Origin of the sequence: Klenkia taihuensis (genome assembly GCF_900112525.1) — a bacterium.
Classification (GTDB): domain Bacteria; phylum Actinomycetota; class Actinomycetes; order Mycobacteriales; family Geodermatophilaceae; genus Klenkia; species Klenkia taihuensis.
Genome location: NZ_FOMD01000001.1, coordinates 1,129,734 through 1,245,076, shown reverse-complemented (window position 1 = coordinate 1,245,076; position 115,343 = coordinate 1,129,734). Strand labels below are relative to the sequence as shown.

Annotated in this window: 106 protein-coding genes and 1 pseudogene (2 of these 107 cut by a window edge); 33 read left to right on the top strand and 74 right to left on the bottom strand. The window is 73.6% G+C overall.

Annotated elements, in window-relative coordinates; all coding sequences use genetic code 11:
• The 7 genes from ahcY to BM158_RS06175 all read right to left on the bottom strand — a co-directional run.
• On the bottom strand, window positions 1-1,239 hold the 5' portion of the coding sequence (gene ahcY / locus BM158_RS06205) for an adenosylhomocysteinase (protein WP_091555557.1). 249 nt of this gene lie to the left of the window's left edge; only the first 1,239 of its 1,488 coding nucleotides appear in the window; its start codon is at window positions 1,237-1,239; its stop codon lies off the left edge, out of view.
• 137 nt (window positions 1,240-1,376) lie between these two features.
• On the bottom strand, window positions 1,377-2,549 hold the full coding sequence (manA, locus tag BM158_RS06200) for a mannose-6-phosphate isomerase, class I (protein ID WP_091555555.1): 1,173 nt from the start codon (window positions 2,547-2,549) through the stop codon (window positions 1,377-1,379).
• A 26-nt stretch (window positions 2,550-2,575) separates the two neighbouring features.
• Window positions 2,576-3,580 (bottom strand): cation diffusion facilitator family transporter, encoded by a 1,005-nt coding sequence (locus tag BM158_RS06195; RefSeq protein WP_091555553.1) that lies wholly within the window; start codon window positions 3,578-3,580, stop codon window positions 2,576-2,578.
• A complete protein-coding gene (locus BM158_RS06190) occupies window positions 3,577-4,734 on the bottom strand; it encodes an SIS domain-containing protein (RefSeq protein ID WP_091555549.1) in 1,158 nt (385 codons plus the stop codon). Before BM158_RS06190 ends, BM158_RS06195 begins: the two co-directional genes overlap by 4 nt.
• A complete protein-coding gene (locus BM158_RS06185; RefSeq protein WP_229827616.1) occupies window positions 4,731-4,934 on the bottom strand; it encodes a Trm112 family protein in 204 nt (67 codons plus the stop codon). Before BM158_RS06185 ends, BM158_RS06190 begins: the two co-directional genes overlap by 4 nt.
• Entirely contained in the window at window positions 4,931-6,310 is a 1,380-nt protein-coding gene (locus BM158_RS06180; RefSeq protein WP_091555547.1) for a phosphomannomutase/phosphoglucomutase, read from the bottom strand. Before BM158_RS06180 ends, BM158_RS06185 begins: the two co-directional genes overlap by 4 nt.
• 82 nt (window positions 6,311-6,392) lie before the next feature.
• A complete protein-coding gene (locus BM158_RS06175) occupies window positions 6,393-6,743 on the bottom strand; it encodes a DUF3499 domain-containing protein (protein ID WP_091065328.1) in 351 nt (116 codons plus the stop codon).
• Window positions 6,744-6,853: 110 nt separating this feature from the next.
• On the opposite strand from BM158_RS06175, the gene BM158_RS06170 reads away from it, so the two are divergent.
• Window positions 6,854-7,309 carry a metallopeptidase family protein gene (locus BM158_RS06170; protein ID WP_091555545.1) on the top strand — a complete coding sequence of 152 codons (456 nt, stop codon included), beginning with the start codon at window positions 6,854-6,856 and terminating at the stop codon, window positions 7,307-7,309.
• 298 nt (window positions 7,310-7,607) lie between these two features.
• Entirely contained in the window at window positions 7,608-8,234 is a 627-nt protein-coding gene (locus tag BM158_RS21710; RefSeq protein WP_165628843.1) for a hypothetical protein, read from the top strand.
• 7 nt (window positions 8,235-8,241) lie between these two features.
• On the opposite strand, the gene BM158_RS06160 is transcribed toward BM158_RS21710, so the two are convergent.
• The gene (locus BM158_RS06160) at window positions 8,242-9,057 is read right to left on the bottom strand and encodes a hypothetical protein (protein WP_131801983.1); all 816 of its coding nucleotides are present in this window, start codon (window positions 9,055-9,057) and stop codon (window positions 8,242-8,244) included.
• Between the two features lie 32 nt (window positions 9,058-9,089).
• Complete coding sequence (locus BM158_RS06155) at window positions 9,090-9,401, bottom strand: WhiB family transcriptional regulator (protein ID WP_229827617.1); 312 nt, start codon at window positions 9,399-9,401, stop codon at window positions 9,090-9,092.
• Window positions 9,402-9,722: 321 nt separating this feature from the next.
• On the opposite strand from BM158_RS06155, the gene cofD reads away from it, so the two are divergent.
• Both cofD and BM158_RS06145 read left to right on the top strand, forming a co-directional pair.
• A complete protein-coding gene (gene cofD / locus BM158_RS06150) occupies window positions 9,723-10,673 on the top strand; it encodes a 2-phospho-L-lactate transferase (RefSeq protein ID WP_091555540.1) in 951 nt (316 codons plus the stop codon).
• Window positions 10,657-11,730: a coenzyme F420-0:L-glutamate ligase gene (locus BM158_RS06145; RefSeq protein WP_091555538.1), complete on the top strand. Its 1,074-nt coding sequence runs from the start codon at window positions 10,657-10,659 to the stop codon at window positions 11,728-11,730. Before cofD ends, BM158_RS06145 begins: the two co-directional genes overlap by 17 nt.
• Here the strand turns inward: BM158_RS06145 and rfbD are convergent.
• Both rfbD and rfbB read right to left on the bottom strand, forming a co-directional pair.
• Window positions 11,718-12,596 carry a dTDP-4-dehydrorhamnose reductase gene (gene rfbD / locus BM158_RS06140; RefSeq protein WP_091555536.1) on the bottom strand — a complete coding sequence of 293 codons (879 nt, stop codon included), beginning with the start codon at window positions 12,594-12,596 and terminating at the stop codon, window positions 11,718-11,720. The two genes, BM158_RS06145 and rfbD, sit on opposite strands and share 13 nt — an antisense overlap.
• Window positions 12,593-13,588, bottom strand: coding sequence for a dTDP-glucose 4,6-dehydratase (gene rfbB, locus BM158_RS06135; protein ID WP_091555534.1), 996 nt, complete (start codon window positions 13,586-13,588; stop codon window positions 12,593-12,595). Before rfbB ends, rfbD begins: the two co-directional genes overlap by 4 nt.
• 103 nt (window positions 13,589-13,691) lie before the next feature.
• Between rfbB and rfbA the strand changes: the two genes are divergently transcribed.
• Both rfbA and BM158_RS06125 read left to right on the top strand, forming a co-directional pair.
• Window positions 13,692-14,552 (top strand): glucose-1-phosphate thymidylyltransferase RfbA, encoded by an 861-nt coding sequence (gene rfbA, locus BM158_RS06130; RefSeq protein ID WP_091555532.1) that lies wholly within the window; start codon window positions 13,692-13,694, stop codon window positions 14,550-14,552.
• Window positions 14,549-15,160: a dTDP-4-dehydrorhamnose 3,5-epimerase family protein gene (locus BM158_RS06125; protein ID WP_091555530.1), complete on the top strand. Its 612-nt coding sequence runs from the start codon at window positions 14,549-14,551 to the stop codon at window positions 15,158-15,160. The genes rfbA and BM158_RS06125 overlap by 4 nt, the downstream gene beginning before the upstream one ends.
• Here BM158_RS06125 and BM158_RS06120 read toward each other — a convergent pair.
• Genes BM158_RS06120 through BM158_RS06110 form a run of 3 tightly spaced genes read right to left on the bottom strand, consistent with a single transcriptional unit; the run spans window position 15,145 to window position 18,093 of the window.
• The gene (locus tag BM158_RS06120) at window positions 15,145-16,071 is read right to left on the bottom strand and encodes a DNA-3-methyladenine glycosylase family protein (RefSeq protein ID WP_091555528.1); all 927 of its coding nucleotides are present in this window, start codon (window positions 16,069-16,071) and stop codon (window positions 15,145-15,147) included. The genes BM158_RS06125 and BM158_RS06120 overlap by 16 nt on opposite strands.
• A gap of 19 nt (window positions 16,072-16,090) precedes the next feature.
• Entirely contained in the window at window positions 16,091-17,182 is a 1,092-nt protein-coding gene (locus BM158_RS06115; protein WP_091555526.1) for a mannose-1-phosphate guanylyltransferase, read from the bottom strand.
• The gene (locus BM158_RS06110) at window positions 17,179-18,093 is read right to left on the bottom strand and encodes a glycosyltransferase family 2 protein (protein WP_091555524.1); all 915 of its coding nucleotides are present in this window, start codon (window positions 18,091-18,093) and stop codon (window positions 17,179-17,181) included. Before BM158_RS06110 ends, BM158_RS06115 begins: the two co-directional genes overlap by 4 nt.
• A gap of 62 nt (window positions 18,094-18,155) precedes the next feature.
• On the opposite strand from BM158_RS06110, the gene glf reads away from it, so the two are divergent.
• Genes glf through BM158_RS06095 form a run of 3 tightly spaced genes read left to right on the top strand, consistent with a single transcriptional unit; the run spans window position 18,156 to window position 21,864 of the window.
• Window positions 18,156-19,349, top strand: a complete 1,194-nt coding sequence (gene glf / locus BM158_RS06105; protein WP_091555522.1) for a UDP-galactopyranose mutase — start codon at window positions 18,156-18,158, stop codon at window positions 19,347-19,349.
• The gene (locus BM158_RS06100; protein ID WP_091555520.1) at window positions 19,346-20,965 is read left to right on the top strand and encodes a glycosyltransferase; all 1,620 of its coding nucleotides are present in this window, start codon (window positions 19,346-19,348) and stop codon (window positions 20,963-20,965) included. The genes glf and BM158_RS06100 overlap by 4 nt, the downstream gene beginning before the upstream one ends.
• Window positions 20,962-21,864, top strand: a complete 903-nt coding sequence (locus BM158_RS06095) for a glycosyltransferase (protein WP_091555518.1) — start codon at window positions 20,962-20,964, stop codon at window positions 21,862-21,864. The genes BM158_RS06100 and BM158_RS06095 overlap by 4 nt, the downstream gene beginning before the upstream one ends.
• A 29-nt stretch (window positions 21,865-21,893) precedes the next feature.
• On the opposite strand, the gene glfT1 is transcribed toward BM158_RS06095, so the two are convergent.
• The 14 genes from glfT1 to BM158_RS21705 form a co-directional block, all read right to left on the bottom strand.
• The gene (gene glfT1, locus BM158_RS06090) at window positions 21,894-22,796 is read right to left on the bottom strand and encodes a galactofuranosyltransferase GlfT1 (RefSeq protein ID WP_091555516.1); all 903 of its coding nucleotides are present in this window, start codon (window positions 22,794-22,796) and stop codon (window positions 21,894-21,896) included.
• Window positions 22,793-23,554 (bottom strand): galactan export ABC transporter ATP-binding subunit Wzt/RfbE, encoded by a 762-nt coding sequence (gene wzt, locus BM158_RS06085; protein ID WP_091555514.1) that lies wholly within the window; start codon window positions 23,552-23,554, stop codon window positions 22,793-22,795. The genes glfT1 and wzt overlap by 4 nt, the downstream gene beginning before the upstream one ends.
• A 15-nt stretch (window positions 23,555-23,569) precedes the next feature.
• Window positions 23,570-24,406, bottom strand: coding sequence for a galactan export ABC transporter permease subunit Wzm/RfbD (gene wzm, locus BM158_RS06080; protein ID WP_207506197.1), 837 nt, complete (start codon window positions 24,404-24,406; stop codon window positions 23,570-23,572).
• A 42-nt stretch (window positions 24,407-24,448) separates the two neighbouring features.
• Window positions 24,449-27,505 carry an N-acetylmuramoyl-L-alanine amidase gene (locus BM158_RS06075; protein WP_131801982.1) on the bottom strand — a complete coding sequence of 1,019 codons (3,057 nt, stop codon included), beginning with the start codon at window positions 27,503-27,505 and terminating at the stop codon, window positions 24,449-24,451.
• A 262-nt stretch (window positions 27,506-27,767) separates the two neighbouring features.
• The gene (locus tag BM158_RS06070; protein ID WP_165628842.1) at window positions 27,768-28,157 is read right to left on the bottom strand and encodes a GtrA family protein; all 390 of its coding nucleotides are present in this window, start codon (window positions 28,155-28,157) and stop codon (window positions 27,768-27,770) included.
• A gap of 20 nt (window positions 28,158-28,177) precedes the next feature.
• The gene (locus BM158_RS06065; RefSeq protein WP_091555501.1) at window positions 28,178-28,996 is read right to left on the bottom strand and encodes a glycosyltransferase family 2 protein; all 819 of its coding nucleotides are present in this window, start codon (window positions 28,994-28,996) and stop codon (window positions 28,178-28,180) included.
• Window positions 28,993-29,808: a sugar phosphate isomerase/epimerase family protein gene (locus BM158_RS06060; RefSeq protein WP_091555499.1), complete on the bottom strand. Its 816-nt coding sequence runs from the start codon at window positions 29,806-29,808 to the stop codon at window positions 28,993-28,995. Before BM158_RS06060 ends, BM158_RS06065 begins: the two co-directional genes overlap by 4 nt.
• Window positions 29,805-30,581 (bottom strand): NAD-dependent epimerase/dehydratase family protein, encoded by a 777-nt coding sequence (locus BM158_RS06055; RefSeq protein WP_091555497.1) that lies wholly within the window; start codon window positions 30,579-30,581, stop codon window positions 29,805-29,807. Before BM158_RS06055 ends, BM158_RS06060 begins: the two co-directional genes overlap by 4 nt.
• On the bottom strand, window positions 30,578-31,660 hold the full coding sequence (locus BM158_RS06050; protein ID WP_131801981.1) for a glycosyltransferase family protein: 1,083 nt from the start codon (window positions 31,658-31,660) through the stop codon (window positions 30,578-30,580). Before BM158_RS06050 ends, BM158_RS06055 begins: the two co-directional genes overlap by 4 nt.
• Entirely contained in the window at window positions 31,657-32,730 is a 1,074-nt protein-coding gene (locus BM158_RS06045) for an FAD-dependent oxidoreductase (RefSeq protein WP_165628841.1), read from the bottom strand. The genes BM158_RS06050 and BM158_RS06045 overlap by 4 nt, the downstream gene beginning before the upstream one ends.
• Complete coding sequence (locus BM158_RS06040; protein ID WP_131801980.1) at window positions 32,727-34,013, bottom strand: hypothetical protein; 1,287 nt, start codon at window positions 34,011-34,013, stop codon at window positions 32,727-32,729. The genes BM158_RS06045 and BM158_RS06040 overlap by 4 nt, the downstream gene beginning before the upstream one ends.
• A gap of 204 nt (window positions 34,014-34,217) precedes the next feature.
• Complete coding sequence (locus BM158_RS06035) at window positions 34,218-36,401, bottom strand: hypothetical protein (RefSeq protein ID WP_131801979.1); 2,184 nt, start codon at window positions 36,399-36,401, stop codon at window positions 34,218-34,220.
• 193 nt (window positions 36,402-36,594) lie between these two features.
• Window positions 36,595-39,306 carry an LGFP repeat-containing protein gene (locus BM158_RS06030; protein WP_091555486.1) on the bottom strand — a complete coding sequence of 904 codons (2,712 nt, stop codon included), beginning with the start codon at window positions 39,304-39,306 and terminating at the stop codon, window positions 36,595-36,597.
• Window positions 39,303-39,590 (bottom strand): hypothetical protein, encoded by a 288-nt coding sequence (locus BM158_RS21705; protein ID WP_091555484.1) that lies wholly within the window; start codon window positions 39,588-39,590, stop codon window positions 39,303-39,305. The genes BM158_RS06030 and BM158_RS21705 overlap by 4 nt, the downstream gene beginning before the upstream one ends.
• 725 nt (window positions 39,591-40,315) lie before the next feature.
• Here BM158_RS21705 and BM158_RS06020 point away from each other — a divergent pair.
• The 4 genes from BM158_RS06020 to BM158_RS06005 are packed head-to-tail and all read left to right on the top strand — an operon-like array spanning window position 40,316 to window position 43,968.
• On the top strand, window positions 40,316-41,695 hold the full coding sequence (locus BM158_RS06020) for an LCP family protein (RefSeq protein WP_229827619.1): 1,380 nt from the start codon (window positions 40,316-40,318) through the stop codon (window positions 41,693-41,695).
• Complete coding sequence (locus BM158_RS06015; protein ID WP_091555480.1) at window positions 41,695-42,489, top strand: TIGR03089 family protein; 795 nt, start codon at window positions 41,695-41,697, stop codon at window positions 42,487-42,489. The genes BM158_RS06020 and BM158_RS06015 overlap by 1 nt, the downstream gene beginning before the upstream one ends.
• Before the next feature lie 34 nt (window positions 42,490-42,523).
• A complete protein-coding gene (locus BM158_RS06010; RefSeq protein ID WP_091555478.1) occupies window positions 42,524-43,294 on the top strand; it encodes a CoA transferase subunit A in 771 nt (256 codons plus the stop codon).
• Window positions 43,295-43,296: 2 nt separating this feature from the next.
• Window positions 43,297-43,968: a CoA transferase subunit B gene (locus BM158_RS06005; RefSeq protein ID WP_091555476.1), complete on the top strand. Its 672-nt coding sequence runs from the start codon at window positions 43,297-43,299 to the stop codon at window positions 43,966-43,968.
• Window positions 43,969-44,004: 36 nt separating this feature from the next.
• On the opposite strand, the gene BM158_RS06000 is transcribed toward BM158_RS06005, so the two are convergent.
• The 8 genes from BM158_RS06000 to BM158_RS05965 form a co-directional block, all read right to left on the bottom strand.
• Window positions 44,005-45,162, bottom strand: coding sequence for an acyl-CoA dehydrogenase family protein (locus BM158_RS06000; RefSeq protein ID WP_278247551.1), 1,158 nt, complete (start codon window positions 45,160-45,162; stop codon window positions 44,005-44,007).
• Window positions 45,163-45,171: 9 nt separating this feature from the next.
• Window positions 45,172-46,335: a polysaccharide pyruvyl transferase family protein gene (locus BM158_RS05995; protein WP_165628840.1), complete on the bottom strand. Its 1,164-nt coding sequence runs from the start codon at window positions 46,333-46,335 to the stop codon at window positions 45,172-45,174.
• A gap of 47 nt (window positions 46,336-46,382) precedes the next feature.
• Window positions 46,383-46,895 carry a 5-(carboxyamino)imidazole ribonucleotide mutase gene (gene purE / locus BM158_RS05990; protein ID WP_322789654.1) on the bottom strand — a complete coding sequence of 171 codons (513 nt, stop codon included), beginning with the start codon at window positions 46,893-46,895 and terminating at the stop codon, window positions 46,383-46,385.
• A gap of 118 nt (window positions 46,896-47,013) precedes the next feature.
• Entirely contained in the window at window positions 47,014-48,216 is a 1,203-nt protein-coding gene (locus BM158_RS05985) for a 5-(carboxyamino)imidazole ribonucleotide synthase (RefSeq protein ID WP_091555471.1), read from the bottom strand.
• Between the two features lie 41 nt (window positions 48,217-48,257).
• Window positions 48,258-51,206 (bottom strand): AAA family ATPase, encoded by a 2,949-nt coding sequence (locus BM158_RS05980; protein ID WP_091555469.1) that lies wholly within the window; start codon window positions 51,204-51,206, stop codon window positions 48,258-48,260.
• Complete coding sequence (locus tag BM158_RS05975; protein WP_091556386.1) at window positions 51,203-52,354, bottom strand: exonuclease SbcCD subunit D; 1,152 nt, start codon at window positions 52,352-52,354, stop codon at window positions 51,203-51,205. The genes BM158_RS05980 and BM158_RS05975 overlap by 4 nt, the downstream gene beginning before the upstream one ends.
• Window positions 52,355-52,422: 68 nt before the next feature.
• Window positions 52,423-52,989, bottom strand: a complete 567-nt coding sequence (locus BM158_RS05970; protein WP_091555467.1) for a PH domain-containing protein — start codon at window positions 52,987-52,989, stop codon at window positions 52,423-52,425.
• Between the two features lie 31 nt (window positions 52,990-53,020).
• A complete protein-coding gene (locus BM158_RS05965; protein WP_091555465.1) occupies window positions 53,021-53,854 on the bottom strand; it encodes a biotin--[acetyl-CoA-carboxylase] ligase in 834 nt (277 codons plus the stop codon).
• Window positions 53,855-53,940: 86 nt separating this feature from the next.
• On the opposite strand from BM158_RS05965, the gene BM158_RS05960 reads away from it, so the two are divergent.
• The 4 genes from BM158_RS05960 to BM158_RS05945 are packed head-to-tail and all read left to right on the top strand — an operon-like array spanning window position 53,941 to window position 58,180.
• On the top strand, window positions 53,941-55,566 hold the full coding sequence (locus BM158_RS05960) for an acyl-CoA carboxylase subunit beta (RefSeq protein ID WP_091555463.1): 1,626 nt from the start codon (window positions 53,941-53,943) through the stop codon (window positions 55,564-55,566).
• The gene (locus BM158_RS05955) at window positions 55,563-55,778 is read left to right on the top strand and encodes an acyl-CoA carboxylase subunit epsilon (protein WP_091555461.1); all 216 of its coding nucleotides are present in this window, start codon (window positions 55,563-55,565) and stop codon (window positions 55,776-55,778) included. Before BM158_RS05960 ends, BM158_RS05955 begins: the two co-directional genes overlap by 4 nt.
• Window positions 55,775-56,377 carry a Maf family protein gene (locus BM158_RS05950; RefSeq protein ID WP_207506190.1) on the top strand — a complete coding sequence of 201 codons (603 nt, stop codon included), beginning with the start codon at window positions 55,775-55,777 and terminating at the stop codon, window positions 56,375-56,377. Before BM158_RS05955 ends, BM158_RS05950 begins: the two co-directional genes overlap by 4 nt.
• Window positions 56,378-56,425: 48 nt before the next feature.
• Complete coding sequence (locus BM158_RS05945) at window positions 56,426-58,180, top strand: acetyl/propionyl/methylcrotonyl-CoA carboxylase subunit alpha (RefSeq protein WP_091555458.1); 1,755 nt, start codon at window positions 56,426-56,428, stop codon at window positions 58,178-58,180.
• 39 nt (window positions 58,181-58,219) lie between these two features.
• Here BM158_RS05945 and BM158_RS05940 read toward each other — a convergent pair whose 3' ends face one another.
• From BM158_RS05940 to BM158_RS05895, 10 genes are all read right to left on the bottom strand, one after another.
• Entirely contained in the window at window positions 58,220-60,607 is a 2,388-nt protein-coding gene (locus BM158_RS05940; RefSeq protein WP_091555456.1) for a M12 family metallo-peptidase, read from the bottom strand.
• A 74-nt stretch (window positions 60,608-60,681) separates the two neighbouring features.
• Window positions 60,682-61,479 (bottom strand): fructosamine kinase family protein, encoded by a 798-nt coding sequence (locus tag BM158_RS05935; protein WP_091555454.1) that lies wholly within the window; start codon window positions 61,477-61,479, stop codon window positions 60,682-60,684.
• Entirely contained in the window at window positions 61,476-62,879 is a 1,404-nt protein-coding gene (locus tag BM158_RS05930; RefSeq protein ID WP_091555453.1) for an NAD(P)H-quinone dehydrogenase, read from the bottom strand. Before BM158_RS05930 ends, BM158_RS05935 begins: the two co-directional genes overlap by 4 nt.
• 72 nt (window positions 62,880-62,951) lie before the next feature.
• Window positions 62,952-63,923, bottom strand: a complete 972-nt coding sequence (gene meaB, locus BM158_RS05925; protein WP_229827621.1) for a methylmalonyl Co-A mutase-associated GTPase MeaB — start codon at window positions 63,921-63,923, stop codon at window positions 62,952-62,954.
• A gap of 5 nt (window positions 63,924-63,928) precedes the next feature.
• On the bottom strand, window positions 63,929-66,136 hold the full coding sequence (gene scpA, locus BM158_RS05920) for a methylmalonyl-CoA mutase (RefSeq protein WP_091555451.1): 2,208 nt from the start codon (window positions 66,134-66,136) through the stop codon (window positions 63,929-63,931).
• Window positions 66,133-68,019: a methylmalonyl-CoA mutase subunit beta gene (locus BM158_RS05915; RefSeq protein WP_091555449.1), complete on the bottom strand. Its 1,887-nt coding sequence runs from the start codon at window positions 68,017-68,019 to the stop codon at window positions 66,133-66,135. Before BM158_RS05915 ends, scpA begins: the two co-directional genes overlap by 4 nt.
• Before the next feature lie 88 nt (window positions 68,020-68,107).
• Complete coding sequence (locus BM158_RS05910; protein WP_091555447.1) at window positions 68,108-69,325, bottom strand: amidohydrolase; 1,218 nt, start codon at window positions 69,323-69,325, stop codon at window positions 68,108-68,110.
• On the bottom strand, window positions 69,322-70,458 hold the full coding sequence (locus tag BM158_RS05905; RefSeq protein ID WP_091555446.1) for a glutamate--cysteine ligase: 1,137 nt from the start codon (window positions 70,456-70,458) through the stop codon (window positions 69,322-69,324). The genes BM158_RS05910 and BM158_RS05905 overlap by 4 nt, the downstream gene beginning before the upstream one ends.
• A gap of 39 nt (window positions 70,459-70,497) precedes the next feature.
• The gene (locus BM158_RS05900) at window positions 70,498-70,923 is read right to left on the bottom strand and encodes a PIN domain-containing protein (protein WP_091555444.1); all 426 of its coding nucleotides are present in this window, start codon (window positions 70,921-70,923) and stop codon (window positions 70,498-70,500) included.
• Window positions 70,916-71,122, bottom strand: a complete 207-nt coding sequence (locus BM158_RS05895) for a DUF2191 domain-containing protein (RefSeq protein ID WP_131801978.1) — start codon at window positions 71,120-71,122, stop codon at window positions 70,916-70,918. The genes BM158_RS05900 and BM158_RS05895 overlap by 8 nt, the downstream gene beginning before the upstream one ends.
• 87 nt (window positions 71,123-71,209) lie before the next feature.
• On the opposite strand from BM158_RS05895, the gene BM158_RS05890 reads away from it, so the two are divergent.
• The 4 genes from BM158_RS05890 to BM158_RS05875 are packed head-to-tail and all read left to right on the top strand — an operon-like array spanning window position 71,210 to window position 75,085.
• A complete protein-coding gene (locus BM158_RS05890) occupies window positions 71,210-72,028 on the top strand; it encodes a purine-nucleoside phosphorylase (protein ID WP_091555440.1) in 819 nt (272 codons plus the stop codon).
• A complete protein-coding gene (locus tag BM158_RS05885; RefSeq protein ID WP_091555438.1) occupies window positions 72,025-72,855 on the top strand; it encodes an NAD-dependent epimerase/dehydratase family protein in 831 nt (276 codons plus the stop codon). The genes BM158_RS05890 and BM158_RS05885 overlap by 4 nt, the downstream gene beginning before the upstream one ends.
• The gene (locus tag BM158_RS05880; protein WP_091555436.1) at window positions 72,852-74,474 is read left to right on the top strand and encodes a phospho-sugar mutase; all 1,623 of its coding nucleotides are present in this window, start codon (window positions 72,852-72,854) and stop codon (window positions 74,472-74,474) included. The genes BM158_RS05885 and BM158_RS05880 overlap by 4 nt, the downstream gene beginning before the upstream one ends.
• The gene (locus BM158_RS05875) at window positions 74,471-75,085 is read left to right on the top strand and encodes a DedA family protein (RefSeq protein WP_191328642.1); all 615 of its coding nucleotides are present in this window, start codon (window positions 74,471-74,473) and stop codon (window positions 75,083-75,085) included. Before BM158_RS05880 ends, BM158_RS05875 begins: the two co-directional genes overlap by 4 nt.
• Here the strand turns inward: BM158_RS05875 and BM158_RS05870 are convergent.
• The 3 genes from BM158_RS05870 to upp are packed head-to-tail and all read right to left on the bottom strand — an operon-like array spanning window position 75,061 to window position 77,058.
• Window positions 75,061-75,522: a DUF805 domain-containing protein gene (locus BM158_RS05870; RefSeq protein ID WP_165628839.1), complete on the bottom strand. Its 462-nt coding sequence runs from the start codon at window positions 75,520-75,522 to the stop codon at window positions 75,061-75,063. The genes BM158_RS05875 and BM158_RS05870 overlap by 25 nt on opposite strands.
• A 16-nt stretch (window positions 75,523-75,538) precedes the next feature.
• On the bottom strand, window positions 75,539-76,435 hold the full coding sequence (locus BM158_RS05865; RefSeq protein WP_091555432.1) for a Gfo/Idh/MocA family protein: 897 nt from the start codon (window positions 76,433-76,435) through the stop codon (window positions 75,539-75,541).
• Complete coding sequence (gene upp, locus BM158_RS05860; protein WP_091555430.1) at window positions 76,435-77,058, bottom strand: uracil phosphoribosyltransferase; 624 nt, start codon at window positions 77,056-77,058, stop codon at window positions 76,435-76,437. The genes BM158_RS05865 and upp overlap by 1 nt, the downstream gene beginning before the upstream one ends.
• Before the next feature lie 165 nt (window positions 77,059-77,223).
• Here upp and BM158_RS05855 point away from each other — a divergent pair, with 165 nt between their 5' ends.
• The 6 genes from BM158_RS05855 to BM158_RS05830 are packed head-to-tail and all read left to right on the top strand — an operon-like array spanning window position 77,224 to window position 82,282.
• Window positions 77,224-77,850: a hypothetical protein gene (locus BM158_RS05855; RefSeq protein WP_109504825.1), complete on the top strand. Its 627-nt coding sequence runs from the start codon at window positions 77,224-77,226 to the stop codon at window positions 77,848-77,850.
• Window positions 77,851-77,855: 5 nt separating this feature from the next.
• Complete coding sequence (locus BM158_RS05850) at window positions 77,856-78,425, top strand: hypothetical protein (RefSeq protein ID WP_091555426.1); 570 nt, start codon at window positions 77,856-77,858, stop codon at window positions 78,423-78,425.
• A gap of 8 nt (window positions 78,426-78,433) precedes the next feature.
• Window positions 78,434-78,955, top strand: coding sequence for a signal peptidase I (locus BM158_RS05845; RefSeq protein ID WP_091555424.1), 522 nt, complete (start codon window positions 78,434-78,436; stop codon window positions 78,953-78,955).
• A 38-nt stretch (window positions 78,956-78,993) separates the two neighbouring features.
• Window positions 78,994-79,983: a deoxyribose-phosphate aldolase gene (gene deoC, locus BM158_RS05840; protein WP_091556379.1), complete on the top strand. Its 990-nt coding sequence runs from the start codon at window positions 78,994-78,996 to the stop codon at window positions 79,981-79,983.
• Window positions 79,983-81,419 (top strand): aldehyde dehydrogenase family protein, encoded by a 1,437-nt coding sequence (locus BM158_RS05835; protein ID WP_091555422.1) that lies wholly within the window; start codon window positions 79,983-79,985, stop codon window positions 81,417-81,419. Before deoC ends, BM158_RS05835 begins: the two co-directional genes overlap by 1 nt.
• Window positions 81,419-82,282 (top strand): aldehyde dehydrogenase family protein, encoded by an 864-nt coding sequence (locus tag BM158_RS05830; protein WP_091555420.1) that lies wholly within the window; start codon window positions 81,419-81,421, stop codon window positions 82,280-82,282. Before BM158_RS05835 ends, BM158_RS05830 begins: the two co-directional genes overlap by 1 nt.
• A gap of 91 nt (window positions 82,283-82,373) precedes the next feature.
• Here BM158_RS05830 and BM158_RS22655 read toward each other — a convergent pair whose 3' ends face one another.
• Complete coding sequence (locus BM158_RS22655) at window positions 82,374-82,907, bottom strand: TetR/AcrR family transcriptional regulator (RefSeq protein WP_091555419.1); 534 nt, start codon at window positions 82,905-82,907, stop codon at window positions 82,374-82,376.
• 51 nt (window positions 82,908-82,958) lie between these two features.
• Between BM158_RS22655 and BM158_RS05820 the strand changes: the two genes are divergently transcribed.
• Complete coding sequence (locus tag BM158_RS05820) at window positions 82,959-84,479, top strand: MFS transporter (RefSeq protein WP_091555417.1); 1,521 nt, start codon at window positions 82,959-82,961, stop codon at window positions 84,477-84,479.
• Between the two features lie 41 nt (window positions 84,480-84,520).
• Window positions 84,521-85,894: a hypothetical protein gene (locus tag BM158_RS05815; RefSeq protein WP_091555415.1), complete on the top strand. Its 1,374-nt coding sequence runs from the start codon at window positions 84,521-84,523 to the stop codon at window positions 85,892-85,894.
• 94 nt (window positions 85,895-85,988) lie between these two features.
• Here the strand turns inward: BM158_RS05815 and BM158_RS05810 are convergent, their stop codons facing one another.
• The 10 genes from BM158_RS05810 to BM158_RS05765 form a co-directional block, all read right to left on the bottom strand.
• Entirely contained in the window at window positions 85,989-87,560 is a 1,572-nt protein-coding gene (locus BM158_RS05810) for a DEAD/DEAH box helicase (protein ID WP_091555413.1), read from the bottom strand.
• A gap of 228 nt (window positions 87,561-87,788) precedes the next feature.
• Entirely contained in the window at window positions 87,789-88,844 is a 1,056-nt protein-coding gene (locus tag BM158_RS05805) for an adenosine deaminase (RefSeq protein WP_091555411.1), read from the bottom strand.
• A gap of 10 nt (window positions 88,845-88,854) precedes the next feature.
• Window positions 88,855-89,661, bottom strand: coding sequence for an ABC transporter permease (locus tag BM158_RS05800; RefSeq protein ID WP_091555409.1), 807 nt, complete (start codon window positions 89,659-89,661; stop codon window positions 88,855-88,857).
• A complete protein-coding gene (locus tag BM158_RS05795; protein ID WP_091555407.1) occupies window positions 89,658-90,518 on the bottom strand; it encodes an ABC transporter ATP-binding protein in 861 nt (286 codons plus the stop codon). The genes BM158_RS05800 and BM158_RS05795 overlap by 4 nt, the downstream gene beginning before the upstream one ends.
• Before the next feature lie 36 nt (window positions 90,519-90,554).
• Window positions 90,555-91,835: a thymidine phosphorylase gene (locus tag BM158_RS05790; RefSeq protein WP_091555406.1), complete on the bottom strand. Its 1,281-nt coding sequence runs from the start codon at window positions 91,833-91,835 to the stop codon at window positions 90,555-90,557.
• On the bottom strand, window positions 91,832-92,233 hold the full coding sequence (locus BM158_RS05785) for a cytidine deaminase (protein ID WP_091555404.1): 402 nt from the start codon (window positions 92,231-92,233) through the stop codon (window positions 91,832-91,834). Before BM158_RS05785 ends, BM158_RS05790 begins: the two co-directional genes overlap by 4 nt.
• On the bottom strand, window positions 92,230-93,504 hold the full coding sequence (locus tag BM158_RS05780; protein ID WP_091555402.1) for an ABC transporter permease: 1,275 nt from the start codon (window positions 93,502-93,504) through the stop codon (window positions 92,230-92,232). Before BM158_RS05780 ends, BM158_RS05785 begins: the two co-directional genes overlap by 4 nt.
• On the bottom strand, window positions 93,501-94,742 hold the full coding sequence (locus BM158_RS05775; protein ID WP_091555400.1) for an ABC transporter permease: 1,242 nt from the start codon (window positions 94,740-94,742) through the stop codon (window positions 93,501-93,503). The genes BM158_RS05780 and BM158_RS05775 overlap by 4 nt, the downstream gene beginning before the upstream one ends.
• On the bottom strand, window positions 94,739-96,271 hold the full coding sequence (locus BM158_RS05770) for an ABC transporter ATP-binding protein (protein ID WP_091555398.1): 1,533 nt from the start codon (window positions 96,269-96,271) through the stop codon (window positions 94,739-94,741). The genes BM158_RS05775 and BM158_RS05770 overlap by 4 nt, the downstream gene beginning before the upstream one ends.
• 125 nt (window positions 96,272-96,396) lie before the next feature.
• Window positions 96,397-97,461 carry a BMP family lipoprotein gene (locus BM158_RS05765; protein WP_229827622.1) on the bottom strand — a complete coding sequence of 355 codons (1,065 nt, stop codon included), beginning with the start codon at window positions 97,459-97,461 and terminating at the stop codon, window positions 96,397-96,399.
• Window positions 97,462-97,767: 306 nt separating this feature from the next.
• On the opposite strand from BM158_RS05765, the gene BM158_RS05760 reads away from it, so the two are divergent.
• The gene (locus BM158_RS05760) at window positions 97,768-99,306 is read left to right on the top strand and encodes a D-alanyl-D-alanine carboxypeptidase family protein (RefSeq protein ID WP_091555394.1); all 1,539 of its coding nucleotides are present in this window, start codon (window positions 97,768-97,770) and stop codon (window positions 99,304-99,306) included.
• Between the two features lie 31 nt (window positions 99,307-99,337).
• On the opposite strand, the pseudogene BM158_RS22290 reads toward BM158_RS05760, so the two are convergent.
• The 4 genes and pseudogenes from BM158_RS22290 to hisC form a co-directional block, all read right to left on the bottom strand.
• A pseudogene (locus tag BM158_RS22290) lies at window positions 99,338-100,069 on the bottom strand (YihY/virulence factor BrkB family protein); the annotation flags it as partial.
• Window positions 100,070-100,218: 149 nt separating this feature from the next.
• Entirely contained in the window at window positions 100,219-100,824 is a 606-nt protein-coding gene (locus BM158_RS05750; RefSeq protein ID WP_091555392.1) for a 2'-5' RNA ligase family protein, read from the bottom strand.
• A 7-nt stretch (window positions 100,825-100,831) separates the two neighbouring features.
• Window positions 100,832-101,848, bottom strand: a complete 1,017-nt coding sequence (gene trpS, locus BM158_RS05745) for a tryptophan--tRNA ligase (protein WP_091555390.1) — start codon at window positions 101,846-101,848, stop codon at window positions 100,832-100,834.
• A 37-nt stretch (window positions 101,849-101,885) separates the two neighbouring features.
• A complete protein-coding gene (hisC, locus tag BM158_RS05740; RefSeq protein WP_242657454.1) occupies window positions 101,886-103,028 on the bottom strand; it encodes a histidinol-phosphate transaminase in 1,143 nt (380 codons plus the stop codon).
• Here hisC and galE point away from each other — a divergent pair.
• Window positions 103,027-103,986, top strand: a complete 960-nt coding sequence (gene galE, locus BM158_RS05735; RefSeq protein WP_091555386.1) for a UDP-glucose 4-epimerase GalE — start codon at window positions 103,027-103,029, stop codon at window positions 103,984-103,986. The two genes, hisC and galE, sit on opposite strands and share 2 nt — an antisense overlap.
• On the opposite strand, the gene BM158_RS05730 is transcribed toward galE, so the two are convergent.
• Window positions 103,964-105,277, bottom strand: coding sequence for a hemolysin family protein (locus BM158_RS05730; RefSeq protein ID WP_091555384.1), 1,314 nt, complete (start codon window positions 105,275-105,277; stop codon window positions 103,964-103,966). The two genes, galE and BM158_RS05730, sit on opposite strands and share 23 nt — an antisense overlap.
• 137 nt (window positions 105,278-105,414) lie before the next feature.
• Between BM158_RS05730 and BM158_RS05725 the strand changes: the two genes are divergently transcribed.
• On the top strand, window positions 105,415-106,131 hold the full coding sequence (locus BM158_RS05725) for a CAP domain-containing protein (protein ID WP_091555381.1): 717 nt from the start codon (window positions 105,415-105,417) through the stop codon (window positions 106,129-106,131).
• Between the two features lie 84 nt (window positions 106,132-106,215).
• Here BM158_RS05725 and BM158_RS05720 read toward each other — a convergent pair whose 3' ends face one another.
• The 5 genes from BM158_RS05720 to BM158_RS05700 all read right to left on the bottom strand — a co-directional run bounded on the left by BM158_RS05720 (window position 106,216) and on the right by BM158_RS05700 (window position 110,726).
• Window positions 106,216-107,097 carry an endonuclease domain-containing protein gene (locus tag BM158_RS05720; protein ID WP_131801976.1) on the bottom strand — a complete coding sequence of 294 codons (882 nt, stop codon included), beginning with the start codon at window positions 107,095-107,097 and terminating at the stop codon, window positions 106,216-106,218.
• 204 nt (window positions 107,098-107,301) lie between these two features.
• Entirely contained in the window at window positions 107,302-108,519 is a 1,218-nt protein-coding gene (locus BM158_RS05715) for an NADP-dependent isocitrate dehydrogenase (RefSeq protein WP_091555378.1), read from the bottom strand.
• 32 nt (window positions 108,520-108,551) lie between these two features.
• Complete coding sequence (locus tag BM158_RS05710; RefSeq protein WP_091555375.1) at window positions 108,552-109,499, bottom strand: malate dehydrogenase; 948 nt, start codon at window positions 109,497-109,499, stop codon at window positions 108,552-108,554.
• A 48-nt stretch (window positions 109,500-109,547) separates the two neighbouring features.
• Window positions 109,548-109,847: a DUF3017 domain-containing protein gene (locus tag BM158_RS05705; protein WP_091555373.1), complete on the bottom strand. Its 300-nt coding sequence runs from the start codon at window positions 109,845-109,847 to the stop codon at window positions 109,548-109,550.
• 15 nt (window positions 109,848-109,862) lie between these two features.
• Window positions 109,863-110,726 carry a bifunctional methylenetetrahydrofolate dehydrogenase/methenyltetrahydrofolate cyclohydrolase gene (locus BM158_RS05700; protein WP_091555371.1) on the bottom strand — a complete coding sequence of 288 codons (864 nt, stop codon included), beginning with the start codon at window positions 110,724-110,726 and terminating at the stop codon, window positions 109,863-109,865.
• A gap of 162 nt (window positions 110,727-110,888) precedes the next feature.
• Between BM158_RS05700 and BM158_RS05695 the strand changes: the two genes are divergently transcribed.
• Entirely contained in the window at window positions 110,889-111,593 is a 705-nt protein-coding gene (locus BM158_RS05695) for a hypothetical protein (protein WP_229827624.1), read from the top strand.
• Here the strand turns inward: BM158_RS05695 and purH are convergent.
• The 4 genes from purH to BM158_RS21995 form a co-directional block, all read right to left on the bottom strand.
• Window positions 111,590-113,140: a bifunctional phosphoribosylaminoimidazolecarboxamide formyltransferase/IMP cyclohydrolase gene (gene purH, locus BM158_RS05690; protein WP_091555369.1), complete on the bottom strand. Its 1,551-nt coding sequence runs from the start codon at window positions 113,138-113,140 to the stop codon at window positions 111,590-111,592. The genes BM158_RS05695 and purH overlap by 4 nt on opposite strands.
• Complete coding sequence (purN, locus tag BM158_RS05685; RefSeq protein WP_229827625.1) at window positions 113,137-113,730, bottom strand: phosphoribosylglycinamide formyltransferase; 594 nt, start codon at window positions 113,728-113,730, stop codon at window positions 113,137-113,139. Before purN ends, purH begins: the two co-directional genes overlap by 4 nt.
• Window positions 113,731-113,764: 34 nt before the next feature.
• Window positions 113,765-114,940 (bottom strand): cell division protein PerM, encoded by a 1,176-nt coding sequence (locus BM158_RS05680; protein WP_091555367.1) that lies wholly within the window; start codon window positions 114,938-114,940, stop codon window positions 113,765-113,767.
• Window positions 114,941-115,053: 113 nt separating this feature from the next.
• Window positions 115,054-115,343, bottom strand: partial view of a hypothetical protein gene (locus BM158_RS21995; protein WP_191328644.1) — the 3' end only. It continues 1,117 nt past the right edge of the window; only the last 290 of its 1,407 coding nucleotides appear in the window; the start codon falls outside the window, past its right edge — the gene reads right to left on this strand; the stop codon is at window positions 115,054-115,056.

Sequence of the window (115,343 nt, the reverse complement as noted above, 5' to 3'; positions counted from 1 at the left end):
GTGCCCGGTGGCGTTGCCCAGGTTCAGCAGCCGGCCCTCGGAGAGCACGATGATCGTGTGGCCGTCGGGGAACCGCCACTCGTCGACCTGCGGCTTGATGTTGGTCTTCACGATGCCCGGGGTGCGGGCCAGACCGGCCATGTCGATCTCGTTGTCGAAGTGGCCGATGTTGCCGATGATCGCCTGGTGCTTGGTGGCGGCCAGCTGCTCGGCGGAGATGATGTCCTTGTTGCCGGTCGTGGTGACCACGATGTCGGCGATGCCGATGACGTCGTCCAGGGTGGTGACCTGGTAGCCCTCCATCGCCGCCTGCAGCGCGCAGATCGGGTCGATCTCGGTGACGATCACCCGGGCGCCCTGCCCGCGCAGCGCCTCGGCGCAGCCCTTGCCGACGTCGCCGAAGCCGCAGACCACGGCGACCTTGCCGCCGATCATCACGTCGGTGGCCCGGTTGATGCCGTCGATGAGGGAGTGCCGGCAGCCGTAGAGGTTGTCGAACTTGCTCTTGGTCACCGAGTCGTTGACGTTGATCGCCGGGAACAGCAGCCGGCCGTCGCGGGCGAGCTCGTACAGGCGCAGGACGCCGGTGGTGGTCTCCTCGGTGACGCCCTTGATGTTCTCCCCGATGCGGGTCCAGACCTGCTGGTCGGCCGCGAGGGTGTCGCGCAGCACCTGCAGGACGACGCCGAACTCCTCGCTGTCGGCCTCGGTGGTGTCCGGGACCGCGCCGTCGGCGGCGAACCGGGTGCCGAGGTGGACGAGCATGGTGGCGTCGCCGCCGTCGTCCAGGATCATGTTCGGGCCGATGACCGTCCCGGACTCGTCACGGAACTCGAACAGGCGCTGGGTGCACCACCAGTACTCCTCCAGCGTCTCGCCCTTCCAGGCGAAGACCGGGACGCCGGCGGGCGCCTCGGGGGTGCCCTCGGGGCCGACGGCGATGGCCGCGGCGGCGTGGTCCTGGGTGGAGAAGATGTTGCAGGAGACCCAGCGGACGTCGGCGCCCAGCGCGGTCAGGGTCTCGATGAGGACGGCGGTCTGCACGGTCATGTGCAGCGAGCCGGCGATGCGGGCGCCGGCCAGCGGCTGCTCCTCGCCGTACTCGGCACGGAGGGCCATGAGGCCGGGCATCTCGTGCTCGGCGAGGGTGATCTCCTTGCGGCCGAAGCCGGCGAGGGAGAGGTCGGCGACCTTGAAGTCGCCGTCGGTCAGGGTGCGCGCGCCAGTGCTGGCGGTCATGTCGCTCCAGAGTGGGTCCCGGCCGCGCCCGGTGGCTGCGGCTGCGTCGGATCTGTTCGTGAGCGAGCATGCCGAGGCTTCGGCGGGGCTCGTGCCGTGGTCCAGGGTAACGCCTCGGCACGGCCCGCGCCGGGACCTCAGAGCAGGGCGGTGGTGGCCCGGAAGAGCACGGCCGGGCCGCTGACGTGCACGGTCCGGCCCGCGGGGACGAACGCCGCACCGCCCGGCTGCAGGGTGACCTGTTCCCCGCCGGACTCCAGGACCGCGGTCCGCTCGACGCAGAGGAGGATCTGCGGGCCCGGGGTGGTGAGCTCCCCCGGCTGCGCGTCCAGCTGCACCCGGGTCAGGTCGAAGTCGTCGATCGGGACGGGGTAGCGCAGCCCGCCGGGGCCGAGGACCGGCCGCAGCACGGGGACCTTGCCGTCGGTGAAGTCGAGCACCTCGACCAGGGCGGCGAGGTCGATGTGCTTGGGCGTGAGCCCGCCGCGCAGCACGTTGTCGGAGTTGGCCATCAGCTCGACGCCGCTGCCGGCCAGGTAGGCGTGCAGGTTCCCGGCGGGCAGGAACACCGCCTCGCCCGGCTGCAGGGTGAGGTGGTTGCACATCAGCGAGATGACGACGCCGGGGTCGCCCGGGTACTTCTCCGCGAGCCGGGCGGCCCACCGGTACGTGTTGATGAACTCGGGGTCGCTCGCGGCCACCGACGCGGCCGCGCGCTCGGCGACGGCCGCCACCAGGGACTGGCGCCGCCGGCCGGACAGCGCGAGCAGCTGGGGGACGGCGACCTTCAGCCCGCCCCGGGCGAGCGCGGCGATGGTGGGCTTGAGCTCGGGCAGCTGCAGCTTGGCCAGGCAGTGCAGCGACTCCTCGACCGGCCGGAAGCCGCACAGCGCCTCGACCGGGGTGAGCGCGCAGAGGATCTCGGGCTTGTGGTTGGCGTCCTTGTAGGTGCGGGTGGGGTCCTCCCGCGGCACCCCCGCCTCCTCCTCGGCGGCGAAGCCGGCCTCGGCCTGCGCCTTGGTGGGGTGGGCCTGCAGCGACAGCGGCGACCCGGCGGCGAGCACCTTCATGAGGAAGGGCAGCCGGTCCCCGAAGCGGCGGCGCACCGGCTCACCGAGCAGGCCGTCGGGGTCGGCGGCGATGGCGGCGTCCAGGCCGCGGCCGTCGGGCAGCAGGCTGGGCTCGTCGGGGTGGGCGCCCAGCCAGAGCTCGGCCCAGGGCGTGCCGTCGGCCTCCAGCCCGAGCAGCTCGGGGATGATCGACTCGTGACCCCAGTCGTAGTGCCGGACGCTGCTCCGTAGCTGCCACATCGCGGGGGACGCTACCGGGGTCGTGGTCACCCCTGGGTGGTCGGCACCCCCGGCTCCCGGCTTGAGCCCGTGGCCCGGCGGATGTCCGGTTCGAGGTAGATGAGCGTGGCGATCGGGACCTCGGCGCGGATCCGGGACTCGGCCTCGTCGATGGCCCGGGCCACCGCCTGCGCGGTGTCGTCGTGCCGGACGGCGATCTTGGCGGCGACCAGCAGCTCCTCGGGCGCCAGGTGCTGGGTGCGCAGGTGGATGACCGAGTCGACGTGCTCACCGCCCACGAGCGCCTGCTCGATGCGCCGCAGCACGTCGGGGGTGGCGGCCTCGCCGAGCAGCAGGCTCTTGGTCTCGACGGCCAGCACGGAAGCCACCGCGACCAGCAGCAGGCCGATGGCCACGGTGCCCAGGCCGTCCCAGACGCCGTTGCCGGTCGCGGCGGTGAGTCCGACCCCGGCCAGAGCGAGCAGCAGACCCGACAGCGCGGCGGTGTCCTCGAGCAGGACCACGGGGAGCTCCGGTGCGCGGGCGCGGCGGATGAAGGCCCAGTAGCTGTCCCCCGGCTGCTTGACCGCGTCGGTCTCCTTCTTGGCGGTGCGCAGGGAGAACGACTCCAGCACGATGGCCACGCCGAGGACGCCGAACGCCCAGCCGGGGCTGGTGAGCTCCTCGGGTTCGATGATCTTGTGCACGCCCTCGTAGACGGCGAAGCAGCCACCGACGCTGAACAGCACCACCGCGACCAGGAAGCCGTAGACGTAGCGGTCCCGGCCGAAGCCGAAGGGGTGCTCGGCGTCGGCTGCCCGCCGCGAGGTGCGACCGCCGACCAGCAGCAGCACCTGGTTGCCGGAGTCGGCGACCGAGTGGATGGCCTCGGCGAGCATCGACGACGCGCCGGTCACCAGGAAGGCGACGAACTTCGCCACGGCGATGCCGAGGTTGGCCAGCAGCGCGGCGACGACGGCCTTGGCTCCCCCGCCGTGGCCACCGCCCTCCGCCTCGGGTGCGTCGGCGGCCGGCCGTGCTGGTTGCGTCACGGGAGGAGTCTGCCCCCGCCTCCCCGTGCCCGCTCGGCGTCCAGGGCCAGGGCCAGGTAGACCGCGGCGAGGTCGCCGGCGACCAGCTGCCGGGCGACGGTGACCAGCCGGCCGGCGCCCTCGGCGGCGCCCTGGTCGGCGAGGCCGGTGACGGGCACGGTCCGCTCGGCGGCGGTGCGCAGCACCTGCTGCAGCGCCTCGGACGCCGACCGGGGGTCGCGCTCGCCGCGGCCGTCCTCGGGGGCGCCGCTGTCGCGCACGGTGATCAGCCGCAGCCGCCGGGCGTCGTGCTCGGCGCGGTCGCGGAAGAAGTCCTCGGCGGCGTCGGGCGCCAGCGGACCGCCCAGCACGGCGCAGGCGGCCACCCGCTGGTCGGGCAGCCGGAAGGTGGGGGCGGGCAGGCCGGCCAGGGTGGCCAGCTGGTCGGCGACCCGGCCGGCCGCGGCTGCGGCCAGCGGGCCCTCGGCGACGAGCACCGGCAGTGCGTCCAGCAGGTCCAGGGCGAGCGTCTTGGCCGGGTTGGCGTAGGTGGGCGTGACCGGCCCGCAGTCGGCGGCGACGGCGTCCAGGGCGTCGGCGACGGCCCCGGTGTCGGCCAGGTCGGGCGCGAGCAGGCCGAGGTCGGCGGCCAGCAGCAGCATCGGGGTGAGCAGCGACCACAGCGTGGTGTGCTGCACCCGGCTGGGCGGCAGCGGGACGTAGGGGGCGCGGCTGCCCGCGCAGGTGGCGTGCAGCGGGGCGCCCTCGGCGCCGATGCCGACCACCGCCACCCCTCGCCGGGCGGCCTCGTGCGCCGGGGTCACGGCGTAGGTGCCGGCCCCGGTCCGGGTGGCCACCACGGCCACGTCGGAGGCCCCCATCCACACCGGCAGCTGCGGGCCGGGGACGACGTCGACGGTGACCGGGCTGGCGGGGCCCAGCAGCGCACGCAGCACGGCCGCGGCGACCGCACCCTCCCGACGGGCGACCACGACCAGCCCGCGCGGCCGGCCGGCCGCGGTCACGCGCTCCAGGCCCGCCTCCCGGGTCAGCGCGGCGGTCTCCCGGACCTGCGCGCCGGCGCCGGCCACCGCCGGCAGCAGGCCGCGCGGGTCGCGGGCGCGGAGCAGCTCCGGGTCGTCGAGGACCTCCTCGGCCAGCTCCGGCGAGGTCATGACGACCGGTGCCGGGCCTCGTCCAGCAGCAGCACGGGGATGCCGTCGCGGACCGGGAAGGCCCGGTCGCAGGTGGAGCACAGCAGTTCGCCGGCCTCCGCGTCGGGGGTCAGCGGGCTGTGGTGGGTGTCCGGGCAGGCCAGGATGGCCAGCAGGGCCGGGTCGATGCCCAGGGTCCCGGGGAACGGGTCGGTCGTCATGCGCGCACCATCCTCAGCACGTCGTCGCGGATCTGGGCCATCCGCTGCTCGTCGGGGGCCTCGACGTTGAGCCGGAGCAGCGGCTCGGTGTTGCTGGCGCGCAGGTTGAACCAGGCGCCGTCGGGCAGCGTGACGGTCAGCCCGTCGAGCTCGTCCACGACGCCGCCCCCCTCGCCGGTGTACGCGTCGCGCACGGCGGCGGTGCGGCCGGCCGCGTCGTCCACGGTCGAGTTGATCTCGCCCGACGCGCTGTACCGGCTGTAGGCGGCGGCCAGGTCGGACAGCGGCCGGGGCTGCTCCCCGAGGGCGGCCAGCACGTGCAGGGCGGCCAGCATGCCGGTGTCGGCCCGCCAGAAGTCGCGGAAGTAGTAGTGCGCGGAGTGCTCTCCGCCGAACACGGCGTCGGTGCGGGCCATCTCGGCCTTGATGAAGCTGTGCCCGACCCGGGTGCGCACGGGCTCGCCGCCGTGCTCGCGGACGATCTCGGGCACTGCCGACGAGGTGATGAGGTTGTGGATGATCGTCGTCCCGACCCCGCGGGCGAGCTCGCGCACCGCGACGAGCGCGGTGATGGCCGACGGGCTCACGGGGTCCCCGTGCTCGTCGACGACGAACACCCGGTCGGCGTCGCCGTCGAAGGCCAGGCCGATGTCGGCGCCGTGCTCGGGGACCGCGCGCTGCAGGTCGACCAGGTTGGCCGGGTCCAGCGGGTTGGCCTCGTGGTTGGGGAAGGAGCCGTCGAGCTCGAAGTACATCGGCACCACCTCGAGCGGCAGCCCGGAGAGCACGACCGGGACGGTGTGCCCGCCCATGCCGTTGCCGGCGTCGACGACGACCTTGAGCGGGCGGATGCCGGTCAGGTCGACCAGCCCGCGCAGGTAGGCCGAGTACTCGGCGAGCACGTCGCGGCTGGTCGCCGTGCCCGGCGCGGCGACCTCGCGCCGGAACACCGTGGCGCCGTCGAGCAGCTGCTCGGTCCAGGACCGGATCTCCGCGAGGCCGGAGTCCTGCCCGATGGGGGCTGCCCCTGCGCGGCACATCTTGATGCCGTTGTACCGCGCCGGGTTGTGGCTGGCGGTGAACATCGCGCCCGGCAGGTCGAGGCTGCCGGCCGCGAAGTAGAGCATGTCGGTGGAGCCCAGGCCGGCCTCCACGACGTCGACCCCCCGGCTGAGCACGCCCTCGGCGAAGGCGCGGGACAGCGGGACGGAGGTCTCGCGCATGTCGTGGGCGGTGACGACGGCGGTCGCCCCGCTCTCGGCGTGCACGAACTCCGCGAACGCCGCACCGATGGCCCGGGCGACGGTCTCGTCCCACTGGTCGGGCACGACCCCGCGGACGTCGTAGGCCTTGATGAGCGAGGACAGGTCGGGCACCGCGGGTCCACCTCGGGTCGGTCGTCGTCGCCCCGGGCGGGCCGACGTCTGCGACCCTAGCGACGGGGTCCGACGAACCGGGTCAGGGCAGGTTGGGCAGCACCCGGAGGTGGCCGCGCCGGGTCCCCGAGCCGTCGTCGGCGGGGTCGCGCTCGGGCTCGGGCCGGGCCGCCTCGCGGACGGCGTCGGCCAGCGCGAGGAGGTCGTCACCGGTGGGACCGGAGTCCTCGGTGTCGACCTCGTGGCGGACGACCTCCCAGCCCCGCGGCACGGTCAGCCGCTCGGCGTGGAACTCGCACAGGTCGTAGCTGTGCGGCTCGGAGTAGGTCGCCAACGGCCCGACGACGGCCGTGGACTCCGCGTACACGTAGGTCAGCGTGGCCGCCGCCGGCTGCGCGCACCCACTGCGCGAGCAGCGACGTGACTGCCTCACCACCGGTTCCTCACGGCTGGCACCCTAGCCCCGCTGCCGGAGTTGCGTCAGGAGGCGCACCGCGGCCGTGTCACCGGGGTCACCCGGTGGCCCCGTAGGCTCGCCCCGCCATGCCTCGACCTCCCGCCCGCCGCCGCGACCGGCACGGCCGTGGCCTGCGGGGCCGGTTGGTCCCGCCCGGGGTCCCGCTGTCGCGCAGCCGGTCCGAGCAGTTCGACGACCTCGTGCTGGACGCCGTCGAGGACATCGAGCGGCACTGGGAGAAGGAGCTCGCCGGCGTCGAGTTCGCCGTCGAGGACGTGCCCTGGGTCGACCACTCCAGCCCGGACGAGGTGGTGCTGGACGCCGACGTGCTCGACGACGGCAGCGTGCCGCTGGCCCGGGTGCTGCCCGGCCGGCGCGAGGACGGCGTCGACCACCCGCCGCGGATCGTGGTCTACCGGCGCCCGCTGGAGATCCGGGCGCACGACCCCGAGGACCTCGCCGACCTGGTGCGCGACGTGGTGGTCGACCAGGTCGCGGTGCTGCTCGGGCGCGACCCGGAGGAGATCGACCCGACCGGCTGACATGCTGTCGTGCGTGACGGACGGGGCACGGGGGCGCCGGTGGCGGCGGTCGAGGACGGCACCACCGGCGGCGGCGGACCCGGCTGCGTCCGCGGCCCGGCCCGGCCCGCCGCCCCGTGAGGTCGACGACCTGCCCGGCTTCTTCGCCGCACCGCCCGGTTCACCGCGCGAACTGCCCGCCGACCCGGCGACGGCCCCCGCCGACGACACCGACCGGGGCACAGCCACCGCCGCCGATCCGACCGCGAGCCGCAGGGCACTCCTCGCGGGCGGTGCCGTCCTGGCGGTCGTCGCCGCGGTGGCCGCGACCGCCCTGCTCGTCGGGAAGGACACCGGCGACGACGCGGCACCCTCGGCCGGGGCCACCGCAGCCACCACCACCTCGACCGGGGGGTCCACCGGCGCGCCGAGCACCACGGCCCCCGCGCCGCTGACCGCCGCGGCCCCCGGTGACCTGGCCGCCACCGACCTCGCCCCCGGCCCCGACGGCTTCACCGCGACGGCGTCCTTCGGCGGCGTCGTCCTCGAGCCGCGGGCCGTCGGGGTGACCGTGGCCTACCCCGTCGTGCGGGTGAGCAGCGACGGCGACCGCACCCTGGCCCACGTCGAGTTCGCGGTGTGGAACTGCCTGGCCGACGCACCGCCCGCCGACCCGGCCACGGCCGACTGCCGCCGCGGGCTGACCGAGTACGCGGACCTGCCCTCACCGGACCTGGAGGCGACCCGCACGGGCGACGACGGGGTGCGGCTGCGCGGGTCCTTCCCGACCTACACCCGCCCGAACGGGTCGCCGCCGGCCGCCACCGGCCGCAGCTACGCGCTCGAGGTCGAGCTGCAGGACCGCCGGGGCACGGTCTCGGGCACCCTGCGGCTGGGTGACGGCGAGGCCTCGGCCGCCGCCGGCGGGACCTTCACCGGGCAGTGACCCGGGGTCAGCGGCCGCGCGAGTCCGCGACCAGGGACACCCAGGGCTGACCCGGGGCGTCCCGCAGCCCGGGGCCGAAGCCGAACCAGGGGCGACGCACGCCGCTGTCGAGCAGGGTCAGCAGCCCCGCCCGCGCGCCGTCGTCCCCCAGCACGACGGCGTGCTCGAGGACCCCGGCCGCGGCGTGCACCCGGGCCAGGGCGCGCACGTCCGCGCGGCGGGAACCGGCCGGCCGGTGCGCGAGCAGGACCGGCAGCCAGCGCTCGAGACCGGCCGGGTCGGTGGACCGCTGCACCGGGCCGACCTCGTCCAGCGCGTCGACCAGCGCCCTGCTGCGGGCGGTCCGGAACGACGCCCCGGTGCCCAGCCGGGCACCGAGCGCCGCGAGGACGGGGTCGCCCATCGGCAGCCCGGTCAGCGAGAGCTCCCACGGGCCACGGGTGCGCGCGAGGAGGTCGGCCACGCCGTCGGCGAGCTGCGCCGCCACGGCGGGGTCGGCGGCGGGCATCCGGCGGGGGGCCGCACCCGGCGGCCCGGGCGGCCCGCCGTCCCCGAGCAGGCGGACCAGGGTGACCCGTCGCCCGCCGCGCAGCACGGTCCGCGACGACAGCAGGGCCGCCCCCGCGGGACGGCCCTGCCGGTGCGCCTCGACGACCACGGCCCGGTGGCGCACCCGGGGGACGGGGGCCGGCGCCGCGTGCAGCGCGGCGGCCAGCCAGGGCCCGCGGGCGGTGGTCGGTGTGCCTGGTCCTGCCAGGAGCGGGGCCACGGCGCGGATCTCCCGCACCACCCTGCTCCGTCCTTCGGCCACCCGGGTGATCACCCGTCCATGGTGGCCCATGCGGAGGTGGGGCCTCAGACCGCCCGACGGCGCAGCCGGCGCCGCTCGCGCTCGGAGAGGCCGCCCCAGATGCCGAAGCGCTCGTCGTTGCCCAGCGCGTACTCCAGGCACTCGACCTTGACCTCGCACCCGGTGCAGATCTTCTTGGCCTCGCGGGTGGAGCCGCCCTTCTCCGGGAAGAACGCCTCGGGGTCGGTCTCGGCGCACAGTGCGCGCTCCTGCCACCCCTGGTCCTCGTCCTCCAGCCCGGAGGACCAGTCCAGCGCGCTGAACCCGGCCACCCCGCCGGCGACGCCGGCCTGCTGCTGCTGCTTGTACTCGCTCAACCACGACACCTCGGCCATGACGATGCGTCCCCTCTCGCCTTCGTCACAGTGCGTGATCATCGGGCCACTCCCGACGGCACCCACTTGGTGACACCGGAGGAATTACAGCCGTGTCAGTTGGGTGGGGTCAAGTCGAGCTGTTCGCCCCACCCGTCACACCCGTCACAGCGGTCACGGAGGGTTCCGGAAGCGTCACGAAACCCGGTGACACGCCGCCCTCGTGTACAACTATTGCCTGCACAACCGGGGCAATTGGTCCAGATCATTCCGACACGGATCCGACCACGAGAACGGGTCTTGCCATCGGGCACCATGGTGTGCATGCGGATCGTGATCGTGGCCGGCGGCGTCGGCGGCGCCCGGTTCCTGCTCGGGGTGCGCGCAGCGGCCCCGGACGCCGACATCACGGCCGTGGTGAACACCGGCGACGACGTCACCCTGCACGGCCTGCGCATCTGCCCGGACCTCGACTCGGTGATGTATACGCTCGGTGACGGAATCGACCCCGTCCGGGGATGGGGCCGGCGGGACGAGAGCTGGGTCGTCAAGGACGAACTGGCTGCCTACGGGGCCGAGCCGACCTGGTTCGGGTTGGGCGACCGCGACCTCGCCACCCACCTCGTGCGCACCCGGATGCTCGATGCCGGTTACCCGCTGTCGGAGGTCACGCTGGCCCTCGCCCAGCGGTGGGACCCGGGGGTCACCCTGCTGCCGATGAGCGACCAGCGCGTCGAGACGCACGTCGTGGTCTCCGACCCCGACACCGGCCGGCAGCGGGCGGTCCACTTCCAGGAGTGGTGGGTGCGCCACCGCGCGGCGCTGGATGCCCACGCCTTCGTGCAGGTGGGTGTGGACGACGCCCGCCCGGCGCCCGGCGTGGTCGAGGCCTTCGCCGCCGCCGACGCGGTGCTCGTCGCGCCGTCCAACCCGGTGGTGTCGGTCGGCACCGTCCTCGGCGTCCCCGGCCTGCGCGAGGCACTGCTCGCCTCCCCGGCCCGCGTGGTGGGCCTGTCCCCCGTCGTCGACGGTGCGCCGCTGCGCGGCATGGCCGACCGGTGCCTGTCCGCGATCGGGGTCGAGGTCAGCGCGGAGGGTGTCGGCCGGCACTACGGCGCCCGGTCCGACGGCGGGCTGCTGGACGCCTGGCTGGTGCACGAGACCGACACCGCCGACGTCCCCGGCGTCGACGTCCGGCGGGTCCCGCTGCTCATGAGCGACCCCCCGGCCACGCAGGCCATGGCGCAGGCGGCGTTGGATGCCGCACGTGGGTGACCTTCCTCCGGGCCTGACGATCACGCCGGTCACCGGCCTGCCCGAGTTCGGGCCGGACGACGACCTGGCGGGCGCCCTCGCCGCCGCCGCCCCCTGGTTGACCGACGGCGACGTCGTGGTGGTGACCAGCAAGGTGGTCTCCAAGGTCGAGGGCAACCTGGTCGCCGTCCCCCCGGGCGCCGACCGCGAGGCCGTGCGGCAGCGCGCGATCGACGCGGAGACGGTGCGGGTGGTCGCCCGCCGCGGACCCCTGAAGATCGTGGAGACGCGGCACGGGTGGGTGGTGGCGGCGGCCGGGATCGATGCCTCCAACACCGCCGGCGACACGCTGGTGCTGCTCCCCGAGGACGCCGACGCCTCGGCGCGCCGGTTGCGGGACGCGCTGCGGCGGCTGCTCGGGGTGACCGTCGCGGTCGTGGTCAGCGACACCTTCGGCCGCACGTGGCGGGAGGGGCTCACCGACGTCGCGGTCGGCTCGGCCGGCATCCCGGCGCTCCTGGACCACCGCGGCGACGTCGACGCGCACGGCAACCGGCTGGAGACCACCCAGGTGGCGCTGGTCGACGAGCTCGCCGCCGCGGCGGACCTCGTCAAGGGCAAGCTCGGCGGCGTGCCGGTCGCCGTCGTCCGCGGGCTGGCGGTCACCCCACCGGAGGACGACACCGGCACCCGCCCCCTGGTGCGGCTCGGGCCCGGCGACCTGTTCGCGCTGGGCACCCGCGACCTGGTGCCCGCCCGCACCGCGGCGGCCGCCGTCGTCCCCCGGCCGGGGGCGCTGGAGGCGGTGGCGGCGGCGTTCCGGGTGGCGGTGGCCGCGCTGCCGGAGTTCCCGGTGGTGTTCTCCTACGGCAGCGAGGAGGACGACGTCGTCGACGTGCACCTCACCGACGCCCCGAGCCAGGTCACCGCCCTCGCGCTGGGCGCCCTGCTGGCAGCAGCGCTGGTGCAGCTGCACGCCGAGGGCTGGGCGACGCGGTGGGAGCCGGTCGGCACCCCGGGCGGGTCATCGCTGGTCGGGCGCATCCGGCTGGGTGCACCGGCCGGTCAGTCCCGGTAGCCCTCGGCCATCGCCTCGTGCAGGGCCACCCGCCAGTCCCGGCGGGCCGGGAGGCCCGCGGCGTCCCACGCGCTGCCGTCCAGCACCGAGTAGGCCGGACGCGGGGCCGGGCGGACGAACGCCGCCGACGTGGTGGGCAGCACCCGCGCGGGGTCGGCGCCCAGCTCGGTGAACACCGCCCGGGCCAGGCCGAACCAGCTGACCTGCCCCGCGCCGGTGCAGTGCAGCACCGGCGGCACCGGCCCGTCGACCCGGCCCAGCGCGACCAGGCCGGCGGCGAGGTCGGCCGACCAGGTCGGCGAGCCCACCTGGTCGTCCACCACCGAGACCGTGTCCCGCGCCTGCTCGAGGGCGACCATGGTGCGCACGAAGTTGCCGCCGTGCCGGCCGTGCACCCAGGCGGTGCGGACGACCGACGCGTCCCCGCCGACGGCGGCGACCGCCTGCTCCCCCGCCAGCTTGGTCCGGCCGTAGGCCGAGCGCGGCGCGGTCGGGGCGTCGACCGGGTAGGGAGCGGTGGCCGTGCCGTCGAAGACGTAGTCGGTGGAGACGTGGACCAGCCGGCCGCGGCCGGCCAGCTCCTCCGCCAGCCAGCCGGGGGCGTGCCCGTTGACCACCAGCGCGGTGTACTCGTCGTCCTCGGCGGCGTCGACGGCGGTGTAGGCCGCCGCGTTGACCACCACGGCCCGGTCGGCGGTGACGCCGGACAGCCAGGACCGCACGGCGCCGCGCACCGACGCCTCGTCGGTCAGGTCGACCTCGGCCCGCCCGACGGCGGTGAGGTGGTCGCCGGACCCGGCGAGGGCGAGCTGCAGGTCGTTCCCGAGCTGGCCGTGGGCCCCGGTGACCAGCCAGGCGGTGCTCACGCCCGGGCGGTGGCCGCGGCGGCCTTGAGCGGCTCCCACCAGGCGCGGTTGTCGCGGAACCACTGCACGGTCAGCGCGAGGCCGTCCTCGAAGGTCATCCGCGGGGCGTAGCCGAGCCCGGCGGTCTTGGAGTAGTCGACGGAGTAGCGCTTGTCGTGGCCGCCGCCGCGGGGGTCGACGATCTCCTCGACGTAGGACCAGTCACGGCCGGTGGCGGCCAGCAGCTGCTCGGTGAGCTCGCGGTTGGACAGCTCGCGGCCGCCGCCGATGTTGTAGAACTCGCCCGGCGCGCCCTTCTCCACGACCAGCTGGATGCCTCGGCAGTGGTCGTCGACGAACAGCCAGTCGCGCACGTTCGCCCCGACCCCGTAGAGCGGCACCTTCTGCCCGTCGAGCAGGTTGGTCACGAACAGCGGGATGACCTTCTCGGGGAAGTGGTACGGGCCGTAGTTGTTGCTGCACCGCGTGATGGAGATGTCCATCCCGTAGGTCTGCGCGTAGGCCCGGGCGATCAGGTCGCTGCCGGCCTTGGCCGCCGAGTAGGGCGAGTTGGGCTCCAGCAGGTGGTCCTCGGTCCAGGAGCCCTCGTCGATGGAGCCGTAGACCTCGTCGGTGGACACGTGCACGACCCGGCGGACGCCGTGCCGCAGCGCGGCCTCGAAGACCTGCTGGGCGCCGAGCACGTTGGTCAGCACGAACCCGGCGGCGCCGGTGATCGAGCGGTCCACGTGGGACTCGGCGGCGAAGTTGACGACGACGTCGTGGCCGGGCAGCGCCGCGTCGAGGTCGGCGGGCGAGCAGATGTCGCCCTGCACGAACCGGTACCGCGGGCTGTCGGCGACCGGGGCCAGGTTGGCCAGGTTGCCGGCGTAGGTCAGCTTGTCGAAGACCGTCACCTCGGCGTCCTCGTAGCCCGGGTAGCCGCCGGAGAGCATCGTCCGGACGTAGTGGGAGCCGATGAAGCCGGCACCGCCGGTGACGAGGACGCGCATGTCCGCAGACGTTAACGGGACGGCGGCCCCGGTCCGAGGACATCTCACCCGGACGGGCCAGGGGTCGGTCACAGCCGGTCACCGGTGCCCTAGCGTCTGGCCAATGCGCGGCATCATCCTCGCCGGGGGCACCGGCAGCCGGCTCTTCCCCATCACGCAGGCGGTCAGCAAGCAGCTGATGCCGGTCTACGACAAGCCGATGGTCTACTACCCGCTCTCGACGCTGATGATGGCCGGCGTCCGCGAGGTGCTGGTGATCACCACCCCCGCCGACCAGGCCGCCTTCGAGCACCTGCTCGGCGACGGGTCGCGGCTGGGCATGCGGATCGAGTACGCGGTGCAACCCCGGCCCGAGGGCCTGGCGCAGGCGTTCCTCATCGGGGCGGAGTTCATCGGCGACCAGTCGGTGGCCCTGGTGCTGGGCGACAACATCTTCTACGGCGCGGGCCTGGGCACCGCGCTCTCGCGGCTGCCGGACCCCGACGGCGGGCACGTGTTCGCCTACCACGTCGCCGACCCGGCGGCCTACGGCGTCGTCGAGTTCGACGAGGGGGGCCGGGTGATCTCCATCGAGGAGAAGCCGGCGGTCCCGAAGAGCTCCTACGCCGTCCCCGGGTTGTACTTCTACGCCGCGGACGTGGTCGACGTCGCCCGCTCCACCACCCCCAGCGCGCGCGGCGAGCTGGAGATCACCGCGGTCAACGAGCACTACCTGCGCGAGGGCCGCCTCACGGTCACCGCGCTGGACCGCGGCACCGCCTGGCTGGACACCGGGACCTTCGCCTCGCTGCGCCAGGCCACCGAGTTCGTGTCGGTGGTCGAGGAGCGGCAGGGCCTGAAGATCGGCTGCATCGAGGAGGTCGCCTGGCGCAACGGCTGGCTGGACGACGACGGCCTGCGGCGGGCGGCCGAGCCCCTGGCCAAGAGCGGCTACGGCGACTACCTGATGGGGCTGCTGGCGTGAACGTCCGCGAACTGGCCGTGCCCGACGCCTACGTGCTGGACCTGGTGCCCCACGGCGACAGCCGGGGACGGTTCACCGAGTGGTACCGGGCCGACGTGCTCGCCGAGGCGGTCGGCCACCCGCTCACCCTGGCCCAGGCCAACCACTCCGTGTCCGCCCGCGGCGTGCTGCGCGGCGTGCACTTCGCCCTCGTGCCCCCCGGCCAGGCGAAGTACGTCTACTGCCCGAGCGGGCGGATCCTCGACGTCGTCGTGGACGTCCGGGTCGACTCGCCCACCTTCGGCGTCGTCGACGCCGTGGAGCTGGACAGCGAGCAGCCCCGCGCGGTGTACCTGGCCGAGGGCCTCGGGCACGCGTTCGTGGCACTGGAGGACCGCACGTCCGTGACCTACCTGGTCTCGTCCGGCTACTCCCCCGGCCGCGAGTTCGGCGTCCACCCGATGGACCCCGACCTCGCGCTCCCCTGGCCGACCGACGTCGAGTTCGAGCTGTCGGCCAAGGACACCGCCGCCCCCACCCTGGCCGAGGCCCGGGACCAGGGTCTGCTGCCGACCATGGCGCAGTGCACCGCCCGGTACGCCGAGCTGCGGGCTCAGAACCGCCGGTAGTCGGTCGGGGCCATCCGCGGGCCCCGCTTGGGCGGGCGGGACCCGCCCACCTCCAGCAGCCGGACGACCCGCTGCCGGTGGCCGCGGAAAGGCTCCAGCAGCTCGAGCATGCCGGCGTCGTCGGTCTTGCGGCCGGCCAGCGACCACCCGACCAGGTTCTTGAGGTGGTAGTCGCCGACGCTCACCTGGTCCGGGCAGCCGATCGCCCGCTGCGCGACCTCGGCCGCGGTCCAGACGCCGATGCCGGGGACCGAGCGCAGCCGGCGACGCAGGCCCTCGCAGTCGGTGTGGTCGTCGCACTCGAGCCGGGACGCCACCGAGGCGACGGCGAGCAGGGCCCGGCGGCGGGCGCCGTCCAGGCCGCAGCGGTGCCACTCCCAGTCGGTCACCGCGCGCACCCGCTCGGCCGACGGCACGACCCGCATCCCGGCCGGCGCGGGGCCCGGGGCGGGTTCCCCGGCCAGCCGCAGCAGCTGCACGAAGGTGCGGTGCGCCTCGATGCCGGTCACCTTCTGCTCGAGGACGGCGGGGACCAGGGCGTCCCAGACCCGTCCGGTGCCGCCGATGCGCAGCCACGGGGAGGCCCGGTGCAGCTGCTCCACCAACGGGTGCCGGTCGGCGGGGAAGTCCTCGGGCCGGTCGTCGGCACCCAGCCACCGCGGGACGGCGTCCAGGGCCCACGCCGCGCCCGGGCCCCAGGCCTGCGCCCGCACGAGCGCTGCGCGGGCGGTCAACCGGACGGTGGCCGCACCGTCGGGGGTGGTGGTGGTCCGCCAGGCCGCGCCGTCGTCCGCGTACTGCAGGGTGGGGTCGCTGTGGCCGTGCCGGTGCGGCGAGAGCGCGCGGCGCACGTCGAGCGGCCAGTCGGCTTGCCAGGTCCGCTCCCGGGGGAGGACGGTCGCGGCGGTCACGGACCCGAGGGTAGGCGCCTCAGGCGTAGCGGCCGGGGAAGCGTTCCTCGGCCGCGGCGAGGAGCTGCTTGACCCGCTCGGCGTCCCCCACCGGGCAGACCATGGTCACGTCGGCGGTGTGCACCACGACGCTGTCCCGGACGCCGACGAGGGCGACCAGGTGGTCCGGGTCGTCGGAGAGGACGACGTTGCCGCTGCTGTCGAGGGCGACCACGGGTCCGCGGACGGCGTTGCCGGCGTCGTCGGTGTCCAGGGTGTGCGCCAGGGCGGGCCAGGAGCCGACGTCGAGCCAGTCGACGTCGAGGTCGACGACGAGCACCCGGCCGGGCTCGGTGGCCGCGGGCTCCAGGACGGCGTAGTCGACGCTGATCTTCGGCAGCGTCGGGAACACCTCGGCGAGCGTCGCGGCCCGGTCCTCGGCGGCGACGACGCGGGCCAGCCCGTCCGCGGACTCGGGCAGGTGCTCGCGCAGCGCGTCCAGCACGGTCTGCGCCCGCCAGACGAACATGCCGGAGTTCCAGAGGTACTCCCCCGAGTCCAGGTAGCCCTGGGCGGTGGCGAGGTCGGGCTTCTCCCGGAAGGACGCCGCCTCGGCCGCGCCGTCGACCTCGGTGGGCGCGCCCTTCTGCACGTAGCCGAAGCCGGTGGCCGGCGAGGTCGGCGTGATGCCCAGGGTGACCAGCGACCGCGGCCGGACGGCGAGGCAGTCGTAGGCGGTGCGCAGCGCGTCGGCGAACCGCTCGACCGGCCGGATGACGTGGTCGGCCGACACCACGGCGAGCTCGGCGTCGGGGTCGGCGTCGACGACCAGGGCGGCGGCCAGGCCCACGGCGTTGGCGGTGTCGCGGGCGACCGGCTCCAGGATCAGCCGCTCGGCGCCGAGCTCCGGCAGCGCCGCGCGGACGGCGTCGCCGTAGCGGGCCGCGGTGCACACCCAGATCTGCTCGGTGGGGAGGACGGCCTGCAGCCGGGTGAACGCCTCCGCGAGCAGGCTGTGGGCTCCCCCGCCCTCCTCGGCGACGACGTCGAGGAGCTGCTTGGGCCGGGCGGACCGGGACAGCGGCCACAACCGGGTGCCGGACCCGCCGGCCATGATCACTGCGTGCCTCACGAGGCACCATCCTGCTGCAGCTCCGCCGCGCCGCGCTGGAAGCGTGCCCCGGCGGCCACCTGGCCGCTGACGTAGGACAGCAGCATCCGGCTGCCCAACCCGGCCCGCAGCGCCAGCCGCAGGGGGGCGTGGGGCGGCCCGGGGTAGCGGCGGGAGAGGTAGCGCAGCGCGCTGGTGTGGTGCACCCGGGCCATCCGGTGCGGCTGGCGCCGCGTGGCGTGGCCGCCCTCGTGGACCACCACCGCCGAGGGCGCGTAGACGTTGAGGTAACCGGCGCGGCCGAGCCGCTCGCCCAGGTCGACGTCCTCGAAGTACATGAAGTAGCCGGGGTCGAACCCGCCGACGGCCCGGAACGCCTCGAGGTCGACCAGGAAGCAGGACCCGGACAGCCAGCCCGCGGCCCGCTCGCGCGGCGCCTCGCGCTCGCGGCGGTAGCGCGCCGTCCACGGGTTGGCCGGCCAGACCCAGCCCAGTGCGGCATGCCCGGCGCCGGTGGACAGCCGGGGCAGGTCTCGGGCGGAGGGGTACAGCTCGCCGTCGGGGGTGCGGATGGCCGGGCCGACGGCGCCGGCCCGGGGCCAGCGGGCGGCGACGGCCAGCAGCTCGTCGACCGAGCCGGGCTCCAGCACCACGTCGGGGTTGGCGACCAGGGCCCACCGCCCCGGCGCGCCGGCGAGCCCGGCGTCGACCGCGGCGCCGTACCCGACGTTGCCGCCGGTGCGGAGCACCCGGACGTGCTCGTGCGCCGCGGCGGCGGCCTCCGGGGCGCCGTCGGTGGACCCGTTGTCGGCCAGCACGACGTCCAGCGGCCGGGTGGTCGCCCGGCCGAGGGACCTGACGAAGGCGTGCACCGATGCCCCGGGCGAGTAGGTGACGGCGACGACGCGGAGCCGGTCAGCGGTTGGTTCCACGGGTCGACCCTAGGGCTGGGTTGGACCACCTGTTCAACTGTGCGACGGTATCGTCGCCAACCGTGACCTCAGGAAGCCCAGACCTCGTCATCGTCGGCTCCGGCTTCTTCGGCCTCACGGTGGCCGAGCGGGTGGCCACCCAGCTGGACAAGAAGGTGCTCGTCCTCGACCGCCGCGACCACATCGGTGGCAACGCCTACTCCGAGGCCGAGCCCGAGACCGGCATCGAGGTGCACCGCTACGGTGCGCACCTGTTCCACACCTCGAACAAGCGGGTCTGGGACTACGTCAACCAGTTCACCGACTTCACCGGCTACGTGCACCGGGTCTTCTCGATCCACGACGGCAAGACCTACTCGCTGCCGATGAACCTGGCCACGCTGGGCGAGTTCTTCGGCCGGAGCTTCACCCCGAGCGAGGCCCGCGAGCTGGTGGCCGAGCAGTCGGGCGAGATCGACACGGCGGAGGCGGCCAACCTCGAGGAGAAGGCGATCTCGCTGATCGGGCGCCCGCTCTACGAGGCCTTCATCAAGGGCTACACGAAGAAGCAGTGGCAGACCGACCCCACCGAGCTGCCGGCCGCCGTCATCGCCCGGCTCCCGGTCCGCTACACCTTCGACAACCGGTACTTCAACGACACCTACGAGGGCCTCCCGGTCGACGGGTACACCGCCTGGCTGCAGAAGATGGCCGACCACCCCAACATCGAGGTGCGGCTGTCCACCGACTACTTCGACGTGCGGGACAGCCTGCCCACCGACGTGCCCACGGTGTTCACCGGCCCGATCGACAGGTACTTCGACTACGCCGCCGGTGAGCTCGGCTGGCGCACGCTGGACTTCGAGACCGAGGTCCTGCCCATCGGTGACTTCCAGGGCACCTCGGTGATGAACTACGCCGACGAGGACGTGCCCTACACCCGGATCCACGAGTTCCGGCACTTCCACCCGGAGCGGGACTACCCGACCGACAAGACCGTCGTCGTCCGGGAGTACTCGCGCAACGCCGTTGCCGGGGACGAGCCGTACTACCCGGTCAACACGCCCGAGGACCGGGCCAAGCTCGAGACCTACCGCGAGCTGGCCAAGAAGGAGGCCGCAGAGAAGCGGGTCCTCTTCGGCGGGCGCCTGGGCACCTACAAGTACCTGGACATGCACATGGCCATCGGTTCCGCGCTGAGCATGTTCGACAACCGCATCCGGCCCTTCTTCGAGGGCGGCGGCGAGCTGGACGGCCGCCTGGAGGACACCCCGTGAGCGCCCTGGACCTGCCCACCCCGCAGCACGGCGGACCGCTGTTCACGGTCACCACCGAGCCGCGGCTGTTCTCCCCGCTGGACGAACGGGAGACCCGCCTGCTCGCCGGTGCCCTGACCTATCAGACGCTGGTCCACCCGGGCGTCGACGTCCGGGTGACGGTGACGCGCGCCAACGGCCCGACGCCCCCCTCGCTGACCGACCAGGCCACCCAGCGGGTGGAGTGGCCCGACCACCGGGAGGTCGTGGGCACACTCGGGGTCCGGTCCACCGGACAGGACCCCACGACGACGACCACCAAGGACGTCGTCGTCGACCTCGGCGGACCGGTGGACCAGCTCTCCGGCCTCGTGCGCCTGCCCGGCCGGCTCAACGACGTGCGCAACGCCATCCGCGCCCGGGCCCCGGTCGCCTTCGACGCGCTCCGCCAACGTCAAACCGACAGGCTGGAGAACCGCCGGCTGTCCCGGCCGCTTCCCCGCATCGGCGCCTTCGAGCGCCCCGAGCACACCGGCGCCAGCGGTCAGCCGCCCGCCGTGCTGTTCGGCATGCACTGGCTCGAGCTCGGCGGCGCGGAGCGGTGGGCCGCCGAGACCGTGCGGATGGCCCGCGACGCCGGCCTACAGCCCATCGTGGTGACCGACCGCGAGTCCGCACACCCCGACATCGTCAGCGACGTCTTCGACGGCGCGCTGGTCATCCCGCTCACCCACCCGATGACCAGCGACGACGAGTCCACCCTCCTCCGCACGCTGTTCGACCGCTACGACATCCGCGGCGTGCACGTGCACCACTGCACCTGGCTGTACCAGCGCCTGCCCTGGATCCGCGCCCAGTTCCCCGGAACGCAGCTGGTGGACTCCCTGCACGTGCTCGAGTGGCGCACCGGCGGCTTCGTGGACATCGCGCTGCGGCTGTCCAACGTCATCGACGAGCACCACGTGATCAGCCCTCAGCTGCGGGACTACCTGGTCGACCGGCAGAACTTGAGCAAGACCAAGGTCACCCTCGCGACCCTGGCCGACCTCACCGTGCCGGCCGCAGAGGAACCGCCGGCCGCCGACCACGTCGACGGTCCCCTCACCGTCGCGTTCGTCGGCCGGTTCACCCAGCAGAAGCGGCCCTACCTGTTCCTCCGGCTGGCCCGGACGCTGCACCGCCGCCTGGGCAACCGGGTCCGCTTCGTCATGCACGGAGACGGCGAGCTCGGAGACGAGATCCGCCGTGACCACGCCCGGCTCGGCCTGCAATCCGTCGTCGAGATGCGAACCCCGGCCACGCCGGTGTCCCAGACGCTGGAGGAGGCCGACGTCCTGGTCATCTGCTCCGACAACGAGGGCGTCACGCTGACCTCCTTCGAGGCCGACGCTCACGGCGTCCTGGTGGTCAGCGCCGACGTCGGTTCCCAGGCCTCGGTGGTCGTCGACGACCTGCTCGTCCCCCGGCACCCCGGTCCCCTGCTGGCCCGGACCGCCGACCTGGTGGCCGGTCTGGTCGAGGACCCTGCCCGGCTGGCCTCACTGCGGTCCGCCCAGCACGCCAAGGTGGCGGCCTTCGCCGCGCTCCCGCGGGCGCGGGACTGGACCCGCGACCTCTACGAAAGGTGGAACTCGTGACCCTCGACGTGGCCGCGGTCGTCGTGACCTTCAACCGCGCCGACAAGCTCGGCCGGGTGCTCGACGACGTCCTGGCCCAGGAGCGGCCCGTGGACCGGGTGGTGGTCGTCGACAACGCCTCGACCGACCACACGCCGGAGGTCCTGGCCCGCTACGCCGACCACCCGAAGGTCGAGATCATGGTGCTGCCGGAGAACACCGGCGGCGCCGGCGGGTTCGCCACCGGCATGGCCCGGGCCTACGAGCAGGGCGCCGACGCCATCTGGATCATGGACGACGACTGCTACCCGCACCCCGGGGCCGTCGGGGCCCTGCTGGACGGGCACGCGGCCGCCGAGGACCGGATGGGCATGCGGCTACCCTTCGCCTGCTCGGTGGTGCAGTGGTCCAACGGCGACATCTGCGAGATGAACAACGCCGAGCCCACCTGGGACTGGGCCAAGCTGCTCGTGCACGGCCAGCAGAACGTGCTGGTCAACTCGTGCTCGTTCGTCTCGGTGCTCTTCCCCCGATGGGCGATCACCCAGTTCGGGTTGCCGCTGCGCGAGTACTTCATCTGGTTCGACGACCAGGAGTACACCCGCCGGCTGATCGCGGCCGGTCCCGGAGTTCAGGTCCTGGACAGCACGGTCACCCACGACCTGGGCGTCAACCGGGGCGTGAACTTCGGCGACGTCAACGACGGCAACATGTGGAAGTTCGAGTACGGCGTCCGCAACGAGGCCTCCTACCGGTGGCACCGGGAGGACCCCTTCGCCGCGGCCCGCTTCGCTCAACGGCTCTGGCGGGGCCTGGCCGGGGGCAATGTGCCGTGGCGGCTGCGCAAGCGGCTGGCGAAGAAGTTCGTCGAGGGCATCCGGTTCGACCCGAAGCCGACCTTCCCGCGCACGGTCCTCTGACCGCTCGCCGTCCTGGTCGGCCCGCAGGGTCAGCCAGGACGGCGGAAGCGCTCGCGGCGCCCGTCCCCCGTCAGCTGCAACCAGGACCGCAGGCCCGCCCAGTCGCGGCGCGAGGCGAAGAACCACCCGAACCGGACCACCTCGAGCGGGTACAGCCAGCGCATACCCGGCTGAGACATCAGGTAGCCGCGGTTGCGGTAGACGAAGAACCGTTTGGTGGCGTCGTCCGGGAACTGGGCGGACAGCCGTCCACCGAGGATGGGCCGGAACTCGTCCGAGCCCTGCGGGTGGTGGTACGCCGCGCGGAGCGTCGTCCCGAACGGCACCCCGGCCCGGGTGAGCCGCCGGTGCATCTCCGTCTCGTCGCCGCGCAGGAACAGGCGCAGGTCCGGCACCCCCACCGAGTGCAGTGCCGTGCGGGCGAACAGCGCCCCGTTGAACAGCGACGCGTACCCAGGCAGGAAGTCCCGGCCCCGCATCTCCGAGACGCGGTGGGACCACCGCAGCCCCGTGCGCACCGGGAAGGCGAACCGGTCGGGGTCGGCGATGTCGACGACGGCCGGCGACAGCTCGCCCAGCTGCCGGTCGGCGGCCTCGCGCAGCAGGACCTCGAGGGTGTCCGGAGCACCGGGGCGACCGTCGTCGTCGGCACACCAGACCCAATCGGCGCCAAGCCGCAGGGCGGTGAGCATGCCGAGGGCGAATCCCCCGGCGCCGCCCAGGTTGTCCTTCGAAGGCAAGTACTCGACCGGGCCGGGCCAGTCCGCGACGACCTGCCGGGTCTCCTCGTCATCGCCGTTGTCGACCACGACGAGGTGGTCGGGCAGCCGGGTCTGGCCAGCCAGGACCGCAAGGCCCTCGCGCAGCAGGCCGGCACGCCGGCAGGTGACGATGACCGCAACGACTCGTCCTGCCTCAACCGCCCGGCTCACGGGGCCGGCTCGGCGGGCTCGGGGATGCCCTTGTAGTGGCGCAGCACGGCGTCCAGCGGGCCCTGCTCCTTGATGCGGCCGTGCTCCATCCAGATGGCTGTGGTGCACAGCTGCTCAAGGAACTCGTCGGAGTGCGACGCGAAGACCAATAGCCCGGCCCGGTCGACCAGGTCGCTGAGCCGGCCACGGGCCTTCTCCAGGAACGCAGCATCGACCGCACCGATGCCCTCGTCCAGGAGCAGGATCTCGGGGTCGATGCTGGTGACTACGCCGAGGGCCAGGCGCACCCGCATGCCCGTGGAGTAGGTGCGCAACGGCATCCGCAGGAAGTCACCGAGCTCGGTGAAGTCGGCGATATCGTCGATGCGGGCAACCATCTGCTTGCGGGTCATGCCGAGGAACAGGCCGCGGATGATGATGTTCTCCAGCCCGGAGATCTCCGGGTCCATGCCGACACCCAGATCGAAGACAGGCGCGACGCGCCCTCGGACCTCGCTGATGCCCCGGGTGGGCTCGTAGATGCCCGACAGCAGCCGGAGGAGGGTGGACTTGCCGGCGCCGTTGTGCCCCACCAGTCCGACCCGGTCGCCGTGGTTGATGTCCACGGTGATGTCCCGCAGCGCGTTGATGACGGGCACCTTCGCGTCGCTGTCGATGTTGCCGCCGACGAGACCGAGGACGGTCTTCTTCAGGGACCGGCTCTTCGCGTCGAAGATGGGGAAATCGACCGTCGCGTCGACCGTGCGGATGCTGACCATGTCCGTTCCTCCCTGCTAGACCCAGTACGCCACGCGCGCGCGGTAACGACGCATGGCGACCAGGGTCAACGCCCAGCCGACCACCGTGATCGCCAGCACCACCGCCCAGTGCCGCCAGTGCTGGTCCTGGCCCAGCAGCGGCGCCCGGATGATCTCCAGGAAGTGCAGGAACGGGTTGAACTCAGCGATGCGCGCACGTTCGGCGACCGTCGGGTTCGAGCTGTTGAGCAGGTCCCCGTAGATCCACACGATCGGCGTCATGAAGAACATCAACTGGACGATGCTCTGGCTGATCGGCACGAGGTCCCTGAACCGGGTGCTCACGATACCGAACAGCAGCGCCACCCACACCCCGTTCACCATGAGCAGCGCCAGTGCCGGGACTGCGGCCAGCGATCGCCAAGTCAGCGGCTGCGGGAAGATCGCGAGCATCACCACGTAGACGACCAGGTTGTGCAGGAAGAACAGCGTCTGCCGCCAGACCAGACGGTAGACGTGAACACTCAAGGGGGCGGGCAACTGCTTGATCAGGCCCTCGTTGGCGACGAAGACCTCCGAGCCCTCGTTGATGCAGCCGGAGATGAAGCCCCACACGATGAAGCCCACGAGGATGTAGGGCAATTGCGTCTCGAGCGGGTTGCCGAACAACCCGGCGTAGAGGATGCCCAGCGCGACGGCGGTGACCGCCATGCTGATGGTGATCCACAACGGACCGAGGACGGAGCGCCGATAGCGCTGGCGGATGTCCTGCCATCCCAGGTGTGCCCACAACTGCCGCTGTCCCCAGCCCCCGGCCAGGTCGTGGGCGGCGCGCGCCCACGCCGTCTCGCGTGGGGACGTCGATGCACTCACGCTGGGCACGCTACCCGGGGCAGACGCCGGGGCTTGTCAGCCTCAGCGGACGGTCGTCATTACTGAGCCGTCGTTCCGTCGCAGCACATGTCCCCCTGCGAAGTCCATGCGGCTGCCACCGGCGACCGCGTACACGTCGGACGTCGGGTAGCCGAGCTGCCCGGTCTCGTAGCCGCGGCGGGCCCACTCGTCGTAGAAGGCGCCGCTGAGCACGTGCGCGCCGTGCCCCGTCGACCAGTAGACGGCACCGCCCTGGAAACCCGTGAACCCACCGCCGTTGAGCACTACGGGATCCGTGGTCGGGAAGCCGAGTGCGCCGTACTCGTAACCGGAGGCCGCCCAGGCGGACAGCACGGCTCCGCGCAGCGGATGCCCGCCGGTCATCGGGGACCAGTAGACGGACCCGCCCTGGAAGTGCTGGTACCAGCCCCCGCCGCGGGCAGCCGTGGTCCGAGCCGGCGTGCCGGGAAGCCCGAGCGGGCCCTCCGCACCACCCGCCCTGGCGTAGGCCTGCGCCAGGCCACCGGTGACCGAGAAGGTACCCAGGGCCGAGCTGAACACCTCACCGCGCTGGAACCGCTGCCGCAATCCGCCCGCGACCTGCTCGGCATCCCCCAGCGGGTAGCCCAAGGGCCCGTATTCGTACCCCTGCTGTGCGAAGAGCTGGTAGATGCGGCCGGAGACGTTGGCCGCCTGGGTGGACGGCGACCAGTACAGGTTGCCACCCTCGGTGTGCAGCCCACGCCCTGCGCCACCGGCGGTGAACACATCCGTCGTGGGGAAACCGAGCGGTCCGGTGACCCCCCCTCGGGCGTCGTAGGCGGCGGAGAAGGTCTCGTCCAGCACTCGCGCGCCGGTCCGGGGGCTCCAGGCAATCGACCCACGCTGGAAGGTGGAGAGGAGGCCCCCCGACCGGGCCTGCGGGTCGGACACGGGGAATCCAAGTGCCCCCGCGGGTCCGCCCTGCCGCACGTACGCGGCCAGCAGGTCCCCCTGGACCGGGTGCCCACCCGTCGACGGGGACCAGAAGATGGACCCACCCTGGAACGTGCTCACGAAACCACCGGCCACCGGCACCTCGTCCGCGGTCGGGAAACCCAGCACCCCGCTCACGCCGCCCAGTCGCACCCAGGCCTGCTGGATCCCGCCCCGCACGAAACGCCCACCGGTCGACGGGGACCAGAAGATGGACCCACCCTGGAACGTGCTCACGAAACCACCGGCCACCGGCACCTCGTCCGCGGTCGGGAAACCCAGCACCCCGCTCACGCCGCCCAGTCGCACCCAGGCCTGCTGGATCCCGCCCCGCACGAAACGCCCACCGGTCGACGGGGACCAGAAGATGGACCCACCCTGGAACGTGCTCACGAAACCACCGGCCACCGGCACCTCGTCCGCGGTGGGGAAACCCAGTACCCCGGTCTCGTAGCCCAGCCGGGCCCACGCCTCGTAGATCCCACCCCTCACGGCGTGTGCACCCGTTCCCGGGGAGCGGTAGACCGACCCTCCCTCGAACGCGGTGAATCCGCCGCCCGCCAGCACCGCTTCTGCCGAGCTCGGGTACCCCAGCCAGCCGTTCTCGGCGCCCAGGGCGATCCAGCGCTCGTACGTCTGCCCCGCGACCACCCGCAGCGGCCCGGTGGGGGTTCGGGTGATCGCCCCTCGCACGAGCAGGAGCACCTGCCCGGAGCGCACGGAGGTCTGCACATCCGAGCGAGGCGCGCCGAGAGCGGTGTGGCCCCCCGCGTCCAGGAAGGTCTGCAACCAGGTGCCGGTCAGCGCGTGGGCACCGTTGCCGGGCGCCCAGTACACCCGCCCGTTGTCGTACGCCTGCCACGACACCGGACCGTCGGTGACCAGCGCCCCGCGGATCGCCCCGAGGACGGCAGCACCACCTGCCCGGTTGACGGCCGCCTGCATCTCGTACTCGCGACTGGTCAGCCTCGCCGCGACCGCGGCCCGGATCTCCCCCAACCGGGCATATCCGTACCGGCCAGGGCAGGACGTGTTGCCGACGTCGCGGTGGCCGAAGATGGTCGGCAGCGAGACGCGCTCACCCGCTGCGTAGCGGGACGTCCCGCCCCCACCAGAGGTCAACGTCACCATCCCGGCCGGGTCCACGCCGTACAGCGAGAACTTCCAGGCGATGATGGCGGCGACGGCGTCCACCATCGCCTGGGGCGCCGGAGCCACGTCGAAGTTCCCCAGCATGGACACTCCGAACGTGCCTGAGTTGAAGCCGCCGGCGTGCGCACCGACGACTGTGCTGGCCAACCCGCCCGAGCGGCCCTCCCACAGCCGGCCGAACCGGTCGACGACCACGTTGTAGCCGATGTCGCCCCACCCGCGGCTCACCGCGTGGTAGCGGTAGATCGAACGCATCATGGCCGGGACGTCGGCCACCGTGTAGCCGTTGTTGTCCGCCGTGTGGTGGACCGTCGCCGCCCGAATGGTCGGCGCGTACTGCGGAGCCCAGGTGCGCAGCGCCTCGTCTGCGCCCCACTGCGCTCGGGAAAAGACGTCGGGCATGTCGGTCGCGGCGTCTGCGGTGTCCTGGATGGCGGGGCTGCTGAGGCCCGCATCGGCGTTGGACTCGCCGGGGTCGACCAGGTCGAGCTGCACGTCGGCGGGGGCGGCGCCGGATCTGGTGACCAGCTCGACCTCGACACCTGTGCTGGGTCCCGTCCACAGCGGCGCGGTCCCTCCGCGACCGGCGGCACCGTCCTGCTCGGCGTCCTCGACACCGACCTCTGCCCAGGATCCCCAACCTCCACCGGCTCGCTGCACCCGGACACGCGCGACGGTGTCGGTGACCGCGTCCGACTCGGCCCAAGTCACGCCGACCAGCGAGAACGACGGCACATCCACCTGGCGCACGGTCAGTACCGGCGTGCTCACCGGGACGCTGACCGACGGCGAGCTGGTGCCCAAGCGCACCTCGGCCTCACCCTCCGGCTGCGCCACCGAGCCCAGCGCGACCGTCTCGGTCGACGTCTGCACCGGCTCGGGATCCGGTGTCGGCGCCGCGTAGACGGGCAGCACGAGGAGGGAAGCGGTCATCGCCATGAAGGCGGCGAGGCACGCGATGAGACGGCGCACGGTGGATAGCTCCCTGGGGCGGCTCGACGCGGCACCGGGCGGCGCCACCATCCAGGTATCGACCACAGGCGACCCGGGCTTGAGCCGCCATCCCCCCGCAAGAACGGGCCACGGAGTGGACACCGCAGCGCTTTCGTGTCCAACTATCAGCCGCGGGTCTGGCCACTGCTGCGCGCCCGGGTCCAGCTGGCTGCGAGCCGTGGACGTCCGATGCAGGCGCCGACCAGTCAGGCCCGACTCCGATTTGACGGCTGCGACCCGCTCAGCCGACCGGTCGCGGTGCGGGTGCAGCCGTCCGGGGTGGCCCCAGGGCCCACCGCGTGAGCACGAAGGCCAGCGGGGTGGTGATCGCCACGGCAATGGGCGGGACGAGCCCTTCGCGCACCCTGAGCAGGTCGACGAGCACGAAGGCCACGCCGGTACGGGCAACGATGGTGGTCCCGTTGGCGATGAGGTAGCGGACGAGCGACCGACGGCTGGTGGGGACGTCGAAGGCGAAACGGGCGTTCGCCACGTAGGCCGCCAGCACGGCCAGGACGAGCGCTGCGGTGTTGGCCCACAGGTAGGGCATGAACTGCAGGAAGAGCAAGTACAGCAGCCAGTAGAGGCCGGTGTTGAGCACGTTGATGACCACGAACTTCGCGAAGACCACCGTTGACGAGCGGGTCGGCCTCATCGTCGGGGCGGGGAGTAGCGGCCGGTCGCGGCACGCAGGAGGATCTTGACCAGGTCCAACTGCGCCCTCCGGCCGTGGATCTTGGTCGGGACGGCTTGGCCAGGCGGGGGGTACTCGCGGGTGACCGGGAGTTCGATGCAGCGGTAGCCGAGGCGCGCCGCACGGACCGGCAGGTAGGCCAACAACTCGTAGGTGTCGAACACCTTCCGCAGCGGCGCCACCCGATCGTCGGACAGCAGCGCTGTCGAGTGACCGCGGAACCCGTTGGTCGTGTCGGTGTACCGGCGACGCGCCCCGATGGACATGACGGGCGCATGGAGGAACTTGATGGCCAGGTGCCGTTCCCTGGGCGTGTTGATGGCCCGACCGCCGGGGACGTACCGGGAGCCCTGAATGAAGTCGACGCCGGAACGCAGCGCCTCGGCGAAGGACGGGATGGCCGCGACGTCGTCCTTGCCGTTGCCGTCGACGGTGATGACTCCCTCGTAGCCCTGGCTCAGCGCGTAGGCGAAGCCCAGCCGCAACTGGGCGCTCAGTTTGCCGGGACCCCGCTTCACCAGCAACGTGCGCACACCGAGCTCCCGCAACCGGTCGTGGTCAGTGGAGCCGTCGGTGCTGCCACCGTCGACGAGGACCACGTCGAGCCCGAACCCGGCATCCCTGATCCGCCGGAGCTGGCCGAGAATTCGTTCGCCTTCGTTGATCACCGGGATGAGAACGCACAGGTCCGAAGATCGGGGGGCGAACTCGTGCGTGTCCCCTGCGGGGACGTCCCACCCCGCGGGGAGTTCCCCCCGCGGCCCGTGCTCGCTCACGAGTAGGTCTCCTTCACGAAGTCGGCGGTGCGCCACAGCACTTCTTCGGGGTCGTCCGTCTTCGGCGTCAGCATCTCCACCGAGACGTGGTGCGGGTACCCGACCTCGCGAAGCGCCGCAGCGAACTCGGTGTGGTCGACCGGCCCCCCGGGTCCGACCGGCCCCAGCTGAGGCGCGCTCAGGTGGACATGAGCAAGGACGTCGACGCCGGCGTGGACCCGCTCGACGGCGTCGTCACCGGCCAGCGCCATGCACGCGGTGTCGAGATGAAGGCGCACCCCGGGCGAGTCCACCGCGCGGACGAACGCGGTCGAGGCCACCGCGTCGGTGAGGTAGTCGCACTTGTACGCCTCGGGATTGGCCTCGATGCAGAAGCACACGCCCAGGTCCTCCGCACGTCGTGCGAGCCCGGTGAAGAAGGGCACCGCCACCGCGTCCGCCTCCTCCACTGTGAGCTCCCCGCGGCGCCGATTCCCTGGTGACCCGAACACCAGGCGTTCGGCTCCTACGGCTGCAGCGAACCGTGCCATTCCCGTCAGGTGATCTGCCAGGCCGTCGCGTGCGGCGTCGTCGCCGAAGAGCTGGAGCTCCGGATGGCCGAACAGCAGCGACTGCAACGCGACGACCCGAAGCCCATGGTGCTCGACCTTCGACCGGAACGCTCGCAGCTCCGGCTGCGGCACGGCGAGCGGGTCCGCCCAGATCCTGGTCGGGGCGATCTCCAGGTGTTCGAACCCGTGACGCGGCATCTCCGGCAGGACGGCGTCGTCTCGGTCGGCGGCCCAAGCCAGGTTCGAGAATGCCAGCTTCACGACGTCTCCACCTTCTCGCCGGCAGCCCAGGCGCTGATGCCCGCGACCACCTCCTCCTCTGTTCTCAAGTAGGGACCGCTTCGACCAGCCAGCACATCTGCGTGCCTGGTGCGCAGGTCGTACTGCGCCACCGGCCGGTCGGTGCAGTGGTAGTCCACCCCGAACGCATCCGCGGCGACACGCTTCGCCGACACCGGCGCCGTCGCCAGGTTGACGACCCGCAGCCCCGCGTCGCGAGCCAGCAGCGTGTGCCCCCACAGGTCTCGGACGTCGTAGAACTGGAACGCGGAGTCCTCGTTCGCGAAGCGCGCATCTGGCTGGTGGATGAGGTCGAACACCAAGTTCTTCTTCAACCCCGGCCCGTACATGCCAGGCAGCCTGATGATCAGCGCGTCGTCGAAGCGGTCGGTCACGAACTTCTCCAGCAGCGCCCGGTGTCGGCCGTAGGCCTGCTCCTGCTCGACGTCGGGGGACGCACCCTCGTCGACGCCGCAGGAGTCGGCGAAGACATCGACGGTCGAGACCAGGATGCAGGAGGACGCGGTGCTCTTGTCCAGCGCGGCCATCAGCGGGACCAGCCGCTCCCAGTCAGCCTCCGGTTCGGCATTGGCTCGCCACTTCTCGGCCGGGGCGCCAGCACAGACCACTTGGTCGACCTCGTGCTCGGGCAGGGTCTGGATGTCCGTGCTACGCAGCTGCACCGCCGGACGGACCCGCGACAGCAGGGCTCCGCCGACGAAACCGCTCCAGCCGATCAGAGCGCGCTTCGTCACCGGGTCACCGTCCCGGACCGGGCCTGGGCCGGGTCGGCCTCAGCGTCGACGTTGAGCATGTCCCGAGCCGACAGAACCCGGCTCGTCGTCTCGAAAGCCACGCGGTAGATCGGCCGCTCGTTGGCCGTCTCGTTCGACTGGAACATGAACTCCGCCATGATGGCGATGACCACGCTGAGCAGGAAGAACATCGCGCTCATCTGCAGGCTCATGGAGGTCCACCCCTCGACGGCGCCGCGTGCGAGCCCGACGATCACCACGTAGAGCGCGTAGAGCAGGTTGGCTACGCTCGCCAACAGGGCGAGTCCAACCGCGGCACGCAGCGGACGACCGCTCGCGTAGAAGATCGACCGCACCACCTGACGGAAGCTGCTGGCCGGCCGCGGCTTGAACAGCTCCCCGGTCTCGTAGGGCATGACGGCGGTCGAGTAGCCGGAGATGGAAGGGAGCATCCGTAGCACACGATCGCGGTCCCGACGCGGCAGCCAGGTGTCCAACGCCGAACGGCTGTAGGCGCGGAGGCCGAGCGTGACGGACGCGATGTCGTCGCCCATGCTGCGTGCGGCGACGGCCCGGGTCGCACGGAGCGCCAGACGCCGGCTAGCAGTCGATCGTGCCTCCACCCCCACGACGATGGCGGTCTCCTCGTTCACCATGTCAGCGCACCGGGTGATGTCCTCGACGGCCTCCACGCCCAGCCGGGCCGTGACGACGACGTCGCCCAGTGCGCCGTCGAGACCGGCTGTGAATGCCACCTCGTCCCGCACGCCCTGCACGAGCCCGATCACCTGGAGGTTCGGCTGCCGCTCGGCGAGGTCGCGCGCCCAGCCCAGCCGTCCCCGCGCACCCTGCAGGACGAGGACGATCTCGTGGACGGGGTGGGATGCGGCCAGGTGCGCCTCGAGTTCCTGCAGCCGCTGCTCGATCTTGGCGTCGACCGGGTCACCGAGGACCACCACGCTGAGGAACACCGACGACTGAGCCGCAGGAGCGGGGACTCGGACGACGACGTCGGAACGTGCACCCCCGTTGCCACCGGGTCCTGAGCCGGGCTCGGCGGACTGCTCGAACAGCGTCATGAGAAATGCTCCTCTGCCACTCGCAAGGCGTCTCCGATGTTGTCGATCTTGCTTCCCAAGAACGATAGGACGCGCCCCCGCTCCGACTGCCGGAGGACGATGGGTCGGGCATCGTCGCGGTCCCTGCGTGCCGGCACCGTCTTGATGCCCCAGAGGGACTCCCGGTGGACAGCGTGACCTAGTTCTGGAACGTACCGCTGGGCGTCCCGGATCATCCAGTCGGCCCGTGAAGCAAGGCCACTGCGCAGCGCCTGGAGAGCTTGCCCGAAGGTCGGGAAGGATCCGTGCGGGGTGTACCTGACGTGGCTCAGGGTGTGGTACGGCGTGGATGGGAAAGGCATCAGCGAGAAGTACGGGCCGTCCATCACCGTGATCCCGACCGATCGCAGGCTGCCGGGTAGGTCGACCAGGGCCATCTCGCACGGCTCGCACTGGAGACCCGAGTAGCCCACCCCCTCCGGCAACTGCTCAACCGCCTCACCGTAGGTGCAGATGACCACCCCGTCGGCGACGAGCACCTCACCGCTCTCGAGCTCCACCTCTGCCAGGTCGTCGCGTTCCCGGACCGCCCGTACCGGAGCAGCGGTGCGGACCTCGACCTGCTCGTCCTCCAACTCCTGGAGCATCTGCTCGCGCAGCAGCACGGAGTCGAACACAGCCTCTCGAGTGACCCATGACGCCTCGATCAGGGTGCGGTTGAACAACCGGGTGAGCGACGGGGGGGCATCGGTCAGGGGAGCACCGATGTAGTCGCACATCCGGCGGAACTTGCGGGCGTTGACCAGCCCGCCTCGGGCGACCGCGTAGAGGCACTGGAAGTCGTCACGGACGCATGACCGGTACCGGTCCATGAAGGACAAGTACGACGCCTGGCTCCGCCCGGCCGTCCGCAGTGACCGCGGGTAGTGGTAGCCCCCGTGCACGCGCGCCTGGTTGAAGTAGCTCGCTCCCCCCAAGAGCTGATCTCGAGCCTCCAGCACCGTCACGGCGGCACCCTGGCGCGACAGGTGACCAGCCAGCGACGTGCCGTAGAAACCGCCACCGACGACGGCGATCTGCCGTTTCGTCACGATGCAGCTCCTGCGTCGGCCGGGCGATGCGTACCGGTTCCCTCTCGGAACACGGCACCCCCGGCGTGCTCCTCACCGCCACGACGGTGGGACGGCCACGCGCGGTAGCTGATCGTCGCCAGTCGCACGCTGATCATCGCGAACACGAAGGGGAGGAACGGCAGGTAGAAGACGATGGTGTCCAGGTGCGGGTGGTCGAGCATGTGGCCCACCGCCAACACCATCCATGAAAATGCACCTAGCAGACCCAACCCGGCCGCGACGGCGAGCCGACGCTGAAGGGGCGCATCAACCTGCCGGCCCCGCCACGCGTGGATCGCCAGAACGAAGAAGACAAAGACGAACAGGTAGACGGGAAGGCCGAAGGAGGAGAACCCGAAGCCCGCCTCACGGTATGCCGGGAAGGAGACCGCGGGATTGAGCAGGTAGTGGACCATCCTGAACAACCACAGCCCGACGACGCCGTCACCGTCGAGCAACCAGCCCCATACCGGGTCACCCTGGGCCCGAGCCGAATCGAGGATCCTCGCGACGTCCGACGGATCGAAGGTCCGTTCCTCGAGCCGCTGCTCGATGATGGATGCGTCGCCGAACCTGGCCAGCAGTTGAAGGACGTGCACGCCGACGGCCATGCCGAACCCGACCACCCCCGCCGCCATGGCCGCGACGAGTCCAGCGAGGAATCTGCGGTCCACGCGACCCCTGAACTCGTGGAACGCCACCGCGGCCGCCGTCCCCAGCAGGACCGTCGAGATGAACTCGTATCCGTTCAGGCAGCGCAGGAACACCAGGAACGCGATTAGAAGCCCACCCTTGACCCACTTGCGTCGCCCTGCGCCGAGCCGCGGCCACACCAGCAACGGGACGAGGGTAGGGAGCAGGAACGTCCACAGCTGCCAGTAGGTGCTGGCGCCGAAGACGTTGGTCCAGAACGAGAGAGTGAGCAGCACAGCCAGGACGACCGCGGCCCTGCGGCCCCACACCCTCCCCGCGGCGACGACCGCCGTGGCGAACACCGCTGCCGTCAAGAAGCAGGTCACGAGCCTGAGCTGCTCGTAGAACAGATCACCCGGACTGGCCCAGTTCATCACGATGCCCTGCAGCCCGAACTGGCTGGGGTACTCGCGCCCAACGCCACCCAACAACGGGAAGATGCCCGGCCCGGGGTCGAGCATGAGGTCTCGCACCAACGAGTCGGAGTCCTCCTGGAACCCCATCTTGAAGGTCGGGTCCATGATGCCGAGGAAGTCGTGCCGGATCTGCAGACCGAAGAAGACGGTCAACGCAAGCCACGTCAACCGCTCGCGTGCGCGCCGGGACATGGGATGGCCTCCTCGTTGCTGGGGCTCCGGCGATCGAAACCGGGCCGCGATCGAGAGTACGTGCGAGGCGGTTGCCGAAGAGCCCCTGCTGGCGGGTCGGGACGTGTCCCGGACCACCGGGACGTCCCAGGAATCGCGGTCGTCCCATGCACCACAGGGGTCCGTCTACGGGAGGTAGCTGATCTGATTTGGCGCACCGGTGGTGGCAGGGTCCAGAGGTGCACCCGACAGCGCCACGTTGATGTAGTCACCAGCTTGTTGGACGTCAACTATCCGTCGGACTTGACCATCAGCGAACCGGACACTCCTGGCAGTCGACAGGTCCTCCCAGTTCATCGGGGTGTAGTAGACGAAGAAGCCAGCGGCAAGCCTGCTGATGCCCCTGTCCCAGTTCGCGTCAGTCAGGTCGACTGGACCAGAGAAGAACGAGCCGTACACGGCGCGGGCGTCTGACTCGGTTGGGAACAGGACGCGAGACGCTGTGCAAGAGACCAACCGCGTCACCGGGTTGGTCGTGTTGCTGACGTCTTTCAGGGCCAGGGTCCGGTTTCCGGCACCTGTGTCCCGGACGATGACCGGGAAGCGCTGGCGGTCTGCGCCTGGGTCCAGTGCCTGGAACCCCTGAGCCGAAGAAGCCACCGACAGGTTGTTCTCGACCATCGTGAATGACCTCGACCCTCGACCGGGCCCCTCATACCGCAGGTCAACCTCGTACATGCCAAGCTCCGGAGTGCTCAGCCGTATCGCCCCCCCGTCCACCTCACAGGGGACACCCGGCCATGCCCGCGGGGTTGCCGGTCGCCAGTTCACCGTCAACGGTGAGGACGTCTCCGGTGCATAAGCCCGGAAGAGTTCGCGGTAGAACCACCAATTTGCGCCTATCCCCCACGTGGTCCAAATGATGGATGGCGAGGCGGTCACAACAAGCTCGTGTGGCCTCTGCATGAAATCTGCGAAGGCCGTGCGCTCGTCCCCCAGCGCGGCGATGACCGAGTCAACGCTCAGGGCCTCTGTCGGCCCATTCAATGCACCCGCAAGCCCGGAGTACTCCTCGACGACGTCGTCGACCCCGTCGACTTCCTCGACCTGGTCGAGAAAGTCGGGAGGTACAAGACCCCCCAGCTCGGGTATGTACACCCCACCTGCACGGGCCAGGTCACCGCCTGTGGCACGCGCCTCGTACACCGCCGCTGCACCGGACGCCGCGAGGGTGGCGACCGCCACGGCCGCCACCGCCCGCCGCGCTGCACGTGGGGGGGCCACCTGCCGATCCAGCCTGCGGACACCCCAGATGGCCAGCCTCGCCACGAGGAGGGCACCGACGAGCCAGCCCCACAGCACGAAGGACCAGTAGTAGCCCCCCGTGTGGCCCCCGATGGTCGCCGCCACACCGCCGGCCAGTACTGCCCCGCCGAGGAACAGGACCAGCGCCCGTTCCACCGTGGGCCGCAGCACGGCGAGCACGAGCACCACCACCAGGACCAGCAGGGCCGGCAGCGCGCCCTCGTTCGCCATCGACCGATAGAGGTCACCGATGGAGTAGATGCGGTCGGCCGGCGACCACGGTCCGAAGTACCAGAACTGATCACCCCGGACGTCGACCAGGTTGTACCGCAGCAGCGGGACAAATCCCCCTGCCGTGGCCAGGAACCCGGCGCCGATGAAGCCACCCGCCGCCCCGGCCCACAGCGCGACCAACCCTTGCCACCGAGGCGTCCACCCGCGGACCAGGACCAGGATGGAGGTGAGGACGAGGATCAACCCACCCGATGCCAGGCCGTAGTCGTTCGACCACACGGCCATAACCAGGCCCGCGGCCCCGCCCAGCACAGCTGCTCTGCGGATCGTCCACCCACCCCGCAGCAGCAGGAACGCCACCATTGTCAGCAGGTAGGGCGCAGCTGCTCGGATGGGTCGCAGGCTGTTCCCCGGGATCGCCGCAATGCCGATCAGCCCGTCGAACCAGGTGTAGACCTCGGGGCGGAACATGCCCAGCGCCGCCACGACGGCTGCGATCCCCGCACCCACCAGGAACGCCCGACCCGAACGCCGGGGGAAGAACAACATGGCGAGTACCCCGACGACCGTCTGGAACACCAGTTGAGTGACCGCGTAAGACGAGAAGACCGAAGCGGTCAGATCCGCACCCGCGGCGAGGAAGAGCGGGAACAGCAGGAAGACCGGCCCGATGCCCAGGTACGGGAAGAAGTCCCGGCCCGGCAATTCCCCGTCGGCCAATCGGAAGAGGCCGCTGGCGGTTTGGAACGCGCCGTCGAGTTGGTAGACCGGCACTCCGTGCATGGCCTGGCGGCCGACCGCGAACGGTACGACGAGGAACAGCACGACCACGCCGGCACGGCGCGCCCAGGTCACCCACCGGGGACCGCGGTCGGGCTGCGTCCTCGCGTCTCCCCCACCGGTAGACGTGTCCAGGTCGCTCTCGGACCTCATCTGTGCACATCCCCGTTCCTCGCCGCGGCCCGCTCTGAGCAACCGCCCGGCTGACGGCCCTACGACTCAGCGGCGAACCGGTCCGGGTGTCTCACCGCACGGTCACCGTCGTCTGACCGTTGGACGCAAGGGTGATGGTTCCGCCCTGGAAGTCCATGCGTACGCCACCGGACACCGCGTACTGGTCTGACGTCGGGAATCCGAGCCGGCCCGCCTCGTAACCGTTCGACGCCCATGCACTGTAGATGGCTCCGCGGATGGCGTGTGCCCCACCCCCAGGGCTCCAGTACACCGCTCCCCCCTGGAACGGCGCGTAGGTGCCGCCCGCAAGTGCAACCTCGTCACCGGTGGGCATCCCGAGCGGTCCGTACTCGTACCCTGTCCGACCCCAGGCGGCGAGGGTCTCGCCCCGCACGCCGTAACCGCCCGTGGCCGCGCCGGCGTAGATGGTCCCACCCTGGAAGTACTGGACGATCCCCCCGCCACCGGACGTCGTCTCGAACGAGTTCGCCGCCGGCAGCCCGAACGGGCCGGACGCACCTCCGGACCGCTGCCATGCTGCGTCAACGGCCTTGGGCACCGCGTAGGCGGGTCCAGCGGCCGGGACCACGACCGATCCTCCCTGGAAGGCCACGACTTGGCCGAGCCCCTGCGGCAGGGCGACCGCATCCGCGGTCGGGTAGCCCAAGACGCCGTTCTCGTACTCCAGTGCGGCGTAGGCCGCGAAGGCCCGAGAGGGCACGTTGACCGCCCCCGTGGCGGCAGACCAGTACAAGTTGCCGTTCGTCAGGTGCACCACCCGACCGCCGGTCGCCGTCGTGAACTCATCGGTCGTCGGGAAGCCCAGGCCAGCGCTGCCGCCCCGGGCGTCGTAGGCGGCCGTCATGACCGGCCCCATTCGGTGGGCACCGGTCGCGGACGACCAGAGGATGCTTCCGCCGGTGAAGTCCGAGCGCTGCCCACCGGGAAGGTCTTGTACATCGGTGACCGGGTAGCCCAGCGGGCCACCTTCGTACCCCTGCCGGGCCCAGGCCCCGTAGATCTCACCCCGCAGGATTCTCGATCCCGTCGACGGGGACGTGTAGACCGCACCGCCGGTGAACATCTGGAATGAGCCCGCCCGGAGGGTGCCGACGTCGGAGACGGGGAAACCGAGTACTCCTGCTGGACCACCGGCAGCCTGCCAGGTGGCGAGGGTTCCGCCTCGCACCGCGTGCGCACCGCCGGCAGTGGAGGCCCAGATGGACCCCCCGGTGAAGTCCTGCCTGGTCCCACCGCCGACGGCCTGCAGCCCGGACGTCGGCCAGCCGAGCCCTCCAGTCTCGTAACCCTGCCTGGCCCACGCCGAATACGTGCTGCCACGGAGTGCGTGGGCGCCACCCGTCGGCGACCAGTAGATGGCGCCGCCCTGGAACATGCTGAAGGCCCCGGCGCCCAACGGCGTCACAGAACTGGTCGGGAATCCCAGAGCTCCCGATTCGTACCCCAGTCGACCCCATGCGGTGTAGATGTCGCCGCCGATGGCGTTCGCACCGGTGGCGGGCGACCAGTAGATGCTGCCGTTCTGGAAGGCGGAGAAGTAGCCACCTGGGACCGGCGTCTCGTCGCCGGTCGGCCAACCGAGCGCGCCGGCTTCGTAGCCGCGAGCGGCCCACGCGGCGTAGATGCCGCCCCGCACGAAGTGGGCTCCGGTGGACGGCGACCAGTAGATCGCGCCGCCCTGGAAAGAGGAGAAGTAACCACCCGGGATGGCCGCTTCGTCCCCCACCGGGTATCCGAGCAGGCTGTACTCGTAGCCCAGCCCCCCCCACGCCTGCAGGATCGCGCCGCGCACGACCCGCGCTCCTGATGCGGGAGACCAGTAGATCGCTCCGCCCGCGTACCGTTGGTAGCAACCGCCGTTGGCCGCGCGGCAGTCGACGTCACCTGTAGCCAGACCCAGGTAGCTGGATGCGCCACCGAAGTCCAGGTACTTCTGCGCCACCGCGGACCCCCCGCTGGACTGCGTGGACCCGAACCAGTCCGTGAAGTAGTTGAAGAAGTTGCGGTTGCCGTAGGCCGAGCAGCCGTCTCCCCGCCCGTACCCAGCAGCCAGTGCAGGACCGTTGGGGGTGTACGGCGTGTAGTTGTAGAGGCCCGCAGTGGCCTGGTTCTCGATGTAGACCGACTGTCCACCGCAGGCAGCATTCGGGTTGTACTGGACGAAATTGGTCCGGCCGGCCACGTAGCCGTAGCGGCTGGGCGTTGCCTGGTAGTTCTTGAACTGGCGTGCAGCCGAGTAGAGCTGGTTGAACAACCCGTTGTAGGTGGTGTCGCACGCGGCCGTGTCGGGGCAACCGAAACCGACGGCCTTCGCATACTGGCCGGTAGTCGGGTTCGAGGCGGTGACGAGCCCCTGCTCCTTCTGCAGAGTCACGAGCAGGACTTGTGGGTTGACCCCACACGCCCGCGCCACCTTGGCGATGATGCTGGCAGCGGTCTCTTGCGTGGCGCCCGCATACGGCAACGGGCATCGAGTGTCCGCCGGACGGGTGTAGGTGTCCATGCGGTAGTTGTCCATGCACAGGGAATTGGACGCCGCGCAGGACGATCCCCGCGCGGCCAGGAACGCCTGGATGTCGGACGCACTCATGGTCGAGGTGTCGTAGAAGACACCATCGGAGATGATGTTGCCCGGGTTGAACCTGCTGAGATCCGCCGACTCGGTCCAGCGCCCGGCAGAGAATGCCCCGAACGCAAGGCCGCCCAGGAGCACGAAACCCAACGCCCAGGTGGTCCAGCGCTGAGCCCGGTGGCCGGTCACGGGATCACCACCACGAAGTCGTCGGAACGGCCGTTGGACGTTGCGGACTCGTACGAGATGAACCCGTCCCAGGCCCCAGTCCCGAGATCCGCCGCCGGGATGCTCAACGCTCCGCACGAAGTGGAACTCGCATCAGGGACGGCGGCAGAACGCGCCTGGGCGGACACCTCTCCAAGGTTGAGCACCAAGGTGCAGGTCCCGCCCGTCTCTATGACCTCTGGGATGAACGCTCCGGCCTCCACCTGGGCACCGGATACGTCGTACGAGGCGTAGGTGTAGGACACACGGCGGTCGACCCTGTCCGCGCTCAGGGGGGTCGAGGACTCGGCGCTCGTCCCCGTTGGTGCCGAGGTGGTTGCAGCCGACCCTGACCCCGTACCGGACCCTGACGGGTACCCGTCCTGCGCTCCGGTGGACATCGCAGCGGCACCGGACCCGTCTTCGCTGAAGGAGGTCGAGACGTCTGGTCCACCGACGAGGTAGCCGACCCCAGCCGCCCCACTGACGAGCACGAGCGCGCCTCCGGCGACGAGCGCGGCTCTACGCCGTCTCCTTCGAGTAGTCGACGTCAACATCTGCGTCCCTCCGTGGACCGAGGCGCCAGCTCGACGCGTGGTGCTCGCGACGGCGACGCTGAGGAGCGACACAGCGCGAGGGCTTCGCAACTGTACGTGTTCAAAGGTGGGGGATTACGTCACCGACACGCCCTAGGGGCGGGTTGCCGTGCCGTCGTTAGATCCACATTCACCCAGCTGCGGCGCCGTACTATCGCGGTTCGCTACCGCCGAGCCAGGTCGCAGGCTCCCTACCGGAACGTCCCTGCCCGCCGGACGCGAGGAAGTCGATGATGGACGAGAACCCGCATGACCCCGCGTCCCGGCAGTTGCCCGCGCGGTTGGACCCCCGCGCGGGGCGAGGCAGGCATACCCGCCGGTCGAACGGGGCACCACCTGGACCTGACGCAACTCCGCACGCCCACCGAACGCGGCGTCCCGTTGCGCTGGCCAGATTGATCGCGGCTGTCCTGTCCGTCGTGCTCGTGTGCAGCAGCGGGTGGGGCTGGTACCTCGGCAAGGTCGCCGAGGCCGCGGTGAACCGCACCGACGCCATCCCGGCCGACGGCAACGCCGACACCTCGGGCAGCGGCGAGGCGATGAACCTGCTCCTGGTGGGCAACGACAGCCGGGTCAGCCTGAGCGAGGAGCAGCTCGCCGAGCTCAACGCCGGCGAGGACTCCGGCACCAACACCGACACGATGATCCTGGTGCACATCCCGGCCGACGGGTCCAAGGCCTCCTTCGTCTCCTTCCCGCGCGACAGCTACGTGGACATCCCCGGCCACGGGCAGGACAAGCTGAACTCCGCCTACGCGTACGGCGAGCGCGACGCCCCCGCCGACGCCACCGACGCGGAGCGCCAGAGCGCCGGCGCTCAGTTGCTGGTGCAGACCATCAGCCAGCTCACCGGCCTGCAGATCGACCACTACGCCGAGGTCGACCTGCTGGGTTTCTTCCAGCTCAGCAGCATCGTCGGCGGCGTCGAGGTCAACCTCTGCCAGGCCGTCGACGACTCCTACTACTCCGGCGCGGTGTTCCCGGCCGGGGTGCAGACCATCAGCGGCGCCGACGCGCTGAAGTTCGTCCGCCAGCGGCACGGGCTCCCTCGCGGCGACTTCGACCGGATCATCCGCCAGCAGGTCTACATCGCCGGCGTGCTGCGCAACATCCTCAGCGAGAACGTCCTGTTCGACCTTGGCAAGCAGCGCGAGCTGGCCGACGCAGCCGGCGGGGCGCTCACCGTCGACCAGGGGCTGAACCTCTTCGACCTGGCTGCGCAGATGCAGTCGATCACGGCCGGCGCGATCGACTTCCAGACCATCCCCTACGTCGGCGACGCCGAGGACCCGCAGGGCCGCTACATCCTGCAGCTGCAGGACGAGGACACCCTGCACGCCTTCTTCGCCGACCTCTCCGCCGACCCGCAGGCGCCTGCCCCGTCCACCGCCGAGGCCCCGGACACCGTGGCCCCCGCGGACGTCACGGTCGACGTGTACAACGGCTCGGGCACGTCGGGGCTCGCGGCGAGCGCGGCCGAGCAGCTGACGGCGGCCGGCTTCGCCGTCAGCAGCACCGGCAACGCCGACAGCGATGCCTACACCCTCACCGAGATCCGCTACGCCGAGGGGGACGCCGCACTGGCCAACACGCTGGCCGCGGCCATTCCGGGTGCCAGCACCGCGCAGAGCGACGACGCCGCCCCCGGCACCGTGCAGCTCGTCCTCGGCTCCGACTTCGCGGGCGTCGGCCAGGCGGTCGAGGCGCCCGCCTCCACCACGGCGGCCTCGGGCGAGGACCCGCGCACCGCCGACGACACCAGCTGCATCAACTGATGACCACCCCCGCCGACCTGCTCGGTCGCGCCCTCCGTCGGGACGCCGCCGCTCCCCTGGTCACCCAGTACGACGACGCCACCGGCGAGCGGGTGGAGCTCTCGGGCACCACCCTGGCCAACTGGGTGGCCAAGACCGCGAACCTGCTGCAGGACGAGTTCGACGTCGGCCCGGGCAGCAGGGTGGCGGTCGCCCTCCCCGTGCACTGGCAGACCGCCGCCGTCCTGCTGGCCGTGTGGTCGTGCGGCGCGACGGTGGTCGACACCGCGGCGGAGGACGACGGCGGCCTGGACGACGTCGACGTCGTGCTCGCCGCGCAGGACCGGGTGCCCGCGATCGAGGAGCAGGGCGTCGACGACCTGCTGGGGCTGTCCCTGCACCCCCTCGGCCTGGGCATGACCGGCTACGCCGGGTCGGCCCGGGACTTCGCCCTCGAGGTCCGCGTGCACGGTGACCACTTCGCCCCGTACGCGCCGGTCGAGCCGGACGCCCTGGGACTGCGGGTGGCCGGACTCGAGCTGACCCTCACCGGCCTGGTCGCGGCCGCCGAGCAGCTGGCCGACCGGTTGGGCGTCCGGGACGGGGACCGGGTGCTCATCACCGAGGACAGCGCCGCCGAGGCCGGCCCGGTCGTCTGGTTGCTCGCCCCGCTCGCCGTCGGCGCGTCGCTGGTCGTGTGCCGGCACCCCGCTTCCGACCAGTTGAAGCGGCGGGCCGACGCCGAAGGGGTCACCGCTACCCTCGGCGTCGGGCTCGACGGGATCCGCGAGCTGGGCCGCCCCGCGACGAGCTGATCCGCCCAGCGATCCGACGGATGGTGGTCGCTGCATGGACAAGGTCGTCGCCAGTGCTGCCGAGGCGGTGGCCGACATCGGCTCCGGCTCGTCGCTGGCCGTGGGCGGGTTCGGGTTGTGCGGGGTGCCGATCAAGCTGATCGACGCGTTGCTGGCGCAGGGCGCGGACCGGCTGACCACGATCAGCAACAACTGCGGCGTGGACGACGCCGCGCTGGGGGTCCTGCTCTACGCCGGTCGGATCACCCGCACCATCTCCTCCTTCGTCGGGGGCAACAAGGAGCTGGCGCGGCTGTACCTGTCCGGGCAGCTGGAGGTCGAGCTCACCCCGCAGGGCACGCTGGCCGAGCGGCTGCGCGCCGGGGGCTGCGGCATCCCGGCCTTCTACACCCCGACCGGCGTCGGGACGATGGTCGCCGACGGCGGCATCCCGGTCCGCTACGACGCCGACGGCAACGTCACCGTCACCTCCCCGCCCAAGGAGATCCGCGAGTTCGACGGCCGCCAGTACGTGCTGGAGACCGCGCTGACCGCCGACTTCGGCCTCGTCCGCGCCGCGAAGGGCGACCGGCACGGCAACCTCGTCTTCCACGAGTCCGCCCGCAACTTCAACCCCCTGGCCGGCATGGCCGGGCGCATCACCATCGCCGAGGTCGAGGAGCTGGTCGAGCCCGGTGAGATCCTGCCCGAGGCCGTGCACCTGCCCGGGGTCTTCGTGCAGCGGGTGGTCGAGGTCGGCACCGAGGGCAAGGAGATCGAGAAGCGCACCACCCGCCCCCGCCCCGCACAGACCGAGGAGGCCTGACGATGGCGCTCACCCGCAACCAGCTCGCCGCCCGCGTCGCCGCCGACCTGGAGGACGGCTCCTACGTCAACCTGGGCATCGGCATGCCCACCCTGGTGCCCAACTTCATCCCCGACGGCGTGCACGTGGTGCTGCAGTCGGAGAACGGCATCCTCGGCGTCGGTCCCTACCCCTTCGAGGGCGAGGAGGACCCGGACCTGATCAACGCCGGGAAGGAGACCGTCACCCTGCAGCCCGGGGCGTCCTTCTTCGACTCCTCGCTGTCGTTCGGGATGATCCGCGGCCACCACATCGACGTCGCCGTCCTGGGCGCCATGCAGGTCAACCCCCGCGGCGACCTGGCCAACTGGCTCATCCCCGGCAAGATGGTCAACGGCATGGGCGGGGCCATGGACCTCGTCCACGGCGCCCGCCGGGTCGTGCTCATGATGGAGCACACCGCCCGCGACGGATCGCACAAGCTCGTCGCCGAGTGCACCCTGCCCCTGACCGGCAAGGCCTGCGTCGACCGCATCGTCACCGACCTCGCCGTCGTCGACGTCGTCCCCGGCACCGGCTTCGTCCTCCGCGAGACCGCCCCCGGAGTCACCACCGACGACGTCGCCGCCGCCACCGGCGCACCCCTCACCGTCGCCGACGACGTCCACGAGATGCGCTTTCCGGTGACCGCCTGATCGCGGTGGGGGCCGCCGGTCGCGGCCCTCACCGGCTCAGCGCAGCAGGTTGCGGGCGATGACCATCCGCTGGATCTGGTTGGTGCCCTCGTAGATCTGGGTGATCTTGGCGTCGCGCATCATCCGCTCGACCGGGAAGTCCTGGGTGTACCCGGCCCCGCCGAACAGCTGCACGGCGTCGGTGGTCACCTGCATCGCGACGTCGGAGGCGAACGCCTTCGACGACGCGGAGATCATCGTCAGGTCCGGGCCGCCGGTCTCCCCGCGGGCGGCGGCGACGTAGACCAGGTGCCGGGCAGCCTCGATCTTCATGGCCATGTCGGCAAGCATGAATTGCACGCCCTGGAAGTCCGAGGTGGCCTTGCCGAACTGCTTGCGGTCCTTGGTGTAGGCGATCGCTGCGTCCAGGGCGCCCTGCGCGACGCCGACGGCCTGCGCGCCGATGGTGGGGCGGGTGAAGTCCAGCGTGCGCAGCGCGGTCTTGAAGCCGGTGCCGGGCTCGCCGACGATCCGGTCGGCCGGGATGGTGCAGTCGGTGAAGTGCAGCTCGCAGGTGGGTGAGCCCTTGATGCCCATCTTGCGCTCCTTGGCGCCGACCTCGAAGCCGGGGTCGTCGCGGTGCACGACGAACGCGGAGATGCCGTTGGCGCCCTTGTCCGGGTCGGTGACGGCCATGACCGTGTACCACTCGCTGATCCCGGCGTTGGTGATCCAGGCCTTCGCGCCGTTGAGCACCCAGGAGTCGCCGTGCAGGCGGGCGCGGGTCTTCATCGCGGCAGCGTCGGAGCCGGCCTCGCGCTCGGACAGGCCGTAGCTGATCATCGCGTCGCCGGCGGCGATCGAGGGCAGCACCTTCTGCTTGAGCTCCTCGGACGCCGACAGGATGACCGGCACCGACCCGAGCTTGTTCACCGCCGGGATCAGCGAGGCCGAGACGTCGACCCGCGCGACCTCCTCGATGACGATGCAGGTGGCGACGGCGTCGGCGCCCTCGCCACCGTACTGCTCCTCGATGTGGGTCGCGTGGAACCCGGCAGCCGTCAGCGCCTTCTGCGCCTCGATCGGGTAGCGCGACTGCGCGTCGCACTCGGCGGCCCAGGGGGCGATCTCGCGCTCGGCGATCTCGCGGACCGCCTCCCGGATCGCGTCGTGCTCCTCGGTCAGCGCGTACATACCGGCAGATTTGTTACCCACGGGTACACCCTAAGCTCCCGGACCAGGACCGTAGACCCCACGCGCGATCTCAACCTTGCGGCGGTGCACCTCGACGCCGTGCAGACGGAACGCGTCGGGGTCCGCCGACCCCGGTTCCACGACGACACCGTCCCTCTCCACGGCCCAGGTACTGCCAGCCGCGGTCAACGACAGGTGCTTGGGCCCGTAGTAATCGGGTCGGACGTCGAGCGCCGTTCCGCGAGCCCCTGCCCACGCCGCGACGAGGTGCGGGTGGAAACGGGTCGACAACCACCGCTGACCCGGACCGGCTGGGACACCCCTGTCCAGCAGCTCCGTCCAGCCGAGGAATTGCATCTGTGGGACGACGGCCCACAGCCGGTCGAAGACCACCCGGTCGGCCCGGGGGACGCACTCGACGACGGCGATGCGGGCGGGGTCGACCTGCCATTCGTGGATCTCCCGGAGGGCCCGCCGGGCGAGGTCGTCGGCGGCCACCTCTGCGATGTCGTCCTGGATGCACAGCACGCCGTCGAACTCAGCGGCGCGTTCGCGGTCGAGAAGGCTGTCGAGATCGGTCACCCAGAGGTCGTCACCGCTCCGCGCGCCTGGGCGCCTGATCAGCTCGGCACTTGCTTCGTCCCGGACGTCGACAACGGGCAGCTCGCCGACCAGCGCGCGCAGGAGGTCGGCGGTACGGGCGCTGACCGGCGCAAAACCTGCACCCGTCACTGCGGTCGGTGTGCCTCGCCGGTTCATCTCCGCCAAGGCCGCCAACATGCCCAGCCGCCTCGGCCAGATGTCGTTCAGAAACCCGCCACCCACCAGGTGAATCGAGTCGGCTCGGTCCACCCACCGCAGACCCGGTATCCAGTTAGGCGCCTGTCCGTGGTCACGGAGTGCAGAGGTGACGAAGCGGGCCGCATCCCACGGGTCTTCGTTCGGCGCCTCCCAGCACAGTCGCCACAAGGTATCGACGAACTTGACCCGCGGGTGCTCCTCACCGAGCAGGGCTTGTGCGCCACCTGGGTGGGGAGTGTCCACCACGACGTCGTCGTCGGGGTTGTTCGAGGCCAGCCAGCGGAGCCAGCCCCGCACCAGTACCTCGTCGCCGTAGTTCGGCGCCCCGGGTACACCTACGAGATAGCGCAGCGGGCGCCGCTGCACCCCCTGGTCAGGCACCCCGCCGTCCACGGTGACGGATTGGGCCGTCGGCCGACCCGATCGAAACGGAGACCGGATCACCGCTCGCCACCGACCCGGGTCGACCGGTCCAACGAAGCGTCGCGAGCGATGACGTCCTCCTCCTGCCGGGCCTGCCACTGTGCGAGCACCTCGGACAGAGCGTCGTCGGAGGTGGCCAGCATGCGGACTGCGAGCAGACCCGCGTTGCGGGCACCACCAATGCCGACGGTCGCCACGGGGACACCTGCCGGCATCTGCACGATGGACAGGAGACTGTCGATGCCTTGAAGATCGGGCAACGGTCGGGGGACCCCGATCACCGGCAGTACGGTGACCGCTGCCAGCATTCCCGGCAGGTGGGCGGCCCCGCCAGCCCCGGCGATCAGCACCCTGAGACCACGACGTCGAGCCTGGGATCCGTACTCCATCATCCGTCGGGGCGTCCGATGCGCTGATAGCACGTGCGCTTCCCAGGGGACGTCGAACTCATCAAGGGCCTTGGCTGCGCCGCTCATCAGCGGCCAGTCCGAATCGCTACCCATCACCACACCGACGATCGGGGCGCCCACGCTCAACCTCCTCCTGGGCCACGCACAGGTTTGCGGTGTTATCCGACTCGGTGCGCCCCACCGGCATCCTCGCAGAGGGCGTGCACCCTGCCTGCCGTGACCCCCGATGCGCTCATGGTCACTCGGGCGCGAACGCGAAGGCCGGGTCGATCACTCCGTCAGCCAAGTACCGGGCGGCCGCCCTCGCACGCAGGCGTACTTCGTCCAGATGTTCCCCCCGAGCCGTCACGTGACCAAGCTTGCGGCCACGGCGTTCGCCCTTGCCGTACCAGTGCAGCTTGACGTCTGGCCAGTGCGCCATGAAGTGATGGATGCGCTCGTCCAGGTCAGGCCCGGCCCAGTCCTCGGCTGCGGCGTCCCCGCCCAGCACGTTCGCCATGACCACGACCGGGGCGGTCATCGCCGTCGAACCCAGCGGGTAGTCCAGCACCGCGCGCAGATGCTGCTCGAACTGACTGGTCACCGCGCCGTCGATGGTCCAGTGGCCGGAGTTGTGCGGACGCATGGCAAGTTCGTTGACCAGGATGCCATCGGCGGTCTCGAACAGTTCGACCGCCAGCATCCCGACCACACCGAGCCGGTCCGCGATCCGGACCGCGAGCTCCTGAGCCGCGGTGGCCCGCTCCTCGGACAGCCCGGGCGCTGGAGCCAGCGCCTCGTTGCAGACGCCGTCCCGCTGCACGGTCTCCACCACCGGGTACACCGCGACCTGACCGAACGGCGAGCGGGCCACCTGCGCGGCCAGCTCGCGCACCATGCTCACCCGCTGCTCGGCCAGCAATGTCCCGTTCCGGTCGAGCAGGTCGGCGGCGGTCGCCTCGTCCGGCACGACGAATACGCCTTTGCCGTCGTACCCGCCCCGCGGTGTCTTGAGAATTACCGGCCACCCGCGCTCATCGGCGAAGGCGGCGACGTCGGCAGGGCTGTTGACCTCTGCCCAGGCCGGCTGCGGCTCGCCGGCTTCGGCCAATGCACGTCGCAGCACGAGCTTGTCCTGGGCGTGGACGAGCGCACTAGGACCGGGCGCCACCCGGTGCCCAGCCGCTAGGAGTACCTCGAGGTGCTCGGTGGGCACGTGTTCGTGGTCGAAGGTGACGACGGTGGCGCCCGTAGCGAAGGCGGTGAGCGCAGCGAGGTCGGTGTGCTCACCGATCCGAACATCCCCGGCCACCAGCGCGGCGGACTCGGCTGGGTCGACCGCGAGGACCCTGAGCGTCTGGCCGAGGGCGATGGCCGCCTGGTGGGTCATCCTGGACAGCTGGCCTCCCCCAACCATCGCGACGACAGGTGTACCGGTTCGGGCATCAAGAGGTGCGGCCATGGTGGAGTGAATCTACCGGCTGGGTTCGGCACCTCCGGGCCTCAACCGGCCAGCCGAGACCCGTCCCTACCGGTGCGGATCTCGATGCGGCTGGGGATGCGGGTACGCAGCTCCTCCACATGGCTCACCACCCCGACCGTGCGTCCGCCGCGGCGCAGGTCGTCGAGGACCCCCATCACGGCGTCGAGGGCAAGCGCGTCGAGGGAGCCGAAGCCCTCGTCGACGAACAGCGTGTCGATCTGCACCCCGCCGGACTCGGCGGTGACCACGTCGGCCAGGCCGAGCGCCAGGGCGAGGGAGGCCATGAAGCTCTCCCCGCCCGAGAGGGTCTTGGTCGGCCGCTGCTGACCGGTGTGCTCGTCGAGCACGTCCAACCCCAGACCACCGCGGGCGCCGTGCCGGCCGGCGGCGTCGGTGTGCCGGAAGGTGTACCGCCCCCCGGACATGTCCTGCAGGCGCGTGCTGGCCACCTCGGCCACCTGCTCCAGCCGGGCCGCGAGGACGAAGGACTGCAGCCGCATCCGGAGGGTGTTGGCTCCGCGGCCGTTGACCAGGTCGGCCAGGGAACCCACGTGGTCGGCGGCGGCCCGCCGCTCGTCGAGCTCGACCCGTGCCGAGGTCAGCTCACCGCCCAGCAGATCCAGCTCGTGCACGCACCGGTCAGCAGCGGTCGCCGCCGCGACCGCCGTCTCCCGGGTGCCGGCGGCGGACCGGGCCGCGGCCTCCAGCGCCACCAGGTCGGGGCGGTCGGCGAGGTCGGCGAGGTCGGCCTCCGCCAGCACGGCGCGGGTCACGGCCACCGCCCGGTCGTGCTGCTCGACCCGCTCGGCGGCCCGGGCCAGTTCATCCCGCTCCAGCAACGCGCCCGCGGCCGCCCCGACGTCGTCGAAGCCGGCCCCGGCAGCCCGCTCCCCGGCCCGGGCGGTGGCCGTCACGAGCTCGGCGCGGGCCCGCAGCTCGACGGTCTCCGCGTCGAGGCATGCCTCGCACAGCTCGGCCTCGCGGACCAGACGCCGCGCGCGCGTGGCCAGGTCGGCGTCCTCCCCGACCGCCCGGACGAGCCTGGACTCCACCTCCCGCCGGGCGAGCTCGAGCGCCTCGAGCTCGGCGTGGGCGGCGGACAGCGCCGACCTGGCCCGGGTCGTCTCCTCTGCCAGCTCCACCGCCTCGGCCTGGACCTGGGCGAGCTCGGCCCGGGCCGCCGGTTCGTCGGCGGCGGTACCCGCCGTGCGGTCGTGGTCCGCCCGGGCTGCGGCGTGGCGATCACGCAGCTCGGCGAGCGGCTCGTCGCCGGCCCTGGCCTGGGCCGCAGCCAGCCGGGAGGACAGGTCGGCCTGCTCGGCGAGGACGGTCGCCAACCCCGCCTCCGCACGGTCCGCATCGGCCCGGGCGGACTCCTCGGCCTCGACGGTGACCACTCGGCCGCCGGGGAGCGCAGGGTGGGGGTGCTCCACCGACCCGCAGACCGGGCAGTCGGCGCCGTCGACGAGACCCGCGGCGAGCTCGGCGGCCATGCCGTCGAGCCGTGCGGTGCGCAGGTCGACGGCCCGCTCCCGCGCGGTCACGAGCACCTCCCGCCGCTGCAGGACCTGGACCCCCACCTCGGCCACCAGAGCCGACAGCTCGGCCGCCACCTCCGCCGCGGCCTCCCGGTCGCCCCACTGGTCGCGCTCGGCGGCCGCACCGGGCAACCGGGCGGCGGCCTCGGCCGCCCGGGCCACCCGCCCCTCGGCCCCGGCCAGTCGGCCCGGTAGCGCGGCCGCAGCAGCGGTCAGGTCGACGACCCGGCGCTCGCCCTGATCCGCGCGGCGGCGGACGTCGTCGGCGCGGGCCCGCAGCTCCCGGGCGCGGCCCTCCTCGACCTGCAGCTCGACGGCCACCGCAGCCTCGGCGCGCAGCGCGCGGGCGGTGCGGGTGTCGGCGGGGCGACCGCCCGCGACCGCCGCCCAGGCCGCTGACGCGGTGGCGAGGGACGCGGCCGCACGCTCGGCGGTCCGGGCGGCCCGACCCGCCGTCTCCAGGGCGTCGCGTACCGGCTCGGCCCGGCGGCCGGCGTCCACCCGCTCGCGCAGCCGATCGACGTCGACCGCGGCGGCGGCGAGCCCGTGCAGCTCGGCAACCGCCCGGTCCCGCCGGTCGTGCCGCTCGGCGAGCGACCGCCCGGCGGTCAGCTGCTCGGCGGCCGCGGCCACGGCGCCGGCGGCCCGCTCGGCGATCCCGCGCGCCGCGGCAGCCCGCGCCGCAGCGGTGTCCGCGACGCCGCGCACCCACCGGCCGACCGCGACGTCCCCGGGGTCGACGGCGAGCTCCTCGGGCACGGTCTCGCCGGCCACCTGCGCGACCCGGGCGAGCAGCGCGCCGAGCTGGCCCCGGGCGGCGTCGAGGCGCCGCTCGGCCACCCGCCGCTCCTCGGCCAGCCAGTCCTCGGCCCGGGCGAACCTGTCGACGTCGAAGAGCGTGCGCAGCAGGCGACTGCGGTCCTCGGGCTCGGCCCGCAGGAAGCGGGCGAAGTCGCCCTGCGGCAGCAGCACGACCTGGCAGAACTGCTCGGCCGTGAGGCCGAGCCGGGTGCGCAGGTGCTCGGACCCCTCGTCGATGCGGGTGCTGACCGGCTCCCACCCGCCGTCGGTGAGCCGCTGCACGTGCAGCAGGGCCTGCTCGGTGGTCGTCCCGGTGCCGCGCTTCTTGGGTCGCACCTGCTCGGGGCGACGGGTGATGCTCAGCCGCTCCCCGCCGAGGGTGACCTCGCAGCGCACCTCGGTGCGCACGTCGGGGGCGGCGTGGTCGCTGCGCAGCCGCTTCTCCTGGCCGCGGGGGCCGGGCACGGTGCCGTAGAGGGCGAACACGACCGCGTCCAGCAGGGTCGTCTTGCCCGCCCCGGTCGGGCCCCACAGCAGGAACAGCCCGTCCCGACCCACGTCGTCGAGGTCGACCGACACCGTGCCGGCGAACGGGCCGAAGGCGCTCAGCGTGAGCGTGTGCACCCTCACCGGGCGGCTTCCTCACGGTCGGCGGCAACCAGGGCACGCCCCAGCAGCTCCCGCTCGGCTGCGGTGACGCCGGTGCCGCCACGGACGTGCTGCACGAACTCGGTGGCCACCGACAGGTCGTCGCGACCGCGCACCCGGTCGGTGTAGGTGCGGGCCCCGTCGGCGGGCGCGGCGCCGGTCCACTCCAGGTGCACGCAGTGCGGGAACCGGGACCGCAGCCGGCGCATCGCGTCGGTCGGGCGGACCGGGTCGGTGAGCCGCGCCGACACGAAGTCGTCGACGACGGCGTCGTGCGCCGGGTCGGCGAGCAGCTCGGCCAGCTCACCGGTGACCACGCTCAGCCGCCGCGGGGTGGGCAACGGCACCGCGCGGACCTCGGCCAGGCCGCCGGCGTCGAGGTCGACCAGCCACACCTGCTTGCGCTGGCCCGCCTCCCCGAAGGAGTAGGGCAACGGCGAGCCGCTGTAGCGCAGCCGCGGGCTCAGCATCTGCGGCCGGTGCAGGTGCCCGAGGGCGACGTAGTCGACGCCGTCGAAGACCGACGGGCTGACCAGGTCGACCCCGCCGACGGCGATGTCCCGCTCGCTCTCGCTGGGCAGCCCCCCGCCGACGAAGGCGTGGGCGAGCACCACCGAGCGCACCCCGGGCCGGAAGTACAGGTCGGCCCGCACCTTGTCCATCGCCGCCGACAGGACGGCCTGGTGGGACCGGGCCAGCTCGCCGCCGAGCTCGTGCCGGGCGACCTCGGGCTCCAGGAAGGGCAGGCCGTACACCGCGACCTCGCCGTGGGCGTCGGTCAGCAGCACCGGCTCGTCCAGCGACGCCGTCGTGGCGCGGACGTGCACCCCGGAGACCGCGAGCAGGCCCGACGCGAAGCCGAGCCGGCGGGCGGAGTCGTGGTTGCCGGGGGTGAGCACGACGGCGGCGCCGGCCGCCCGCAGCCGGGAGAGCACCCGGTCGAGCACGCCGGTCGCGTCGGCCGAGGGCACCGCGCGGTCGTACACGTCGCCGGCCACGAGCACCACGTCGACGCGTTCGGCCCGCACGACGTCGGCCAGCCCCGAGAGCACGGCCTCCTGCTCGGCGAGCAGGTCGGTCCCGTGCAGGGACCGGCCCACGTGCCAGTCGGAGGTGTGCAGCAACCGCATGGCCACGACGCTAGGCGCACCCTCCGACAGAACCGGGGTGAGCGGGGCGTGCGGGACGGAGGTGCGGGTCAGCGCCGGGGTGGGACGGGTCCGGTGTCGCCGCGGTAGTACTGGCCGAGGTAACCGGCGCTCTCCTGGGCCCGGCGGTCGGCGTCCTCCTCCACGACGTGGTTGAGCAGCTGCTGCACGGCGTCGGAGTCCGGGATGGCCGACCAGACGGTCGCCCCGCTCTCCCCCGCGGTCTCGATCGTCACCGTCCCGGAGTTGATCATCCGCTCCCACAGGCTCTGCTTGTACGAGACGTCGGTGATGCGGGACAGGCCGATGTCCCGGCCGGTGCGCGACAGGATGCCCACCCGGTACAGCACCCGGTGCGTGGTGATCACGTAGTGCGTCGTCCGCCAGCGCAGCAGCGGGACGGCGACGAACACCACGGCCAGCAGCACGACCGCCACCGCGATGACCAGGCGGTAGACGCCCTGGTTCGACCCCGCCGGGATCAGTGCCGCGCCGAACGAGCCCGCCCCGACCAACACCAGGAAGAACACGACCGGCCAGAAGACGGTCAGCCAGTGCGGGTGCAGGTGCCGGACGACCTCTTCGTCGTCGGCGAGCAGCTTGTCGGGGTAGGCCACGTCGCCAGGATGGCCGACCACCGACCCGTCGTCACCTCTCCCGGGCCTGCGGCCGGACGTGTCGGACGTCGCCGGCGGCCAGCTCGTACCGGCCCTGCGGGGCACGGACGACGAGCCGGCCGTCCCAGTCCACCGCCTCGGCGACCCCGTCGAGGGTCGAGCCGTCGGGCAGGGTGACGGTCACGGCGGCACCGATCGTCGAGCTCCACGCCAGGTAGTCCGTCGCCAGACCGGAGGACACCGGGTCACCGGCGTGCTCGACCCAGCGGCGGTAGCGCTCCTCGAGGGCCCGCAGGTAGGCGAGCAGGACCGGTGCGCGGTCGACCGGGCGGTCGGCGACCAGCGCCAGCGACGTCCCGGTGTCCGGCAGTTCCTCCGCGGTGGTCGAGACGTTCAGCCCGACACCGACCACGACCGCGCCGTCGGCGACCTCGGCGAGGATGCCGGCCAGCTTGCGGCCGTCGGGCGCGAGCAGGTCGTTGGGCCACTTGAGCGAGGCGCGCGCCGTCCCCGACAGCGACTCGGCCAGCGCGACGCCGGTGAGCATCGACAGCCACCCGCGCCGGGACAGCGGGACGTCGGGGCGCAGCAGGACCGAGACCGTCATGCCGGCGCGCGGGGGCGAGGACCAGGTGCGGTCGAGGCGGCCCCGGCCGGCCACCTGGTGCTCGGCGACCAGCACCAGGCCCTCCGCCTCGCCGTCCGCGGCGCGGGCGGCCAGCGCGGCGTTGGTCGACCCGATCTCCTCGACCACCTCGACCGACCGCCACAGCCCGTCCCCGCGCCGCAGGGCTGTGACCAGCGCCACGGCGTCCAGACCGGGCCGCTCGAGGTCCCGGTAGCGCCCCGAGCCGATGTCCGCCATGTCCCCTACGCTACGGCCGGTGCAGCCGGTCCCCGCAGCGGAGCGGGGCGGCCCGAGCGGAGGCTGATGGCCTTGGAGGTGCCCGAGTGAGCGCGGCCGAACTGCAGGACGCCGGCGAGCAGGTCCCCGACGACATCGACGTCCACACGACCGCCGGCAAGCTCGCGGACTTCGCCCGCCGCCAGGAGGAGGCGCTGCACGCCGGCTCGGAGAAGGCCGTCGAGAAGCAGCACGCGGCCGGGAAGATGACCGCCCGCGAGCGCGTGGACGCCCTGCTCGACGAGGGGTCGTTCACCGAGTTCGACGAGTTCGCCCGGCACCGCTCCACCAACTTCGGGCTGGACAAGAAGCGGCCCTTCGGCGACGGCGTCGTCACCGGCTACGGCACCGTCGACGGCCGCCCGGTCGCGGTGTTCAGCCAGGACGTGACCAGCTTCGGCGGCAGCCTGGGCGAGGTGTACGGCGAGAAGATCGTCAAGGTGCTGGACTTCGCGGTCACCAACGGCTGCCCGGTGGTCGGCATCAACGAGGGCGGCGGCGCGCGGATCCAGGAGGGCGTGGTCTCCCTCGGCCTGTACGGGGAGATCTTCCGCCGCAACGTGCACGCCTCCGGCGTCGTCCCCCAGATCTCGCTGATCATGGGCGCCAACGCCGGCGGCCACGTCTACTCCCCCGCCCTCACCGACTTCGTCGTCATGGTGGACGGGACCAGCCAGATGTTCATCACCGGCCCCGACGTGGTGAAGACCGTCACCGGCGAGGACGTCACGCTCGAGGAGCTGGGCGGGGCGCGCACGCACAACACCAAGTCCGGGGTCGCGCACTACCTGGCCCCCGACGAGGCCGACGCCATCGACTACGTCAAGACCCTGCTGTCCTACCTGCCGGCCAACAACCTCGACCCCCTCCCGGTCGTGGAGACCGCGCCGGTGGACGTGTCCGTCGACGGGGTGACCGACGAGGACCGGGAACTGGACACCTTCGTCCCCGACTCGGCCAACAGCCCCTACGACATGCACACCGTCATCGAGCACGTGCTGGACGACGGCGAGTTCCTCGAGGTGCAGGAGCTCTTCGCCCCCAACATCCTCATCGGCTACGGCCGCATCGAGGGCCGCCCGGTCGGCGTGGTCGCCAACCAGCCCACCCAGTTCGCCGGCACCCTGGACATCGACGCCAGCGAGAAGGCCGCCCGGTTCGTGCGCACCTGCGACGCCTTCAACATCCCCGTGCTGACCTTCGTCGACGTCCCGGGCTTCCTGCCCGGCACCTCCCAGGAGTGGGAGGGCATCATCCGCCGCGGCGCCAAGCTCATCTACGCCTACGCCGAGGCCACCGTCCCCAAGGTCACCGTGATCACCCGCAAGGCCTACGGCGGCGCCTACGACGTCATGGGCTCCAAGCACCTCGGCGCCGACGTCAACCTGGCCTGGCCCACCGCCCAGATCGCCGTCGTCGGGGCGCAGGGCGCGGTCGGCATCCTGTACCGCCGCGAGCTGGCCGACGCCGCCGACCCCGACGCCCGCCGCGCGGAGCTGATCACCGAGTACGAGGACACGCTCGCCAACCCCTACATCGCCGCCGACCGCGGCTACGTGGACGCGGTGATCCTGCCCTCCCACACCCGCATCCAGGTCACCAAGGCCCTGCGGGTGCTGGCCAACAAGCGGCAGACCCTGCCCGCCAAGAAGCACGGCAACATCCCGCTGTGAGCGAGCAGGTCCGCCCGCTGCTGCGGGTCGTGTCGGGGTCCCCGTCGGACGAGGAGCTGGCGGCGCTCACCGCCGTCGTGGCGGCGATGTCGCAGCGTCCGCGGCGCCGCCGTCCGGTCCCGGTGGGTGCCTGGGCGTCGTTCGCGGACGGTCACCGTCGGCCCGTGCATCCCGGCCTCGGTGGCTGGCGCGCGTCGGGGCGGTTCGCGTGAGCCGCCGGCTGGTGCTGGGGTCGGCGTCGCCGGCCCGCCTGCAGCTGTTGCGCCAGGCGGGGTTGGCCCCCGAGGTGGTCGTGTCCGGCGTCGACGAGACGGCGATCCGCTCCCCGCGGGTGTCCGAGCTGGTCGCGCTGCTCGCCACCGCCAAGGCGCAGGCCGTGGCCGCGCAGGAGGACGACGCGCTGGTCATCGGCGCCGACTCGGTGCTGGAGTTCCGCGGTCAGCCGCTGGGCAAGCCCGCCGACGCCGACGACGCCCGCCTGCGGTGGCGTCGGATGGCCGGCCGCAGCGGGGTGCTGCACACGGGCCAGGCACTGCTCGACGTCCGCGGGGGCGACATCACCCGGCGCGACGTCGCGGTCTCGTCCACGACGGTGCACTTCGCCAGCCCCACCGACGCCGAGGTCGACGCCTACGTCGGCTCCGGGGAGCCGCTGCAGGTCGCCGGCGCCTTCACCCTCGACGGCCTCGGCGCCCCGTTCGTCCGCCGCATCGAGGGCGACCCCACCGCCGTCATCGGCCTGTCCCTGCCGTTGCTGCGCGTCCAGCTCGGCCGCCTGGGTCTCACCATCACCGATTTCTGGGACCGCTGAGCCCGACGGCTCCGGTCCACCGCGTCCACATCGAGGAGGCTGTGCGCAGTGCAGAAGGTCCTGATCGCCAACCGCGGCGAGATCGCCGTCCGGGTCGCCCGCGCCTGCAAGGACGCCGGCCTGACCAGCGTCGCCGTCTACGCCGACCCCGACCGGGACGCCCTGCACGTGCGCGTCGCCGACGAGGCGTTCGCCATCGGCGGGAACACCCCCGGTGAGTCCTACCTGGTCATCGACAAGATCATCGACGTGGCGAAGCGGTCGGGCGCGGACACCGTGCACCCCGGCTACGGCTTCCTGTCCGAGAACGCCGACTTCGCCCAGGCCGTCCTCGACGCCGGGCTGACCTGGGTCGGTCCCTCCCCCGCCGCGATCATCGCCCTCGGGGACAAGGTGCAGGCCCGCCACATCGCCGCGAAGGTCGGCGCCCCGCTGGTCCCGGGCACGAAGGACCCGGTCGCGAACGGCGAGGAGGTCGTCGCCTTCGCGGAGGAGCACGGCCTGCCGGTGGCCATCAAGGCCGCCTTCGGCGGCGGCGGCCGCGGCCTGAAGGTCGCCCGCACCATCGAGGAGATCCCCGAGCTGTTCGACTCCGCCGTCCGCGAGGCCGTGAGCGCCTTCGGGCGCGGGGAGTGCTTCGTGGAGAAGTTCCTGGACAAGCCCCGCCACGTCGAGGCCCAGGTGCTCGCCGACACCCACGGCAACGTCGTGGTCGTGGGCACCCGCGACTGCTCGCTGCAGCGCCGCAACCAGAAGCTGGTCGAGGAGGCCCCCGCGCCCTTCCTCACCGACGAGCAGCGGGCCCGCATCCACTCCTCGGCCAAGGACATCGTGCGGGGCGCCGACTACGTGGGTGCCGGCACCGTGGAGTACCTGGTCGGCGCCGACGGCGACATCTCCTTCCTGGAGGTCAACACGCGCCTGCAGGTGGAGCACCCGGTCAGCGAGGAGACCAGCGGCCTGGACCTGGTCCGCCAGCAGTTCCGCATCGCCGAGGGCCTGCCGCTGGAGATCACCGAGGACCCGACCCCGCGCGGGCACTCCATCGAGTTCCGGATCAACGCCGAGGACGCCGGGCGCAACTTCATGCCCGCCCCCGGCCCGGTCACCGCGCTGTCGGTGCCGCAGGGCCCCGGCGTGCGCTGGGACTCCGGCGTCGTCGCCGGCGGCGAGGTCGCCGGAGCCTTCGACTCCATGCTGGCCAAGCTCATCGTCACCGGCGCCACCCGCGCCGAGGCCCTCCAGCGGGCCGCCCGCGCCCTCGACGAACTCGTCGTCGACGGCATGCCGACCGTGATCCCGTTCCACCGCGCCGTGGTCCGCGACGAGGCCTTCACCTCCGAGCCGTTCACCGTGCACACCCGGTGGATCGAGACCGAGTGGGACAACCAGGTGCAGCCCTACGGCGCCGCGGCCGACACCGAGGAGCCCGAGGAGCGGCAGACCGTGGTCGTCGAGGTCGGCGGCCGCCGGCTGGAGGTCTCGCTGCCGGCCGGGTTCGCCGTCGGTGGAGGGGCCCCGGCGGCCGGCGGGAAGGCCAAGCCCCGCAAGCGCGGCGGCGGGTCCGGGGGCGGCGCAGCATCGGGCGACAGCCTGACCTCGCCGATGCAGGGCACGATCGTGAAGGTGGCCGTGGAGGACGGCGCGACCGTCGCGGCCGGTGACCTGGTCGTGGTGCTCGAGGCGATGAAGATGGAGCAGCCCATCGTCGCCCACAAGGCCGGTACCGTCACCGGCCTGTCGGCCGAGGTGGGCGCCACCGTCACCAGCGGCGCCGTCCTCTGCACGATCGCCGACGCCTGAGGGGCCGGGGGCAGCTGCCCCCGGCCCCTCAGGGTGTCGTCAGGTGTAGGCGCCGCGGCTCGGCGCCCACAACAGCCGGCCTCCTTGGAAGGACTGCGAACACACTCCGCCGGAACCGCACTGTGCGTCGGCCACCGGGTAGCCGAGGTACCCCACTTCATAGCCTCGTGCCGCCCAACCCTGGTACAGGCCACCAGTCAGGGCTCGGGCCCCCACGCCGGGTACCCAGTACAGGCTGCCCCCCATGAAGGACTGCACGCATCCGCCACCGATCAGGCCGCAGAACGCGTCAGCGATCGGGTAACCGAGGTTCCCGAACTCGTACCCCCGGGTGGCCCAGCCCTCCAGCAGACCTCCAGTGATGGATCGGGCACCGTACCCCGGCACCCAGTACAGCGATCCACGCTCGAACCACTGAACACAGCCACCGCCGCGGAGGCCGCAGCGCGCATCGGCGACGGGGTAGCCCAACGATCCAGCCTCGTAGCCCCGCTGCGCCCATGCGGACCACAATCCGCCGCTGATGGAGACAGCGCCAAGACCTGGAACCCAGTACAGAGCACCGGCTTCGAACACCTGGACACAACCACCACGCGGCAACGAGCAATTGGCTCCACTCGCGGGGTAGCCGAGCCAGCTGTACTCATAACCCAACGCGGCCCACCGCTCACGCAGGCCACCGGTCACCAGTTGCGTTCCCGTGGACGGGGACCAGTAGATGGATCCATGCGCGAAGTGGCGGAAGCACCCCCCGCGAACGAGACCACACGTCTCCGCACTCGTCGAGTTCCCCAGTGGGCCGGCCGCGCCACCGCTCCCGACGTAGGCCGAGGTGATTGCCGACATCGATGCCGGTCCGACGCGGACTGTCGCCGCGGAAGGCGTCGTACCGGTGACTGCGACGGAGAATCCGCCTGCCACCGACGTCGTGCCGACGGGCAGGGCCTGCCGCAGGTCCGACGCCCAGCCGGAGGGGCCAGAGGGCGAGCCGTCCAGGAGCAAGGAGGTGTCGCCGTCCCGCGCAGCGGCCCGGCGCAGCACGACGCCGCTGTCGAGGCGGTAGGCGTTGCGGGTGTCGCCGAGCCAGGCGTCCCGCCCACTGGGCTGGCGGTACTCCAGGAAGTAGACGGTCCCGTCGGGGGCCGTCAGCTTCACCGCACGGGTACCGGACGTCGCCGACACGGGCGCCAGGGTGACCGTCGTCCCCGCGCTGGACGCCGTCAGCGCGACCTGCTCGGTGGTCGGGAGAAGCCCCAGCCGGTCGGCCTGGACCGCGTTCAGCGTGCCGACCTGGCCCCAGGAGATGCCCATGACGTCGTAGAAGTCGTAGTAGGCCCGGGTCTGGCAGGTGCCCGACTCCAGCGAGCCGTCGCACTGCAGCTCCGAGGAGTGCCCGAGGCCGAAGTTGTGGCCGAGCTCGTGGGCCATCACCGACAGCGCGGCGGCCTGCACGTAGGAACGCCCACCGCTGCCGATGGAGGTGCCCACGGTGCCCAGGCCGTAGGCGCAGCCCGCGGTGCCCTGCGGGACGTAGAGCATCAGGTGCTTGCCGGCCCCTTGCGTCCACCCGATCTGCGCGGCGACGTCGTTCCACAGGTTGAACGCCGAGGAGCAGGTCTGCGACGAACGCACCCAGCCCGTGGCGCCGGCCACGGCCGCGATGCGCACGGTGCCGTTGCTCTGCTCGTCCCAGAACGAGGAGACGGCGCCGTTCAGGGTGTTGACGACCGTCCCGATCGTCATGCTGTCCGCGGTGGCACCGGCGGGGAGCACCAGCACCGCGGTCACGGTGTTGGTCGGCGCGCTGCCGGCCGACGCGGTGGTCGGGTCGGGGGTGGCGGCGTCGACGACGGTGGCGGCCTGCACCTCGACGGCGGGCTCGATGCCCTGCTCCGTCGACGCCTCGTCGGTGATCTCGTCGCCGACGGTGACCGCCAGGGTGGAACCCACCTCGACGTCGGGCAGCGAGTCGGTGGGCACGCGCACGGCGTCGCCGTCGGCCGGCTCGATCCAGCTCAGCGGCTCCTCGGCGTGGTCGCCGTCCTCGTGACCGTGGTCCTCGTGGGTGTGCTCCTCCGCGGTCGGGTCGGGCCAGGCCTGCATCAGCTGACCGACCACGACGTCGCCCGGGTCGGTGCCCGGGTCCTCCGGGGTCGGCGAACCGGGCGAGGCCGGCGCGGCCTCCGTCGGAGGCGCCGACTCCGTCGAGGGCGCGGACTCCGTCGTGGGCGTGGCCTCGGCGCTGGGGGCCGCCTCCGGGGTCGGCTCGACCGACGTCGGCTCGGCGGTGCCCGACGTCGTGGCGGGCACGTCGGTCACGGTCGGGTCCGCCTGCGCGGCGGGCGCGACGACGAAGGTGGCCAGCACCGCGGCAGTGGCGGTGAGGACGGCACCGCGCAGCGCGCGACGACGACGGGCGTGGGACACGATCAGCTCCTGGGCAGGTGGGACCTGACCAGGACGTCGTCACCGGCGGCGCTCGGCTGGAGGCGCGTCACCCGTCAGAGGTAGAGCGCTGCCTGCCGTTCCACCGCCGCGCCGTAGCCGCCGCCGAACAGGACGGCGTGCAGCAGCAGCGGGTGCAGCTGGTGGATGCCCTGCCGCTGGCGCCAGCCGTCGGCCAGCGGCGCCGCCTCGACGTACGCCGCCTCCACCCGGTCCAGGTGCGGCGCACCGAACAGGGCGAGCAGCGCCAGGTCGGTCTCCCGGTGCCCGGCGTGCGCGGCGGCGGCGTCGACCAGCCGGACCCGGCCGTCGGCGCCCCACAGCAGGTTGCCGCTCCACAGGTCGCCGTGCAGCCGGGCCGGCGGCTCGACCGGGACCAGCTGGTCGAGCCGGGCGCACACCCGCTCCACGGCGACCGCGCCGGCCGCGGACAGCGAGCCGGTGTCCCGCGCCGCCCGCACCAGGGGGAGCAGCCGGGCCTCGGCGAAGAACGGCGGCCAGTCGCGGAAGGCCCGGTCGTCCAGGGGGATGGTCGCCGCGTACCCGGATCCCCCGAAGGACTCCTCCGGTGCCGCGTGCAGCCGGGCCAGCTCCCCGCCGAACCGGGACGCCGCTCCGGCCGCCGGGGCCGCGGTGTCCACCCACTCGAGCACCAGCGCGCGGTCGGTCACCTCGACCACCGCGGGGACCAGCGGGCCGCCGTCCACCCGCAGCCGGTCCAGCCCCCGCGCCTCGGCCGCGAAGAACCCGGCGGGCGCCCCGTCGAGCTCCTTGACGAACACCGGCCCAGCGGGCCGGTCCTCGCGGAAGGAGGCGCAGATGTCCCCGCCGGCGACGGGGACCCGCCGGGTCACTCCGGCTGGGAGTTCATCAGCCGGCGGCCGGCCTCGGTGATCGACCCGGACAGCGACGGGTAGATGGAGAACGTCTGCGCGAGGTCGTCGACGGTCAGGCCCTTGCTGACCGCGAGGGTGATCGGCAGAACCAGCTCCGAGGCCCCCGGCGCAACGACCACGCCGCCGACGACGACGCCGGTCGAGCGGCGGGCGAAGATCTTCACGAACCCGTCGCGCAGGTCGCTCATCTTGGCCCGGGCGTTGGTGGCCAGGGGCAGCTGCACGCTGTCGATGTCCGAGCCCTCCGGCAGCGTCTTCTCCTGCACACCGACGGTGGCGATCTCCGGGTGGGTGAACACGTTGCCGGCCACGGTCTTCAGCCGGATCGGCGAGACGGCCTCGCCGAGGGCGTGCCACATCGCGATGCGGCCCTGCATGGCGGCGACGGAGGCGAGCTGGAAGACCCCGGTGACGTCGCCGGCGGCGTAGATGCCGGGCACCGAGGTGCGGGACACCCGGTCGACCACCACGTGCCCGGACGGCGCCAGCGCGACCCCGCAGGCCTCGAGGTTCAGCCCGTCGGTATTGGGCACGGTGCCCACGGTCATCAGCGCGTGCGACCCGGTGACCACCCGGCCGTCGGTCAGCCGCACCTCGACGCCGGTCTCCGTGCGCTTCACCGACTCCGCGCGGCCGCGCTCGGCAATCTTGCCGCCCCGGGACTGGAAGACCTGCTCGACCACGGCGGCGGCGTCGGCGTCCTCACCGGGCAGCACCTGGTCGCGGGAGGAGACCAGGGTGACCGGCACCCCCGCCTCGAGGTAGCCGGAGGCGAACTCCGCGCCGGTGACGCCGGAGCCGACCACGACGAGGTGCTCGGGCAGCTCCTCCAGGTCGTAGACGTCGCGCCACGAGAGGATGCGGTCGCCATCGGGCTCGGACCCCGGGAGCACCCGCGGGTCGGCGCCGGTGGCGATGAGCACGACGTCGGCCTCGACCTCCTGCTGCACGCCGCCGTCGTGGTCGCAGATCTCCACCCGGTGCGCGATGAGCCCGCGGATCTCGTCGGACAGCCGCGCCTGCCCGCTGACGCACCGCACGCCGACGCTCTCCAGCCGGGCGTGGATGTCGGCGGACTGCGCGACGGCCAGGCCGCGGATGCGCTGGTTGACCGCGGCGATGTCCAGGCTGACGTCGGCCAGGTCGGTGCCCTGCAGGCCGAGGACGGCGGAGTCGCGCACCGCGGTCATCGCGCCGGCGGCGGCGATGAGGGTCTTGGAGGGCACGCAGTCGGTCAGCACGCTGGCCCCGCCGAGGCCGTCCCGCTCGACGACGGTGACGTCTGCGCCGAGCTGGGCGGCGACGAGCGCGGCCTCGTAGCCGGCCGGTCCGCCGCCGATGATGACGATGCGGGTCATGGGTGGGCTCTCCAGGGCAGTGCGGGCGGTGTGCACCCCCAGTGTCCCCGGTGGGAGCCCCTCGGCGGTCCCTCAGGGGGTCGGGTCGGCCAGGAACGTGGTGAGCACCTCACGCGCGGCCAGCGCGGGGGTCAGCTCGCCGGCCAGCACCCGCCGCTCGAGGTCGGGCGCGCTGGAACGGACGGCGGGGTGCTCCCGCAGCCGCGCCTCCAGCCCGTCGCGGACCAGCTGCCAGGTCCAGCGCACCTGCTGGGCGTTGCGACGGCGGTCGAACTCCCCCGACGACTGCAGCTGCCCGGTGTGCGCGACCACCTGGGCCCAGACCTCGGCCAGCCCCTCGCCGGTCAGCCCGGCGCAGGTCAGCACCGGCACGTCCCAGTCGGAGTCACCGCGCAGCATGCGGATGGCCCCGTGCAGTTCCCGGGCCGCTGTCCGGGCGTCACCGGCGGCCGGGCCGTCGGCCTTGTTGACCGCGATGACGTCGGCGATCTCCAGGATCCCGCGCTTGATGCCCTGCAGGGAGTCCCCGGTGCGGGCCAGGGTGAGGAACAGGAACGTGTCCACCATCTCGGCGACGGTGACCTCGCTCTGGCCCACGCCCACGGTCTCCACCAGCACCACGTCGTAGCCGGCGGCCTCCACCACCACCATCGACTCCCGGGTGGCCTGCGCGACCCCGCCCAGCGTCCCGGCCGTCGGCGAGGGCCGGATGAACGCGGCGGGGTCGACCGACAGCCGGGCCATCCGCGTCTTGTCGCCCAGGATCGACCCGCCCGACCGGGCCGACGACGGGTCCACCGCCAGCACCGCCACCCGGTGCCCGGCGGCGGTCAGGTCGACGCCGAGCTGGTCGATGAAGGTCGACTTGCCGACCCCGGGAACGCCGCTGATGCCGACCCGCTGCGCCCCGCCGGCGTGCGGCAGCAGCTCCACCAGCAGCTCCTGCGCCCGTTCCCGGTGGTCGGCCCGCCGGGACTCCACCAGCGTGATGGCCCGGGCGATCGACCGCCGGTCCCCGGCGAGCACGCCCTCCGCGAGCTCCACGGAGGTCAGTGGCCGAGGCGGGCCGAGAGCTCCCGCAGCAGCTGCTGGGCCGCCGTGGCGATGACCGTGCCGGGCGGGAACACCGCGGCGGCGCCCATGTCCTGGAGCGTCTGCACGTCGTCGGGCGGGATCACGCCCCCGACCACGACCAGCACGTCGGAGGCCCCCAGCTCGGCCAGGGCGTCGCGCAGCGCCGGCACCAGCGTCAGGTGGCCCGCCGCCAGCGAGGAGACCCCGACGACGTGCACGTCGGCCTCCACCGCCTGCCGGGCGACCTCCTCCGGCGTCTGGAACAGCGGGCCCACGTCGACGTCGAAGCCGAGATCGGCGAAGGCGGTGGCGATGACCTTCTGCCCGCGGTCGTGGCCGTCCTGGCCCATCTTGGCCACCAGGATGCGGGGACGGCGGCCCTCCGCCTCGGCGAACGCCTCGGTCATCGCCCGGGTCTCCTGCATCGGGCCCCCTTCCCCTGCCTCCTCGCGGTACACCCCGGAGATGGTGCGGACCTGGCCGGCGTGCCGGCCGTAGACCTTCTCCAGGGCGTCGGAGATCTCCCCGACGGTCGCCTTGGCCCGGGCGGCGTCGACGGCCAGGTGAAGCAGGTTGTTCTCCAGCTCCTGCCCCCGCTTGCCGTCGGCGGCGGCCTGCGCGGCCTCGGTCAGCCGGCGGAGGGCGGCCTCGGTCACCGAGGAGTCCCGCTCGGCACGCAGGTCGCGCAACCGCTGCACCTGCTGGGCCAGCACGTCGGCGTTGTCCACCCGCAGCACCTCGACGGCCTCGTCGGCCTCCACCGGGTACTTGTTGACCCCGATGACGGGCTGGCGGCCGGAGTCGATGCGCGCCTGGGTGCGGGCCGCGGCCTCCTCGATGCGCAGCTTCGGGATGCCGTCGCTGATCGCCTGCGCCATCCCGCCGTGCGCCTCGACCTCGGCGATGTGCGCCCAGGCCTTGCGGGCCAGGTCGTAGGTCAGCCGCTCCACGTAGGCCGACCCGCCCCAGGGGTCGATGACCCGGGTGGTGCCCGACTCCTGCTGCAGCAGCAGCTGGGTGTTGCGGGCGATCCGGGCGGAGAAGTCGGTCGGCAGCGCCAGCGCCTCGTCCAGGGCGTTGGTGTGCAGGGACTGCGTGTGGCCCTGGGTGGCGGCCATCGCCTCCACGCAGGTGCGGACGACGTTGTTGTAGACGTCCTGCGCGGTCAGCGACCAGCCCGAGGTCTGCGAGTGCGTGCGCAGCGACAGCGACTTGGGGTTGGTCGCGCCCTCGCGCTCCACCAGCTTGGCCCACAGCAGCCGGCCGGCGCGGAGCTTGGCGACCTCCATGAAGAAGTTCATGCCGATGCCCCAGAAGAAGCTCAACCGGGGGGCGAAGGCGTCGACGTCCAGCCCGGCCTCGCGGCCCGCCTTGAGGTACTCCACCCCGTCGGCGAGCGTGTAGGCCAGTTCCAGGTCGGCCGTCGCCCCCGCCTCCTGGATGTGGTACCCGGAGATCGAGATCGAGTTGAACCGGGGCATCCGCTGCGACGTGTAGGCGAAGATGTCGCTGATCACCTGCATCGAGGGCCCCGGGGGGTAGATGTAGGTGTTGCGGACCATGAACTCCTTGAGGATGTCGTTCTGGATGGTCCCCGACAGCTGCTCCGGCGCCACCCCCTGCTCCTCGGCGGCCACGATGTAGAGCGCGAGCACCGGCAGCACGGCGCCGTTCATGGTCATCGACACGCTCATCCGGTCCAGCGGGATGCCGTCGAAGAGCTGCCGCATGTCGTAGATGGAGTCGATGGCCACCCCGGCCATGCCGACGTCGCCGGGCACCCGCGGGTGGTCGGAGTCGTAGCCCCGGTGGGTGGGCAGGTCGAAGGCCACCGACAGGCCCTTCTGGCCCGCCGCCAGGTTCCGCCGGTAGAAGGCGTTGGACGCCGCCGCGGTGGAGAACCCCGCGTACTGGCGCACCGTCCACGGCTGGGTGGTGTACATCGTCGGGTAGGGCCCGCGGCCGTAGGGCGGCAGGCCCGGGTACCCGTCCAGGAAGTCCAGGCCCTCGAGGTCGTCCGCGGTGAGCAGCGGGGGCACCTCGATGCCCTCGGGCGTCTCCCACGCCGCCTCCCCCACCGACCGACCGGTCCGCGAGGCGAACTCCGCCGCCCAGTCCGCAGCCGACGCGGCCTGCGCCGGGGTGCCCAGCTCCAAGGACCCGAAGTCGGGGATCGCGCTCATGCCCGTGCTCCCAGCAGCTCGTCGAGGGTGGTGGTCAGGACGTCGACGGCGTCGCAGCCGGCGAACACGTAGCCGTCGACGCCCTCGACGGCCAGGTCGGGCTTCCCGGCCAGCCAGATGCGCGACGCCCCGGCCTCCCGGAGCTCGGCGGCGAGGGCGGCCGCACCGCCGTAGTCCTTGTCCGACCCGCAGATGCAGGCCACGGTCGCCCCACCCAGCCCGGACGCCCCGTCGCCGGACGGCGTCGCCAGCCCCCCGGCCTGGAAGAGGTTGGTGGCGAAGGTCAGCCGCGCGGTGTGCGCGGCCGGCTTCCCCAGGGTCGCCAGGTACACCGCCGGACGGTCGGCCGGTTCCTCCGCGCGGTCGCGCAGGTCCTCGAAGACCTGCGCCGCGCGCACCCGGGGCAGCCCGCCCCCGGAGGCGACGGCGGGGGCCGGACGCCGGTCGGGCAGCTTCTCCGCGATGTTCGGGAACTCGCTCACGCCCGTGATCGCGTCCTCGCGGGTGGCGAGCCGCCCCGACCTGGCGGCCCACGCGGCGGCGGTCCTCTCCGCGACCAGCCCCGAGGACAGCGCCGCGGCGTACCCACCGGCCCGCTCCAGCTCGGTGAACAGCTCCCACGCCGCGTGCGCCAGCGCGTCGGTCAGCGACTCCACGTACCAGGAGCCCCCGGCCGGGTCGAGCACCCGGCCGAGGTGGCTCTCCTCCAGCAGCAGCGACTGCGTGTTCCGGGCGATCCGCCGCGCGAAGGGGTCGGGCAGACCCAGCGCGGCGTCGAACGGGGCCACCGTGATCGCGTCCGCCCCGCCGACCCCTGCGGCGAACGCGGCGACGGTGGTGCGCAGCATGTTCACCCACGGGTCGCGTGCGGTCACCATGACCGACGACGTCACCGCGTGCTGCCGCATCCCGCGGTCGGCGGCCGGGACGCCGGAGGCCTCGCCCACCCGGTCCCACAGCCGCCGCGCCGCCCGCAGCATCGCGATCGTCGTGAACTGGTCGGCCGTGGCGGCGAACCGGAACTCCAGCGCCCGGGCCGCCTCCTCGACCGGCAGCCCGTCCCCGGTGAGCGCCCGCAGGTAGGCCACCCCGCTCGACAGCGCGCAGGCCAGCTCCTCCACCGCGGTCGCCCCGGCCTCGTGCACCACGGTCGCGTCCACGACCACCGCCCGCAGGTCACCGTGCGCCGCGGCCCGGCGGGCCCACCCGCCCAGCCCGGACAGGTCGGCGGGGACCCCGGTGCGGGCCTGGTCGCCCAGCGGGTCCAGGCCCAGGGTGCCCCCCGGCGCCAGCGGGCGGTCACCCACGAGGGACAGGAACGCCTCGGCCGCGGCTACCCCGCCCTGCAGGGTCACCGGCGCCAGGTCCAGCAGCACCCCGTCGAGCACCTCGCCCAGTGCCTCCACCGGCACGCCGCCCTCGCCCAGCACCAGCCACAGCGAGGTGACGCCGTTCTCCAGGTCGGCGCCGATCGCGTCCTTCGTCGTCCCCACGTCGGGGTCGGCGTGCCGCTGGCGGACGTCCCAGCCCGCCGGCGTCGACGTCGCGGCCTGCCCGTCGGCCGCCGACGGCGCCGGGCGGACCACCCGTGACCCGCGGACGAACGGCGGTAGCCCCGGTGCACCCGGGTCGGGCAGGTCCGCGACGTCGGCCGCGGTGTACAGCGGCGCCACCGAGACACCGGTGGCCACGGTCCGGCGCAGGGCGTCCTCGACCGGGTCGGGCAGGTCCTCGCGGCCGGCCTTGCGCAGCACCCCGGCCACCAGCTCGCGCCACCGGTCGCGGTCGACCGGGGGGAACTCCCCGGCGAGCACGAGGGCGTCGGGGGCCGGCGGGTCGTCGGGGGCGGCGACCGGCTCGGACTCGGGGGCGGGGTGGCTCATCGTCGAATCACCGTTCTCCTGCGAGGGCGTCGCCGCTGTGTCTACCGGATGGGTCCGACGGCGGCGCGGCTGGCGGATGTCGGGACGGTCACACCTGACTGCCCGTGGAGGCAGGCACGTCGGCGGCCAGCGCGTGCAGCGCGGTGCGCGCCATCAGCCGGACCCCGACGCCGATCGCCCGCTCGTCGACGTCGAAGGTGCCCTGGTGGAGATCCCGGGCAGGTCCGCCGAGGTCACTGCCGTGGGTGCCCAGCCGGGCCAGGGCGATCGGGAGCCGTTCGGCGAACCAGCCGAAGTCCTCCCCGCCCATGCTCTGCGGGGACTGCACGACCCCCTCGGCGCCGACGGTCTCGATGGCCGCGGTGCGCAGCAGCGCGACGCCGCGGGGGTCGTTGACCACCGGGGGCACGCCGCGCACGTACTCGACCTCGACGGCGGCACCGGAGTCCTCCCCCACCCGGTGCACCAGGCGGCGGACCAGCTCCTCGGCGCCCTCCCAGACGCTGCGGTCCAGCACCCGCAGCGTGCCGCGCAGCGACCCGGTCTGCGGGATGGCGTTGGCCGCGACCCCGGCGTCCACCGACCCCCAGACCAGCGACAGCGCCGCGCGCGGGTCCACCTGCCGGGACAGCAGGCCGGGCACCTCGGTGACCACCCGGGCCAGGGCGTGCACCAGGTCGACGGTCAGCTGCGGCCGCGCGGTGTGCCCGCCCGGGCCGGTGAGGGTGACCTCGATCCGGTCGCAGGCCGCGGTGATCGAGCCGGTGCGCAGCCCGACCCGCCCGGCCGGCACCGACGGGTCGCAGTGCAGCGCGAAGGCCCGGACGGCGCCGTCGAGCACCCCGGCCTCGAGCACCTGCAGCGCGCCACCGGGCACCTGCTCCTCGGCCGGCTGGAAGACGCAGCGCACCGTGCCGGGCAGGTCGGGCAGCGTGGCCAGCGCCCGGGCGACGCCGAGCAGGACGGTGGTGTGCACGTCGTGCCCGCAGGCGTGGCACATGCCCGGCCGGGTGGAGGCGTAGGGCACGTCCTTGAGGTCGGCCAGCGGCAGCGCGTCGATGTCGGCGCGCAGCACGGTCACCGGGCCGTCGGTGCCGACGTCGCAGACCAGCCCGGTCCCACCGGGCAGCCGGCGGGTGGGCAGCCCGGCCCGGCGCAGCTGGCGCTCCAGGTAGGCGGTGGTCTCGTGCTCGGCGAACCCGAGCTCGGGGTGGGCGTGCAGGTGCCGGCGGGTGGCCACCAGCTCGTCGTGGTGCGCGGCGACCCAGCGGTCGACGGTCCCTGCGTCGGTGTCGGGGTCGCTCACCCGGGCAGCCCGTCCCGCAGCTCGGCGAGCAGGCTGTCCACCACGGGCTCCAGCCGGCCGTCGTGCGCCGCGGCGACGGCGCGCTGCCGCTGGTAGGACCCGCCCACCTCGAGGATGCGCAGCACGTCGGCGAGCTCGGCGGCGCAGTCCAGCCGCTTGGCGGTCGGCATGAGGTCGTCGACGAGGTCGGTCAGCGCCTCGCGCACCGGCCGGACCGTGCCCCGGTCGTCGACGATGATCTCGGCGTCCAGGCCGTAGCGGGCCGCCCGCCACTTGTTCTCGCGCAGCACCCAGCTCGCCGGCACCGGCAGGGTGTAGCCGCGGTCGATCTCGCGGTCGAACCGCTCGACCAGGCACTGGCTCATCGCGGCCACCGCGCCGATCTCGTCGAGGGTGGGCAGGCCGTCGCAGATGCGCAGCTCGACCGTGCCGAAGTCCGGGTGCGGGCGGATGTCCCACCAGACCTCGCGGACGCTCTCGATGGCGTGCGTGGAGATGAGCGTCTCCATGTAGTCCTCGAACCCGTCCCAGCCCGACAGCTGGTAGGGCAGGCCGGCGGTCGGCATGCCCTCGAACACCTTGGACCGGGCGCTGGCCAGGCCGGTGTCCGCGCCCACCCAGTACGGCGAGGACGCCGACAGTGCGAGGAAGTGCGGCACGTACTGGGTCAGCGCGTTGACGATCGGGATGATCTTGTCCGGCGACCGGACGCCGACGTGCACGTGGACGCCGAAGATCTGCAGCCGGCGGGCCAGCCACTGCATCTTCTCCACCAGCTGCGCGTAGCGCTCCTTCGGGGAGATGTCCTGGGTCTGCCAGTCGGTGATCGGGTGGGTGCCGGCGCACAGCACGCCGAGCCCGCGCCGGTCGGCGGCCTCGACCACCTCGGCCAGGGTGCCGGCCAGGTCGGCCTTGGCCTCGGCGACGGTGCCGCAGATGCCGGTGATGATCTCGATGGTCGACTGCAGCAGCTCGTGCTTGGCCTTCGGGTGCTCCTCGGCACCCTCGGGCGTGAGCTCGGCGAGGATCTCGTTGGCGCCGGAGGTCAGCTGGCGGGTCTCGCGGTCGACCAGCTGCAGCTCCCACTCCACCCCCAGGCTCGCGCGCTCGGACGACGTGAAGCGGATCTGCACCGGGCGAGTCTAGGAGCTGCCCGGTCTCCGGGCAGGTCGTCAGGCCACGCTGCCCCGGGGCACGACCCAGCGCGTGCGGAGCCGGGGTTCGGCGTCGGCGATCAGGTCGTAGTCGGCGTCGTAGTGCAGCACCTCGGCGTCGTGCACGAGCGCCGTCGCCGCGATGACCACGTCGACGACCTTCGGGCCGCGGTGCGTGCCCCGCTGCACCAGGGCTCGCTGCATCTCGTGTGCGACCGCCACGACGGCGTCGGTCTGGGGCAGCACGGGCATGCCCGCCAGGACCGACATGCCTGCGTCGTACTCCGCGACGTCGCGAGCGCTCACCCCGATCTCCATCCGCTGGACCAGCACGGACCGGAGCGTGTGCAGCGGTGAGCCGACGTACTCGAGCACCGCGTCCCGCACCGCCGGGGTGGTGCGGATGCGCGCGTACGCCGAGTTGTCCAGGACCGCCTCAGGCACGGACCTTCGCCAAGAACTCGGCGTCGAAGTCCGGGAAGACCTCCCCCGCGGCCACCGCCTCGATCATCGCCCGCTGCCGCGCCTGCATGAGCACCAGGTCCAGCGCCGCCTCGACGGTGGACCGCTTGGACGTCGTGCCGAGCACCGCCTGGGCCTCGGCCAGCTTCTCGGCCGGGATGTCGACCAGCGTCTTGGCCACCGCGACCACCTCCCTCGTGGGTCGCCGACGATATACCCGGTGGATATCCCCGGTCCACCGTCGGGGTGCTCGGCTAGCGTCACGGCCGTGAGCGAGACCAGCACCCCGACCTCCCCCTCCGACCCCGCCGCCCTCGCCCGACGCGCCGCCGACGACCTGGTCGCCGCGCTCGGCGAGGGCCACGACACCGCCGTCGTGATGGGCTCGGGCTGGGCACCGGCGGCCGACGCGTTCGGCGAGACGCTGGCCAGCGTCGGCATCGGCGAGCTGCCCGGCTTCGCCGCGCCCACCGTGCAGGGCCACGGCGGGGAGATCCGCTCGGTCGCCGTCGGCGACCACAAGGTGCTGCTGTTCCTGGGCCGCACCCACCTCTACGAGGGCCGCGGGGTCGAGCCGGTGGTCCACGGCGTGCGGACGGCGGCCGCCGCCGGCGTGCGCACCGTGCTGCTCACCAACGCCGCCGGCGGGCTCTCCCCCCAGCACTCCGTCGGCCAGGCCGTGGTCATCAGCGACCACCTCAACCTCACCGCCCGCTCCCCGCTGGTGGGCGCCCGCTTCGTCGACCTGACCGACCTGTACTCCCCCCGGCTCCGCGCGCTGGCGCAGCAGATCGACCCGTCGCTGGTCGAGGGCGTCTACGCCGCGCTGCCCGGCCCGCACTTCGAGACCCCGGCCGAGATCCGGATGCTGGGCGCGCTCGGCGCCGACCTGGTCGGCATGAGCACCGCCCTGGAGGCCATCGCCGCCCGCGCCGAGGGCATGGAGGTCTTCGGGCTGTCGATGGTCACCAACGCCGCGGCCGGGATGACCGGCGAGCCGCTGGACCACCACGAGGTGCTCGCCGCGGGCAAGGCCGCCGCCACCCGGCTGGGCGCCTTCCTCGTCGACCTGATCGGCCGCTCGTGAGCACCGCCGGCCCGGTCCTGCTGACCGGCGCCGCGGGCTACATCGGCACGCTGCTGCGCGAGGGCCTGCCCGAGCGCGGGCACGCGCTGCGCTCGCTGGACGTCGTGGAGATCGCCGAGCCCCGGCCCGGCGAGGAGCACCTGGTCGCCGACGCCACCGACCTGGACGCCGTCACCGCCGCCGCGCAGGGGGCGGGCGCGCTGGTGCACATGGCCGGCATCGCCACCGAGTCCTCGTGGGAGGCCATCAAGCACGCCAACGTCGAGGGCACCTACGTCGCCCTCGAGGCCGCCCGCCGCGCCGGCGTGCGCCGGGTGGTGCTGGCCAGCAGCAACCACGCGACCGGCATGTCCCCGCGGGTGGAGAACGCGCAGACCGACGCCCAGCCGCGCCCGGACACCTACTACGGGGTCTCCAAGGTGGCGATGGAGGCCCTCGGCTCGCTCTACGTCGACCGCTACGGCATGGACGTCGTCTGCCTGCGGATCGGCTCGGCGCTGCCCGAACCACGGGCGCCGCGGCACCTGTCCACCTGGCTGTCCCCGAGCGACACCGTGGCGCTCGTCGACGCCGCGCTCACCGCGCCCTCCCCGGGCTTCGCCGTGGTGTGGGGCATCTCGGCCAACACCCGCGGCTGGTGGGACCTCACCTCCGCCCGGGCCCTGGGCTACGCGCCGGCCGACGACGCCGAGGCCTACGCCGAGGCGATCACCGCCGCGCACGGTGAGCCCACGCCGGGCACGGTCGAGTTCGACCGGGTCGGCGGGGAGTACGCCGGCCCCGACTTCGCGGTCGACGCGGTGGCGGCCCGCGCCCAGCAGCCGTGACCGGGGTCGACCGGGCGACCGTCGAGGAGTGGGTCGCCGGCGACCCGCACCCGGGTGACCGGGCCGAGCTGCAGGCACTGCTCGACGCCGGCGACGACCGGGCCGACGCCGAGCTCGCCGACCGGTTCGCCGGGCCGCTGACCTTCGGCACCGCCGGCCTGCGCGGTCCGCTGCGCGCCGGGCCGGGCGGCATGAACGCCGCTGTGGTGGCCCGCGCCGCCGCCGGGCTGGGGCGGTACCTGGCCGACCACGGGCACGCCGGGCAGGGCGTGGTGGTCGGCTACGACGGCCGGCACCGCTCCGACGAGTTCGCCCGGGTCACCGCGCAGGTGCTCACCGGCGCCGGGTTCGTCGTCGAGGTGCTGCCGCGGCCGCTGCCGACCCCGGTGCTGTCCTTCGCCGTCCGGCACCGCGGCGCGGTGGCCGGGGTGATGGTCACCGCCAGCCACAACCCGCCGCAGGACAACGGCTACAAGGTCTACCTCGGCGACGGCGCCCAGCTGGTGCCGCCGGCCGACCGCGAGATCGAGGCCGCCATCGCCGCGGCCGGGCCCGCCGCCGAGCTGCCGCTCGGCGAAGAGTGGACCACCCTCGGCGACGACGTCGAGGCCGACTACGTCGCCGCCGTCGTCGCCGCACTCGAGCCCGGCCGCGTTCCCGGCCGGGAACGGCTGGTCGTCGCCACGACCGCGATGCACGGCGTGGGGACGGCGACCACCCGCGCGGTGTTCGCCGCCGCCGGGTTCGCGCCGCTGCACGCGGTGGTCGAGCAGGAGCACCCCGACCCCGACTTCCCGACCGTCGCCTTCCCGAACCCCGAGGAGCCCGGCGCCGTCGACCTGCTGCTCGCCCTCGCCGAGCGGGTGGGCGCCGACGTCGCGCTGGCCGAGGACCCCGATGCCGACCGGTGCTCGGTGGTGTGCGGCGGCCGGCAGCTCACCGGCGACGAGGTCGGTGCGCTGCTCGGCGACTGGCTGCTGCGCCGCGGCGTGGCCGGCACCTACGCCCGGTCGCTGGTCAGCGGCTCGCTGCTGGGCGAGCTCGCCGCGGCGGCCGGGCAGCCCACCGAGGAGACCCCCACCGGGTTCAAGTGGATCATCCGGGCCGGCTCGGCCGCGGCGCCGCTGGTGTTCGGCTACGAGGAGGCCCTGGGCTACGCGGTCACCCCGCAGGTGGCCCATGACAAGGACGGCATCTCCGCCTGCCTCGCCGTGGCCCTGCTGGCCGCCGAGCTCGCCGCCGAGGGCCGCACCCTGCTGGACCGCCTCGACGACCTGGCCCGGGAGCACGGCCTGCACGCCACCGGCCAGCTCTCGGTCCGGGTCACCGACCTGTCGCTGATCTCCGGTGCGATGGCCCGGCTGCGGGCCACCCCGCCGGTGCAGCTGCTGGGCCGGCCGGTGATCTACGAGGACCTGCTGCCCGAGGTCGACGGCGTCCGGCTGGCCGGCGAGGGCGTGCGCGTCGTCGTGCGGCCCAGCGGCACCGAGCCCAAGCTCAAGGCCTACCTGCAGTCCGTCGTCCCGGTTCCCGGTGACGACGTCACCGCCGCCCGCGCGCAGGGCGACGCCGACCTGGCCCGGCTGCGCGACGAGATGTCGGCGGCCCTGGGCCTGTGATCGAGTGGCTGCACGGGCTGCCACCGCTGGTCGTCTACGCGACGGTGCTGCTGGTCGTCGGCATCGAGAGCATCGGCGTGCCGCTGCCCGGGGAGACCGTGCTGGTCGGGGCGGCGCTGCTGGCCGGGCAGGGCGTGGTGTCGCCGGTGACCGTCGCGGTCTGCGCCGCGCTGTCGGCCGCCGTCGGCGACAGCATCGGCTACCTGCTGGGCCGCCGGTACGGTGACCGGCTGTTCGCCTGGGCCGCCCGGCGCTCGCCCAGGCACCTGGGGCCCGACCGGCTGGCCGCGGCGGCGTCGCTGATGGAACGGCACGGGGTGTGGGCCATCTTCTTCGGCCGGTTCGTCGCGCTGCTGCGCATCCTCGCCGGCCCGCTGGCCGGGTCGCTCCGCATGCCGTACCGGACGTTCGCCATCGCCAACTGGACCGGCGCAGCGGTGTGGGCCGGGGTCACCACCGCGGTGGTCGTGGCGCTGGGCGCGGCGGCCGAGCAGGTGCTGGGCCGGGTGTCCACGGGCGGGCTGGTGGCGGTCGCCGTCCTGGCCGTGGGCGCCGTCGTGCTGGTGCGGGTGCGGTCCCGGCGCCGTCAGCGCCAGTCGGAGGGCGGGTAGTCCGGCGCGCGGTCGGCCGGGCCGGGGGCGTAGGGCTGCCCGGGCCCGGCGGCGGGCAGCTGCCCCTCGGGCGGGCCGTACCGGTTGGCCACCGGCTGACCGGGGACGAAGCCGCAGATGCCCAGCAGCGCGAGCTGGCCGAACAGCGGCACGAGGTTCAGCAGCAGCCACCAGGCCGACCGGCCCTGGTCGTGCAGCCGGCAGGCGTGCGCGCTGAGCGTGGGCACCAGCGTGGCGTAGCCGACCACCGTGCTGATCGTGCCGAGCTCGAGCACCGTGGCGCGGCCGGCGAGCACGTCGTCGACGTTGGTGTCGCCGAAGGACAGGTCGGCGAGGAACGCCAGCACGCCGAGCACCGCCAGCGGCAGGACGTAGTGCAGCCAGAACACCCGGCGGCCGATCCGGCCGCGCCGCACGAACCAGGTCACGAAGTCCACGACGTCCCCCGGTCCCTCAGACGGTCTGCCGGGCGCCGGCCTCGACGGCCCGCTCGGCCGCGGCCAGCACCCGCACCTGCGCAGCACCGTAGGCGGCGTCGCACGGGTGCGCCCCGCCGGTGAGCGCGGCGGCCTGCAGTTCGGAGACCGCCACCGCGTGCGCCTCGTGCGCCGACCGGGCCGGCGGGGGCAGCAGCACCAGCCGGCCGGCGTCGCCGTGCACCCAGAACTCCTCGCCGGCCGACAGCGGCGACGCGGTGGCCGACACGGTGACGGTGCTGGTGGCCCCGCCCTCGTGCTCGAGCACCACGTTGACCGTGCCGTCGGCCGCCCGGGCGCCCTGCGCGGCCACCACCGGGCCGAGGGCGGGCTCGAGCAGGGAGAGCGCGTGCGGGCCCAGGTCCCACAGCGGCGCGCCGGGCTCGGCCCGCCACACCGACTGCCGGAACGGGCTGTCGGCGGCGAAGGTGCTGGCCAGCCAGGTGACGTGGCCGCCGACCAGGGTGGAGCGGGCCGCCTGCTCCAGCCAGGTCGCGGTGGAGTCGCGGAACCGGTAGGTCAGGAAGACCACGGAGGCGACGCCGGCGTCGGCCACCGCGCCGGCCACCCGGTCGGCGTCGGCGACCGAGAGCGCGACGGGCTTCTCCAGCAGCAGGTGGCAGCCGGCCTGCGCCGCGCGGACGGCGAGGTCGGGCTGCACGGACGGCGGCAGCGAGATGCTCACCGCGTCGACGTCGGCCAGCAGCGCGTCCAGGTCCGTCGTCCCGGGGACGCCGTGGCGCTCACCCGCGGCGGACGCCTTCGCCCCGTCGCGGCCCCAGATGCCGACCAGCTCGGCGTCGGGGTGCGCGGCCAGCGACGCGGCGTGCACCTCGGTGGCCCAGAAGCCGCTGCCGAGGACGGCGAAGCGCATCAGACGGCGCCGAACTGGCGGTCGCCGGCGTCGCCCAGGCCCGGGACGATGTAGGCGTTGTCGTTGAGCTCCTCGTCGATGCTGCCGGTGAACACCCGCAGCGGCAGGCCCGACTCCTCCAGCCGGCGGATGCCCTCGGGGGCGGCCAGCGCGCACAGCACGGTGATCGAGGTGCAGCCGCGCTCGGTCAGCAGCGTGCAGCAGTGCACCAGCGAGCCCCCGGTGGCCAGCATGGGGTCCAGCACGAACACCTCGCGGCCCACCAGGGACTCCGGCAGGGACGCCATGTAGGCCTCGGGCTCGAAGGTGGTCTCGTTGCGGGCCAGCCCGACGAAGCCCATCTGCGACTCCGGCAGCAGCGAGTGCGCGGTGTCGGCCATGCCCAGCCCGGCACGCAGCACCGGCACGATCAGCGGCGGGGCGGCCAGGCGGTAGCCGGTGGTGCCGGTGACCGGGGTGGTGATCGGGTACTCCTCGACCGCCAGCTCGCGGGTGGCCTCGAAGACCAGCAGCTCGGTGAGGTCGCGCAGCGCGGCCCGGAACGCGGCGTTGTCGGTGCGCTCGTCGCGCATCCGGGTCAGACGGGCACGGGCGATCGGGTGGTCCACGACGGTGAGCTGCACGGCTGCACGGTATCGGCCCCGGGAACCCCTGCCTCCGCCACCGGGGGCCGGCCCGTCTCACCCCGTGGGGGGGAGACCGCTCAGGCGGACCCGTCGCCCGGCCGTTGATTGCGTGCAACGGGACGGATTCGTTCCGAGAAACGACCGTCCGACCGGAGGAGCCCCGTGACCACCGACCCGCAGCACCCCGAGACCCCCGCGCACTGCGCGCGGCACGGCCGCCGCCGGCGGCTCGCGGGTGCCGCCGCCCTCGCCGTCGCCGGCACCGCCCTGGTGGGCACCGGCGCGTTCTCCGCCTGGGACGCGACCGCGTCCGCGACCGGCACCCTCGGCGCCGGGAGCGTCGCGGTGAGCATGGTGGACGCCAACGGCGGTTCCTTCAGCACCGGCGTGGCCAACCTGCTGCCCGCCGACTACTTCTACCGCTACGTCGACGTGACCAACTCCGGGTCGGCCGCGAGCACCTTTACCGGGTCGGTCTCGGCCACCGGCGACCTCGCCGGCCAGCTGCAGGTGGAGGTCACCAGCTGCTCGGTCGCGTGGACGACGGTCTCCGGTGCCAGCACCTGCACGGGCACCACGAGCGTGCTGGCCACGGGCACCCCGACCACGAGCACCCCGCTCACCGTCGCGCACGGCACCATCGGGACCGGGGCCGCCGCCGCCCAGCACGTCCGCTACAAGGTCACCTTCGCCTCCGGGGCGCCCACGACCATGCAGGGCAAGACCGGCAGCATCGCCGCGTCCGTGAGCAACACGGTGGTCGGCGGGTCCGACCGCACCGGGGGCTGACCACGATGACCCCGCCACGGCGCCGGAGGGGGCGCACGCGCGCCGCCGCCGTCGTCGCGGCGGGGGTCCTGCTCGGCCTGGTCGCCGGGGTCGTCCCGGCCCAGGCCGCGCCCTGGCAGGGCTCGGCCGCCCGGTCGGCCACGGTCTCGACGGCCCGGGTGTCCAGCGGGCTGGTGCTCGTCGCCGGGGCCGGGACCGTCTCGGCCGACCGCAGCACGTACTCGATGTCGACCACGGTGGCCACCCAGGCCGGCTACCTGGACCTGGTCAACACCGGCACCGTGCCCGCGACGCTGTCCCTGGACGTGGCCATCGGCGCGGTCGTCGGCGGCGCCCCGGCGACGGTCTGCTCGGTCGCCTGGAACACCACCGCCGACACCTGCGCCGGCACCACCACCACGGTCAGCCTGACCGCCCTGGTGGGCCGCACGGCCGGGTCCCACACCTCCCCCGCCCTGGTCGCCGCCGGCGACGGCGTCCACCTGCGCGTGAAGCTCGGCGGGGTCATCAGCGGCGTCACCGTCACCGCCACCACCGTCGTGCCGCGCCCCGCGGGCGACCGCACCCAGGGATGAGGACCCGGATGGACCTCCGCCGCACCGTGCTCACCGCACTGCAGGTCGCCCTCGTCGGCGCCGTCGTGGTGGCCCACCTGCTCGGCGTCCGGCTCGTGCCGGTGCTCACCGGCTCGATGACGCCCTACGCCCCGGCCGGCTCCCTGGTGCTCACCGTCGACGTCCCCGGCGCCGAGGTCCGCACCGGGGACGTCGTGGCCTTCCGGCCGCCGGCGCCGTTCGAGGTCGCCGGCGGCCGGCCGGTCCTGCACCGCGCCGCCGACGTCGCGCAGACCGCGGACGGCCCGGTCATGACGACGCAGGGCGACGCGAACCCCGACGCCGACCCGTGGCGGGTCTCGCTCACCCAGGGCACCTTCGGCCGCGCCGTCCTCGTCGTCCCCCTGGTCGGCCGGGCGCTCGCCGGCGGGCCGGTCGCGACGCTGACCCTGCTGGCCGGCGGGGCCGTCCTGCTCGCCGGGCTCGGTGCGCTGCGGCGGGGCCGTCACGAGGCCGCGACCTGCCCGGACTGCGTCGCCGTCGCCGCCTGAGGACCGCCGCTCCCCCGGCGGCGTGGAGAATGCCGGGCATGACGCACGTGCTCGACCCCACCGCACCGGGCCGCCCGGTCGCCCCCGGAGCACCGGACGCGTTCGCCGACGTCACCCGCTCCGACGCCGCGTTCCGGGCCTTCCTGCACGGCCTGCCCGGCGTGGACCAGGTCGGCGCCGAGGCCCGCGCCGCGCAGCTGGGCACCCGGTCGATCAAGACGACGGCGAAGGCCTGGGCGATCGACACCGCCATCTCGATGGTCGACCTGACCACCCTCGAGGGCGCCGACACCCCCGGCCGGGTCCGCTCGCTGGCCGCCAAGGCCCGGCGGCCCGACCCCGCCGACGGCAGCTGCCCGCAGGTCGCCGCGGTCTGCGTCTACGGCGACCTCGCCGGGGTGGCCCGCGACGCGCTGGCCGGCACCGGCATCCACACCGCCGCGGTGGCCACCGCCTTCCCCTCGGGCCGGGCCAGCCGCGAGGTCAAGCTCGCCGACGTCCGCGACGCCGTGGCCAACGGCGCCGACGAGATCGACATGGTCATCGACCGCGGCGCCTTCCTCTCCGGCCGCTACCTCGACGTCTTCGACGAGGTCGTGGCGGTCAAGGAGGCCTGCGGCGACGCCCACCTCAAGGTGATCCTGGAGACCGGCGAGCTGCGCACCTACGACGCCGTCCGGCGCGCCTCCTGGCTGGCCATGCTGGCCGGCGGCGACTTCATCAAGACCTCCACCGGCAAGGTCTCCCCCGCCGCCACCCTCCCGGTCTGCCTGGTCATGCTCGAGGCGGTCCGGGACTTCCGCGCCGCCACCGGCACCCAGGTCGGCGTCAAGCCCGCCGGCGGCATCCGCACCACCAAGGACGCGATCAAGCACCTGGTGATGATCAACGAGGTGGCCGGCCCCGACTGGCTGGACCCGGTGTGGTTCCGGTTCGGCGCCTCCAGCCTCCTCGACGACCTGCTCCTGCAGCGGCAGAAGCTCCGCACCGGCCACTACTCCGGCCCCGACCACGTGAGCGTCGTCTGATGAGCGTCTTCGAGTACGCCCCCGCCCCCGAGTCCCGCTCGATCGTCACCCTGCGGTCGCACTACGGCCTGTTCGTCGACGGCGAGTTCACCGACGGCGGCGGCGCCCCGCTCAAGACCGTCAACCCGGCCACCGAGGAGGTGCTCGGCGAGGTCGCGGTCGGCACCGACGCCGACGTCGACCGGGCCGTCCGCGCCGCCCGCAAGGCCTTCACCCGGGTCTGGGGGCCGATGCGCCCGGCCGACCGCGGCAAGTACCTGTTCCGCATCGCCCGCCTGCTGCAGGAGCGCGCGCGGGAGTTCGCCGTCCTGGAGACCCTGGACAACGGCAAGCCGATCACCGAGTCGCGCGACGTCGACGTGCCCCTGGCCGCGGCGCACTTCTTCTACCACGCGGGCTGGGCCGACAAGCTCGAGCACGCGGGCCTGGGCCCGGCCCCGCGCCCGCTCGGCGTGGCCGGCCAGGTCATCCCGTGGAACTTCCCGCTGCTCATGCTGGCGTGGAAGGTCGCCCCGGCGCTGGCGGCGGGCAACACCGTCGTCCTCAAGCCCGCCGAGACCACCCCGCTGACCGCGCTGCTGTTCGCCGAGGTCTGCCAGCAGGCCGACCTGCCCCCGGGCGTGGTGAACATCGTGACCGGCGCCGGCGACACCGGCCGGGCCGTGGTCGAGCACGCCGACGTGGACAAGGTCGCGTTCACCGGCTCGACCGAGGTGGGCAAGCAGATCGCCCGCTCGGTGGCCGGCACCCGCAAGGCGCTGACCCTGGAGCTGGGCGGCAAGGCGGCCAACATCGTCTTCGACGACGCCCCCGTCGACCAGGCGGTCGAGGGCATCGTGCGCGGGATCTTCTTCAACCAGGGCCACGTCTGCTGCGCCGGGTCGCGGCTGCTGGTCCAGGAGTCGGTGCACGACGAGGTCATCGCCTCGCTGCAGCGGCGCATCGGCACGCTGCGGGTCGGCGACCCGCTGGACAAGAACACCGACGTCGGCGCGATCAACTCCCCCGAGCAGCTGGCCCGCATCCGCGAGCTGGTCGGCATCGGGGAGGCCGAGGGCGCGCACGCCTGGCAGCCCGAGGGCGACCTGCCCGAGCGCGGCTACTGGCACAAGCCGACCGTGTTCACCGACGTCACCCCGGCGCACCGGATCGCCCGCGACGAGGTCTTCGGCCCTGTGCTGTCGGTGCTCACCTTCCGCACACCCGACGAAGCCGTGGCCAAGGCGAACAACACCACCTACGGGCTGTCGGCCGGCATCTGGTCGGAGAAGGGCTCCCGGATCCTGGCCGTGGCGGACCAGCTGCGGGCCGGCGTGGTGTGGGCCAACACCTTCAACCAGTTCGACCCGACCTCGCCGTTCGGCGGCTACAAGCAGTCCGGCTACGGCCGCGAGGGTGGCCGCACCGGCCTGCGCGCGTACCTGAAGGAGTCCTGATGAGCGAGCGCATCGAGGTCCGCAAGACCTACAAGCTCTACGTCGGCGGGAAGTTCCCCCGCTCGGAGTCCGGCCGCACCTACTCCGTCGCCGACGGCCGCGGGCACTTCGTCGCCAACGCCGCGAAGGCCTCCCGCAAGGACGCCCGGGACGCCGTCGTGGCCGCCCGCGCCGCCTTCGCCGGCTGGTCGGGCGCCACCGCCTACAACCGAGGCCAGGTGCTCTACCGGGTGGCCGAGGTGATGGAGGGCCGCGCGGCCCAGTTCGCCGAGGAGGTCGCCGCCGGCGAGGGCCTGTCGGCCGCCAAGGCGCGGGCCGCGGTGGACGCCGCGGTCGACCGCTGGGTCTGGTACGCCGGCTGGACCGACAAGCTCGCCGCGGTGCTCGGCGGCACCAACCCGGTCGCCGGGCCGTACTTCGACTTCTCGGTGCCCGAGCCCACGGGCGTCGTCGCCGTCCTGGCCCCGCAGCGGTCGTCGCTGCTCGGCCTGGTCAGCGCGCTCGCCCCGGTGCTGGCCACCGGCTGCACCGCGGTCGTGGTCAGCTCCTACCAGCGCCCGCTGCCGGCGATCACGCTGTCGGAGGTGCTGGCCACCTCCGACGTCCCCGGCGGGGTGGCGAACCTGCTGACCGGCGACGCGGCCGAGATCGGCCCGTGGCTGGCCGAGCACGCCGACGTCGACGGCATCGACCTGACCGGCGCGGGGACGGCGGCGATGGAGCTGGAGCGCTCGGCCGCGGGCACGCTCAAGCGCGTGCTGCGGGCGCCGGCCGACGAACCCGACTGGACCGGCGACCCCGGCCTGTCCCGGATGACCCCGTTCCTGGAGACCAAGACCGTCTGGCATCCGATGGGCGTGTAAGGCCCCCTTGCAGGGGCCCGGGCCGAGGAACGAGGCTCGGGGGGCGAGGGGGTCCTTCTTCTGGCACCCGATCGGGGTCTGACCCGCCCGCCTACGGGGAGGGGCGGTCGAGGAGGGACTCCAGGAGGGCGACGACGGCGGCGTCGTCCTCGTCGCCGGGCAGGCCGGTGAGGCTCTCCAGGTAGCGGCCGTCGCCCACCAGCCGCACCACCCGGGCGACCACGGGGTCCCCGATCAGGTCCTCCAGCGCCGTGGTCCAGCCGCGCTCGACGTCGGCGATCGCCCGGCGGGCCCCCGGCTGCCCGGTGCCGGCCAGCCCGAGCGCGGCCTGGTAGGTGCGCCCGATGCCGATCTCGGCCTCCCCGGTCGCGGTGCGCACCCAGTAGGCCACCGGGCCCTCGGGTGCTGCCCGCAGCCGGACGACGTCCGCGGCCGCCCGCTCGCGCAGCCGGCCGCACAGCCCGTCGACCAGGGCCTCCTTGCTCGGGAAGTGGTACAGCAGCCCGCCCTTGGAGACCGCGGCCGCCTCGGCGACCGCGTCGAGGGTGACCGTCACACCCGCGCCGTCCACCAGCAGCGTCTCGTAGGCGTCCAGCACCCGGTCCCTGTTCGACGGCCTCGCCATGGTGGGTTACTGTACCAGCTGGACGGTACAGAAACGACGGAACGAGGAACGATGAGCACCACCACGCCCGCCCCGGTGCAGGCCCCGCGGGCCGGACGGCGCGAGTGGGCCGGCCTGGCGGCGCTGATGCTGCCCGTGCTGCTGGTGGCCGTGGACGGCACGGTGCTCACCTTCGCCGTCCCCTCCATCGCCGCGGCGCTGACCCCCAGCAACGCCGGTCTGCTCTGGGCCGTCGACGTCTACCCCCTGGTGCTGGCCGGCCTGCTGGTCACCGCCGGGTCCCTCGGTGACCGGTTCGGCCGCCGCCGGCTGCTGCTCGTGGGTGCCACGGGCTTCGGCGTCGCGTCGGCACTGGCCGCGTTCGCGCCGTCCATCGGCTGGCTGATCGCCGCCCGCGCCCTGCAGGGCGTCTTCGGCGCCGCGCTCATGCCCTCCACCCTGTCGCTGCTGCGCAACCTGTTCCTGGACGGGCAGCAGCGCCGGCTGGCCATCGCGATCTGGGCCGCCGGGTTCTCCGGCGGCGCCGCGCTGGGCCCGGTGGTGGGCGGGTTCCTGCTCGAGCGGTTCTGGTGGGGCTCGGTCTTCCTGCTCAACGTCCCCGTGCTGGCGCTGCTCCTGGTCGCCGGGTCGCTGCTGCTGCCGGAGTCGCGCGCCCCGCAGCCCGGGCCGCTGGACTGGACCAGCGTCGCGCTGTCGCTGGCCACCATGCTGCCGCTGGTCTACGCGATCAAGAAGCTGGCCGCGGGCACCGTCGCGCCGCTCCCGGTGGCCGCCGCGGTGCTCGGCCTGGTCGCCGGCACCGTCTTCGTCCGGCGGCAGCTGCGCCGGCCGGTGCCGCTGCTGGACCTGGCGCTGTTCCGCTCCCGGGTGGTGCGCGCCGCGATCGGGGCGAACCTGCTGAGCATCGCCGCCTTCGGCGGGTTGCTGCTCATCGGCTCGCAGTACCTGCAGCTGGTGCTCGGCCGCAGCCCGATGGAGGCCGGGCTGGTGCTGGTCCCCGGCCTGGCCGCGGCCGTCGTCGCCGGCCTGCTGGCCGTGCCGCTGGCCCGGCGGGTGCCGGTGCGCCTGCTGGTCGTGGTGGGCCTGCTGCTGGGCGCGGCCGGGTTCGCGGTCGCCACGCAGCTGGGCACCGGGACGGCGGTGACCACCGTCGTGCTCGCCTTCGTGCTCGTCGCGGCGGGCGCCGGCCTGGCCGAGACGCTGACCAACGACGCCATCCTCACCGAGGCCCCCGCCGAGCGGGCCGGCCAGGCCAGCGCGGTCAGCGAGACCGCCTACGAGATGGGCACCGGTCTGGGCGTGGCCGTCTTCGGCAGCGTGCTGGCCGGGGTCTACACCTCCCAGCTGGTGCTCCCCGGCGGGCTGGACGCCGCGCAGACCGGCGCCGCGGAGACCCTGGGCGGTGCGCTCGACGTCGCCGACGGGCTCCCCACCGGCACCGCCGACGCGCTCGCCACCAGCGCGCGGGCGGCGTTCGCGGCGGCCACCGACACCAGCGCGGCGCTGGGCCTGGTGGTCATGCTGGCCGCGGCGGCCCTGGTCGCGGCGGTCTGGCGCAGCCCCCGGAACTGACCCGCTCGGCCCGCCCCGCCGGGGACAGGCAGGATGGGCGCGTGGCCAGGCCCAGCATCGTCCCCATCGCCCTCACCCTCGACGACCGCACGGGCTACACCCTGTGGGCTCCCCCGTGGGAGGAGGACGGCGAGGAGTGGCAGGCCTTCCTCGGTGGCTCGGTCGACGGCACCGCCGTGGTGCACCTGTTCCCGACCCCCGCCGCGCTGGCCGCGTTCTGCCGCACCAGCACCGACCACGACCTCGCCGACCACCCGGTCTGGCCGGTCGTGGCCGGCCTGGGCCCCGCGGACGTCACCCCCGACGACGACCACCGCTACGACCTCGACGGCGTCTACGACGTGGTCGCCGAGAACCCCGACCGGTGGGCGGTCGACGAGCTCGCGGCCACCTTCGACATCACCGGCCGCCTCGCCGAGTGCTGCGACACCGCACCCGAGGACGACGACGAGGACGAGGACGAGGACGACGAGGGGACGACCTTCGAGTCCCTCGCCGAGCTGATGGCCAAGCCCGAGGTCGCCCTGCTCGGCCTGGGCCTGGACGCCTTCACCGGGCGGTCCGGCGAGGACGCGTGGATCCGGCTCGGCAGCGCGGTCGACGAGCTGTGGGAGGACGTCCTCGGCGAGCTCGAGGACCACCTGGACTGGACCGGGGCCGGCACCGCCGAGCTCTCCGAGTACCCCTCCGCGGAGGAGGCCGAGGCCGACGACGAGGACCTGGACGACGAGGTCGAGGACGCCGCCGACGACGAGGACGACACCGCCGCGGACGACGCCGTCGCCGCACCGGTGGCCGCCGCCCCGACCAGCGCGATCAGCAGCGGCGGCCGGTTCTCCGCCGACCCGGCCGCCGTCGCCGCCGCGGCCGGCTTCTGGGAGGGCGTGGGCATCCTGCCGGTCGAGGTCGTCGTCCCCGAGGGCGCCGGGCTGACCCTGCGCTGCTACGTCGAGGACACCGCCCGGTTCCTCGGTGCCGACGGCGAGGTCTACCTGTTCGGCACGCCGGCCGAGCTGACCGCCTTCGTGCAGGGCGACGAGGAGCACGACCTGGCCGACATCGCGTCCTGGCCCGAGGTCGAGGAGACCACGGTGTCGCCGCTGCCGGTGGACCAGGACCGCTACGACCTGGTCGAGGTGGCCGAGGTGCTGGCCGAGGTGGCCGACGGCGCCGCCGGGCTGGTCGACCACGCCGTCCTGGTGCAGGCGGTCGAGGGGGTGCGCGACCTCGCCGAGTACGCCGGGCTGGCCCGCGTCGAGGAGCTGCTGGGGGCCGGCACCCCGCTGGGGCAGGCGGTGGCCCGGGCCGAGCGCGACCCCCGCGCCGCGCTGCGCGCCGAGGACGCCGCCCGCCTGACCGGCCCGTGGGACGAGCTCGTCCGCGAGGTCAGCACCGCGCTCGTCTTCCGCGACTAGCCCCTCCCCCGGCAGTCGATCATCGACTGCGGGTGCGGGTCACCACGCAGAACGGCCCGGCCCCTCTCGGGGCCGGGCCGTTCTGCGGTTCAGCTCAGTACGAGCGGGCGGGGCGCTGCGGGCGCCCACCGGTGCTGCCCTGCGGGCGCTGGCCACCGGGGCGGCGGTCGCCGTAGGACGGGCGGTCCGGGCGCGCGGGCCGGTCACCGTAGGACGGGCGGTCCGAGCGCACCGGGCGGTCGCCGTAGGACGGGCGGTCACCCGCCGGGCGGGCCGGCCGGTCGCCGTAGGACGGGCGGTCCGAGCGGGCCGGGCGGTCGCCGTAGGAGCGGGCCGGGCGGTCGCCGTCGCGGCGCGGGGGCCGGCGGTCGCCGTCCCGACGCGGGCGACCGGCACCGCTGCGAGCCGGGCGCACGGGGCGCTCGACCGGCTCGACGTGCACGCCGGAGGCGACGAGCTCGGCGATCGGCGCGTCACCGGGGCGGATCCGGGACACGTCGGTGCTCACCGCGGCCTGGCGGAACCGGCGCTTGGCCTGGCCGACCTGGTCGGGCAGCAGCAGCGAGACCACGACACCGGCAGCCCCGGCGCGGGCGGTGCGGCCCGAGCGGTGCAGGTAGGTCTTGTGGTCGGCCGGCGGGTCGTAGTGCAGCACCAGCTGGACGTCGTCGACGTGGATGCCGCGGGCGGCGACGTCGGTGGCGACCAGGACCGGCGAGCGGGCGTCGGTGAACGCCTCGAGCGCGCGGCGGCGGGCCGACTGCGGCAGGCCGCCGTGGATCGGCTCGGCCTTGATGCCCACGGCCTGCAGGTTGGTGGCCAGCCGGTCCGCGCCGTGCTGGGTGCGCACGAAGATGATCGTGCGGCCCGGGCGGGCGGCCAGCTGCTCGGTGACCTTGAGCCGGTCGGGGAAGGACACGCTGTAGGCGCGGTGCTCGGCCGGGGGCGCGCTGTCGGCGGCCTTGACCACCTCGTGGCGGGCCGGGTCCTGCAGGTAGCGACGGACCAGGGTGTCGACCTCGCCGTCCAGGGTGGCCGAGAAGAGCATCTTCTGGCCGTCCGGGCGGACCTGGTCGAGCAGCTCCTTGACCACGGGCAGGAAGCCCAGGTCGGACATGAAGTCGGCCTCGTCGATGATCGCGATCTCGACGTCGGCGAGGGTGCACTCGCCCTGGCTGATCAGGTCCTGCAGGCGGCCGGGGGTGGCGATGACGACGTCGACGCCGCGGCGCAGCTGCTGGATCTGGCGGTACATGGAGGCGCCGCCGTAGACCGCGGCGAACTGCACGCCGTTGGCCTGGCCGAGCGGGGCGAGGTTGTCGTGCACCTGCTGCGCGAGCTCGCGGGTGGGCACGAGGACCAGCCCGCGGGGGGCGCGGCGGCCGTGCTGCACGTCCTGGCCGAGCCGGTGCAGCATCGGCAGGCCGAAGGCCAGCGTCTTGCCGGAGCCGGTGGCGGCCTTGCCGAGCACGTCGCGGCCGGACATGGCGTCGGGCAGCGCGGAGGTCTGGATGGCGAAGGGGTGGTGGATGCCGCGGCGCTCGAGCGCGGTGACCAGCTGCTGCTGGAGGCCGAGCTGGGCGAAGGAGGGGCCGGTCGGCGCCTCGACGGCGGTGGTGTTCTCGGGGGTGGTGCTGGGGGTGTCGACAGGGTCGATCGAGGACAAGCTGGGGACTCCGATGCAGATCGGGCGCGTCCCGTGGTGTGGTGCCGGGCCCGCCGGTGGCGGGACTCACTGGGCGACCTCGAGGGGTGCGTCTGCGGTGACGCGGAGGTCTGCACGGATGCGCTCTACCCCGGGCTGGACCGCCCGGGAGGTGTGGCCGGCGATCGCCGACTCGCCCAGGTTAGCAGCGAACGGGGCCGCGGCATTCCCCCGCAGCGGTGGGTGTGATCACGCCCGGGCGGCGGCGAACCCCTCCCGGACCCGCCCCAGCAGGTCCGCGCGGGCGCCGTCGCCGAGGAACGCCGCGGCGACGGCGCGCTCGGTGACGGTCTGCACGTCGTCCCAGCCCCAGCCGTGCGCCTCGACGACGGCGACGAACTCGCTGGTCGGGGTGACCCCGCTCATCAGCCGGTTGTCGGTGTTGAGGGTGACGGCGAACCCGGCGCGGTGCAGCCGGTCGACCGGGTGCCGGGCGATCGAGGGGTAGGCGCCGGTCTGCACGTTCGACGACGGCGCGACCTCCAGGGTCACCTGGTCGTCGAGCACGCGCTGCGCCACCGGGCCGAGCGGGCCGCCGTCCTCGGGCACCTCGTCGGCGATCCGCACCCCGTGGCCCAGCCGCTCCGCGCGGGCGCCGTCCAGGGCGCCGCGGATGCTGCCGATGCCGTCGGCCTCGCCGGCGTGGACGGTGCGGTGCGCCCCGGCCTCGTCCAGCAGCGCGATGGCCGAGGGGTGCCGGTCGGCGGGGAACCCGATCTCGGGGCCGGCCAGGTCGAAGCCGACCACCCCGGCGTCGCGGTACCGGACCACGAGCCCGGCCACCTCGTCCCAGCGGTCGGCCTGGCGCATGGCGCACAGCAGCGCGCCGACGGTGGTGCCGGTCTCGCGCGCACCGGCGGCGTAGCCGTCGAGCATGGCCTCGACGGCCGTCTCGATGGGCATCGCGGTGAGCAGTTCGGGGGCCATCCGCACCTCGGCGTGCACGACGCCGTCGGCGGCGAGGTCCAGCACGCACTCCCGGGCGACGCGCTGGACGGCCTCGGGGGTCTGCATGACCGCGACGGTGTGCGCGAAAGTCTCCAGGTAGCGCACCAGCGAGCCGGAGTCGGCGGCCTGCCGGAACCAGGTGCCCAGCGCCTCGGCGTCGTCGGCGGGCAGGCCGGTGTAGCCGACCGCGTCGGCGAGCTCGAGGACCGTCTGCGGGCGCAGGCCGCCGTCCAGGTGGTCGTGCAGCAGCACCTTGGGGGCGCGGGCGAGGGTCTCCTGGGTCAGCGGCGCGGGCACCCGCGCGACGCTACCCGTCCGCCCTGTCCCGCCAGCGGAACGTGCGGACGCAGAGCACGAGGCCGACGACGACCCACGCGGTGAGCACCAGCGCGACCCGGCCCAGCTCCCACGACCCGGCCGGCTCCTGGGCGGCCAGGGCGTCGGGCAGGAACACCGACCGCAGGCCCTGGGCCATCCACTTCAGCGGGAAGAAGGAGGAGATGGTCTGCATCCAGGTGGGGATCTGGTCGAACCGGAAGAACACCCCGGAGATGAACTGCAGGACCAGCGCGACGGGGGTGACCGTGGCCGAGGCCGAGCGGCCGTTCTTGGCCAGGCTGGACACCGCGATGCCCAGCAGGGTGCAGGCCGCCGACCCCAGCAGCGCCACCCAGGTGAAGGTCAGCCACTGGGTGCCGCTGGGCAGGTCGACGCCGTAGAGCACCACGCCCACGACGAGCAGGATCGCGATGGTGGCGACGGTGACCGCGACGACCTGGGCGATCTTCCCGACGAAGTAGGCGCTCTTGGGCATCGGGGTGCCGGCCAGGTGCTTGAGCGTGCCGTCGCTGCGCTCGGTGGCGATGCCGATCGCCATGTTCTGCAGGCTGGCGCCGAGGATGCCCGCGGCGATGACCCCGGCCATGAAGTACTGGGTGAAGCTGACGCCGCCACCGATGTCGTAGTCCAGCACCGCGCCGAACACGACCAGCAGGATCACCGGGAACATCAGGGTGAAGACCACCGACTCCCGCTGCCGGAAGAACTCCTTGAGCTCGACGGCGGCGCGGACCCGGTAGACGCGGGCCAGCGGCGGCAGGGTCGGGGCGCTCACCGGGACTGGCCGATCATCTGCAGGTACACGTCTTCCAGGGTCGGGCGGGCCACGGCGAGGTCGGGCACCTCACCGGGGAAGCGGGCGGCGAGCTCGGCGACCAGCGCGGTCGGCGTCGGGGTGTCCTGGCTGCGGCGGGCGCCGTCCTCGGTCCAGCTGACCACCGCCGGCGCCTGCCCGCGGCCCCCCAGCTCGGCCGGGACGGCGACCTCGACCAGCCGGCCGGCGGTGATGACGCCGACCCGGTCGGCGAGCTCCTCGGCCTCGTCCAGGTAGTGCGTGGTGAGCAGCATCGTCGTCCCCAGGTCGCGCAGCGAGCGGATCAGGGACCAGAACTGCCGGCGGGCCTCCGGGTCGAAGCCGGTGGTGGGCTCGTCGAGGAACAGCAGCGCCGGGCGGCCGACGATGCCCATCGCGACGTCGAGCCGGCGACGCTGGCCGCCGGACAGCGACCGGCCGCGGGCCCCGGCCTTGTCGGTGAGCCCGACCAGCTCGAGCACCTCGGCGGGGTCACGGGGGTCGGGGTAGTAGGCGGCCTGCGCGGTGAGCACCTCCAGGCAGGTCAGCTGGCTGTCGCCGGCGCCGGACTGCAGCACGATGCCGATCTCCGCGCGCCACCGCCGGCCGCCCTCGGCCGGGTCCTGGCCGAGGACGGCGACGTCGCCGCCGTCCCGGGACCGGTAGCCCTCGAGGATCTCCACGGTGGTGGTCTTGCCGGCACCGTTGGGGCCGAGCAGGGCGAAGATCTCACCGCGCCGGATGTCCAGGTCGACGCCGTCGACGGCGTTGCGGTCGCCGTAGCGCTTGACCAGCCCGCGGATGCTGATGGCCGCGCCGGGGTCGAGGGGGCTGCTCACGGGGAGCCAGTGTCCCTGATCGACCTGGGACCCCCGTCAGGCGGTGATGCGGTCGACCACCAGCGGCAGCACGGTGTCGTCGGTGTCCACCCCGACCGCGCCGTCGAGGGCGGCCAGCGCCCGCTCGATGCGCGCGGCGTCGTCGGTCTGCAGCTCCAGCAGCGGCTGCCCGGCGGTCACCTGCTCCCCCACCGACGCGTGCCACACGACGCCGGCCGAGGCGCTCACCGGGTCCTCCTTGCGGGCCCGGCCGGCACCCAGCCGCCAGGCCGCGACGCCGAGGGCGAAGGCGTCCAGCCGGGTGAGCGTGCCGGTGGCCGGGGCGGTGACCACGTGCCGCTCGGCCGGCTGCGGCAGCGGGGCGTCCGGGTCGCCGCCCTGCGCGCGGATCATCGCCTTCCAGGTGTCCATCGCCCGGCCGTCGGCCAGCGCCGCGGCGGGGTCGACGTCGGACCGGCCGGCGCCGGCGAGCATCTCGCGGGCCAGCGCCAGGGTCAGCTCGACCAGGTCGGCCGGGCCGCCGCCGGCGAGCACCTCGAGGGACTCGGCCACCTCGACGGCGTTGCCCGCCGAGCGGCCCAGCGGGCGGTCCATGGCGGTCACCAGCGCGACGGTGCGGACGCCGGCGGCCTCGCCGAGACCGACCATCGTGCGGGCCAGCTCGCGGGAGCTCTCGACGTCCTTCATGAACGCGCCCGAGCCGGTCTTGACGTCCAGCACCAGCGCGTCGGCGCCCTCCGCGATCTTCTTGCTCATGATCGAGCTGGCGATCAGCGGGATGGACTCGACCGTGCCGGTGACGTCGCGCAGGGCGTAGAGCAGCTTGTCGGCCGGGGCCAGGTCGTTGCCGGCCGCGCAGATGACCGCGCCGACGTCGCGGAGCTGGCCGAGGTACTCGTCCTCGGTGAGCGAGGCGCGCCAGCCGGGGATGGCCTCCAGCTTGTCCAGCGTGCCGCCGGTGTGCCCGAGCCCGCGGCCGGACAGCTGCGGGACGGCGACCCCGCAGGCGGCGACCAGCGGGGCCAGCGGCAGGGTGACCTTGTCGCCCACGCCGCCGGTGGAGTGCTTGTCCGCGGTCGGGCGGCCCAGCGGCGACAGGTCCTTGCGGACGCCGGAATCGATCATCGCCTGGGTCCAGGCGGCCAGCTCGGCCGGTGTCATGCCGCGGAAGAACACGCTCATCAGCAGCGCGCTCATCTGCTCGTCGGGCACCTGGCCGGCGGTGTAGGCACCGATCACCCAGCGGATCTGGTCGCCGGTCAGCTCGATGCCGTCCCGCTTGGCCCGGATGACGTCGATCGCGTCGTGCGCGCTCACCGGTTCGCCGCCTTGACCAGGTCGTCGGGGCCGAAGGCGTCGGGGAGCACCTCGCGCATCGGCACGATGCCCAGCGACACCGTCTCGATCATCATCTCCGCGCCGCCGAACTCCCAGAGCAGCTGCCGGCAGCGCCCGCAGGGCATCAGCGGCTGGCCGTCACCGCCCACGCAGGCCACCGCGACCAGCCGGCCGCCGCCGGTGCGGGCCAGCTCGCTGACCATCCCGCACTCGGCGCACAGCCCGATGCCGTAGGAGGCGTTCTCCACGTTGCAGCCGGTGACCACGCGGCCGTCGTCGACCAGGCCGGCCACCCCGACGGGGAAGTTCGAGTACGGCGCGTACGCGTGCGTCATCGCCTCGCGGGCCGCGGCCCGCAGGGCATCCCAGTCGATCAATGCTCGCCTCTCCGGTAGACCAGGCCGTCGGCCTTGGGCATCCGCAACCGTTGGGACGCCAGCGACAGCACCAGCAGCGTGGTGATGTGCGGGGTGAAGGAGACGATGCCCTCGGGCAGCTCGTCGATGGTCAGGTACGCGGTGAGCGACGCCGCGGCGAACACCGCGGCCGTGACGGCCTGGGCGAACCGGCGGCGGGAGGCCTGGAAGACCGCCACGCCCAGCAGCAGGACCGCCACCAGCAGCAGCAGCGCGACCACCCCGGTGCGGCTGCGCAGCTGCAGGGCGTCGGCGAAGCCGAACAGGCCTGCACCGGCGGCCAGGCCACCGGGCCGCCAGTTGCCGAAGATCAGCGCGGCCAGGCCGATGAACCCGCGGCCGTTGGTCTGGCCCTCGCGGTAGATGTTGGCGATGAAGACCAGGAAGACACCGCCGAGGCCGGCCAGCGCGCCGGAGATGATCACCGCGGTGTACTTCAGCCGGTAGACCGGCACGCCCAGGGAGTCCGCCGCGGCCGGGTTCTCCCCGCACGAGCGCAGCCGCAGCCCGAACGCGGTGCGCCACAGCAGCAGGTAGGCCGCGGGCACCAGCAGGACGGCGATGACGGTCAGCACGCCGACGCCGGCGGAGACCCCGCGCAGCACGCCGGCCAGGTCGCTGACCAGGAACCAGTGCTTGCTCTCCAGGGACCCGAGCAGGTCCGGGCCGCTGGAGAGCACCGGCAGCGAGAACGTCGGCGGCCGGGAGGACAGCGCCGGGGACTGGGTGACCCCGCCGCCGGCCGGGTTGTCGGTGTAGAGCGTCTCGGAGAGGAACCGGACGACGCCCGCGGCCAGGATGTTGATGGCCACACCGGAGATGACGTGGTCGACGCCGAAGGTGACCGTGGCGACGGCGTGCAGCAGGCCACCGAGGGCGCCCATGAGGATGCCGCCGACGACAGCGCCCTGCCAGCCCCACTGGTAGCCGGCGAACCCGGCTCCCCAGGTGCCCAGGATCATCATCCCGTCGAGGCCGATGTTGACCACGCCGGCCCGCTCGGCGAACAACCCGCCCAGGGCGACCAGCAGCAGCGGCACGGCCAGCAGCAGGGTGGCCGACATCGTCGAGGACGACGTCAGCGCCTCCTGGCCGGACACGACCCGGACGGCGGAGACCAGCACCAGCAGGCCGACGACCAGCCAGGTGATCCGACGGCCGCGGCCACCGCCGAGGAACAGCTCGGTGACCGGCCCGCGCGAGGGAGCCGTCGTCGTCGCGGCGGTGCTCATGAGGTGCTCCCCGTGGGGCTGGTGCGGCCGGCGGCGCCGCTGGCGTTCGTGAGGGCGGGACCGGTGCCGGTGGGCCCGTCCGGCGGCGGGCCGCCGTCGGGTCCCTGGCCGCCGCCGGTGCTGCCGTCGCCGGTGGCCGGCGGGGCGACCGCGACGCCGGACTCGGCCTGGCGGCGGGCGATCCGGCGGGAGACCTCGTTGGCTACGACCACGGCCAGCACGATCGTGCCCTGGATGATCGTGACCACCGAGGACGGGATGCCGGCGATCTGCAGCGGCACCGCGGCCCGGTCCAGGAAGGCGAACAGCAGCGCGGCGACCGCGATGCCCACCGGGTTGTTGCGGCCCAGCAGGGCGACCGCGATGCCCAGGAAGCCCAGGCCCGAGGTGAACTCGGTGCCGTAGGTGTGGTTGGAGCCCAGCAGGTCGGGCAGGCCGATCAGCCCGGCGACGGCGCCGGACAGCAGCATGGTGGTGATGACCATCCGCTTGGCGTCCACGCCCGAGGCCGACGCCGCCGAGGCCGAGAGGCCCGTGGCACGCAGGTCGAAGCCGAAGCGGGTGCGCTGGAGCAGCACCGCGACCAGCACGCCGACGACGACCGCGACGAGCAGGAACCCGTAGAGCTGGCGGGGCGGGTTGGCCAGGCCGAGCGCGCCCAGGACGCCGTTGAGCGAGGGGAACCAGCCCGACTCCGGGATCTCCTTCGTGGTGATGATGGAGGCGCCGGGCTCGCTGCCGCGCAGCGGGCCGGTGAGCAGGAAGGACGCCAGGCCCAGCGCGATGAAGTTCAGCATGATCGAGCTGATCACCTCGCTGACCCCGCGGGTGACCTTGAGGACGGCGACGATGCCCGCCCACACGGCGCCCACCAGCATCGCGACGACCACGATCACCAGGATGTGCAGCGGCGCGGGCAGCGAGATCGCCGCGCCGGCGCCGGCCGACAGCACGGTGGCCATCCGGTACTGGCCCTCCACGCCGATGTTGAACAGGCCCATCCGGAAGGCGATGGCGACGGCGAGGCCGGCGAGGAACAGCGGCACGGCGCGGTTGAGCACCACGACGATCGCCGTGACCTGCTGGCTGGGGGTGTCGCCGAAGTCGACCATGACCTCCAGCGCGCGGAACGGGTCGACGCCGATGGCCAGCATGACCGCCGCGGAGATGACCAGCGCGATGACGACGGCCAGCGCGGGCGCCAGCAGGGACTGCCCGAGCCGGGAGACCGCCCTCACGCCGCACCGGCCGGGGTGTCGGTGACCGCACCGGTCATGTGGCCGCCGAGCTGCTCCGGCGTCACCTGCCCGGGGTCGAGCGTGGCGACCACGGCGCCGCGGAGCATGACCACGAGCGTGTCGGACAGGCCGATCAGCTCGTCGAGGTCGGCCGAGACCAGCACGATCCCCATCCCTTCGGCTCGGGCGTCCTTGAGCAGCTCCCAGATGACCGACTGCGCGCCGACGTCGACACCCCGGGTGGGGTGGGCGGCGATGAGCAGCCGGGGGTGCGCGCTCATCTCGCGGCCCACGATCAGCTTCTGCTGGTTCCCGCCGGACAGCGCCACGGCCAGGGTGTCCGGGCCCGGGGCGCGGACGTCGTACTCGCGCATGATGCGCTCGGTGTCGGCGATCGAGGCCTTGCGGTCGATGAACAGCCCCTTGGCCGCGGGGGCCTCGGTCTGGTGGCCGAGCACGCGGTTCTCCCAGAGCGGGGCGTCCAGCAGCATGCCCTGGCGGTGCCGGTCCTCGGGGATGAACCCGATGCCGCCCTCGCGGCGGGCCCGGGTGGTCCAGGCGCTGATGTCGTCGCTGCCCAGCACGACGGTGCCGGCGGCGAGGGGGCGCAGGCCCATGATCGCGTCGACCAGCTCGGCCTGGCCGTTCCCCTCGACGCCGGCGATGCCCAGCACCTCGCCCTCGCGGACGGTGAGGGTGACGCCGTCGACCGCCGGGCGGGTGCCCTGGCCGGCGACGGTGACCCCGCGCAGCTGCAGCACGGGGGTGTCGCGGACGGTGCTGGCCCGGGTCTGCGGGGTGGGCAGCTCGGCCCCGACCATCAGCTCGGCGAGCTGCTTGGCCGTCGTCGTCCGCGGGTCGGCGGTGCCGACGGTGGTGCCGCGGCGGATGACGGTGATGGAGTCGGCGACCTTGCGGACCTCGTCGAGCTTGTGCGAGATGAAGATGACGGTCAGGCCCTCGCGCTTGAGCTCGGCGAGGTTGCCGAACAGCTCGTCGACCTCCTGCGGCACGAGGACGGCGGTCGGCTCGTCCAGGATCAGCGTGGTGGCGCCGCGGTAGAGCACCTTGGCGATCTCCACCCGCTGCCGGTCGCCGACGCCGAGGTCCTCGACCAGGGTGTCGGGCTCCAGGCCCAGCGCGTAGGAGTCGGAGATCTCCACGATCCGGGCGCGGGCGGCGGCACCGATGCCGTGCGCCTTCTCGGCGCCCAGCACGACGTTCTCCAGGACCGTGAGGTTGTCGGCGAGCATGAAGTGCTGGTGGACCATGCCGACGCCGGCGGCGATGGCGTCGGCGGGGCTCTTGAACACGACCTCGCGGCCGTCGAGCAGGATCTGGCCCTCGTCGGGTCGGTGCATGCCGTAGAGGGTCTTCATCAGCGTCGACTTGCCGGCGCCGTTCTCCCCCACGATGGCGTGCACCTCGCCACGGGCGACCCGCAGCTCGATGTCCTTGTTCGCCACCACGCCGGGGAACCGCTTGGTGATGCCCCGCAGCTCCACCGCCAGGGGCGCTGAGTCCGTCACTACCACTCCCGAATACCTCGAGCTCCGCACGACCTGCGGCCGGTTGGACCGTACACAGGAGAAACGGCGGGCCCGGACGTCACCGCCCGGGCCCGCCGCCGTCCTGCTGCTGTGCTGTGCCGCGATCAGTCGGTCGGGGTCTCCGGCACGGTGATCTCGCCGTCGACGATCTGCTGCGTGTAGTCGTCGATGGTCGACTGGATGTCGTCGATGAACCCGCCCGAGTAGGACAGGCCGACGCCCTCGCTGGCGAGGTCGTAGACCTCGTCGCTGCCGCCCTCGACGGTGCCGTCGACGAACTGGCCGATGTAGGCCTCGACGGCGTTGTCCACGCGCTTGAGCACCGAGGTCATGATGACCGGCTGCAGGGCCGGGTCGCCCACGGTCTCGTACTGGTCGGAGTCGACGCCGATCGCGCGGCCGTTGGAGGCGGCGGCGGCCTGGAAGACGCCGATGCCCGAGCCACCGGCGGCGGCGTAGACGATGTCGGCGCCGGCGTCGAACATGCCCTGCGCGACGACCTGGCCGCGGGCCGGGTCGTTGAAGCCGGAGAAGTCACCGGCCGGCGAGATGTACTGCCGGTCGATGATGATGTCCGGGTTCACCGCCCGGGCACCGGCGACGTAGCCGGCCTCGAAGCTCTGGATCAGCGGGGTCTCGACGCCGCCGACGAACCCGATGTGCCCGGTCTCGGACTTGGTCGCCGCCGCGACGCCGCCGAGGAAGGAGCCCTCGTTGGCGGCGAACAGCAGGCCGGTGACGTTGTCGGCCACGTCGACGCCGGTGGAGTCGACGATGGCGAAGGAGACGTCGGGGTACTGCTGGGCGACCTCGCCGATGACGTCGCCGTATGCGAAGCCCACCGCGATGATCGGGTTGAAGCCCTGGTCGGCCAGCTGGGTCAGCAGGTCGGCGCGGTTGGAGGCGTCGCTGTTGGGCGAGAGCTCCTGCACCGAACCGCCGTCGGCCTCGATCGCGGCCTCGACGCCGGCGTAGGCCGAGTCGTTGAACGACTTGTCGCCGCGGCCGCCGGTGTCGTAGGCGAGGCCGATCTTCGGGCCGTCCTCGCTGCCGCCGCTGGCGCCGCTGCCGCTGCCGCCGCTGCCGGTCTCGTCGCTGGCACAGGCGGCCAGGGCCAGGCTGCCGGCCAGCGCAAGCGCGGCCAGCTTCATCCCACGCGCTCGGCGCAAGACGGTCTCCTCTCGTACGGGGTCCTCCGGCCCGGGGGCCGGGGCACCCCCTGGGGTGTGCACTCGGTGTCCGCCACCTCGCACCGGTCGGCCGGGCGGCGATCACGGCACGCTATCCGCGCGCGGGGCCCGCCCGGCAGGACGCCGGTGACACCGAGACCCGATCGTTAGGACCCGGCAACGCCCGGGCCACATCGGGCACACCGGCCACGCCCCGGACCCCACCCGTCGCACCCGTCACGTGACGGGACCCGACACGCTCCGGACCGACGACGGCGGACGCCCGCGCGGTTAGCGTCGCTCCCCATGCGATCCCTGCTGCCCGCCTCCCGCGCGGCCGCGGTGGCGCTGGTGACCGGTCTGCTGCTGCTGCTGGCCGGCGCGCCGGCCGCCGTGGCCGCCCCGGGTGCCCGGCCGACGGTCGACCCGGCCGCACCCACCCCCACCGCGCCCCCGGACGGCGGACCCGCGCAGGGCACAGCGCCCGACGGGAGCACCGTCGGCGGCGAGGGCCTGGACACCCGCGGCCTGGTCGTGGCCGGCGGCGCCCCGGCGCTGCCCGAGGGCATCGACGCGCACGGCTGGCTGGTCGCCGACATCGACAGCGGCGAGGTGCTCGGCGCACAGGACCCGCACGGGCGCTACTACCCGGCCAGCACCCTGAAGACGCTGACCCTGCTCACCCTGGCGCCGGTGCTGGACCCTGCGCTGGTCGTGGAGGGCACCACCGAGGACGAGCAGGTCGAGGGCAGCCGCGTCGGCCTCGTCGCCGGCGGGCAGTACCCGGTGTCCCTGCTCTACGACGCGCTGGTCATGCAGTCGGGCAACGACGCGGCCAACGCCCTGGCCCGCGCGGCGGGCGGGGTGGACGCCACGCTGGCCGCGATGAACGCCACCGCGCAGCGGATCGGCGCCTACGACACCGTCGCCGGCACCCCGTCGGGGCTGGACGTGGCCGGGCAGTCGTCCTCGGCCTACGACCTGGCGCTGATCATGCGGCAGCTGGTCGACACCCCGGCGACCGCGGCGATCCTGCAGCAGACCACCGCGCAGATGCCCGCCGTCCCGGGCAAGAGCGACGGCTACCAGATCCAGACCCAGAACACCCTGCTCACCGAGTACGCCGGCACGCTGGGCGGCAAGACCGGGTTCACCGACGCCGCCCGGCACACCTTCGTCGCCGCCGCCGAGCGCGGGGGACGCCGGCTGGTGGTCGCGCTCATGCAGACCGAGCGCTACCCGGTGTCGACCACCGAGCAGGCGGAGCGGCTGCTGGACTGGGGCTTCGCCACACCGGCCGGCGACGGCGTCGGGACCCTGGTCCGCCCGGAGGACGTCGCGAGCACCGCCGCGGCGGTCACCCTGCCCGCACCCTCCCCCGCCGACGGCACGCTGAGCTCCGCCTACGCCGCGGCCGCGGCCGCCTCCCCCGCCGTCGACCCGGCAGCGAGCACCGCACCGCAGGAGTCGGTGCTGCTGCCGGTCGCGCTGGCCACCGGCGCGGTGGCGATCGTGGCGGCCACGGTGGTCGGCCGGCGCCGCGCCGTCCGGCTGGTGCCGGCCGGTGGCTGGTCCGACGACCGCGCGGTCAGGCGCCCGCCGCCCCGCCGTCCCGAGGCCGCCGGCGTGAGCGCCGCAGCGCGGCCGGGACCAGACCTGCGGCCGCCGCACCCATCAGCGCCCCTGCCCCCACCAGTCCCGCCGCGAGCCGGACCGGACCGGGACGCGGCCCCCGTTCGTCGACCAGCACCACGTCGGGCAGCCGGGTCGGGGCCTCGGGACCGAACGGCACCTGCGCGTCCGAGTGCTCGACCGCCGGGAGGGTCGCGGTCCAGCAGGCCGTGAAGAAGGCGAACCGGGCGACCACGTTGATCCAGATGATGAGGCCGACGAAGCTGCCCAGCGCCGACACCGTGACGTTGCCGGACAGCACCTGCAGGTAGTAACCGCCGACGAGCTTGATCAGCTCGAAGCCCACGGCGCCGAAGACCGCGCCGGGCAGCAGCATCCGGGCCGGGTGGGGCGTGTCCGGGACGCCCTTGAGCACCCAGAGGAACACCAGGGTGTCCCCGACCAGCGCCAGGCCGATGCCCAGCGCGGCGGTCAGCAGGAAGAACCCGGGTACCTCGTCGATGCCCAGCAGGTCGAACAACCAGGACGACGCCGCCGTCGTCCCGGCGCTCAGCGCGATGGACAGCGCCCCGGCCCCGGCCAGGCCGAGCAGCACCAGCAGGTCCTTGAGCCGGTCCTGCACGAAGTCGGGCTGGTCCGGCTTCCCCCGCCAGACGACGTCCATGCCCACCCGGAGCTTGTCCACCGCGCCGAGGCCGACCAGCAGGAAGCCGACCAGGCCGATGACGCCGGTGGTGCGGCGGGCGTCGATGGCGTCGAGCACCGCGGCTGCCAGGTTGGCCCCGGTGTCGCCCGGGACGGCCTCGCGGATCGCGTCCACCAGCTGCAGCTGCAGCAGGGGGTTGCCGGCCAGCACGAACCCGGCGATGGAGGCCAGCAGCAGGACGACGGGGAACAGCGCGAGGAAGGCGTAGTAGGTGACCGCGGCCGCCAGCGTGTCGGCCTGCGCGCGGTTGTAGTGGCCGCCGGCGTGCACCAGGTGGTCGAACCAGCCGTAGCGGGCCCGGCCGCGGTGGATGAGGTCACGGACGCCGTCGACGGAGCGTGTGATGACGTTGCCGGTGTTCTCCTGCGGTGTCGTCACGCCGCAGAGTGTGCAGGCAGGTCGCCCGACCCGCAGGGAGGTCAGCCCCGGGCGGGACCCGTCAGGGGGTAGCGGCGGGCCACCGACCAGGCACCGTTCGGCAGCTGCTCGAACTCGGTGAAGTGCGCGACCGGGAACGTGGCGGTCAGGTCGGCCAGCTCCGCGGCGGCCATGTCCAGGGCGTCGGTGGGGACGTCGTGGGCCACGGTGACGTGCGGGTGGTACGGGAAGGACAGCGGGCGGGCCAGCGGGCCGCTGCGCACGTCGGTGGCGATGCGCTCGCAGTCCAGGATGCCGCGGGCCACGGTCACGAACACCACCTCCGACACCGGCCGGAAGGTCCCGGTGCCGCGCAGGTGGATCTCGAAGGGCGGGTGCGTGCGGGCCACCCCGGCCAGGTGCGCGGCGATGAGCGACCGGTCGGCGACGGCGACCTCGGTCGGCGGCAGCAGCGTGACGTGCGGGGGCACCACGCTGGCCTGCGGGTCCCCGCACTTGGTGCGCCACTCCACCAGCAGCTGGGCCCAGGGCTCGGGGACGTCGACGACCACCCCCAGCACCGCGGTGGCACCGACGTCGCGGTTCGCGCTGCGCGGCACGAACGTGTCGTCGTGCCGCCGGCGGTGCGGCGGGGGTGGCAGGGTCATCGCCGGGTCACCGCGCCGCCGCCGGGAGGAACCCGATCCGGTCGTACACCGTGGCCAGGGTGGGGGCGGCGACCTCGCGGGCCTTGACGGCGCCGGCGGCGAGCACCCGCTCGAGCTCGGCGGTGTCGGCCAGCAGCTCGGCGGTGCGGGCCTGCACGGGGGCGAGGGCCTCGACGACGACCTCGGCGAGCTCCTTCTTCAGGTCGCCGTACCCGCGGCCGGCGAAGCGCTCCTCGAGCTGGGCGACGGTCTCCCCGGAGAACGCGGAGTGGATGGTCAGCAGGTTGCTCACCCCGGGCTTGCCCTCGGGGTCGAAGACGATCTCCCGGCCGGTGTCGGTGACGGCGCTGCGGATCCGCTTGCCGATCACCTTGGGGTCGTCGAGCAGGTTGATGCACCCGGCGTCGGGCAGGCTCTTGGACATCTTCTTGTCCGGCTGCTGCAGGTCCAGCACCTTGGCCGCGCCCGGCGGGATGTAGGCCTCGGGCAGCACGAAGGTGTCGCCGTAGCGGCCGTTGAACCGGGTGGCCAGGTCGCGGGTCAGCTCCAGGTGCTGGCGCTGGTCCTCACCGACCGGGACCCGGTGGGCCTGGTAGAGCAGGATGTCGGCGGCCTGGAGCACCGGGTAGGTGAACAGGCCGACGCTGGTGCTGGCCTGCCCCTGCCGGGCCGACTTGTCCTTGAACTGGGTCATCCGGCCGGCCTCGCCGAAGCCGGTCAGGCACTGCAGCACCCAGCCCAGCTGGGCGTGCTCGGGGACGTGGCTCTGCACGAACAGCGCGCTGCGGTCGGGGTCGACCCCCAGGGCCAGCAGCTGCGCGGCCGACACCAGGGTGCGCCGCCGCAGCACCGCGGGGTCCTGCTCGACGGTGATCGCGTGCAGGTCCACCACGCAGTAGAAGGCCTCGTGGTCGGCCTGCATGCTCACCCACTGCCGCAGCGCACCGAGGTGGTTGCCGAGGTGGAAGGAGTCCGCCGTCGGCTGGATGCCGGACAGCACGCGAGGAGCAGGCACGTCCCTCATCGAACCACGCGCCACACCCGCCCCGGGGCGGACCCGCTCAGCGACCCGCGGGCACGCCCGCCGCGACCTCGTCGAACGCGGCGAGGAAGAGGTCGTCCTCCTCGGGCGTGCCGACGGTGACCCGCAGCCCCTCGCCGGCGAAGGGCCGGGTGATGACCGCGCGCGACTCCAGCGCGGCGGCCACCTCCGCGGTGCGCTCGCCCAGCGGCAACCAGACGAAGTTGGCCTGGCTGTCGGCGACGGCCTGGCCCCGCCGGCGCAGCTCGGCGGTGAGCCGGTCGCGCTCGGCGGTCACCTCGGCGACCCGCGCGCGGACCTCCTCCTCGCTGGCCAGCGCGGCGACGGCGGCGGCCTGGGCGACCATCGAGACGCTGAAGGGCACGTGGGTCTTGCGCACCGCCTCGGCGACGCCCGGGTCCTCGGCCAGCAGGTAGCCCACCCGCAGGCCGGCCAGGCCCCAGGCCTTGGAGAACGTGCGCAGCACCGCGACGTTGGGCCGCCCGCGCATGAGCTCGACGCCGTCGGGGACGTCGGGGTCGGTGACGAACTCGCGGTAGGCCTCGTCGAGCACCACCAGCACGTGGTCGGGCACCGCGTCGAGGAAGGCCGAGAGCTCCGCGCGGCGGACCGCCGTCCCGGTGGGGTTGTTGGGGTTGCAGACCAGCAGCACGCGGGTGCTGTCGTCGACGGCGGCCAGCAGCCCGTCGAGGTCGTGCGTGTCCGCCGTCCCGCCGTCGGTGCCCGCGACCAGCGGCACCTGCCGGGAGCCGGCGCCGGCCACCTGGGCCAGCAGCGGGTACATCTCGAAGGACCGCCAGGCGTAGGCCAGGCTCGTGCCGGGCTCCACGTAGGCCTGCGCGACCTGCTGCAGCAGGGTCACCGCGCCGCAGCCGGTGGCCACCTGGGCGACGTCGACCCCGTACCGCTGGGCCAGCGCACCGACGAGGACGCCGGCGGCGTTGTCGGGGTAGCGGTTGGTCTCCCCCGCCACCTGCGAGATGGCGGCCACCACGGCCGGCAGCGGCGGGAACGCCACCTCGTTGCTGGCCAGCTTGACCGCCCGCGGCACGCCGATCTCGCGGGCCAGGTCGGCGGGGTTGCGGCCGGGCCGGTAGGCCGGCAGCGCCGACACCGCTGGACGCGGGCTGACCATGGGGACGCCTCCGTAGGGTGCACGCATGCGAGTTCTCGTCGCCGGTGGAGCCGGCTACATCGGCAGCGTAGTCACGGCGGCCCTGCTCGCCGGTGGTCACGACGTGACCGTGCTGGACGACCTGTCCACCGGTCACGCCGACGCCGTGCCCGAGGGCGCGACCTTCGTGCAGGCGTCGCTGCACGACTCCGCGCCGGTGCTCGCCGACGTCCGCCCCGATGCGGTGCTGCACTTCGCGGCCAAGAGCCTGGTCGGGGTCTCCCAGACCCAGCCGGAGGACTACTGGCACACCAACGTCGGCGGCTCGCTGGCGCTGCTGGAGGCGATGCGCGCCGTGGACTGCCGGCGCATCGTCTTCTCCTCCACCGCGGCCACCTACGGCGAGCCCGAGAGCGTGCCGATCACCGAGGACGCGCCCACCCGGCCGACCAACACCTACGGCGCCTCGAAGCTGGCCGTGGACCACATGCTGACCTCCTACGCCGTCGCCCACCGCTTCGCCGCGGTGAGCCTGCGCTACTTCAACGTGGCCGGCGCCGGGTTCGGCCGCGGCGAGCGGCACGCCACCGAGACCCACCTCATCCCGATCGCGCTGCAGGTCGCCGCGGGCACCCGCGAGGCGATCACCGTCTACGGCGAGGACTACCCCACCCCCGACGGCACCTGCATCCGCGACTACGTGCACGTGCTCGACCTGGCCGACGCCCACCTGCTGGCGCTGCCCGCCCCCGCACCGGGCGAGCACCGGGTCTACAACCTGGGCAACGGCACCGGGTTCAGCGTGCAGCAGGTCGTCGACGCCGTCCGCGAGGTCACCGGCCACCCGGTGCCGGTGGTGGTCGGCGCCCGCCGGGCCGGCGACCCCGCCCAGCTGGTCGCCTCGTCGGCGCGGATCCGGGCCGACCTGGGCTGGGCGCCGCAGCACGCCGAGCTCACCACGATGGTGCGCGACGCCTGGGAGCTCAGCCGGCCGGCGTCGGGCTGACCTCCGCCGGCGGCGCCGGGGACACCGCGATGCGGGCGATCCGGCGGCCGTCGAGCTCGGTCACGGTGAGCACCCGGCCCTCGTGCTCGGCGGTGTCGCCGAGGGCGGGGATGCGGCCCAGCTCGGCCAGCACCCAGCCGGCCACGGTCTCGTAGGGCCCCTCGGGCAGCTCCAGCCCGGTGGCCTCGGCGAAGTCGTCCAGGTTGAGCAGCCCGTCCACGTCGTGCGGCCCCTCGGCCGGCTCGTCGGTCTCCGGGACGGCGTCCTCGTCGTACTCGTCGTAGATCTCCCCGATGACCTCCTCGATGAGGTCCTCCAGGGTCACGATGCCGTCGGTGCCGCCGTACTCGTCGACCACGATCGCCAGGTGCTGGCTCTCCCGGCGCATCTCCGACAGCGCGGTGAGCACCCCCGCCGTCCCCGGCAGCTGCTTGACCTCGCGGGCCAGGTCGCCCACGGTCGCGGCCCGCCCGGCCGGGTGACCGGGCAGCAGCAGGTCGCGCACGTGCACGAAGCCGACGACGTCGTCCTGGGTGCGGCCGACCACCGGGTAGCGGGAGCGGCCGGAGTCGGCGATCAGCTTGGCGGCGCGGCTGGCGGTCAGCGACGCCTCGAGGAAGTCGACCTCGGTGCGCGGGGTCATCACCTCGCGCACCTCGCGGCCCCCGGCCCGGAACACCTCGTCGATGAGGCGGCGCTCGTCGGTGGACAGCGACTCGTGGGCGGCGACCAGGTCGCGCAGCTCCTCCTGGCTGATCGACTCCCCGCTCTGCTTGGGGTCCCCGCCCAGCAGCCGGACCAGCAGGTCGGTGGAGCGGGACAGCAGCCAGATCACCGGCCGGAAGACCGCGGCGATGCGGTTCAGCGGGCCGGCGACGACCAGGGAGAAGCCCTCGGCGCGCTGCAGGGCCAGCCGCTTCGGCGTCAGCTCCCCGACCACCAGCGACAGGTAGCTGATCGCGATGGTGACCAGCACGAAGCTCAGCGGGTCGGCCACGCCCTGCGGCAGGCCCAGCGAGGTCAGCCAGTCGCCCAGCGGCTCGGACAGCGTGCTGGCGCCGAAGGCCGCGGAGAAGAAGCCGGCCAGGGTGACCCCGACCTGCACGGCGGCGAGGAACCGGTTGGGGTCACCGAGCAGCTTGGACAGCGCCCGGCCGCGGCTGCCGCGCTCGCCGAGCGCCCGCACCTGCGACTCCCGCAGCGAGACCAGCGCGATCTCGGCGCCGGCGAACGCTCCGCCGATCAGCACGAAGACGACGACCATGACGATGTTGAGCCAGACGTCGCTCACCGGCGGCGTGCTCCTTCTGCGGGGTTGGTGGGGCGGGGTCCCAGGATCGCGGGTCCCGTGCGGAGGGTCCAACCGGCAACGTCGGCCCGGTCCCGGACGTTCCGCAGCGGGGTGCCCGGCGGCTACGGTGGTCGGCCATGACCGGAGCGCGACGGCACCGTCACCGCCCGCAGGCCCGACGCTGGTGGCCCGCCGCGGTCGTCCTCGCGGTGCTGGCCGTCGTCGGGGGCGGCTGGTGGCTGCTGCCCGGGTCCGCCGACCCGGTGCCCGCGGCGGCGACCACCGCCGAGGTGACGCCCCCCACCTCGACGACGGCGCCCAGCACCACCGTGCCGGCGCCGACCACGACCGCACCGACCACCGCGACGTCCGCGCCGCCGACCACCACCCCCGTGCCCACCACCACCGCGGCCCCTCCCCCGCCGACCCCGGCCCCGGCGCCGACCCCCGCACCCGCCCCGGCTGCGCCCGCCGCCGACCCCGGTGCCGAGGGCGAGGTCGTCGCGCTGGTGAACGCGGAGCGGGCCGCGGCGGGGTGCGGGCCGGTGGCGTCCGACGCCGGGCTGGCCGGGGTGGCCCGGGCGCACAGCGCCGACATGCGCGACCGCGGGTACTTCAGCCACACCACGCCCGAGGGCCGCTCGCCCTGGGACCGGGCCGCCGCGGCCGGGGTGCCGGGCGCCTCGGCGGAGAACATCGCGCAGGGCCACGGCGACGCGGCGTCGGTGATGGCCGGCTGGATGGACAGCCCCGGCCACCGGGCCAACATCCTGGACTGCGCCAACACCCGCCTGGGCGTCGGCGTCGCCCAGGGCGCCGGCGGCCCCTGGTGGACCCAGCTCTTCGGCCGCTGACCCCCTCCGCTCCGCCCACCGGTGTCGGGGACATCGGGCCCTGCCGCTCCTACCGGACCCCGATGTCCCCGACACCGGGGGACGTCAGCGGAGCGCGACGAGCGCGCGGAGGCGGGCGACGACCTCCTCGGGACGGCGGAGGTCCGCCGCGGTGAGGTGGAGCACCAGCCAACCCGCCTCCGTCAGCCGGTTCAGCCGTCGGCGGTCCTTCGCCAGCTGGCCGCCCTCGCCGTGCCAGGCGCCGTCGTACTCGACCGCGATGCGCAGCTCCGGCAGTGCGAGGTCGACGCGGGCCACCCACCGCCCGTCGTCGTCGCGCACCTCGAACTGCGGGACGACGGTGAAACCGGCCTGGCTCAGGACCACGCGGGTCCGCGACTCCTGCGGGGACTCGGCGCGCCGGTCCGCGAGCTGCACGGCCTGCACCGCCCGCCGGGCACCCGGTCCGGTTCCGAGCCCGGCGACCCGCGTCCGCAGCTCGGCGTGCTGCACGACGTCGCGGGCGAGCAGGAGGTCGACGAGCACCACCGCCTCCAGCGTGGGCTCCCAGCGGGCGACGTCCGACGCCGTCCGCAGGCCGGTGGTGAAGCGCAGCCCCCGGAGCTCGGTGACGTCGACTGGATCAACGACGCCCTGACGGACGCGGAGACCGGTCACCGGCCCGAACCGGCGATCCCGCGGCACCAGCACCTCGACCGGCGTCGCCGCGTCGGCCGCCTCCCTGACCCCGAGCAACCACGCCGCGCTGCGCCCGGCGACCACCGCGGCCGGCGGGAGCACCAGGCGCGCCGCGGCCAGCCGGAGGCCGTGGGTGTCGGCGAGCCCGGCATCGGCGTAGACCCCGCGCATCACCCGCCGCCAGGCCGCACTGCGCAGCTGCTCCGGGGTGAGCCACCCGCGCTCGCGCGCCGTCCGGCCGAGGAAGACCCTTCCGACCAGGTGGGCGGGGCGATGGGCGGGGGGCACGGCCGAAGCCTCCCCCGGTGACGGGCCCGGACCCGGGTTGTCCACAGGCCACCGGTCGGTCCCCCACCGATGTCGGGGACATCGGGGCACATCGTGGATCCCAGACCCCGATGTCCCCGACATCGGGCCAGCCCCACGGCGCCCGGACGTGCGACGGCCCCCCTCCCGCGGTGCGGGAGGGGGGCCGTCGGGGCGTGCGGTGGATCAGGCGGCCATGGCCTTCTGCAGATTGGCGTCGATCGCGGCGAGGAAGTCCTGCGTGGTCAGCCAGGGCGCGTCCTTGCTGATCAGCAGGGCGAGGTCCTTGGTCATCTGACCACCCTCGACCGTCTCGATGCAGACCCGCTCGAGGGTCTCGGCGAACTCGGTCACCTCGGGGGTGCCGTCGAGCTTGCCGCGGTGGGCCAGGCCCCGGGTCCAGGCGAAGATCGACGCGATCGGGTTCGTCGAGGTCTCCTTGCCCTGCTGGTGCTGGCGGTAGTGCCGGGTCACCGTGCCGTGGGCGGCCTCGGCCTCGACGGTCTTGCCGTCCGGGGTGGCCAGCACCGAGGTCATCAGGCCCAGCGAGCCGAAGCCCTGCGCCACGGTGTCGGACTGCACGTCGCCGTCGTAGTTCTTGCAGGCCCAGACGTAGCCGCCCTCCCACTTGAGGTTGGCCGCGACCATGTCGTCGATGAGGCGGTGCTCGTAGGTGATGCCGGCGGCGTCGAACTTCTCCTTGAACTCCGCGTCGAACACCTCCTGGAAGATGTCCTTGAAGCGGCCGTCGTAGGCCTTGAGGATCGTGTTCTTCGTCGACAGGTACACCGGGTAGTTGCGCGCCAGGCCGTAGTTCAGCGAGGCGCGGGCGAAGTCCCGGATCGAGTCGTCGAGGTTGTACATCGACAGCGAGACGCCGGCGCCCGGGGCCTGGAAGACCTCGCGCTCGATCGGCTCGGAGCCGTCCTCGGGGGTGAAGACGACCTTCAGGGTGCCGGCCGAGGGGAACTTGAAGTCGGTGGCGCGGTACTGGTCGCCGTAGGCGTGGCGGCCGACGATGATCGGCTTGGTCCAGCCCGGCACCAGGCGCGGCACGTTCTGCATGATGATCGGCTCGCGGAAGATGACGCCGCCGAGGATGTTGCGGATCGTGCCGTTCGGGGAGCGCCACATCTGCTTGAGGCCGAACTCCTCCACCCGCGCCTCGTCGGGGGTGATGGTGGCGCACTTGACGCCGACGCCGTGCTTCTTGATGGCGTTGGCCGCGTCGATGGTGACCTGGTCGTCGGTGGCGTCCCGGTGCTCCATGCCCAGGTCGTAGTACTCGAGGTCGACGTCGAGGTACTTGAGGATCAGCTCGTCCTTGATGAACTGCCAGATGATCCGGGTCATCTCGTCGCCGTCGAGCTCGACGACCGTGCCCTTGACCTTGATCTTGCTCACGTGGTGGTGATCCCTCTCTGTTGGAGGCCGACTCAGAGGTCGGCCACGTCGGCCTGCTTGGCCCGTACGGCCTCGGCTGCCTCGCGCAGCCCGGCCAGCTCGTCGTCGGTGAGGTCGCCCTCGACCACCCGACGGACACCCTCGCGGCCGATCTCGGCCTCGACCCCCAGGTACACCCCGGAGATCCCGTACTCGCCGTCGACCCACGCGCACACCGGCATCACGGCGCCTGCGTCCTCGATGACCGCCTTGGCCATCCGCGCCGCCGCCGCGGACGGCGCGTAGTAGGCCGACCCGGTCTTGAGCAGCGCGACCACCTCGGCCCCGCCGTTGCGGGTGCGGTCGACCAGGTGCGCGATGCGGTCGGCGTCCATGACGTCGGCCAGCGGCTTGCCGTCGACGGTGCAGCGGCTGGGCACCGGCACCATCGTGTCGCCGTGGCTGCCCAGCGTCAGCGTGCGCACCGAGGCGGTGGGGACGCCGAGCTCGCGGGCCACGTTGTCGGTGAACCGGGCGGTGTCGAGCATGCCGGCCTGGCCCATCACCCGCTGCGTGGGGAACCCGGTGGCCAGCTGGGCCAGCGCGGTCATCTCGTCCAGCGGGTTGCTCACCACGATGACGACGGCGTCCGGGGAGGTGCGGGCGACGTTCTCGGCCACCTCGCGCACGATCCCGGCGTTGGTCTCGATCAGGTCCATCCGGCTCATGCCGGGCTTGCGGGGCAGCCCCGCGGTGACCACGACGACGTCGGAGCCCTCGGTGCCCTCGTAGGACCCGCCGCCGACGCCGACGACCTCGGTCTCGAAGCCCTCGATGGACCGCGACTGGTTGATGTCCAGGGCCAGGCCCTCGGGGCGGCCCTCCAGGATGTCGGTGAGCACGACGGTGCCCACGACGTCGTACTGCGCCAGACGGAGTGCGGTGGTGGAGCCGTAGAAGCCGGAACCCACCACGGTGATCTTGCCGGGCTTCGTCGCCATGGTCGCCAACCTAGCGCCGGGGCCGGTCGCCTGCGCCCCCGGGCCCGCTCAGCCCTGGGGGATCGCCAGCGCGACCAGGGCCAGGGTCAGGCCGGCGGAGGTCGTGAGGACGACGTCGGTGGTGGTGCTGCGCACGGCCAGGAACCCCAGCCGGCGCACCGGCAGCAGCATCCGCAGCACCCCGGCCCCGACCAGCGCGAGGCCGACGACGACCAGCCCGCGCCGCCAGTTGCCGGCGGTCACCATCAGCAGGCCGACCGCGACCACCACCAGCACCGCGGTCAGCGGCAGCTGGCGCAGCACCCCGGCCAGGACCGGCCGGCGGGTGTACAGCGGGGTGCGGGCCACGGCGTCCTCCCGGTCTCAGGCCACCACGGGGGCGGCGGCCCGCTCGGCGAGGGTCACCACGTTGGACAGCAGCATCGCCCGGGTCATCGGCCCCACCCCGCCGGGGTTGGGGGCGACGTGGCCGGCGACGTCCACCACGTCCGCGGCGACGTCCCCGGCGATCTTCCCGTCGACCCGGCTGACGCCGACGTCGAGGACGGCGGCCCCCGGCTTCACCATGTCGCCGGTGACCAGCCCCGGGACGCCGGCCGCGGCGACGACGACGTCGGCGGTGCGGGTGTGCGCGGCCAGGTCCCGGGTGCCGGTGTGGCACAGGGTCACCGTGGCGTTCTCGGTGCGCCGGGTGAGCAACAGGCCCAGCGGACGGCCCACGGTCACCCCGCGGCCGACCACCACGACCTCCGCGCCGGCCAGCGGCACGTCGTACCGGCGCAGCAGCTCGACGATGCCCAGCGGGGTGCACGGCAGGGAACCGGGGATGCCCAGCACCAGCCGGCCGAGGTTGGTCGGGTGCAGGCCGTCGGCGTCCTTGTCGGGGTCGACGGCCTCCAGGACGGCGGCCTCGGACACCTGGCGCGGCAGCGGCAGCTGCACGATGTAGCCGGTGCAGGCCGGGTCGGCGTTGAGCTCGGCGACGACGGCGAGGACGTCGGCCTGCGAGGCGTCGGCGGGCAGCTCGCGCTGGATGCTGGCGATGCCCACCTGGGCGCAGTCCTTGTGCTTGGCGTCGACGTACCACCGGCTGCCCGGGTCGTCGCCGACCAGCAGGGTGCCCAGACCCGGGCGCCGGCCCGCCGCGGCCAGCGCCGCCACCCGCTCGGTGAGCTCGGTGCGGATGGTGGCCGCGGTCGCCTTGCCGTCCAGTCGCGTCGCCGTCACGCCGCCCATCCTGCCGCACCGGCCTCGCCGCACGTCCCGGCGACGGTGAGGAGCTGGGACGGCGTCGTCCCCGGGCCCGGCGGCGCGCGGAGCGCGTCGTGGGTGAGGACGAGGTCCTTCTTCTAGGCTCGGGCACCGACCGGTTGCCGCCGAGGAGGACCCATGAGCCAGTCCGACGACCGCACCCGGGCCTTCCCCGCCGCCGGGTCCGGACCCGCCCACCCCGAGCCCGCCCGCTCCGAGCCCGCCCGTCCGGACCTCGCCGACCAGCAGACCACCGAGGTCCACCCGGTGGCCCCGCTGCGGCAGGAGACCGCACCGGCGCCCGTTGCCCCCCGGCCGGCCCCGCAGCCCGAGCCCCCGGTGCAGACCTGGCGGCCGCCGGCCGACCAGGCCACCGCCCCCGCCTGGTCCACCAAGCCGGTCGCGGTCCGCCGCGCGGACTCCTTCGGCGCGCTGTGCCTGCTGCTGGCCGGGGTGGCCGCCGCGCTGAGCCTGCTGCTGCCCTGGGTGCCCGACGGCGCCACCGGGCTGGAGCTGGCCCGCCGGGTGGTCGAGCAGGCCCGCACCGGCTGGACCGGCCTGTTCGACACCGGCCTGTGGCAGCCGGGTGCGGTGCTGGCCGGCGGGGCGGTGCTGTTCCTGCTCGGTCTGCTGCTGCTCGTGCCGGCGCGCGCGCACCGCTTCCTCGGCCTGCTCGCGCTGCTGGTCGCCGGCCTGGTGGTGGCCGCCGTCCTGGTGCCGCTGGCCGGCCGGGCGTGGCAGCCCGGCCGGTTCGACGTCGGCTTCTGGTTCGCGATGGGCGTCGCCGGGCTGGGTGTGCTCGGCGCGCTCAAGGCCCTGCTGACGGGCCGCAGGCTCCGCTAGTGCGCGAAGTGGCGGGTGCCGGTCAGGTACAGCGCCACGCCCGCCTCGGCGGCGGCCGCGACGACCTCCTCGTCGCGCACCGACCCGCCGGGCTGCACGACGGCGGTGACCCCGGCGTCCAGCAGCACCTGCAGCCCGTCGGCGAAGGGGAAGAAGGCGTCCGAGGCCGCGACCGACCCGGTGGCCCGCTCCCCCGCCCGCTGCACGGCCAGCCGGGCGGCGTCCACCCGGTTGACCTGGCCCATGCCGACACCGACCGTGGCGCCGTCGGCGGCCAGCAGGATGGCGTTGGACTTCACCGCGCGCACCGCCCGCCAGGCGAAGGCCAGGTCGTCGAGGGTGGCGGCGTCGACCGGTGAGCCGGTGGCCAGCGTCCAGGTCGAGGGGTCGTCGCCCTCGGCCGCGACCCGGTCGACCTGCTGCACCAGCAGCCCGCCGCTGACCGGGCGCAGCTCGAGCGCGGCGGCCTCCGCGGCCTCGGGCATGCGCAGCAGCCGGACGTTCTTCTTGCGGGTGAGCACCTCGACGGCGTCCTCGGTGAACGACGGCGCGACGACGACCTCGGTGAACACCTCGGCGATCTGCTCGGCGGTGGACAGGTCGACCTCGCGGTTGGCCGCGATCACGCCGCCGAAGGCCGAGACGGGGTCGCAGGCGTGCGCCCGGCGGTGGGCCTGCGCGAGGTCGGTGCCGACCGCGATGCCGCACGGGTTGGCGTGCTTGATGATCGCCACGCAGGGGGCGTCGTGGTCGTGCGCGGCCCGCCAGGCGGCGTCGGTGTCGACGTAGTTGTTGTAGGACATCTGCTTGCCGTGCAGCTGCTCGGCGTGCGCGAGGCCGGGCCGGTCGCCCCGGTAGAGCGCGGCGGCCTGGTGCGGGTTCTCCCCGTAGCGCAGCACGTCCGCCCGCTCCCACGCCGCGCCGGTCCAGGCCGGGAAGCCGGACTCGTCGGGGGCGACGACGTCGCCCAGCCACGAGGCGACGGCGATGTCGTAGGAGGCGGTGTGCCGGAACGCGTCGGTGGCCAACCGCCGCCGCTGGTCGAGGGTGGTGCCGCCGGCCCGGACGGCGTCGAGCACCTCCGCGTAGCGGGCGGGGTCGACGACGACTGCGACCGACGGGTGGTTCTTCGCCGCGGCCCGCACCATCGCCGGCCCGCCGATGTCGATCTGCTCGATGCACTCGTCGGGCGTCGCGCCCGAGGCCACGGTCTCCCGGAACGGGTAGAGGTTGACCACGACCAGGTCGATCGCGGCGATGCCGAGGTCCTCGAGCTGGCGGACGTGGTCGGCCTTGCGCCGGTCGGCCAGGATCCCCGCGTGCACCCCCGGGTGCAGCGTCTTGACCCGGCCGTCCAGGCACTCGGGGAAGCCGGTGACCTGCTCGACGGGGGTGACCGGGATGCCGGCCTCGGCGATCCGGCGGGCGGTGGCGCCGGTGCTGACCAGCTCGACGCCGGCCTCGACCAGCCCGCGGGCGAGGTCCTCGACGCCGGACTTGTCGTAGACGCCCAGCAGGGCACGGCGGACGGGGGTGCGATCGGTCACGGGGCGCTGCTCCTTGGGGAGGTGGTGAGGGAGACGAGGGTGTCGACGAGCAGCACCCGCTCGACGGCCTTGATCCGGTCGTGCAGCCGCTGCTCGTCGTCGTCGGGCAGCACGGGCACGGGGGTCTGGGCGAGCACCGGTCCGGTGTCGAGCCCGGCGTCCACGAGGTGCACGGTGGCGCCGGTGGCGGCGACCCCGGCGGCCAGGGCGTCGCGCACCGCGTGCGCACCGGGGAAGGACGGCAGCAGGGCCGGGTGGGTGTTGACCAGCCGGCCGCCGAACGCGGCGAGCACCGCCGGGCCGAGCAGCTTCATGAACCCGGCGCACACGACCCAGTCGGGTCGGTGGTCGGCGATGCGCTCGGCCAGGGCGGCGTCCCAGGCGGCGCGGTCGGGGTGGTCGCGCAGCCCGACGACGAAGGTGGGCAGGTCGCGCTCGCGGGCAGCGGCCAGGCCGGGGGCCTCGCGGTCGGCCCCGACGGCGACGACGTCGAAGGAGGGCTCGCCGGCGGCCAGCAGCGCCGCGCACAGCGTGCCCGCGCCGGAGATCAGCACCACCACCCGGGCGGGGGGCGGGGAGTCCGGGGACACGTACCGGGAGGCTACCCGGCGGCCCCCGGCCCGCTCAGCGTCGCCAGCGGGTGACCGCGGCGGCCAGCGCGGCGGCCAGCCCCGCCTGGGCGGCGGTCGCGAGCCCGGTGGCCAGGGCGGGCGCCCCGACCTCGGCCAGCCCGCCGGCCCCCAGCGCCCCGCCCCCGGCCAGCGCCAGCAGCCCGGCGGCGATGCCGACGCCCACGCCGGTCACCACGCCCCACAGCGCAGCGGTGACCGAGCCGCCGTCGCGGTCGGACAGCCCGCGGGCGGTGGCGGTGCCGGCGACCAGCCCCGCCAGGGCGGGCAGCGCCTGGGCCAGGAAGGCCAGCAGGGGCACGGCCTGGGTGTCGGGCAGCGCGGCCAGCAACGGCAGCGCGGGGACGGCGCCGAGGGTGACCCCGCTGGTGGACACCAGGGTGCCCGCGCCGACGGCGAACCCGGGCCCGGCGGCCAGGCCGAGCACGGCGGCGGCGGCGTTGGGCAGCAGCAGCGCGGACAGGCCCACGAGGCCGACCGCGCCGGCGCCGGCCCCGCCCAGGCTGGTGGCCAGCGCGGCGACCCCGCCGACGTCGCCGACCAGCGCGACGGCGACCACGGCGAGGGCCAGGGCGAGGGCGGTCAGGGTGCCGGCGAGCACGCCGCGGGCCAGCGCCCGGCCCGGGCCCGGGAAGCGGTCGAGCAGCTCCCCCGCCGTCCCGGACTCCCGGCCGGCGCCCCAGGCCGTGGCCAGCAGCGCGAGGAGCAGCCCCCCGGCCGCCAGCCGCAGGAAGTCGACGCCGGCGGCGGGGTCGTCGACGGCCAGGCCGAGCAGGAGGGCGAGCACGAGGTGGGTGCCGGTCGCGGCGGCGACGACGACGCCGACCGGCCCGGCGCCGGCGACGTCGCGCTGGGCGACCACCCAGCGGACGGCCTGGGAGCACCCCCAGGCCGCCACCGCCGTGAGCACGAGCGGGGCCAGCGCCACGGGGCCGCCGGCCAGCTGCAGGGACGCCCCGTGGGCAAGCAGCCAGAGCCGGACGGCGAGCGCCAGGTCTTCACCCACCGACAGGCCGCCGTCGGGGTCCAGGGCGCCGACCACCACGAGCGCCAGGGTCAGCACCAGCAGACCCACCACGGTCACGGCGGCGGTGGCGGCCGCGGCCAGCGCGGGGGCGGGGAGCCGGTCGGTCGCGCCGCGGAGCGGGAGTCGGGTCGGGAGCGGGCGCACGCCCCCACTCTCCCAAGCCCGCCGCGGGAGGCCGCGCCGAACCCGCCGGGGAACGGCGAGACCCGCCCCGGCGGGTGCCGGAGCGGGTCTCGGGTGGTGCTGCGCGGTGCGGGTCAGGACCCGGCGGGCTCGTCGCCGTCGGTGCCCCGGTCGCGGTCGCCGCCGGCCGCCGGGGGCGGCGGCGGGGTGGTGCCGGCCGCGTAGGTCGGCGGGGCCGGCGGCGGGCCGGACGGCGTCGAGCTCCAGCCGCCGGCCGCGGACCCGGCCGAGGACGCCGACGACCCGGTCGAGCCGTAGGACGACGGGGAGGACGACGGGGACTGCGGCGCGGACGGGGTGGCGGACTGGCCCCACCCGCCCTGCTGCTGGCCGGGCTGGCCCGGGGTGCCCTGGCCGTAGCCGC

What these genes read in the sequence shown, in the direction of transcription:
- rfbB (WP_091555534.1), bottom strand. Translation starts at nt 13,588, where the DNA reads ATGCGCGTCCTCGTCACCGGCGGTGCCGGCTTCATCGGCTCCCACTAC.
- BM158_RS22655 (WP_091555419.1), bottom strand. Translation starts at nt 82,907, where the DNA reads ATGGCGAGGCCGTCGAACAGGGACCGGGTGCTGGACGCCTACGAGACG.
- BM158_RS05865 (WP_091555432.1), bottom strand. Translation starts at nt 76,435, where the DNA reads ATGCGCTTCGCCGTCCTCGGCAGCGGCTTCTGGGCCACCGAGGTGCAC.
- BM158_RS05845 (WP_091555424.1), top strand. Translation starts at nt 78,434, where the DNA reads ATGGACCTCCGCCGCACCGTGCTCACCGCACTGCAGGTCGCCCTCGTC.
- scpA (WP_091555451.1), bottom strand. Translation starts at nt 66,136, where the DNA reads ATGAGCGCGATCCCCGACTTCGGGTCCTTGGAGCTGGGCACCCCGGCG.
- cofD (WP_091555540.1), top strand. Translation starts at nt 9,723, where the DNA reads ATGCGGATCGTGATCGTGGCCGGCGGCGTCGGCGGCGCCCGGTTCCTG.
- BM158_RS05820 (WP_091555417.1), top strand. Translation starts at nt 82,959, where the DNA reads ATGAGCACCACCACGCCCGCCCCGGTGCAGGCCCCGCGGGCCGGACGG.
- BM158_RS05850 (WP_091555426.1), top strand. Translation starts at nt 77,856, where the DNA reads ATGACCCCGCCACGGCGCCGGAGGGGGCGCACGCGCGCCGCCGCCGTC.
- BM158_RS06005 (WP_091555476.1), top strand. Translation starts at nt 43,297, where the DNA reads ATGGCGCTCACCCGCAACCAGCTCGCCGCCCGCGTCGCCGCCGACCTG.
- BM158_RS06190 (WP_091555549.1), bottom strand. Translation starts at nt 4,734, where the DNA reads ATGACCTCGCCGGAGCTGGCCGAGGAGGTCCTCGACGACCCGGAGCTG.
- wzt (WP_091555514.1), bottom strand. Translation starts at nt 23,554, where the DNA reads ATGGTCAGCATCCGCACGGTCGACGCGACGGTCGATTTCCCCATCTTC.
- BM158_RS06185 (WP_229827616.1), bottom strand. Translation starts at nt 4,934, where the DNA reads ATGACGACCGACCCGTTCCCCGGGACCCTGGGCATCGACCCGGCCCTG.
- BM158_RS05830 (WP_091555420.1), top strand. Translation starts at nt 81,419, where the DNA reads ATGAGCGAGCGCATCGAGGTCCGCAAGACCTACAAGCTCTACGTCGGC.
- BM158_RS05930 (WP_091555453.1), bottom strand. Translation starts at nt 62,879, where the DNA reads ATGACCCGCATCGTCATCATCGGCGGCGGACCGGCCGGCTACGAGGCC.
- galE (WP_091555386.1), top strand. Translation starts at nt 103,027, where the DNA reads ATGCGAGTTCTCGTCGCCGGTGGAGCCGGCTACATCGGCAGCGTAGTC.
- rfbA (WP_091555532.1), top strand. Translation starts at nt 13,692, where the DNA reads ATGCGCGGCATCATCCTCGCCGGGGGCACCGGCAGCCGGCTCTTCCCC.
- BM158_RS05780 (WP_091555402.1), bottom strand. Translation starts at nt 93,504, where the DNA reads ATGAGCACCGCCGCGACGACGACGGCTCCCTCGCGCGGGCCGGTCACC.
- manA (WP_091555555.1), bottom strand. Translation starts at nt 2,549, where the DNA reads ATGTGGCAGCTACGGAGCAGCGTCCGGCACTACGACTGGGGTCACGAG.
- deoC (WP_091556379.1), top strand. Translation starts at nt 78,994, where the DNA reads ATGACGCACGTGCTCGACCCCACCGCACCGGGCCGCCCGGTCGCCCCC.
- BM158_RS05835 (WP_091555422.1), top strand. Translation starts at nt 79,983, where the DNA reads ATGAGCGTCTTCGAGTACGCCCCCGCCCCCGAGTCCCGCTCGATCGTC.
- BM158_RS05760 (WP_091555394.1), top strand. Translation starts at nt 97,768, where the DNA reads ATGCGATCCCTGCTGCCCGCCTCCCGCGCGGCCGCGGTGGCGCTGGTG.
- trpS (WP_091555390.1), bottom strand. Translation starts at nt 101,848, where the DNA reads ATGAGGGACGTGCCTGCTCCTCGCGTGCTGTCCGGCATCCAGCCGACG.
- BM158_RS05975 (WP_091556386.1), bottom strand. Translation starts at nt 52,354, where the DNA reads ATGCGGTTGCTGCACACCTCCGACTGGCACGTGGGCCGGTCCCTGCAC.
- BM158_RS05750 (WP_091555392.1), bottom strand. Translation starts at nt 100,824, where the DNA reads ATGACCCTGCCACCCCCGCCGCACCGCCGGCGGCACGACGACACGTTC.
- BM158_RS06170 (WP_091555545.1), top strand. Translation starts at nt 6,854, where the DNA reads ATGCCTCGACCTCCCGCCCGCCGCCGCGACCGGCACGGCCGTGGCCTG.
- BM158_RS05985 (WP_091555471.1), bottom strand. Translation starts at nt 48,216, where the DNA reads ATGGCCGCACCTCTTGATGCCCGAACCGGTACACCTGTCGTCGCGATG.
- BM158_RS05915 (WP_091555449.1), bottom strand. Translation starts at nt 68,019, where the DNA reads ATGAGCCACCCCGCCCCCGAGTCCGAGCCGGTCGCCGCCCCCGACGAC.
- BM158_RS05695 (WP_229827624.1), top strand. Translation starts at nt 110,889, where the DNA reads ATGAGCCAGTCCGACGACCGCACCCGGGCCTTCCCCGCCGCCGGGTCC.
- hisC (WP_242657454.1), bottom strand. Translation starts at nt 103,028, where the DNA reads ATGCGTGCACCCTACGGAGGCGTCCCCATGGTCAGCCCGCGTCCAGCG.
- BM158_RS06015 (WP_091555480.1), top strand. Translation starts at nt 41,695, where the DNA reads ATGACCACCCCCGCCGACCTGCTCGGTCGCGCCCTCCGTCGGGACGCC.
- BM158_RS06050 (WP_131801981.1), bottom strand. Translation starts at nt 31,660, where the DNA reads ATGACGCTGTTCGAGCAGTCCGCCGAGCCCGGCTCAGGACCCGGTGGC.
- BM158_RS05725 (WP_091555381.1), top strand. Translation starts at nt 105,415, where the DNA reads ATGACCGGAGCGCGACGGCACCGTCACCGCCCGCAGGCCCGACGCTGG.
- BM158_RS06145 (WP_091555538.1), top strand. Translation starts at nt 10,657, where the DNA reads ATGCCGCACGTGGGTGACCTTCCTCCGGGCCTGACGATCACGCCGGTC.
- BM158_RS05710 (WP_091555375.1), bottom strand. Translation starts at nt 109,499, where the DNA reads ATGGCGACGAAGCCCGGCAAGATCACCGTGGTGGGTTCCGGCTTCTAC.
- BM158_RS06010 (WP_091555478.1), top strand. Translation starts at nt 42,524, where the DNA reads ATGGACAAGGTCGTCGCCAGTGCTGCCGAGGCGGTGGCCGACATCGGC.
- BM158_RS05965 (WP_091555465.1), bottom strand. Translation starts at nt 53,854, where the DNA reads ATGGCGGACATCGGCTCGGGGCGCTACCGGGACCTCGAGCGGCCCGGT.